This window comes from Flammeovirga yaeyamensis (assembly GCF_018736045.1).
GTDB lineage: Bacteria > Bacteroidota > Bacteroidia > Cytophagales > Flammeovirgaceae > Flammeovirga > Flammeovirga yaeyamensis.
In genome coordinates, this window is the sequence record NZ_CP076132.1 from 977,501 (window position 1) to 1,092,843 (window position 115,343).

At 35.9% G+C, this 115,343-nt stretch carries 83 protein-coding genes, 1 tRNA gene, 2 rRNA genes and 1 pseudogene (2 of these 87 running past the window's edge); 59 read left to right on the forward strand and 28 right to left on the reverse strand.

The features are described from left to right. A 23S ribosomal RNA gene (locus KMW28_RS03790) occupies nucleotides 1-2,053 on the forward strand (it extends 826 nt beyond the left edge of the window). A 68-nt stretch (nucleotides 2,054-2,121) separates the two neighbouring features. Beyond that, a 5S ribosomal RNA gene (gene rrf / locus KMW28_RS03795) occupies nucleotides 2,122-2,233 on the forward strand. A gap of 518 nt (nucleotides 2,234-2,751) precedes the next feature. Here the strand turns inward: rrf and KMW28_RS03800 are convergent. Continuing rightward, nucleotides 2,752-3,297, reverse strand: coding sequence for an HNH endonuclease family protein (locus tag KMW28_RS03800; RefSeq protein WP_066210089.1), 546 nt, complete (start codon nucleotides 3,295-3,297; stop codon nucleotides 2,752-2,754). A gap of 155 nt (nucleotides 3,298-3,452) precedes the next feature. Here KMW28_RS03800 and KMW28_RS03805 point away from each other — a divergent pair, with 155 nt between their 5' ends. From KMW28_RS03805 to KMW28_RS03895, 19 genes are all read left to right on the forward strand, one after another. Continuing rightward, complete coding sequence (locus KMW28_RS03805) at nucleotides 3,453-5,498, forward strand: sigma 54-interacting transcriptional regulator (protein WP_169667196.1); 2,046 nt, start codon at nucleotides 3,453-3,455, stop codon at nucleotides 5,496-5,498. A gap of 429 nt (nucleotides 5,499-5,927) precedes the next feature. Next, the gene (locus KMW28_RS03810; protein WP_044221198.1) at nucleotides 5,928-7,091 is read left to right on the forward strand and encodes an arginase family protein; all 1,164 of its coding nucleotides are present in this window, start codon (nucleotides 5,928-5,930) and stop codon (nucleotides 7,089-7,091) included. Nucleotides 7,092-7,122: 31 nt separating this feature from the next. Continuing rightward, complete coding sequence (locus KMW28_RS03815) at nucleotides 7,123-7,893, forward strand: SDR family NAD(P)-dependent oxidoreductase (RefSeq protein ID WP_044221200.1); 771 nt, start codon at nucleotides 7,123-7,125, stop codon at nucleotides 7,891-7,893. A 74-nt stretch (nucleotides 7,894-7,967) separates the two neighbouring features. Next, nucleotides 7,968-9,113, forward strand: a complete 1,146-nt coding sequence (locus KMW28_RS03820) for an Ldh family oxidoreductase (RefSeq protein ID WP_169667194.1) — start codon at nucleotides 7,968-7,970, stop codon at nucleotides 9,111-9,113. A gap of 100 nt (nucleotides 9,114-9,213) precedes the next feature. Further along, complete coding sequence (locus KMW28_RS03825) at nucleotides 9,214-10,014, forward strand: SDR family NAD(P)-dependent oxidoreductase (RefSeq protein WP_066210085.1); 801 nt, start codon at nucleotides 9,214-9,216, stop codon at nucleotides 10,012-10,014. A gap of 57 nt (nucleotides 10,015-10,071) precedes the next feature. Next, complete coding sequence (locus tag KMW28_RS03830) at nucleotides 10,072-10,812, forward strand: SDR family NAD(P)-dependent oxidoreductase (RefSeq protein ID WP_169667192.1); 741 nt, start codon at nucleotides 10,072-10,074, stop codon at nucleotides 10,810-10,812. 21 nt (nucleotides 10,813-10,833) lie between these two features. Continuing rightward, complete coding sequence (locus KMW28_RS03835; protein ID WP_169667190.1) at nucleotides 10,834-11,442, forward strand: nucleoside deaminase; 609 nt, start codon at nucleotides 10,834-10,836, stop codon at nucleotides 11,440-11,442. A 1-nt stretch (nucleotide 11,443) separates the two neighbouring features. Continuing rightward, on the forward strand, nucleotides 11,444-12,088 hold the full coding sequence (locus KMW28_RS03840) for a TMEM175 family protein (protein ID WP_169667187.1): 645 nt from the start codon (nucleotides 11,444-11,446) through the stop codon (nucleotides 12,086-12,088). Between the two features lie 8 nt (nucleotides 12,089-12,096). Continuing rightward, nucleotides 12,097-12,840 (forward strand): hypothetical protein, encoded by a 744-nt coding sequence (locus tag KMW28_RS03845; protein ID WP_169667185.1) that lies wholly within the window; start codon nucleotides 12,097-12,099, stop codon nucleotides 12,838-12,840. A gap of 29 nt (nucleotides 12,841-12,869) precedes the next feature. Further along, nucleotides 12,870-14,255, forward strand: coding sequence for a diaminopimelate decarboxylase family protein (locus KMW28_RS03850; RefSeq protein WP_066210080.1), 1,386 nt, complete (start codon nucleotides 12,870-12,872; stop codon nucleotides 14,253-14,255). Nucleotides 14,256-14,378: 123 nt separating this feature from the next. Beyond that, complete coding sequence (locus KMW28_RS03855) at nucleotides 14,379-16,490, forward strand: CehA/McbA family metallohydrolase (RefSeq protein WP_169667183.1); 2,112 nt, start codon at nucleotides 14,379-14,381, stop codon at nucleotides 16,488-16,490. 13 nt (nucleotides 16,491-16,503) lie between these two features. After that, nucleotides 16,504-18,111, forward strand: a complete 1,608-nt coding sequence (locus KMW28_RS03860) for an MFS transporter (RefSeq protein ID WP_169667181.1) — start codon at nucleotides 16,504-16,506, stop codon at nucleotides 18,109-18,111. A gap of 120 nt (nucleotides 18,112-18,231) precedes the next feature. Continuing rightward, nucleotides 18,232-18,441 carry a hypothetical protein gene (locus KMW28_RS03865; RefSeq protein WP_169667179.1) on the forward strand — a complete coding sequence of 70 codons (210 nt, stop codon included), beginning with the start codon at nucleotides 18,232-18,234 and terminating at the stop codon, nucleotides 18,439-18,441. A 47-nt stretch (nucleotides 18,442-18,488) separates the two neighbouring features. Further along, entirely contained in the window at nucleotides 18,489-19,259 is a 771-nt protein-coding gene (locus KMW28_RS03870) for an NAD kinase (protein ID WP_205958245.1), read from the forward strand. Between the two features lie 48 nt (nucleotides 19,260-19,307). After that, on the forward strand, nucleotides 19,308-20,723 hold the full coding sequence (locus KMW28_RS03875) for an alginate export family protein (RefSeq protein WP_169667177.1): 1,416 nt from the start codon (nucleotides 19,308-19,310) through the stop codon (nucleotides 20,721-20,723). Then, nucleotides 20,723-21,304 carry a hypothetical protein gene (locus tag KMW28_RS03880; protein ID WP_169667175.1) on the forward strand — a complete coding sequence of 194 codons (582 nt, stop codon included), beginning with the start codon at nucleotides 20,723-20,725 and terminating at the stop codon, nucleotides 21,302-21,304. Before KMW28_RS03875 ends, KMW28_RS03880 begins: the two co-directional genes overlap by 1 nt. Further along, nucleotides 21,301-22,404 (forward strand): BamA/TamA family outer membrane protein, encoded by a 1,104-nt coding sequence (locus KMW28_RS03885; protein ID WP_169667173.1) that lies wholly within the window; start codon nucleotides 21,301-21,303, stop codon nucleotides 22,402-22,404. The genes KMW28_RS03880 and KMW28_RS03885 overlap by 4 nt, the downstream gene beginning before the upstream one ends. A gap of 143 nt (nucleotides 22,405-22,547) precedes the next feature. Beyond that, nucleotides 22,548-23,006, forward strand: coding sequence for a hypothetical protein (locus tag KMW28_RS03890; RefSeq protein ID WP_169667171.1), 459 nt, complete (start codon nucleotides 22,548-22,550; stop codon nucleotides 23,004-23,006). A 49-nt stretch (nucleotides 23,007-23,055) separates the two neighbouring features. Next, complete coding sequence (locus tag KMW28_RS03895; protein WP_169667169.1) at nucleotides 23,056-23,538, forward strand: hypothetical protein; 483 nt, start codon at nucleotides 23,056-23,058, stop codon at nucleotides 23,536-23,538. Nucleotides 23,539-23,713: 175 nt separating this feature from the next. On the opposite strand, the gene KMW28_RS03900 is transcribed toward KMW28_RS03895, so the two are convergent. After that, nucleotides 23,714-24,877, reverse strand: a complete 1,164-nt coding sequence (locus tag KMW28_RS03900) for a BamA/TamA family outer membrane protein (protein ID WP_169667167.1) — start codon at nucleotides 24,875-24,877, stop codon at nucleotides 23,714-23,716. 428 nt (nucleotides 24,878-25,305) lie between these two features. Here KMW28_RS03900 and KMW28_RS03905 point away from each other — a divergent pair, with 428 nt between their 5' ends. Then, nucleotides 25,306-25,791: a GNAT family N-acetyltransferase gene (locus KMW28_RS03905; protein ID WP_169667165.1), complete on the forward strand. Its 486-nt coding sequence runs from the start codon at nucleotides 25,306-25,308 to the stop codon at nucleotides 25,789-25,791. 60 nt (nucleotides 25,792-25,851) lie between these two features. Here KMW28_RS03905 and KMW28_RS03910 read toward each other — a convergent pair whose 3' ends face one another. The 5 genes from KMW28_RS03910 to KMW28_RS03930 form a co-directional block, all read right to left on the reverse strand. Then, on the reverse strand, nucleotides 25,852-29,109 hold the full coding sequence (locus tag KMW28_RS03910) for an AsmA family protein (RefSeq protein WP_169667163.1): 3,258 nt from the start codon (nucleotides 29,107-29,109) through the stop codon (nucleotides 25,852-25,854). Between the two features lie 183 nt (nucleotides 29,110-29,292). Beyond that, nucleotides 29,293-32,265, reverse strand: coding sequence for a two-component regulator propeller domain-containing protein (locus KMW28_RS03915; RefSeq protein WP_169667161.1), 2,973 nt, complete (start codon nucleotides 32,263-32,265; stop codon nucleotides 29,293-29,295). Between the two features lie 142 nt (nucleotides 32,266-32,407). Next, complete coding sequence (locus tag KMW28_RS03920) at nucleotides 32,408-34,612, reverse strand: glycoside hydrolase family 3 C-terminal domain-containing protein (protein WP_169667160.1); 2,205 nt, start codon at nucleotides 34,610-34,612, stop codon at nucleotides 32,408-32,410. Nucleotides 34,613-34,714: 102 nt separating this feature from the next. Further along, a complete protein-coding gene (locus KMW28_RS03925) occupies nucleotides 34,715-36,400 on the reverse strand; it encodes a RagB/SusD family nutrient uptake outer membrane protein (RefSeq protein WP_169667158.1) in 1,686 nt (561 codons plus the stop codon). Between the two features lie 2 nt (nucleotides 36,401-36,402). Continuing rightward, entirely contained in the window at nucleotides 36,403-39,507 is a 3,105-nt protein-coding gene (locus tag KMW28_RS03930) for a SusC/RagA family TonB-linked outer membrane protein (RefSeq protein ID WP_169667156.1), read from the reverse strand. Between the two features lie 599 nt (nucleotides 39,508-40,106). Here KMW28_RS03930 and KMW28_RS03935 point away from each other — a divergent pair. The 8 genes from KMW28_RS03935 (at nucleotide 40,107) to KMW28_RS03970 (ending at nucleotide 48,827) form a co-directional block, all read left to right on the forward strand. Then, a complete protein-coding gene (locus KMW28_RS03935; protein WP_215585800.1) occupies nucleotides 40,107-40,811 on the forward strand; it encodes a hypothetical protein in 705 nt (234 codons plus the stop codon). Nucleotides 40,812-40,915: 104 nt separating this feature from the next. After that, nucleotides 40,916-41,899, forward strand: a complete 984-nt coding sequence (locus KMW28_RS03940; protein WP_169667152.1) for an NAD(P)H-dependent flavin oxidoreductase — start codon at nucleotides 40,916-40,918, stop codon at nucleotides 41,897-41,899. Between the two features lie 104 nt (nucleotides 41,900-42,003). Beyond that, the gene (locus tag KMW28_RS03945) at nucleotides 42,004-42,372 is read left to right on the forward strand and encodes a DUF423 domain-containing protein (RefSeq protein ID WP_169667150.1); all 369 of its coding nucleotides are present in this window, start codon (nucleotides 42,004-42,006) and stop codon (nucleotides 42,370-42,372) included. Nucleotide 42,373: 1 nt separating this feature from the next. Beyond that, a complete protein-coding gene (recJ, locus tag KMW28_RS03950) occupies nucleotides 42,374-44,077 on the forward strand; it encodes a single-stranded-DNA-specific exonuclease RecJ (RefSeq protein ID WP_169667148.1) in 1,704 nt (567 codons plus the stop codon). A gap of 36 nt (nucleotides 44,078-44,113) precedes the next feature. Next, entirely contained in the window at nucleotides 44,114-44,941 is an 828-nt protein-coding gene (locus tag KMW28_RS03955) for a rhomboid family intramembrane serine protease (protein ID WP_169667146.1), read from the forward strand. A 176-nt stretch (nucleotides 44,942-45,117) separates the two neighbouring features. Beyond that, nucleotides 45,118-46,029: a rhomboid family protein gene (locus KMW28_RS03960; RefSeq protein WP_169667144.1), complete on the forward strand. Its 912-nt coding sequence runs from the start codon at nucleotides 45,118-45,120 to the stop codon at nucleotides 46,027-46,029. Between the two features lie 175 nt (nucleotides 46,030-46,204). Next, nucleotides 46,205-47,665 carry an Asp-tRNA(Asn)/Glu-tRNA(Gln) amidotransferase subunit GatB gene (gene gatB / locus KMW28_RS03965; protein ID WP_169667142.1) on the forward strand — a complete coding sequence of 487 codons (1,461 nt, stop codon included), beginning with the start codon at nucleotides 46,205-46,207 and terminating at the stop codon, nucleotides 47,663-47,665. A 49-nt stretch (nucleotides 47,666-47,714) separates the two neighbouring features. Continuing rightward, nucleotides 47,715-48,827, forward strand: a complete 1,113-nt coding sequence (locus KMW28_RS03970) for a redoxin domain-containing protein (RefSeq protein ID WP_169667140.1) — start codon at nucleotides 47,715-47,717, stop codon at nucleotides 48,825-48,827. A gap of 137 nt (nucleotides 48,828-48,964) precedes the next feature. On the opposite strand, the pseudogene KMW28_RS03975 reads toward KMW28_RS03970, so the two are convergent. Both KMW28_RS03975 and KMW28_RS03980 read right to left on the reverse strand, forming a co-directional pair. After that, nucleotides 48,965-49,810 (reverse strand): annotated as a pseudogene (locus KMW28_RS03975) (IS3 family transposase); the annotation flags it as partial. 41 nt (nucleotides 49,811-49,851) lie between these two features. Continuing rightward, complete coding sequence (locus KMW28_RS03980) at nucleotides 49,852-50,247, reverse strand: transposase (RefSeq protein ID WP_205958251.1); 396 nt, start codon at nucleotides 50,245-50,247, stop codon at nucleotides 49,852-49,854. 273 nt (nucleotides 50,248-50,520) lie between these two features. Here KMW28_RS03980 and KMW28_RS03985 point away from each other — a divergent pair, with 273 nt between their 5' ends. The 9 genes from KMW28_RS03985 to pheS all read left to right on the forward strand — a co-directional run bounded on the left by KMW28_RS03985 (nucleotide 50,521) and on the right by pheS (nucleotide 67,170). Continuing rightward, the gene (locus KMW28_RS03985; RefSeq protein WP_169664256.1) at nucleotides 50,521-54,960 is read left to right on the forward strand and encodes a T9SS type A sorting domain-containing protein; all 4,440 of its coding nucleotides are present in this window, start codon (nucleotides 50,521-50,523) and stop codon (nucleotides 54,958-54,960) included. A 496-nt stretch (nucleotides 54,961-55,456) separates the two neighbouring features. After that, complete coding sequence (locus tag KMW28_RS03990; protein WP_169664257.1) at nucleotides 55,457-61,201, forward strand: fibronectin type III domain-containing protein; 5,745 nt, start codon at nucleotides 55,457-55,459, stop codon at nucleotides 61,199-61,201. 161 nt (nucleotides 61,202-61,362) lie between these two features. Continuing rightward, nucleotides 61,363-61,722, forward strand: coding sequence for a hypothetical protein (locus tag KMW28_RS03995; RefSeq protein WP_169664258.1), 360 nt, complete (start codon nucleotides 61,363-61,365; stop codon nucleotides 61,720-61,722). A 141-nt stretch (nucleotides 61,723-61,863) separates the two neighbouring features. After that, nucleotides 61,864-62,772 (forward strand): bifunctional enoyl-CoA hydratase/phosphate acetyltransferase, encoded by a 909-nt coding sequence (locus KMW28_RS04000; protein WP_169664259.1) that lies wholly within the window; start codon nucleotides 61,864-61,866, stop codon nucleotides 62,770-62,772. 3 nt (nucleotides 62,773-62,775) lie between these two features. After that, on the forward strand, nucleotides 62,776-63,852 hold the full coding sequence (buk, locus tag KMW28_RS04005) for a butyrate kinase (RefSeq protein ID WP_169664260.1): 1,077 nt from the start codon (nucleotides 62,776-62,778) through the stop codon (nucleotides 63,850-63,852). A gap of 10 nt (nucleotides 63,853-63,862) precedes the next feature. Further along, entirely contained in the window at nucleotides 63,863-65,050 is a 1,188-nt protein-coding gene (locus KMW28_RS04010) for a class I SAM-dependent methyltransferase (RefSeq protein ID WP_169664261.1), read from the forward strand. Nucleotides 65,051-65,070: 20 nt separating this feature from the next. Then, the gene (locus KMW28_RS04015; RefSeq protein ID WP_066210050.1) at nucleotides 65,071-65,325 is read left to right on the forward strand and encodes a hypothetical protein; all 255 of its coding nucleotides are present in this window, start codon (nucleotides 65,071-65,073) and stop codon (nucleotides 65,323-65,325) included. Between the two features lie 132 nt (nucleotides 65,326-65,457). Beyond that, nucleotides 65,458-65,919, forward strand: coding sequence for an FKBP-type peptidyl-prolyl cis-trans isomerase (locus KMW28_RS04020; protein ID WP_169664262.1), 462 nt, complete (start codon nucleotides 65,458-65,460; stop codon nucleotides 65,917-65,919). 231 nt (nucleotides 65,920-66,150) lie between these two features. Further along, nucleotides 66,151-67,170 (forward strand): phenylalanine--tRNA ligase subunit alpha, encoded by a 1,020-nt coding sequence (gene pheS / locus KMW28_RS04025; protein WP_066210048.1) that lies wholly within the window; start codon nucleotides 66,151-66,153, stop codon nucleotides 67,168-67,170. A 262-nt stretch (nucleotides 67,171-67,432) separates the two neighbouring features. On the opposite strand, the gene KMW28_RS04030 is transcribed toward pheS, so the two are convergent. Next, nucleotides 67,433-67,963 carry an acyl-CoA thioesterase gene (locus KMW28_RS04030; protein ID WP_169664263.1) on the reverse strand — a complete coding sequence of 177 codons (531 nt, stop codon included), beginning with the start codon at nucleotides 67,961-67,963 and terminating at the stop codon, nucleotides 67,433-67,435. A 202-nt stretch (nucleotides 67,964-68,165) separates the two neighbouring features. Here KMW28_RS04030 and KMW28_RS04035 point away from each other — a divergent pair. The 7 genes from KMW28_RS04035 to KMW28_RS04065 all read left to right on the forward strand — a co-directional run bounded on the left by KMW28_RS04035 (nucleotide 68,166) and on the right by KMW28_RS04065 (nucleotide 77,524). After that, nucleotides 68,166-68,236, forward strand: a tRNA-Cys gene (locus KMW28_RS04035). A gap of 523 nt (nucleotides 68,237-68,759) precedes the next feature. Next, entirely contained in the window at nucleotides 68,760-70,013 is a 1,254-nt protein-coding gene (locus tag KMW28_RS04040) for a c-type cytochrome (protein WP_169664264.1), read from the forward strand. A 60-nt stretch (nucleotides 70,014-70,073) separates the two neighbouring features. Beyond that, nucleotides 70,074-73,292, forward strand: a complete 3,219-nt coding sequence (locus tag KMW28_RS04045; protein ID WP_169664265.1) for a TAT-variant-translocated molybdopterin oxidoreductase — start codon at nucleotides 70,074-70,076, stop codon at nucleotides 73,290-73,292. Nucleotides 73,293-73,360: 68 nt separating this feature from the next. Further along, complete coding sequence (nrfD, locus tag KMW28_RS04050) at nucleotides 73,361-74,788, forward strand: NrfD/PsrC family molybdoenzyme membrane anchor subunit (protein WP_066210044.1); 1,428 nt, start codon at nucleotides 73,361-73,363, stop codon at nucleotides 74,786-74,788. Nucleotides 74,789-74,801: 13 nt separating this feature from the next. Next, nucleotides 74,802-75,416 carry a DUF3341 domain-containing protein gene (locus KMW28_RS04055; RefSeq protein WP_169664266.1) on the forward strand — a complete coding sequence of 205 codons (615 nt, stop codon included), beginning with the start codon at nucleotides 74,802-74,804 and terminating at the stop codon, nucleotides 75,414-75,416. A gap of 47 nt (nucleotides 75,417-75,463) precedes the next feature. Further along, nucleotides 75,464-76,141: a c-type cytochrome gene (locus KMW28_RS04060; protein WP_066213244.1), complete on the forward strand. Its 678-nt coding sequence runs from the start codon at nucleotides 75,464-75,466 to the stop codon at nucleotides 76,139-76,141. A gap of 36 nt (nucleotides 76,142-76,177) precedes the next feature. Continuing rightward, nucleotides 76,178-77,524, forward strand: coding sequence for a flagellar basal body-associated FliL family protein (locus KMW28_RS04065; protein WP_066210043.1), 1,347 nt, complete (start codon nucleotides 76,178-76,180; stop codon nucleotides 77,522-77,524). Between the two features lie 288 nt (nucleotides 77,525-77,812). Here the strand turns inward: KMW28_RS04065 and KMW28_RS04070 are convergent, their stop codons facing one another. The 7 genes from KMW28_RS04070 to pbpC all read right to left on the reverse strand — a co-directional run bounded on the left by KMW28_RS04070 (nucleotide 77,813) and on the right by pbpC (nucleotide 87,771). Continuing rightward, a complete protein-coding gene (locus KMW28_RS04070) occupies nucleotides 77,813-78,499 on the reverse strand; it encodes a hypothetical protein (protein WP_169664267.1) in 687 nt (228 codons plus the stop codon). Between the two features lie 135 nt (nucleotides 78,500-78,634). After that, on the reverse strand, nucleotides 78,635-79,777 hold the full coding sequence (locus KMW28_RS04075) for an alpha/beta hydrolase-fold protein (RefSeq protein WP_169664268.1): 1,143 nt from the start codon (nucleotides 79,775-79,777) through the stop codon (nucleotides 78,635-78,637). 70 nt (nucleotides 79,778-79,847) lie between these two features. Then, the gene (locus KMW28_RS04080; RefSeq protein WP_169664269.1) at nucleotides 79,848-81,503 is read right to left on the reverse strand and encodes a tetratricopeptide repeat protein; all 1,656 of its coding nucleotides are present in this window, start codon (nucleotides 81,501-81,503) and stop codon (nucleotides 79,848-79,850) included. A gap of 17 nt (nucleotides 81,504-81,520) precedes the next feature. Next, nucleotides 81,521-82,816: a hypothetical protein gene (locus tag KMW28_RS04085; protein ID WP_066210039.1), complete on the reverse strand. Its 1,296-nt coding sequence runs from the start codon at nucleotides 82,814-82,816 to the stop codon at nucleotides 81,521-81,523. After that, complete coding sequence (locus tag KMW28_RS04090) at nucleotides 82,800-83,531, reverse strand: type III pantothenate kinase (protein WP_066210038.1); 732 nt, start codon at nucleotides 83,529-83,531, stop codon at nucleotides 82,800-82,802. The genes KMW28_RS04085 and KMW28_RS04090 overlap by 17 nt, the downstream gene beginning before the upstream one ends. A 106-nt stretch (nucleotides 83,532-83,637) precedes the next feature. Next, on the reverse strand, nucleotides 83,638-85,470 hold the full coding sequence (locus KMW28_RS04095) for a cation:proton antiporter (RefSeq protein WP_169664270.1): 1,833 nt from the start codon (nucleotides 85,468-85,470) through the stop codon (nucleotides 83,638-83,640). A 54-nt stretch (nucleotides 85,471-85,524) separates the two neighbouring features. Next, complete coding sequence (gene pbpC, locus KMW28_RS04100) at nucleotides 85,525-87,771, reverse strand: penicillin-binding protein 1C (RefSeq protein WP_169664271.1); 2,247 nt, start codon at nucleotides 87,769-87,771, stop codon at nucleotides 85,525-85,527. 266 nt (nucleotides 87,772-88,037) lie between these two features. Here pbpC and KMW28_RS04105 point away from each other — a divergent pair, with 266 nt between their 5' ends. Together KMW28_RS04105 and KMW28_RS04110 are read left to right on the forward strand one after the other, a co-directional pair. Next, on the forward strand, nucleotides 88,038-89,678 hold the full coding sequence (locus KMW28_RS04105) for a hypothetical protein (RefSeq protein ID WP_169664272.1): 1,641 nt from the start codon (nucleotides 88,038-88,040) through the stop codon (nucleotides 89,676-89,678). A 118-nt stretch (nucleotides 89,679-89,796) separates the two neighbouring features. Next, nucleotides 89,797-91,068, forward strand: a complete 1,272-nt coding sequence (locus tag KMW28_RS04110; protein WP_066210034.1) for a Glu/Leu/Phe/Val family dehydrogenase — start codon at nucleotides 89,797-89,799, stop codon at nucleotides 91,066-91,068. A gap of 54 nt (nucleotides 91,069-91,122) precedes the next feature. Here KMW28_RS04110 and KMW28_RS04115 read toward each other — a convergent pair whose 3' ends face one another. Beyond that, nucleotides 91,123-92,268 carry a DUF4421 family protein gene (locus KMW28_RS04115; RefSeq protein ID WP_066210033.1) on the reverse strand — a complete coding sequence of 382 codons (1,146 nt, stop codon included), beginning with the start codon at nucleotides 92,266-92,268 and terminating at the stop codon, nucleotides 91,123-91,125. 144 nt (nucleotides 92,269-92,412) lie between these two features. Between KMW28_RS04115 and KMW28_RS04120 the strand changes: the two genes are divergently transcribed. The 3 genes from KMW28_RS04120 to KMW28_RS04130 all read left to right on the forward strand — a co-directional run bounded on the left by KMW28_RS04120 (nucleotide 92,413) and on the right by KMW28_RS04130 (nucleotide 94,223). Continuing rightward, the gene (locus KMW28_RS04120; RefSeq protein WP_169664273.1) at nucleotides 92,413-93,036 is read left to right on the forward strand and encodes a peroxiredoxin-like family protein; all 624 of its coding nucleotides are present in this window, start codon (nucleotides 92,413-92,415) and stop codon (nucleotides 93,034-93,036) included. Between the two features lie 15 nt (nucleotides 93,037-93,051). Next, nucleotides 93,052-93,390 carry a hypothetical protein gene (locus KMW28_RS04125; protein ID WP_169664274.1) on the forward strand — a complete coding sequence of 113 codons (339 nt, stop codon included), beginning with the start codon at nucleotides 93,052-93,054 and terminating at the stop codon, nucleotides 93,388-93,390. 83 nt (nucleotides 93,391-93,473) lie between these two features. Then, complete coding sequence (locus KMW28_RS04130; RefSeq protein WP_169664275.1) at nucleotides 93,474-94,223, forward strand: cytidylate kinase-like family protein; 750 nt, start codon at nucleotides 93,474-93,476, stop codon at nucleotides 94,221-94,223. 223 nt (nucleotides 94,224-94,446) lie between these two features. Here KMW28_RS04130 and KMW28_RS04135 read toward each other — a convergent pair whose 3' ends face one another. Genes KMW28_RS04135 through KMW28_RS04150 form a run of 4 tightly spaced genes read right to left on the reverse strand, consistent with a single transcriptional unit; the run spans nucleotide 94,447 to nucleotide 96,487 of the window. Further along, nucleotides 94,447-94,860: a cytochrome c maturation protein CcmE domain-containing protein gene (locus KMW28_RS04135; RefSeq protein ID WP_066210029.1), complete on the reverse strand. Its 414-nt coding sequence runs from the start codon at nucleotides 94,858-94,860 to the stop codon at nucleotides 94,447-94,449. Nucleotides 94,861-94,866: 6 nt separating this feature from the next. Then, complete coding sequence (locus KMW28_RS04140; RefSeq protein ID WP_044221421.1) at nucleotides 94,867-95,118, reverse strand: CcmD family protein; 252 nt, start codon at nucleotides 95,116-95,118, stop codon at nucleotides 94,867-94,869. A gap of 10 nt (nucleotides 95,119-95,128) precedes the next feature. After that, the gene (ccsA, locus tag KMW28_RS04145) at nucleotides 95,129-95,794 is read right to left on the reverse strand and encodes a cytochrome c biogenesis protein CcsA (protein ID WP_066210028.1); all 666 of its coding nucleotides are present in this window, start codon (nucleotides 95,792-95,794) and stop codon (nucleotides 95,129-95,131) included. Between the two features lie 18 nt (nucleotides 95,795-95,812). Then, nucleotides 95,813-96,487: a heme exporter protein CcmB gene (locus tag KMW28_RS04150; RefSeq protein WP_066210027.1), complete on the reverse strand. Its 675-nt coding sequence runs from the start codon at nucleotides 96,485-96,487 to the stop codon at nucleotides 95,813-95,815. A 317-nt stretch (nucleotides 96,488-96,804) separates the two neighbouring features. Here KMW28_RS04150 and KMW28_RS04155 point away from each other — a divergent pair, with 317 nt between their 5' ends. Beyond that, on the forward strand, nucleotides 96,805-97,779 hold the full coding sequence (locus KMW28_RS04155) for a hypothetical protein (protein WP_169664276.1): 975 nt from the start codon (nucleotides 96,805-96,807) through the stop codon (nucleotides 97,777-97,779). A 70-nt stretch (nucleotides 97,780-97,849) separates the two neighbouring features. On the opposite strand, the gene ccsA (KMW28_RS04160) is transcribed toward KMW28_RS04155, so the two are convergent. The 3 genes from ccsA (KMW28_RS04160) to KMW28_RS04170 all read right to left on the reverse strand — a co-directional run bounded on the left by ccsA (KMW28_RS04160) (nucleotide 97,850) and on the right by KMW28_RS04170 (nucleotide 102,675). Further along, the gene (ccsA, locus tag KMW28_RS04160; RefSeq protein WP_169664277.1) at nucleotides 97,850-100,438 is read right to left on the reverse strand and encodes a cytochrome c biogenesis protein CcsA; all 2,589 of its coding nucleotides are present in this window, start codon (nucleotides 100,436-100,438) and stop codon (nucleotides 97,850-97,852) included. A 316-nt stretch (nucleotides 100,439-100,754) separates the two neighbouring features. After that, entirely contained in the window at nucleotides 100,755-101,930 is a 1,176-nt protein-coding gene (locus tag KMW28_RS04165; RefSeq protein WP_169664278.1) for a LysM peptidoglycan-binding domain-containing protein, read from the reverse strand. A 43-nt stretch (nucleotides 101,931-101,973) separates the two neighbouring features. Then, on the reverse strand, nucleotides 101,974-102,675 hold the full coding sequence (locus KMW28_RS04170; protein ID WP_169664279.1) for an OmpA family protein: 702 nt from the start codon (nucleotides 102,673-102,675) through the stop codon (nucleotides 101,974-101,976). Nucleotides 102,676-103,207: 532 nt separating this feature from the next. On the opposite strand from KMW28_RS04170, the gene KMW28_RS04175 reads away from it, so the two are divergent. Further along, a complete protein-coding gene (locus tag KMW28_RS04175) occupies nucleotides 103,208-103,882 on the forward strand; it encodes an OmpA family protein (protein ID WP_158297679.1) in 675 nt (224 codons plus the stop codon). A gap of 72 nt (nucleotides 103,883-103,954) precedes the next feature. On the opposite strand, the gene sucD is transcribed toward KMW28_RS04175, so the two are convergent. Further along, nucleotides 103,955-104,833 (reverse strand): succinate--CoA ligase subunit alpha, encoded by an 879-nt coding sequence (sucD, locus tag KMW28_RS04180; RefSeq protein ID WP_169664280.1) that lies wholly within the window; start codon nucleotides 104,831-104,833, stop codon nucleotides 103,955-103,957. Between the two features lie 175 nt (nucleotides 104,834-105,008). Here sucD and yidD point away from each other — a divergent pair, with 175 nt between their 5' ends. The 4 genes from yidD (at nucleotide 105,009) to KMW28_RS04200 (ending at nucleotide 108,469) form a co-directional block, all read left to right on the forward strand. Beyond that, the gene (gene yidD, locus KMW28_RS04185; protein ID WP_066210020.1) at nucleotides 105,009-105,230 is read left to right on the forward strand and encodes a membrane protein insertion efficiency factor YidD; all 222 of its coding nucleotides are present in this window, start codon (nucleotides 105,009-105,011) and stop codon (nucleotides 105,228-105,230) included. Between the two features lie 102 nt (nucleotides 105,231-105,332). Continuing rightward, the gene (locus KMW28_RS04190; protein ID WP_169664281.1) at nucleotides 105,333-106,439 is read left to right on the forward strand and encodes a C1 family peptidase; all 1,107 of its coding nucleotides are present in this window, start codon (nucleotides 105,333-105,335) and stop codon (nucleotides 106,437-106,439) included. A gap of 23 nt (nucleotides 106,440-106,462) precedes the next feature. Beyond that, nucleotides 106,463-106,942 (forward strand): sugar 3,4-ketoisomerase, encoded by a 480-nt coding sequence (locus tag KMW28_RS04195; protein WP_158297678.1) that lies wholly within the window; start codon nucleotides 106,463-106,465, stop codon nucleotides 106,940-106,942. A gap of 207 nt (nucleotides 106,943-107,149) precedes the next feature. Then, complete coding sequence (locus KMW28_RS04200) at nucleotides 107,150-108,469, forward strand: tetratricopeptide repeat protein (RefSeq protein ID WP_066210017.1); 1,320 nt, start codon at nucleotides 107,150-107,152, stop codon at nucleotides 108,467-108,469. Nucleotides 108,470-108,516: 47 nt separating this feature from the next. On the opposite strand, the gene KMW28_RS04205 is transcribed toward KMW28_RS04200, so the two are convergent. Further along, entirely contained in the window at nucleotides 108,517-109,272 is a 756-nt protein-coding gene (locus tag KMW28_RS04205; RefSeq protein ID WP_169664282.1) for a porin family protein, read from the reverse strand. Nucleotides 109,273-109,371: 99 nt separating this feature from the next. Between KMW28_RS04205 and KMW28_RS04210 the strand changes: the two genes are divergently transcribed. Further along, nucleotides 109,372-110,244: a fructosamine kinase family protein gene (locus KMW28_RS04210; protein ID WP_169664283.1), complete on the forward strand. Its 873-nt coding sequence runs from the start codon at nucleotides 109,372-109,374 to the stop codon at nucleotides 110,242-110,244. Between the two features lie 233 nt (nucleotides 110,245-110,477). Here KMW28_RS04210 and KMW28_RS04215 read toward each other — a convergent pair whose 3' ends face one another. After that, on the reverse strand, nucleotides 110,478-111,338 hold the full coding sequence (locus KMW28_RS04215; protein ID WP_169664284.1) for an NAD(P)H-binding protein: 861 nt from the start codon (nucleotides 111,336-111,338) through the stop codon (nucleotides 110,478-110,480). A gap of 258 nt (nucleotides 111,339-111,596) precedes the next feature. Between KMW28_RS04215 and KMW28_RS04220 the strand changes: the two genes are divergently transcribed. Then, nucleotides 111,597-115,343 carry the 5' portion of a starch-binding protein gene (locus KMW28_RS04220; protein ID WP_169664285.1) on the forward strand. The gene runs 2,268 nt beyond the window's last position, so 3,747 of the gene's 6,015 nt are visible here — the first part of the coding sequence; its start codon is at nucleotides 111,597-111,599; its stop codon lies beyond the right edge, outside the window.

Here is a 115,343-nt window from a genome sequence, read left to right on the forward strand (position 1 = left end):
CGTACTCCCCGAAATGCCTTTAGGGGCAGCGTCGGATGAGTTTGATGGAGGTAGAGCTACCAATTAGATGCGGGGGAGTCATATCCTACCAAATCTAGATGAACTCCGAATGCCATCAAACACTACCGGCAGTGAGGGCTAGGGTGCCAAGGTCCTAGTCCGAGAGGGAAAGAACCCGGACCATCGTCTAAGGTCCCCAAGTGATAGTTAAGTTGAACTAAGGAGGTCCAGTCGCTGAGACAGCCAGGATGTTAGCTTGGAAGCAGCTATTCATTCAAAGAGTGCGTAACAGCTCACTGGTCGAGCGACAGGGCATCGATAATGATCGGGCATTAAACTATCCACCGAAGACATGGATTTGTGCATTAGCACGAGTGGTAGGGGAGCATTCTGACGGGGTTGAAGCTGCATGGTGATGTGCAGTGGACCGGTTAGAAAAGCAAATGTAGGCATAAGTAACGATAAGGCAGGTGAGAAACCTGCCCGCCGATAGACCAAGGTTTCCTGGGCGACGCTAATCGTCCCAGGGTTAGCCGGGACCTAAGGGGATTGCCGAATGGCATACTCGATGGATATCAGGTCAAAATTCCTGAGCATCCTATATCATCGACGGAGTGACGGAGTGATGAAGTATCTGCGTACTGACGGATTAGTACGTTGAATTGCGTACCTATAGGTTGTGTAGTTAAATGCGCACGACTTGGGGAGACAAGACAGTACAGAGCGGCCACGGCCAATCTGATAACGATACGAAACGCTTCCAAGAAAACCTTCTAAGATTATGTTATAGGATCCCGTACCCCAAACCGACACAGGTGGTCAGGGTGAGTAACCCGAGGCGCTCGAGTGATTCATGGCTAAGGAACTAGGCAAATTAGCCCCGTAACTTCGGGAGAAGGGGCGCCTACTTACTTTGTAAGAGGCCGCAGCGAAGAAGTCCAGGCGACTGTTTAACAAAAACACATGGCTATGCGAACTCGAAAGATTCAGTATATAGCCTGACACCTGCCCGGTGCTGGAAGGTTAAGAGGGGGAGTTAGAAGTAATTCGAAGCTCTGAATTGAAGCCCCAGTAAACGGCGGCCGTAACTATAACGGTCCTAAGGTAGCGAAATTCCTTGTCGGGTAAGTTCCGACCTGCACGAATGGTGCAACGATCTGGACGCTGTCTCGGCCATGAGCTCGGTGAAATTGAAGTAGCGGTGAAGATGCCGCTTACCCGCAACGGGACGAAAAGACCCCATGAACCTTTACTGCAACTTAACGTTGGCCGTTGGCCAGGAGTGTGTAGGATAGGCGGGAGACTGTGAAGGAGCGTCGCCAGGCGTTTTGGAGTCATTGTTGAAATACCGCCCTCTCCTGTTCGACGGTCTAACGGGTTTTGAACCCGGACATTGTTTGGTGGGTAGTTTGACTGGGGTGGTCGCCTCCAAAAGAGTAACGGAGGCTTTCCAAGGTTCCCTCACGACGGTCGGCAATCGTCGGAAGAGCGCAATGGCATAAGGGAGCCTGACTGCGAGAGAGACATCTCGACCAGGCACGAAAGTGGGACATAGTGATCCGGTGGTACCGCATGGAAGGGCCATCGCTCAAAGGATAAAAGGTACTCTGGGGATAACAGGCTGATCTCCCCCAAGAGCTCATATCGACGGGGAGGTTTGGCACCTCGATGTCGGCTCGTCACGTCCTGGGGCTGGAGAAGGTCCCAAGGGTTGGGCTGTTCGCCCATTAAAGTGGCACGCGAGCTGGGTTCAGAACGTCGTGAGACAGTTCGGTCTCTATCTGTTGCGGGCGTTGGAAATTTGAGAGGCTCTGACTTTAGTACGAGAGGACCGAGTTGGACACACCTCTGGCGTACCGGTTGTTCCGCCAGGAGCATCGCCGGGTACCTATGTGTGGAGCGGATAAGCGCTGAAAGCATCTAAGCGCGAAACCCACCTCGAGATGAGATTTCCTTATGAGGGTTGTTATAGATGATGACGTTGATAGGCTTCAAGTGTAAGTTCAGAGATGGATTAAGCTGAGAAGTACTAATCGCCCGAAAGCTTTTCTTCGGTTGGTGTCCCCTGATGGGGGCACTGACAAAGTTTTTACTGTTCACAGTCAATGATATTAAGACATTGATGGTGCCAATGACGTAGGTGTTCACCTCTTCCCATTCCGAACAGAGCAGTTAAGCCCTACAGTGCTGATGGTACTGGGTTAACCCCCGGGAGAGTAAGTCGGCGCCACATTCATTAAATATAGAAGGTTAGTTAACACAAGATGTTGGCTAACCTTTTTTTGTTTGTGCATATTTTGGCGTAAATCCCACCGCCACCCGCTTGAAATATCAGGATATTCCTGCGGGGTGTTGATGTGATTTACACTCAAAATCTGAACAAACGGTTATGGATAGCCATATATTGAATAAGCAAGGAATTCTATCCAATGTAGATATATCTGCGAAAACCGATAGTTCCCGAGGGGCCAAGGCCGCCTCGCTGGAGACGGGGATGTAGATGGTATATAAAATATTACTATGATTGACAATGCCCAAATAGTGTAGGCCAATAGTTCGTGTAACGAGGGGCTAAGGCCACCTCTATAAAGACTGAGAAATAACTAGTGTTTCTACGAAAAACATCCCCAAAATCTTGGATGATCTTACCTGCTACCTGCTATCTAAATAGTTATCAACAAAAAAGTGGATAACTTTCTGATTTATCCTAAAACAAATCGTCAAGTTATCCACACAATCAACAGTAAAATGTTACTTAATGTAATTTCTTTTTTTGATAACAGGTTTTTTCAGATTACCATAAAGCTCCTCGTTTCTTTTTTCATAAGCTTCGGAAGCCTCTTCAATGGTAGGATAATTCCCTAAATCTGTTCTTTTGCCATTTTCATAAATAATTGCCTTAAACTTCTTACCAACTTTAATGACGCCTCTATAACCATGCTTATTTCGATGCTCTTGAAGCCTTCGAAGTTCTTCCATGGTTTTCCAATCTAAGTTTTCTTCTCTTAAATCTAAGCGATTTCCATTGATATTATGAACAAATAGTCGTTTGTCTGATTCACGTTTGTCTAGCAATTTTTCTGCAATCAACCGATGCAGGTAAATAGTTACATTTTTGTATTTACCATCAGGTCTTGGAAAGTTCCTTTGAAAAAAAACATATCCACTAGTGTGTATTCTCAAGTTGTTCAACACATCAAGCTCTTTTAGATATGGATTATTCTCCAGTAACTCTAAGGTCCGATGGGACACAATGACAGTTTTCTTACTGTTTTTCAGTTTTAATTTACATAGCATGATATTTTGATTGTTGATGTTAGTAAGTTGAACGATTGATTAGTAGTAAAATGTTACGAAAATCGCCTCTTTTTAGATTAATTTAAAGCATAATATTAGATATAAAACGTATTTTAAGGGATCTTTAGGAACTTTTTAAATTCCAAATAACCAAAATGTTAGATCTATACGGCATTAATTTTATCCTAGCAGGAATATTCTTCACTTTGAGTGTGTTGTATCTCTGTATTTACATGATAACTGATAGAGATATTCAAAAACTAATTTACGGGTTGATGAGTGGTAGTAGTGGGGCATTTATATTGTTATCTACCTATACGCATTCGCTATTTGATCTTGATGAACATCAACAGTTTTCCACATATATGTTGGTAACTTATATGTTTTTAATGATGATGATTTTTAGAGCTGCCTATGAACTTTCAGAAAGAATATTTAGAAAAACTTATTTGTATCTTACATTTCTATCTATTTTGATAATACTATTTATGTTCTTTTTCGGAGACTATTTCATGTACACCGATAAAGTACTAGTAAAATCAATACAGTTAGCATCCGAAAAATATTATTATCTCAAAGGAGAACCTCAGACACTTTATTTCTTTTTGACCATTATTTTCTATCTAAGCTGTATTTATTACTTCTCAAGACTGGTCATTCACTCTATAAAATTAAATTCTCTAAGAAAGATAGTGATCTCATCTTTAGTAAGTATATTATTTATCTTTAGTAATATCTATGATGTATTTATTGATATTGGTACTATAAAAGGTATTTTTCTAACAGAGTATGCAGTCACTGGAATTGTGATGCTTTTGAGTATTGACCTCTTATTAAGTTTTTATTTAGGATATCAAAAACAAGTTTCACTTAATATTATTACTAAAAGTTTTGAAGAAATGATCCTGAATATCGATTTATATGTATTTCGATACGATGATAATGGGAATATAACATTCTTCAATAAATTTTCAGAGAAAGAATTATCATTTGATAATAACAACCTACATCGTCCAATAAAAGAGTTTTTTAATATAGAGGAAAAAGAAGAGGATGATCTTAATTTTAGATTAACCGTAAAAGGATCAAATTACAAAGTAATTGAAGGCACAAGAGTAACTGTCAACTTATCTTCTCATTCTCGAGAAAGTTACATGATAGGTTACGAAATTACTCAACGTCTAACCCATCAAAAGAAATTAACAGAAACTTTGGATGAGCTTCAGAAAGTATCAAAACAGCTGGAAGAGGAGAATACCTTCCTGAAAGAAACAAAGTTTAGAGGGAAGAATAAACCAAGTGTTCTCGTAATTGATCATAACTTTTCTATGTCTGTAGAAAGTGAAATCAAAAGAATAGCCAATTATAAAAGTACGGTGTTAATTCACGGTAATGAAGGAGCAGGTAAAACTTATATTGCTAATCAGATTATCAAATATGGAGATAGAGCTGAGAAACCTCAAATAGTCTATAATTGCCACTCTACCTTAAAGTCGGTATTTAATACCAAATATTACGAAGACTCAGTATATACACAAGGGTATAATAAAAGTATTCTTGATGTAGCGAATGGAGGAAGTTTAGTTTTAGAAAATATCCATTATCTCTCTGATGATGATCAAATATATCTATTGGACCTTTTAAAACTATTGGATGAAAGTGATGACCAAAAATATGATGTGAGATTTATTGCTACTACTGATCAGAATCTGAGAAAACTTGCTGAAGAAGGTAAATTCAATCTAGAACTCTATCACTTTTTAAGTATTTATAGAATTCATTTGCCTGATTTAAAGAGAAGGCTAAGTGATATTCCCTATTTAGTAGAAGTGTTTGTGGAGAGTTATTGTAAGAAAAATAATATTCCACAGTTTAAAGTATCTATAGCGACAATAAAAAAATTACAAGCCTACCATTGGCCAGAAAATATTAAAGAACTAAAATATATTATTCAAAGATCAATCAATAACTCAAAAGGCAAAACACTTAAGCTTTTTCAGTTTGAAGAATATGTAGAAGATCATAGAGAAGGTAATTCTGAATATTTATCCTTAGATCAGCAAGAAAAGAAATATATCCTTAAAGTTTTAAAGCATTGTAACTGGAAAGTAAGTGGGAAAAATAGTGCCTCCGAACTATTAAAAATAAACGAAGCAACATTAAGATCAAAAATGAAAAAATTGGATATCAAAAAGGTCTAAATAACCTTACAATTATTCTATTAGTGATATTTCACGAAAAAAAGACTACTTTTTAAATGTTTGTAAACACTATAAGTTTCACTATTACAGTAATTTATGTGTTTTTTGATAGAGGATTATTCAAAATTAAATTATTTACAAATATTGTTTATTAATATTGCACAGATCAAAAAAATGATTGACTCAAACTATAGCCCATTTATATATATGGGCGAAAACTTATTTTAACCTATATACCTATTCAATGTTATTAATAATTTTTCTACCCCTACTTTTGAAACCAAATTCATCCTAGGCCGTTAATGAAGATGAAATCGCCGGAAACGAGCGGTTTTTTAAACGAAAGAAAAATTATTCAAACGATTGAATAATTTTTGGAAAAGATTAAAATTCGCTAGAACAAATTCATTACTAAACATAAATATTACTATGAAAAAGGAAATCAAAAAGTACCCTGCTATCCCACAAGAGAGATTGGAAAAATACCAGGATCTATGGAAAAACTCAACAAGTAGAGATGGTGTTCATCCAGACGTGAAGGCACACTTGGAAAGAGTAAAAACAATGGGTGGTGGTCAAGGTATCGAATTCTTGAGTAATATCAACAAAGATTACCTAGGTGCTTTTATGGCTCCATTCTCTAGAGACTTGGAAGAAGCAGATATCGCAATTATCGGTATGCCATTCGAAAAGTCTGCTCCAATGAATGCTTCTCATAAATATGGCCCTAAAGCATTAAGAGAATTATCGAAAAACTTCATGGGTACAACAGAACCATGGATCAACGGAGAGTTCGATATTCCTTTCGATTTCGCCAACATCATTGACTACGGTACAATCGATACTTATGGTCAGTTTGATTTATCAGGTGAGATGGAGCATGCGATTGAGCATTACAGAAAAATTGTTTGTGATAATCATATCATTCCTTTCATGTGGGGTGGTGATCATACAGTTTCAGTAGCTCCTTTGATGACATTGGGTGAGACTTACGGTCCACTTTCAGTAATTCACTTTGATGCTCACTATGATTTGGTAACGGAAGCTGACTTCCCTTATCCATACCACTCAGGTAACATGTTTACTCAGAACTTTGCGAAAGGTAATGTAGACCCTGAGAGAATGATTCAAATTGGTATTAGAGGTAGAATGACTGGTCTTGTAGGTGGTCACGCGAAAAACTTCGGTACTAATGTGTACTTCGCTGATGAAGCAAGAGTAATGTCTCCAAGAGAAATGGCAGACAAAATTATCGAGGTAGTGGGTGATGGTCCTACTTATATCTCATTGGACCTAGATTCATTAGATCCAGTGTACAACTCAGCTTCTTCTGCTGTTGAGCCATTCGGTTTGGATGCCAATTGGGTACACGATGTATTGAAATTAGTGAGAATGTCAGGTAAAGTAAACCTTGTAGGTGCAGATGTTGTAGAATACGCTCCACAAAATGACCCAGCGAAAACATTTGGTTACATCGCTGCAGGTCTTAGCTGGAAAATCCTTTGCTGGTTAGCGGCAGATGTGAAACGTAGAAATGGTGGAGAAAATCACCCTACAAACTGGCCACAAGCGTTTGGTAACGTTACACTTTAATTACTTAGAACTTTAAAACATTAAATATATCATGGCAAATTTCTTTTCATTAGAAGGACAAGTTGCAATCGTAACAGGCGGTACTTCGGGTATCGGTTTAAAAACTGCTGAGCGTTTTATCGCTGCAGGTGCTAAAGTAGTGATCTCAGGTCGTAAAGACGGAACAGAGATCGCAGAGAAAATCGGAGCTACTTTCGTTCAGTGTGATGTTTCTAGTGCGGAATCAGTAGAAGCGATGGTTAATAAAGCTGTTGAAACATACGGTAAAATTGACATCCTAGTAAATAATGCTGGAGCGAACTTCGGCTACGACACAATGATGGAAACAGACATCGAAAACTTCGATAAAAACTTTGCTATCAATACTAAAGGTGTTGTTCACGGCATCAAGTTCGGTGTACCTCAAATGAATGACGGTGGCCGTATTGTCAATGTAGCCTCAGCCGCTGCAGTTCAAGGTGTGGCTTATTTAGCACCTTATGTAGCTTCGAAATGGGCTGTGGTAGGTATCACAAAAACAGCTGCTGTTGAATTGGGTAGCCGTGGTATCAGAGCCAACGTAATTGCACCAACTTCAGTGAATACACCAATGGCAAATACTCCAGAAGGTCAACCACAATTGAGAATGGAGCACAAAGCAGTACCTCTAGGACGTATTGCAGAGCCAGAAGAAGTAGCTTCATTGATTCATTTCTTATCAGCTAAAGACTGTGATTTCGTAAACGGTCAAGTAATTGGTGTTGATGGTGGATTTACTGCTGGTATGAGCATCGATGCTTACAACACATTAGCTGCTGAATAATTAAAAAAATATAAGTGGACGTGGTCCTGCCACGTCCCATCAAAACATAATCTTACAAATTAAATAATACTACTATGGGAGCACAAGGAAAAACTAAATCGACGAATGCAGATTTCTTAAGATATGCATTGAAAAGAACTTGGATGGCTGCAGGCGCATCAGAAGAGCACGGTAATGCAGTTGCAGATGCACTAATGTTGGGTATCCGTCAAGGTAAATTAAACCAAGGTTTAGGTGTATATGAAGCAATTGACATCATGCATCAATCAGGTTTATTGGATATAAACGCAGAGCCAGAAGTTGTTGGTGAGGGAGATACTTGGGCATCAATCGATGGTAAGCGTTCATCAGGTTACTGGACATTGACTAAGATGGCGAACATGGCGATCGAAAAAGCGAAAAAGCATGGTATTGCTATTGTTTTTGGTCATAACCATAACGATGCAGGTTCATTCGGTGCTTACACTTGGATGGCATCAAAAGCAGGTTGTGTAGCATTAACTTCGAACAACTCTGTACCAATGTGTTCACCTCTAGGTGGTATGTCAAATACAATTTCTGTACCTCCATTTGATGGTATCGGTCCTGCAGGTGAAAAGCCTCCAGTATGGATGTCAACAAAACTTTGTGAGTGGTACGATGCAGATACAGCACAAGCGGTTCTTCAAGGTACTAAGCTGAAAGGTGATTATGTAATTGATCCAGAAACGGGTGAATTATCAAACGATTTGGCTCCATACGCTCAGCCAATAGAAGGTTATGGTCGTGTGTACAACCAATCGGCTTTCCAACAATTGTCTAACCCAAGAGTGTACATGTTGAACCTATTCAACGAATTACTTTCAGGTATTATCAACCCAGGTGGTATCATCACTCCAGAAGTTCCATCATTAGGTGATATTGTTGACAAAAAAGCAGACGGTACTTCAGTAGGTGGTTCTTATTTTATTTGTATCGATCCTTCAGTATTTGGTCCATTGGGTGATGTATTGGCGAAATCAGATCGTTTTGCTCAAGCAATCGAAGATTCTCCAGCTCGTCCAGGTCAAAGACAACCAGGTATGCCAGGTGCAAGAGGTTATGAATCAATCATCAAAAACGAAGAAATCGTTGAGGTATTGGATTCTCACTGGGAGCCATTCTTCAAGACTCAAGCAGGTAGATACGGTCTATCAGAAGAGAGCTTAAGAGAAGAGTGGGAAGCGCAAAGAAATAAATAATCAAATAGAATATTCTAGAGGTTGTAGGGATGAAGTATTCCTTTGGTAAGGACGTAGCAGTGCTACGTCCCTACAGCCATCGAATTAAAATAATTCAAAAATGAAACTTCTTGAAAACAAAGTTGCTCTAGTAACAGGAGCAACAAAAACAAAAGGTTTAGGTAGAGCAATTGCTGAGAAATTGGCAGAGTTAGGGGCTAAAGTAGTTTTAACTGGCCGTAACAGCTCTAAAGAGGGGATGGAAGCAAACGTTGCAGCAATCAAAGCAAATGGTGGCGAAGCAATGGGTGTTTTAGTAGATGTTTCAGATGCAGCTCAAGTAGATGCAGCTATCCAACAAGTATTGGATGCTTACGGTTCTCTTGATATCGTAGTGAACAATGCAGGTGTTGGTTTTGGTTCTGCTTTATTGGACGAAAACACTGACAAAGACTGGGATGCCAACTACGCTGTAAACGTAAAAGGTGCTTTAGCAGTTTGTAAAGGTGCTATTCCTGCCATGGAAAAATCTGGTGGTGGAGCGATTGTAAACGTTGCTTCTACAGCGGGTATCGCAGCGGGTATGGGTATGCCTTATCCTTATGTTGCTACAAAACACGCATTAGTTGGTGCAACTAAAGTGTTGGCTATTGAGCAAGCAGCGAAAGGTATCCGTGCAAATGTTGTTGCTCCAGGTGCAATCAATACAGACATGTTGCAAGAAGCTTATAAGGCAATTGCAGAAGCTGAAGGTTGTTCAGTAGAAGAGGCAGCAGCGAAAGAGAATGCGGGTATTCCTTTGGGTCGTCCTGCTGAGCCAAGTGAAATTGCTGAAGCAATTGTATACTTAGCTTCTCCTGCAGCGAGTTACATTACAGGTATTGTATTGCCGGTTCACGGTGGTATGGCACCAGGTTTATAAGATCTTATTTAGCATCATCGACTCTTAGGAGTTGATGATGTTCTAAAGAAACTGAAGATGAAGAAAGTTGCGTTAATTACAGGAGCTGCCCAGGGAATTGGTTTCGAAACAGCAAGGCTTTTAGGAGAGAAAGGATATGCAGTCATACTAGCTGATGTTCAAGATGCTTCTTCAAAAGTCGAGGAACTTGAAGGGAAAGGTATCGAAGCCAAAGCCATATCATTTGATTTATCAAATAGTGCTACTTTTTATCAAGTAGTGGAATTTGTGGATAAGCATTACGGTAGATTAGATGCATTGGTAAACAATGCTGCCATGTTGGTAGATATGGGAAAGCATCCATCAGATTTATCAGAAGAACTATTTAGAAAAGTAATGGAAGTGAATTATATCGGACCATTCCTTTTCACTCAAAAGTTAGTTCCTCTTTTAAAGAAAAGTGAGTCAGGCAGAATCGTTAACCTTTCCACTCAAGTGGCACAATTAGCTCAGTTATCTGATATGAATTCTCCATTAAGAGATGATATCTGTGCCGCTTATCAAAGTTCTAAGATTGGAGTAAATGCCATGACAGTGCTTTTTGCGAAGGAGTTGGAAGAATTTGGTATTAAAGTAAATAGCTGTTGTCCAGGTTGGGTAGACAGTGCTATGAATACCGACGAACTACCTGATTATGGTGATGAGGCTCGACCAAAAACACCAGCAGAAGGAGCTGATACATCGGTATGGTTAGCTACGCTTCCACAAGATGGACCAACTGCAGGTTTCTTTACAGATCGTGAAAAAATCAATTGGTAACTAAACAATAATCATTCTACTATGTGTAACAATACTGAAAAACCCGTTTTAAAGTTCGAAACTCCAAAATTCAATTATGATGAATTGGAGCAGCAACTCAACGATTATGAAGCAAATCCAGAAGGATATAAGCATGATGGACCGTCAATTATTTCTGTTCGTCAAGGGATACGTGCCGGAAGAGGAGGTAGTGTTGCAGTAGGTGGTTGTTTGCTTCATCATGATGAGGTGATTGCAGAAAATATGTCAAAAGCCAACTCTCCTTATCACCGCTTGGATTTACATGCTGAGATGGTGCTATTGAATGAGTTAGAAGACAGATTGTGTGATGATAAAACCCCTCGAATGAGAGATTACACTTTGTTTACTTCTCAAGAACCTTGTCCGATGTGTTTGGCAAGAATCTGTTTTAGTCAAGTGGGTAAAACGTATTACGTTTACAGAGACGGAAATAGTATTGAAGCTGGAGCACAAACGAATTATGAAAGAATGCCAGAAGGGTTTCAATTGTTGGGTTCAAGATTGATTGTTGAAGAAGCAGATTGTTCTCCGAAGCTAAAAGAAATTGCACGTCAGGTATGGCTAAACTCCATCGATCATTGCGTGGACGAATGGCTAGAAAGATATTAATATGGCATCACAAGAAATACAACAACCTAGAGACCACACCTACTTTCTGGACTATGTAAAACATTTGGGCATGCTGCTTTTTGCAATAAGTATGACCACCCCAGTTTTGGGATTGATTGTTTTTGATGTGGAAACAGAAATTGTAGATGGAGAAAAAGTAATAGATTCTCAATTGATATGGGATAAACCATTTCTTCCTTATGTAGCTGGTTTCTTGATATTAGTTATCCATTGGTTCAAGTTCGTCGAAGTACATCATTCGATGAGAACAACCAACCTCAATCAGATATTAATCACCTTTGGTTACTTCTTTCTACTATGTCTCTATCCTTATTTTGAAATGAACATTGAGTTCACTTCAGATCAACCTCATTCAAGAGCCATTTTTAGTGCTGTATGGGGATTATTAGGCATCTTTTCGTATTGGAAACTGCATCATGCAAAGAAAAACGATATGCTTAAAGAGGAGATGACCGACGAGAGAATCAAGGTGTTATCCAACGAAATTTTAGCTGACCCAGTAGTCGCAATAGCTTGTATAGGTCTATCCTATATCAGTTTCCTCGCTTGGTTAGTAGGCATGGTTGCTTTAGTACCTATCGCCAATTATATATTAGCAAGAACTAGCATCAGAGCTGGTCATTAATTTTCACTATGAAACAATTCATTTCACTATTTACTCTTCTTCTTTTATCAAACTTCATTTTCGCACAAGAAGAAATTGACGCATCAAAGCCAACCAACTTTTATACTCAGTTGTACAACCATTTAGAATACAACTATTCTAAAAATGGAGCAGATACATATGGGTATAGAGCAGAGTTTATGTTTGCACCAAGTGATGCACACTTGTTCTTAGCTGAGATGCCATTATTGCATAACACTGAGACAGGGAAAACAGGCATTGGAGATTTTAGAGCGAGATATTTTTATCTCCCCTATAAAAACTATGATAAGTTCTTCGGAGCATTTGGTCCATCGGTAGACATTTTTGCTCCTACAGGAAATTATGATGATGGTTTAGGATCTGGAGCTTGGTTAGTACAGCCAGGTGTTACAGTAGGTTTAATGATAGCAGATTGGATTCAAATGTTCCCAATTCTTTCTTATCAGTACACTTCAGCACCAGTGTTAGAAAGACCAGGTTTGTTCCAAGATCCACAACACGGAATGTCGTTTCAGATCATCACTCCAATTATTTTGAGTGAGAAGATGTTCCTTCAAGTTACGCCAATTTATACGGCAAGTAACATTGGTATGGAAAGAAACGACCGTTACATACAAGAATTTATTGCACAATACGCATTATCAGATAAGCTACAACTTAGTGGTTTTTACAGAGGAGTTTTTAAAGATGATAATCACACTGCTCGTTTGGCCCTTGTAGTTTTCCTTTAAGAAACGAAAAACATTAAATAGATAGAATCATGAGCGATATCAAAATGAACCCGCTTTTAAGCGTGAAAAACGGAGAATTATTTATCGAAGATGTAAGCACTGTAGACATTGCTAATAAGTACGGTACTCCTTTATTCGTGGTATCAGAAAACATCTTGGTACAAAACTACCTTGCCTTCCAAAACACTTTCCAAAAGTTTTATCCTGAGGGAAGAATTCGTGTTATGGCAGCGGTAAAAGCCAACCCAACTGTAGCGGTAAGAAGAGTATTATCTCAAGCGGGTTGTGGTTGTGATACTTTCGGTGCTGGAGAGTTGGAAACAGCAATTAGAGGTGGTGTACCTTACGAAGATATCGCCGTTAACGGTTCGATTAAATCAGATGATATTATCAGAAAAGCAATTGATTTAGGTATTCATATCGTTTTGGATAACAAAGACGAACTAGGTGTTTGCCAAAGAATTGCTGCTGAATTGGGTAAAGAAGCACACGTGATGTTGCGTATCAAGCCTTACATGAAAGACCTTGATGAGCCATCGGATTTCTTCCCCGCACGTTTGATTCGTGAAATGACACAAACGGTAAAATACGGTATCCCTACTTCTGAAGTAAGAGAGATGTTGCCACAGTTTGCCGATTGTCCAAATGTGAAGCTAGTTGGTGTACATACACATGCCGGTCGTCACTCGAAAAAGCCAATTTTCTGGTCGTCATTGGTACAATCAGTAGTCGACATGATCAAAGAAATTCATGATGGTGTGGGTAATAACTGGTCACCTTCAATTGTTTCTGTTGGTGGTGGTTTCCCTGCTGAAATGGACAAAGAAACTCGTGTTGCAGTAACGGATTACGATACGCCTCACTTAGAAGATTTCGCTAAAGTGATTACAGAAACTTTCAGAAATGGAATGAAAGGTATTGGGCTTTCTTCTGATGGTGTAATTCTTGAAATCGAGCCGGGTCGTGCGATGTACAACGAAAGTGGTATCCACTTATTCAAAGTACATAACATGAAGCATGAAACTGCCAATGGTATGGATTACCAATGGGCAGAAACAGATACTTCGGAGACGTTCTTAAGTGTTGGCGGTTTGAATGTAACACCTCCATTCGATTTAGTAGCGTGTAACAAAGCAGATCAAACATACAATACTCCTGTAGATGTTGTAGGTATTACTTGTAACTACGACTGTCTTGCAGAACAACATAAAATGCCACAACTGGAAAAAGGGGATACACTGGCGTTCTTGAACACAGGTTCTTACATCGAGCCTTATACTTGTAACTTCAATGCACTTCCTAGACCAGGTATGGTGATGGTAAAAGGTGATACTGTGGAATGGGTGAAAACTCCTGAAACACAAGACGAGGTATTCTCGAGACACGTTGTACCAGAAAGATTAAAAGATATCTAGTAATGACTAGGTATTGTTAAGCCTAATTTGTTTAGATAAAATGTATCGATGGGGACGATGAAACCCTCGTCCCCTCGGTAGTTATGGAAAGAAATTTCTCTCTATTGATTACTTCTCATGGGAATGAAAAAAATACTACTATGTATAGGTTGGTTATTGACTTTACCACTTCTAGCACATCATCCTGACAATCCATCAGGAACATTTGAGATCGACTGGAAGACAAGTCAAATCGATAAAACCATAGCTACAGGAGTGTTCCAAACAATGGGACTTCGTGTGGATAATGATCCATCTAGAGCCGGCGTAAAAAGAGACGGGGACGATCAGATTCTATACGGTATAGCTTTGGGATTTAGTATCGACGATACTTTTGCTTTTGATATCGATCAGAAAGTAAAAGTAACTGTGGAGATGGAAGTAAGTAATCTCAAGCAGTTCTATTACGCTTACGACAGAAATGGTGTAGTAGAATCTGTACACAAAGTGGATATCAAAGAAGGACAAACGGGATGGCAGACGTTCGAATTTGTTTTGGACAGAGCTCGTTTAGCTAACAGAGGATATGGGAACACAGACTTTGCTTTATCAAGTAATGTGGATATGTCTTCTCAGTTATTGTTCATCAAGGATATTCGTTTTGAATTGGTAGGTGATAATGTACCTCAAAATCCTACTGGAAATTTACAGTTAAACCTTTTCAATAAGAAATCAAAAGAAAGAGTAGCGGCACAGATCGGACTATATGATGCCACTGGCAGAATGCCTCTTCCAACAGAAAGTGCTATCGAGCTACAATTCTTCGAAAACATGGTTCGCTCTGTAGAAATCAGAGAAGAACTAGATCAAATCAACTGGCCTCATAAAAACCATTATACAATGTATATCGATGGTTTGTATCAAGCCAATATTCCTGCAGGGAAGTATGATTTAGTAATTATGAAAGGACCTGAATATCCAATTTATCAAAAGACAATTGAGATTAAGGAAGGTCAGACGAATAACATCAACTTGTATTTGGAGCATGTATTTGATATGCCTAAAAAAGGTTGGTACTCTGGAGATGTTCATAACCACTTCTCAAGAAGAAATTCGAGCATGAACCCGAATCAAATTGCCCATGCGAGAGCAGCAGATTTACATATGCATTGGTTGTATGCATTGGGGAATTCGGTCACGACTCACTTCGATCAATATGCTTGGGGGAAAGAAGGTCAGTACAAAGAGAAAAATTATTATATCGCTTCTGGACAGGAAGATCCGAGAACTGACTTTCTAGGTCACGTTTTAGCGATGGGACACAATGAGTTTGTTCGCTATCCCAACGAATACTTCCATTACGATAAAGTATCGAAAGAGGTACATAATCAAGGAGGTGTATTTGGAGTAGCACATATGGACTTCGCTCAGTTCCAACAAAATATTGCTTTGGCTTTATTGGTTCCAGAAGATGAAGTGGATTTTGTAGAGATTTTCCAATATCACTCTTTGAACTTAAACGATTGGTATGCTTTCCTTAACCTTGGGTATAAGTTATCGGCAGCAGCGGGATCGGATTGGCCGTACATGTCGCTTCCAGGAGCGGTAAGAACTTATGTGAAAGTTGATGGAGAATTTTCTCCAGAAGCTTGGAACGAAGGTTTGGAAAAAGGAAGGTCGTTTGTTTCCAATGGTCCGATGGTCGATTTCAACATCAATGGATCTGATATAGGCTCGACGGTGAGTGTGAAGAAAGGAGAGAACATCACTTTAAAAGCCAAAGGTTATATCGTTCCAAGTTGGGATAAATTAAACTATGCTTCTGTGATTATGAATGGGGAGATCATCAAAGAGATTAAACTGGAAAAAAGTCAAGAAGAAATTGAAATTAATTTAGATATCCCAATGGAAGAAAGTGCTTGGTTTGCGATCAAAGTACATGGAGAAAAAGCCCATGATATTGTATTCCAAAGTCACTTTACCAAAAGAATTCAAGCCCACACTTCTCCGATTTATGTAGAAGTAGATGGTCAGCCAACTTGGTCAAAAACAAAAGGACCAGAGATCATCGATGCTTTAATCAAAAGAATGGAAGAGGTGAAGGAAATGAAGTATCAGCGTTACGATAACGAGGCTTGGGAAAGTCCTGATAGAACGTCTGAAATGTTGGATGCTTTCCGTCCATTCTTAAAGACATGGATTGATGAAACGAAGGCATACTACGAAGATTTAAAAAAGAAAATTGTGACACCATAGATTAAACTAACAAATGAGTACGCAAGATAAAATGAACTGGAAACCGTTAATCGTAATCATCCTCTCGATGGTGATGATGTACATTACATCATTTAGTATTAACGTATTGATTGGCCCAATTGTACAAGACCTCAATTGGTCGGTATCGGGTCTGCAAATGGTGATCGTATCCGCGTCTTTAATTGCTGGTACTTTGATGGTAACCGCAGGACGTTTAGGCGATAAAATAGGGAAGAAAAAAGTATTTATCATCGGATCAATTATTTATACCGTTGGTCTGACGATAGTAGTTTTAGCACCCAATTCCACGATATTTAGTGTAGCATGGGCTTTGATTTGGCCTTTCGGTATGGTGTTGGTTATTCCGACATCCATTGCACTCATCATGTATTTCTACGATGGATCTCAAAGAGCTTCGGCATTTGCCATCTATGGAGCGGTACTATCAATTATCTCTGCTTTAGCACCAGTAATTGTAGGTTATTTAGCTTCTATCGTTTCATGGAGAATAGCACTAGGTTTATCACCTGCATTTGGTGTATTGACCATTTTAGCTGCTTTCACCTTACCAGAAACAGAAAAAGATTCATCCATTAAAATTGATATTCTATCAGTAGTATTATCAGTATTGGCTTTCGGTACCTTCTTGATTGCAACGACAATGGCATCGGAGTTCGGTTGGTTAATGGAGAAAAGACCATTTGATATTGGAGGGACAGTCATTCCTTTAGGAGGATTATCTATTGTGCCTGTGATGTATGCCATTGCAGTAGTATTATTGATTGTCTTCTTCAAGAGAGGAGCAGCGTTGACAGCCAAAGGAGAAACACCATTATTGAGTGCATCCATTTTGAAAAACATACCATTCTCTATCGGGATGACAATTCAAGCGTTATTGTACTTCTTGATTGCGGCAGTATTGTTTACGGTTTCAGTCTTTGTACAATCGGCAGCAGGTTTAGATTCTTTTGATACAGCATTGACCACTTTACCAATTTCAATTGGTGTAGCCTTCACCGCTTTCGGAACAGCAAGTTTAGGGGAGAAAATTTCTCCAAAATTGATCGTGATAGTTGGTTTTGCGATCATCTTAGGAGGATCATTCTTATTGACACAACAAACATCTGTGGAGATGACTTGGATGTCAACGATCTCAGGAGCGTTAGTGTTCGGTGTTGGTTGTGGTTTAGTGATGGCACAAATTGCCACATTAACGATGATCAAAGTACCTTCATCTCAGGATGGAGAGGCTTCTGGATTATCAGAGACCATGAAAGAGATTGTAGGTCAAGGATTCGCCATTGCCTTCGCAGGATCCATCTTATTCGGTTCGGTTTATTCGAATATGGTAGACGGTTACGAAACGACTGAGGAGCTTCAGTTATCGGAGACTGCCAAAGAAGAAATTATTATCGAATTAGAAGATACATTTATGGAAATTACTCCTGAGGAAGAGAAAGCTTGGGTACAGGAGGAGTTACCAGAAAAAACAAAAGCTGCGTATCAAGAGATCGTGAACAATTCTGCTGAGAAAGCTTTCACAGATACATTTATGATCATCAGTATCTTTACGGTGATTTCATTGATATTAAGTTTCTTCCTTCCAGGAAAAGAAAAGTAAAAATAATTAGAGGTTGACTCAGTATTCTTGAGTTAACCTCTAACATAATATATTCTCGTTGAGAGCTTCGAAAAGATGTCTCGACGAATAAAGTATTATCTATCCTAAACACAAAAGCAAATGAAACAGTTTAAAGGTGTATCGATTATCGATACAGACGGCGAGAAAAAAGAATTTATTATTGGTGCTCCTTTTTTAGGAGATGAAGCAAGAGAGATTGAAGAAGTCTATGTTGAAGATTGGCATCAATATCCTCTTGTTGTTGTGAAAACAAGTTTAGGAGAGCAACATTTTGCTGATGTTGAATACGAAATTTTATACGAAGAATAAAAAAATAAATAATACGATCCATTCAATCCACGCATTCAAAACTTATTATGAAATATCAAAAATTAGCCTTTTTAAAATCAGGTAGTCCTAAATCAGACGAAGCTTTTCAGTTATTGACTTCAGTACATAAAAACTATTCAGTCGATGAAGCTGATGTCGTAGTTGCTTTAGGTGGAGATGGCTTCCTTTTACAAGTACTTCATACCTATCCAGGTTTAGATAAACCTGTATTCGGTATGAACAGAGGAACTTTAGGCTTTTTATTGAATGAGTACAAGGATGATGTGGATTTATTAGAACGTATCAATCATTCTCAAGATGTGCATTTATGTCCAATTTCTGTGGATATCGAAGACGATCAGGGAGAGCATTTTCATTATAAAGCCTATAATGAAGTGTCGGTGATCAGATATTCTGGGCAGAGTGCAAATCTTGAGATTTCTGTCAATGGAAAGGTTGCATTAGACATGCTAAATGCGGATGGTGTTTTAGTAGCTACTCCAGCAGGATCAACTGCTTATAACTTTTCAGCACATGGTCCAATCATTCCATTGAATGCAAATTTATTGGCTTTAACGCCAGTATCACCTTTCCGTCCAAGACGTTGGAAGGGAGCTTTACTACCCAACGATGTGGTGATTGAGATTAAAAACTTAGATCCACAAAAAAGACCAATCGGTGCCGCTGCAGATTCCAAAGAAGTGAAGAATGCAGTACATGCTAAGGTTTGGCAAGACAAAAAAGACACGAGACATCTACTATTCGATAAAGATCAATCTTTAGAAGACCGCATTTTATTAGAGCAATTCAGTATTTAATTTATGATGAGATTTCTGCAGTGTTCAAGCGTATTTTTATTTCTATTGATGCCAATTTTTTCTTGGGGTCAAGATTCTCTGTCATGGCCTTTAGATAGCTATCAAGACCGACGTTACAAAGAAAATTGGAAACTAGAAGATTGGTCAGTTCGTGATGCACAATCGAGAGATTGGTCCGATAAGATAAAAGCTGTTCCATTATCAAAAAATAAAAAGATTTGGACATCGTTTGGTGGACAAGCTAGGGTACGATACATGCCTACTGTAAACGAGGAGTTTCAATCACCTAACTCGGGTTTATTTACTTTTCGTTTGAGAACACATGCGGATATTCATTTCGGTAAAAACTTTAGAGTATTTGCAGAGGGTATATATTCGAATACCACTAAAGATAATACGGACAGACTTGGTGCTGGAACACCTGTAACAAATGGCGCCTTTCTCAACCTTTTCGGTGAATATAAATTCGATTTGTATAACAATACCTATATGGGAATTTGGGCAGGTCGAAGGGAATTACAGGCAGGGCACGAACGTTTATTATCCCCCGGCAATTGGCTTATTACTCGTCGATCTTTTGATGGAGCCGGTTTTTATGTAGGGAATGATAACAACAAGTTAGTGGCCTTTGTGAGTAAACCAGTTATTCCTGTTCCCGACGGCTATACCACTAGAGATGAAAACACCACTTTCTGGGGTGTACGCTACGAATCGTTTGATGTTGCCTATACCACCACTGCCGGGTTTGGCGTACCAAGTTGGTCGTCTTTTGATAGAACCTACTTTGAACCCTACTTCTATGGTCTACATAGAGAAAATGCAGTCTATGAAGATGGGGTAGCCAACGAACAACGTTATACCGCAGGTTTCTTATTGGCAGGTCCAATTAAACGTATTTTTAATTATGAGGTGGAAGCCATGTATCAGTTTGGTAAGTTTGGTGATAAAAACATCAATGCTTACTCTATTACGACGGAGTTTGGTGTATCCTTTCCAGAGGTAGCTACACAACCACATATCTGGGTGGGATTTGATTATTCATCAGGTGATCAAAACAAAGGAGATGGCACATTAGGTACCTTCAATCCTCTCTTTCCTCAGGTAGCACAGTTTTTTGGAGAACATGGAGCCATGGATCGTAAGAACTTAACTTCATTATCTGCCAATGTCGATTTTACTTTATTCAAAGTGGTAAAATCGAGGTTGACGTATTGGAACTTTCAAAGATCGAGCTTAGAAGATGCGGTTTATAACACATCAAATGGTATATTAAGAAGTGGAGAGAGTAATTCAAGAGACTTAGGTGATTCCATGCAATTATCATCTGTAATTACTTTAAACCGTCATTGGGAAATTTGTGCCACCTATAACTTCTGGGTTCCAGGACAATATTTCTGGGATACACAAACAGGAAAAGCACACACCCAACATTTCTTTATGTTGACCACTCAGTTTACTTTCTGATGAAAAAGAAATCATATAAAATAGACCCAAAATACTTAAAAGAGTTTTTCTCTGTATTGTTCGGGGTGATGTTCGCCTTATTTATTGATACGTTATGGAGTGATCATGAACATCAGCAATTAGCAGAAAAAGCTTCTCATGATATTCTAACAGAAATAGAAGAGAATCAAATAAAGATCGATTCTTTGATAATAGATCATCAAAAGACAAAAGAACTAATATCTGAAGTTTTAAAAGAGCTCAAGGAAGAGAAGAAGGATTCTGTACCAAAAGAAAAAGATGTCATCTTAAGTTTTAGATTGATTGAAGATACAGCATGGGAAACAGCAAAAATTTCGGGTGCAGTAACTTACATGGAATTAGATCAGCTTTCTAAGTTTAATGGTTTGTATAAAATGCAAATGATTCATATGCATAATATGGAAAAGTTTATGGAACATTCATTTACAGGTATGCAACTCCTATCTCAAGAAGAAAAGCTTTCCCAGATGAGTTATTTTATTCAAAGTGCTATTGCTACAGAACAACAATTACAAGAAAGATATAAAGAGATATTGAATGATTATAAAGTAAGTAAATGAAGTTCGTATGGGTACATATAATCATACTAGTTTTATGTATCAATCAGTCGATAGCACAAACTGATTCGACTTCATTACGTCCATATAAAAACAATATTTTAGCCTCACCGGCTTTATCCTATAGTCCTAAAACAGATGTCGTTTTAGGACTATATTTTTTATATCAGTTCAAACTCAAGAAGGATGATTATGCTACCCGTCCTTCTAATGTGAATTTTTATGTGGGGTCTTCTTATAAAGGGCAAAATTACCTTTCGACGGAACATGAGTTATTGAGCAATGGTGAGAAATACTATTTCAAAGGAAAAATTGAATACAAGAAAACTCCAGAACAACTCTATCGAATTGGTCCGGATACAGGAGAGGATGATTTTATTAATGCGGAGTATCATTCTCTTGAAATATTTGAAAGAGTAGTGCATCAGTTCAGACCCAATATGTTCATAGGAGGGAAGTTCCGTTCCATCAGTATTTTTGATATCAATTATACAGATCAAGAAGGAAAAAGCTTAGATGAAAATAGTTTACCATTTCCTGGGGCTGAGGGAGGAAGTTATCTTGGTATTGGTCCTGTTTTTATTTGGGATAAACGTAACAGCATTATGACCCCAACAAGAAACTTTTACCTAGATTTAACCACTCTTTTTTATACTAGTTTAGATGATTCAAGATCTTTTATCACTCTCAAATTGGATGGACGTCGCTATTTTGACCTAAAGAACAACGGACAAACGATATTGGCTTGTCAGTTACTAGTTCAGAATAATTTTGGTGATATACCCTTTCATGAATTATCCCTATTGGGAGGAAAACAAATAATGAGAGGTTATGAATTAGGGCGATATAGAGATTTTCATTCCATACAAACACAAGCTGAATTACGTCAAAAAGTTTGGGGGAGATTTGGTATGACAGCCTTTTATAGTTTAGGAACAGTATACGATGAACTTAGCGATTTTCAACATTTAAAATCTACTTTAGGGGCAGGGCTTCGATTAAATATCAATAGAAAAGATCCTGCAAATGTGAGGGTCGATTTTGGATGGAGTTTGGAAGAGAATAATAAAGGTATTTATATCACATTAGGAGAAGCGTTTTAAATCCATTTTTATTTGATAATTGAATAGTATTCTTTGTACTAGAGTGATTTAGTCTCGTTTGATCAATAGTTAATGATTTTAAATAAATCAAACGATCGAATAGCTTGAACGTTTGTTCAGTTATATCATCTAACAAAGACATTATGAAACGTACATACATAAAAATATTCATTCTTGGGTTAATGACCTTATTTTGGTCTTGTAGTAAGAAATCAAACGTACAACCCACTAGTATTCCAAGTATAAAAATATCCACACCAAACGATGTGAGTATAGGGGAGGGGAAAGCGAATGAAGATATTCAAGTGAATTTTAAGGCGGAAGGGTTGATAGATCATGTGTTGGTCACTTTCCCGATGCAAGGATTGGGTGTTAGTGTTGAACTCACTAGAGTGCCAGAATCTGAAGAAATGAAAGAAATACAAGATTCGCTGTTGGATGGAGAACTTCCTGAAAAAATAAAGGGAGCGATCAATGCCAAAGCTTTTCTTAAAAAAGAAGTGATTAACGAACTGAAAAGAGGAGAGCAGTTATTCACTTTTGAAATGATTGATAGAAATGGCAATCATGTTTGGCAAGACCTCACGATTAACGTGTACTAATTCTTGTCTATACATCTCTCCTTTTACAATCTACTTTAACTTTATTGCTATGAAAAATATATCAGTATTTGTCGTTGTTGCTTTAGTATTTATGGCCTTGTTATCTTCTTGTGGAGGTAGAAACATTGAAGATGTTATTCCAAGATCAACTGCATTTGAGTTTTCAAGAGGAACAGAAATGTATATCACAGAAGGCAAGTTTCAAGATACGGTGAAAATCGATATTTATGTTCCTGCCAAAATTGTTACAGTGGATGTAAGTACGCCTTTTGGCAAAGAAGATTTTCATATCAATTTAGCTGAGGAGCCAAAAGAATTTGGTGAGGAAAAGATGCAGGAGAGTATGCTTGGAAAGCACACTACTTACAGACATGTATTGGGTGCGAAAGATGTAAGAGTGCATTTAGTTCCTGAAGTGATGAACTCATTATCAACAGGAAAGCATACCATTACATTTGCTGTTCTGGATGAAAAAGACGAATACAAACAACGTGATTTAAACATCACTGTTGTTCCTGAAAAGAAGAAATAAATACCCCAATAACTACATACATGACCACATTTTCATCAAGAGAGTGTGGTCAGTACTCGAATAGAATTTCAACAAATATATTATTTACATGTTTATTTAAACATAGGCAAGAAAGGCTATCTCAATATGTATTGAAATAGCCTTTCTGATTTTTAATATATAACTATTTTAGAGTTTATCTAAACCAATTAGACCCTACCGTTAGGTACCAAGCCCAAACTTCAGGACCTCTTGCAATGTCGATACCTGCGTGTAAACCATATTCTTTAGCAATAAAATATCTAAAGCCACCACCAACGGCATATTGCCCTTTTGAGAAATCAAACTGATCAATTTTTGGTGCAGTAAAACCGGCACCAGCAAAACCAACAGCACTCCAACGTTTTGTGAATTGCCATCTCCATTCAGTTTCTAAAGTCAAAGCATTATGGTCTTGATATCTTAAGGCTTGAATACCTCTTAAATTGATGAAAGGAAGTTCATAAAAGGGAACACTATCGCCCCATTTAGCGGCATAATTTAAACGGTATCCAGAAAATAACTTCTCTTTGATAATCGGTTGATAAAAATAAGTTCTATGGCTAAAATTCCAATAATCGTTATCACCACCCAAAGCTTTATCAAAAACACCAAACTCTGTGGCAGACATAATTCCTTTGGTAGGGGTAAAAGTGCTATTTCGAGAATCCCACATACCCACTAAGTTCAGTCCACCTAGATTGTTCTCTTCTTCCAATTTACCTAATTCAGGCGTTTTGGTATCAAAAGAAACGTCATTGTTAAAATAGACGTAATTGAATCCTGCAAACATAGGGACTTTGGCTACTGGTCTAAATAATAATTCATGAAAAGTAACAAAGCCTTTCATGTTGAATTCGTACTCTCCTGCATCGAGTACGTTTCCACCATAAAAAGTAAGATTTGGACTGATATAGCCAACCGCACCGGTATAGCGTAAACGATCGTTTAAATACGATCCTTGATGGGCGATCATCGTCAGCCAAGTGCCATTTTCTGTATAAGCACCGGCTACAGCGGTCATCACTGGCGGTAGGTTTTTATTATTTTCAAAATGTGCGGTAGAATCGACTACTACTCTTTCTTTTTGCTGACCATGGAAAAATACCCCTACAAGTCCACCTCCAAGACCAACGGCTGGTTCTGTAATTAAAATGGGTACAGGTAGAAAACCAAAACCGGCATTTAAAAATCCGCTGACATCTACACAATGATCTGCAGAATCAATAAAATAATCATTGAATTTACTTTGAGCATAAAGTATTTGAGTAGATAAAATTAGTGTAATGAATAGAAGTAACTTTTTGTAATTAATGTTCATGATGAGGAGTTTGAATAGATAAATCAAATATACATTCATAAAGGTGAAATATCTCTTTCAATCTCCTAATCATTTATAAAAAAAGTCCATCTCAGTTTTTCTGAAATGGACTTTCAATGCTTATCGTTTATTCTTTCGATCTATTGGGTGATTTTGTTGTGAATAGATTTCGATTGATAAACCAATTGCTTTTACTCCTAGTGAAACAATTTTAACGCAGTTAGAAAATATAGATCTCATAATATAAAGTTTTAATGGATTGATTTTATGTGATTTGAATGATATTCTTATATAATAACGTACTAATTATTCATTCGTTCGAATAATTAACATACTTTCATTTAATTTTTGAGTTCTGAATTATTTATCTCAGTTTTAAGGTTATATACTAAATATCAAATTGTCACCAATTCAGAAAACTAAGACTCATGAAAACTTCCAGATTATACCTCACATTGTTATCAGAAAGTGATTTAGACGAGGCCATTGCTTTATTTAAAGAGCCAGATGTAATGAAATTTATCTTTCCAATGGTGGATAAATCAGATGAGGAAAGAAAAGTAATACTTAAAGTAAAAATTGAAGAAATATGTCAAGATATTGGTTTTTTCTGGACTGTAAGAAATAATGCAGATGAACTGATGGGTATAGTGAACCTAAATCCTATTCCTGGAAAAACAGATATACAAATTGGTTGGATATTCAGTCCAAGATTTGCAGGGCAGGGGTATGCCTACGAAGCATCAAAATTGATATTCGACTTCGGTATTCACGAACGAAAGGTGAATCCAATTTATGCCATTATCGAAGAAGGAAACGATAAGTCTGTACGATTGGCCGAAAAGTTAGGCTTAAAGTGGTCAGAGTCCTATGAGGAAGACGGTATTAAAATCAATAAATATAAGTATCAATAAAAAAATGGCTGCTAGAAAAATTTAAATCTAGCAGCCATTATTCTTTTTAGTGGAATGATATTATTTCCCTTTGTTCTTTTTGCCTTTACCTAATTTGATGTCGTAATCATCAATATTTCCTTCGATTCGGACAGCAACATATTTGCCTCCCTCATCTTTTTGAATTTCGTCCTCTTCGTCATCTTTTTTCTTCTTACCTCCTGTTAAGGTATTCCAAGCGACAGAACGAACAAGTTTAAAAGGTACCTCTACCATGTATTTCATATCCATATTCAAGTGTTGCTCTCCAGATATGTATAACTGCCCAATTGTTGAGGCAATGTCCATACGTGGAATGTAGAATACACCATCTTTTACCGTAAAATTGTTTTCGATCTTATCGAAACGAATATTACTCATGTCTTTATTACCGAAATAACGAGCCATAGCTTCTAAAGGACCAAAATTCACAATACGACCATCAGAAAGTGTCATTTTGATATCTGCTGTTGTATGGGCAATATCCACACTCAGATCATTATTGATATGCGTTTTTGCTTTCATATTGGCATTCAAAATACCATCAAAGTTTTCGGCCATATTGATTTTGTCCCCTTCGTATTCAACTTCAAAATCAATTTTTGATAGATCGACATTTGTTAGAGTCGCATCACCTTCTAGAATTACGTTTTTAGGATTCTGTGTATCCGCAACACCACTCATTTTCATACTTCCGACATCACCCAGCTGGACAGAAACGCCATTTAAGACCACTTTTTGATCGGTGGTAGTCGATACTTTACCATCGAAGTTTTTGATGTTCATGTCCATCAACTTCATGGTATTTACTTTGATGTCTAATTCCAATTCAGGATACTTGATCGCAAAAATATCAACAGGTTCTTCTTCCTGTATCTGCTGAGATCTTGATGCAGAAGATTGTTCATACGTTTCTTCCGGCAGGGTCAATTTCAAGAGTTCATTAAAATTGATGAGCTTCGCATCGACTTGGAATTGTCCTTTAAAGTCTTTTCGAGTACTGTCTAAAACATTCAATAATTGAGCATTGAAAGTCATATCACTTTGACCGATCTTACCTTTAAAATCGTTCAGGTAAACATCTTTGTCTTTTTTGACCAACTCGAATCGGAAATCTCTAAATAGGAGTGGAGTGATACTTAATCGCCATTTTAGACCCTTCATCCATACTTTAAAATCAGGAACTTTTTTATCGGAGAACAATTCTTGATTGACCACATCGATACCACCTTGGATTTGGAAGTTGTTCATCTTTTCGTTTTTAAACGATTTTGGAACAAGTAATGAATCTCCGTAAGTGAAGAAGTCGACAACACGCATAGAGTTTGAACGTATATCAAATCCTGCTTTGATTGTAATAGCAGAGTCTTTGTAAACGATACCATCGTAATTATCAAATCCTCCTCTGAAATAGAAATCTGACTCTCCGATATTACCTTTTAAATGATCAATACCTAAAGCTTTTGGCGTAATGCCCATCAAACCAGATACATTGTGAATCGATTGGAACTTATCAAAAGAAGTTTGAAGGTTGTTGATCGTTAATTTACCATAAGGTAGAATCTTATAATCATTCAAACTTTTTGAATCGGTTTCCATAGTGAAATCGATATCGATATCGTGTAGGTTGTCGGCCAAATCGATGGCAGCAGAATCGGTATATTCAAGTAATTCTCTAACCAGTAAATGATTGGACTGAAGACGAACATCTGCCTTAATTGGCGTTTGTATTCCTAAAGCATAGAAAATTAAGTTGTCGATGTTTCCGTTAAATTTAAAGTCAGAACCATCTACCTTAGCCATAAAATCTTTGATACCTACATGGTTTTCCCAAATGTATAAGGTAGCATTAATATCTCTTGGCGACATTCCTGTCGGAATATGTCTCACGTGTCCATCACTTAGCTTAAGATAGATTTTCTGAGAGTTTCTACCAGATTGGATAAACTTCTTTTTCTTCACATCGATATCGTAATTCACATCGGCTTTAAAAGCAAGTTTACCCCCTAGGCTATCGAATGGAATACCTGTCAGTAAATCATCGAAGTTTTCCAAAGATAAATCGGCTTCCCAGTTTAAATCTACGTGCGGTTTTTCAATTCCATTTGTAACGGATAAATCACCTCTAGTAAATCCATTTGTTGTTTCAATATTGAATTTATTCAAATGGAATTCTAATTGAGATAGATCTGCAGAATCACCTGTATTTAATGAGGCTTGGAAACTGAAGTCGTTCAGTCCATAAGGTGTTTTTAAACTCTTTAAGGTAAACTTATCTAAAGCGACATTTGCAACAACTTTTGGTAGCGTTGCTTTCGATTTACCAGTGATTTTAGCATCAAACTCTAAACCACCTAAAGTACTTGTATACTCTGATTTGATCTTATCCATATCCATCTTACCATTAGCAAGAAGGTTAATGATGTTCAGGTCTTTTTGTGAGGCGGTTAGATTTAAATCCAACGTTAGATCATTTGGAATATCTACCGTACCATTTAAGGCAAAAACGGCTCCTTCAATATCAAAATCACATTTTTTGATGTCGATGATTTTCTTCACTCTATCGAAAGTGAGGTTGGTCTTCATCTCCAAATGTTTGTTTTGCCAGAGTAGCTTTTCTTTATCTTTAATCCCTAATAATTCAACATTTACTTTCAGTTTATTAGAGATAATATTTTCGTTATAAGTAAGGGAAGTTTTGATGTTTTTCACCTGTACGCCCAATCCTTTATCCGTCATCTGATTGTATACAATCACTTTCACGTTTTTCAACGAGAATTTATCCAATTGTACATTAAAAGCAGGAGGGGCAGCTTGTGTGGTATCTTGTGGCACTTCTTCTACTTGAGTCGTATCACTTAAATCAATACCAAGTGCATTGGTTAGGTTCAGCGAACTGTCTTTATAGGCATAAAGGTTCACTTCTCCATCATGAAGTTTAATTGCTCCTACTTTAACATCACCGCCAATAAGGGCCATGACATCTACAGAAACAAAGAATTTATTTAAAGCAGCAATAGGTCGTGCTTCTTCTTTTCTTAATTCAGCTTTCTTTTCGTAGTAAGCAATACTATCAAGCTCTAACGTGAAATTCGGGAAGTCTTCAAAAGGAGCAATACCGATCTGACCTATATGTAGTTCGCCATTTTGTTCCTGATTGACTGCCTCAATTACTTTTTCCTTTATGGTTTGTCTGTTGAGATAGAATAAGAGTACTCCGATGATAAGGATGCCAAATATTCCTAAGATAAAATACCCAAACAGTTTAAGGATTCGTTTTCCAATACTTTTATTTTCCACTATTTTGATTTTTTGGGGATACAGAAATAAGTATAATCAGTACTATACTACGTTATTATTGCGGATAAAGGAATTAAAATCTCTATTTTTTCTGTTTTTTTAAGGCTGATTAAATTTATTATATAACACGAATTAAAATAGTTAAAATACCACCTTGATTAAATGCAAAAATGACCAATAGACTTAATATCTATTGATCATTTTTGATAATGATTTACGTTGCTCTAATCCGATTTTTTTTCTAATTCTATATCTTGATGTTTCAACGGTTCTGATACTTATATTCATCAAAGTAGCGATTTCCTGATTGTCCAAATCCATTCTAAGATAAGCACAAATCCTTAATTCTCTTTTACTTAAGTCGGGATATTCGTGTTTAAATCGCTCTAAAAAGTTATTATGCGATTTATTGAATTCATGTTCAAACTCGTCCCAATAAGTATGATTCTCACTTTCTTTATCAATTTCTCGAACTAGATTTTTGATTTTCCTTTTTTCTGTGCTTCCAAAAGTGACAGACATCTTTTCTAATTTGGATTTAATCTGCTGTAAACTTTGGTTTTTGTGTAGGTGACTAATAGTGATGTTGGTTAACTCACTCTTTGTCTGATCCAATTCCTTTTCCAACGTATCATTCTGTATCATAATTTGCTCACGATCAGCTTGAATACGCTCCAAAGCAAACTTCTTCTTTACGTTCATCATTCTAATTCGGTGGAGCACGTAAAACATCAGAATAAATAGGAGTAGAACGGCAGCTCTAAACCAATTCGAATACCAATATGGCCCATTGATGATTACATCTATCGAAGTTCCCTCTTTGTTCCATTTGCCATGATTGTTCGACGCCATCACTTTGAAGGTATATTTACCTGGATCTAGGTTGGTATAGGTTGCTCTTCTTCTATTGTTGACGAAGTTCCATTTGCTATCGAACCCTTCCAACATATAAGCATATTGATTTCTATCGGTCTCAGTAAAATTCAAACCACAGTAGTCGAAGTTAATGACCGACTGATCATAATCAAGTACTATTTCTTCTGTTTCTGATACCGATTTTTTAAGGACTGAAGTAGAATCATGTGGTAATTGAGGAATATTAAATAGATCAAAACCTGTGATATATACCGGAGGTAAATGCTTGTTTTCCTCTAATAATATCGGATTGAAAATAGTAATGCCTTCAGTTCCTCCCACCATAATTTCTCCACGATCGTTTTTTGCTGCTGAGTTATAGTTAAAGGAATTATTTGGGATATGAAAGCTGACGATTTTCTCATCCGATAAAGAAAGTTTTGAAATATAGTTCTTCCCTATGAGAATTAAGTTACCAAGGTTATCTGGTATAATATTGTATAGCGGAAGTTGTGGAATACCATCATCTTCATCGATTAAAGTAAACTGATTACTTTCCGGCATATATTTCACCAATCCGGAAGCTGTAGCCAACCAAATTTGCTTTAATTTATCTTCGTAAACACTCTTTACATAACTGATATTGTGATTATCTTTAATTAATGTGCTTAGTAAATCGGTATGCCACTTGTTTTCTGATCTATTGTAATAAATGACCCCTCCATCGGTACTGAACCAAATGTTAGATTGACTGTCTTCATAGACGTGATAAATGTGATGTTGACTTAAATTTTGGTAGTTGATGTCTAACGCCTTACAAGTTTGTGTGTCTGCATCGTATTGTACTACACCACCACCTAAAGTGGCCATCCAAGTCATGCCAAATTTATCGGTGATCATCGCCCAAATATGATTACTTGGTAAACCGTCTGATTTAATAGATCGTTTTATCTGTTTATAGGTACGACGATCATTTTGATATATTCTAAGACCTTCACTGTAAGTACCCACCAATAAATTTCCATACTTATCTTCAGTAATACATTTCACAACATCATATACCATATTGTCTGTGATCGTCCCATCAATATTAAAGTGGTCGAATTGATTATTTGTATTCTTTTTCTGACGATGTAAACCACCCCAATCTGTACCAATCCATAATTGTTTTTTACTATCAGTATAAATACTTAATACAGGTTTATTAGGTAGGGAAGTCGTATTACAAGGGTCGTTACCGATGGTACTAAAAAAGTTCTTTCTAGGATCGTATTTATCCACGCCTTGTAAATAACAGCCTAACCAAACATTTTCTTGGTTGTCTTTATACAACGACCAAATCACGTTAGAAGACAAAGATTGATGATCGACTTTAGAATTACTGATATTTTCAAATTGTTTAGTGGTCACATCAAAAATATCTAAACCGCCTCCATCATTTGCCAACCAAAGTTTATTCCCTACCTGAAGAATATCTCTAATGTTATTACTACTAGGACCATTTTCCTCCTCTACATACGTCGTGTATTTTCCAGATAGTAAGTTATATTCAGCCAATCCTCCACTGTTACTACAAACGTAAAGCAAAGTATCGTTATAGATACAGAGGTTTTTCTTCTCGTTATCTTCTAAATCATCAAGAGGTAGGTCGGTGTATTCAACTTCCGAAAATTGTAATGTGTTTTTATTGTAAACACTAAGTTTTCGGTTATTCGTAGCAAGCCAAATACGATTCCATTTGTCTTCAACAATATCGTATACTTGTTCGCCATTAATACTGTTTTTATGGTCTGATAGGACATATTTTATGGACGATTTTCGGTTCTTTTGAACAACAGCAACACCTTTTTCTGTACCAATCCATAACTTTTGTTCTTTGTCTTCAAATAAACAATTGATAGAACCAGTTTGGATCAGGTGATCTTTGGTATTTCCTCCAGTAAAATGTTCGAAGACTTCCAATTTAGGGTTAAATCGACTGATGCCATTATTAAAATAGCCCACCCAAATATATCCATCACTATCTTGAATAAGAGAGGAAATCATATTGTCGTTTGGACCTTTATTTCCACCCATATCATAGACATAACGGTTAATTTGATAACCATCATAACGGTTTAAGCCTTTAAAAGTGCCAAACCACATAAACCCTTTGTCGTCTTGTAATATACTTCCAACAGTTGCATCAGATAAACCATCTTCCACTTTTAGATGATCGAATTGTTTATTGTAATTTTGAGCATAAGTTGGTATATAAATAAGCAGCGAGAGTAACAGATAATATGTTTTTAATTCTTTCAATTTCAAATACTTCAATCAGTTAGTTGTTTTAGAGATTACTTAAGGTACTTTTTTAAGAATGGATTTCAAAATTTTAAGATGACAAAAGGAACATAAACTTATAGTAAATCTATGTTCCTTACATGTCCCTGGAAGTTGCCTGCTAGTTTATTCGGTCCGTAATTCTGACCTTCAGTTTTCTTTTGATGTTGTTAGAGGCATTACCTACATAGATGTTATAATCTCCTTCTTCTAATACCCAGGCTTTTTGTTTGGTATCATAATATTTGAGATCATCGGTAGAAAATGCTAACTCAATTTTTTGATTTTCGCCTTTACTAAGTTTCACCTTTTTGAAAGCTTTTAATTCTTTTTCTGAACGCTCTACACTTGATTTTGCTTTCCCAACATATACTTGAACCACTTCGGATCCGGCGACATCGCCGATGTTGGAAAGACTACAAGTAATAGAAATACTTTCTGAAGATGTGAATGATTTTTTGTTTGCTTCAATGTCGGTAATATCAAATGATGTGTACGATAGTCCATAACCAAAAGCATATTTAGGAGTAATTTTTTTGGTATCGTACCATCTGTATCCTACCAATATTCCTTCTTTATATTCTACTGTAGTACCATCACCAGGATAAGCTCTTTTATCAAAATGATGGGCTGGATTGTCTTCTAGTTTTACTGGAAAAGTAAAGGGTAGTTTTCCAGAAGGATTTACATCGCCAGAGATAATATCAGCCAATGCATGTCCTGTTTCGCTTCCTAAATACCATCCTTGAAGAATTCCTTTCACGTTTTTAGACCAATCAGTTTTTACAGCGTTTCCGCTAATAATTACCACACCCAATTGTTCGTTTACTTTTGCAATTTCATTAATTAATTGTGCTTGCTGATACGGTAATTCGTAAGCTAAACGATCACCTCCTTCACAGTCTTGATGATGATTTTTATTTAAACCACCCACAAAAAGAACAATGTCTGCTACTTTAGCTAAAGCGATGGCAGCTTGATGTAAGGAATCTTGATCATGCGGAGCAGGAAGTACTTTATCATACATTGGAGGCCCTGCAGAATACCCCATTGCATAACTAATCTTCGCATTTGTAAATCTTTCTTTGATGCCTTCTAAAGGTGAGATTTCATGTTCTGGTTTTAATTCAGATGAACCTCCTCCTTTAGTCATCATTCTTGTAGCATTGTCGCCAATAACCGCTATATGAAGTTTTGCAGAAGTAGAAATAGGGAAGAAGTTTTTCTCGTTTTGAAGAAGTACTATTCCTTCTTGACCAATCTTTCTAGCAACATCAAGGTGTTCTTGTGAATTGATAGATCCGTAAGCTCGATTTTTATTCATCGATGTACGAAACATTAATCGGAGAATTCTTTTTACTTTATCATCCAGTACACTTTCAGGTACTTCACCTTTCTTAAGTAGTTCTTTAAAAGGTCCTGCAAGAAAATAATTTTCGTAATGATCAACCTCTGAGTAGGTGAGCCCGTTGGTTCCTGTACCCATTTCAATATCAAGACCATATAAGGCAGCTTGTTTACTGTTATGTGCAGCACCCCAGTCCGTTACTAATGCTCCATCAAATCCCCATTCTCCTTTTAGAATGTCGTTTACTAAATATTCATTGTGGGAACAATATTGACCTCTAAACTGATTATAAGCACTCATGATAGACCAAACATTAGCTTCCTGTACGGCAGCTTTAAATGCAGGTAGATAGATTTCTCTTAAAGCTCTTTCGCTCATCTCTACATCCACGCTCATTCTTTGATGCTCCTGATTGTTGGCCACATAGTGTTTTAAACAAGCAGCCACTCCATTGCTTTGTAAAGCTTTAATGTAGGGAACAACAAGCTTGGAAGATAAGTAAGGATCTTCTCCCATATACTCAAAGTTTCTACCATTTAGAGGAGTTCTGTAGATGTTTACACCCGGACCAAGGAGAACATCTTTTCTTCTGTATAAGGCTTCTTCCCCTACTGCTTTTCCATACTCACCGGCAACTTCAGGATTAAAACTTGCCGCTAGGCAGGTAAGAGAAGGGAACGCTGTAATAGAATCATTTGTCCATCCAGCGTAACCCCAATCATCCCAATTGATTTCAGCTCGTACACCGTGAGGACCGTCAGACATTAATAATTCTGGAATACCTAATCGACCTACACCGGGTACAGAAAATTTAGATTGTGCATGGCACATAGCCACTTTTTCATCAAAAGTTAATTGATGGATAATGGAGTTGATTTTATCTTCTATTTGTTCGTTAGTTTGTCCCAGTACTTGAAAAGAACAGAAGCAAACTACCGTTGTCAAAAAGTAAATAGCCTTATTGGAAAATCGTATCATAATGTTTCGTTATCACCTTGTAGTTTGTAGGGGCATTGCTAAGCAACACCCCAACTCACTACAATTTTTGTCTATTGTTCTCTATCAAAAAATTTGGAAAGTTTAATAGCCAGCGTTTTGTTTTAATGAACCTAATTGATCCAATTCACTTTGTGGAATTGGCCAGAATCCTTTTTTAGCCACATCAAAAGTTACTTCAAAGTGAGCAGGAACACCTAGTTCACCTCTTAAATCATCGCCAAAAACACCACCGCTAACTTCTGTATACTTAGGATCATCTGCAGGTCCTTTACTTACAGTGTAATTAGTGATATCCAATTCTTGTTTAGCATATTCTAATCCTCTACCCAATACATCAAAGTAACGATGACCTTCCATAGCTAATTCAACTCTTCTTTCATCATAGATGTCATCCATTGTTACATTGGATTTAGCAGTTAAACCTGCACGTGCACGAATAAGGTTTACATATTCGTCTGCTTTTCCTTGATTACCTTCTTGCTTGTATAAAATAGCTGCTGTTAAGTACATATCAGCCAAACGAATGTATACATAGTTTTGAGGGAAGTTCATTGCTTCCCAAGTAGCAGGAGTGATAGAAGCGTGTGTAGTATACTTGAAAGTAAAGTAACCTGTCCAAGCGTGACCTACTTCCAATAAACCTTTAGGATTACCTGACTCGTGATCTGGATTTACTCTCCATGCATCATCAAGTAGTTTTTCTGCTGAGATGATTGTTACATCTTTTCTCATATCACCTGCTTCGTAGGCATTGACTAATTCTTTAGAAGGAATACCGAATCCCCATCCACCAGTTAAGTAATTTGAGTTGTCTTTGTTTACTTTATAACCACGTGGTCCAGCCATTTGACATCCCATGTTACCTAACTTTTCTGTTTGCCATTGGTCCCAACCTGTATCTGCGTGAGGGATTTCGAATAAAGATTCGTTTGTCCAATCGCCTGTAGCACCCCAAAGCGTAGCATAATCCGCTTCTAACATTCTTCCAGAATTTAGGAATAGGTCTTCTAACTTTCCGATCATGTCCGTTCTTGTAATGGGTTGTCCATCTAGAACTGGTAATGCATCTTTTTTATAATATCCTGTATAGAATACAAACATTTTAGCCAATTCTGCTGTAGCTCCCCATTTGTCTAATCGCCCACTACCGTGCTCTTGGCTATCTGGTAATAACTCAATAGCATCTAGCATATCTTTAGCAATGTATGCATACGTTTCATCGACAGGAGATTGAGTGATTTCGCTTTCTCCAGCAGCAAGATCAACAATGACAATATTTTCGTAATGTCTAGCTAATTCGTAATAGAAGTGTGCTCTTAACATTGTAGCTTCTCCAAGCATTCCATCTGCAGCTTCTTTTTGGGAGAATACATCCGAATTAAAGTTGTTAATTAGTGTATTTGCTCTTTGGATAGCAACATAGCATTTCTTCCAAGCTTGTGTAGTTTGATTGTTGGCAGCAGTTAAATTGAACTGTCCCATTAATTGCCATTCAATTTGATCTGAACCACCAGCACCTCCACCGGCATAGCTATCATCTGACATTAAATCAGATAACATATTTAATGGTTGATATGTCCATTCGTAGTAATCTCTTGATAGAATACCATAAACACCCACTAATGCTTTTTCATGATCAGCTTCTGATGCAAAGAAAGCTTCTGTAGACACTTGGTCTGTTGGTTGAACGTCTAAGAATTTCTCCCCACAACCTATAAGTAGTGATGTGGATAAAGATGCAGCTATTAATATATTTTTTAGTTTCATGATTAGAATGTCAAATTAGTACCGAAAATGAATGATCTTGCTTGTGGATAAGAACCTCTGTCCATACCCATCCCCATTGTTCCACCGTGACCAACTTCTGGATCTAAACCAGAGTAGTTAGTGAATGTAAGTAGGTTGTTTCCTGAGAAGTAAAAACGAACATTTTGGATTTTCGCTTTAGATAAAACAGATTGTGGAAGTGAGTATCCAAACTGTAAAGTTTTCAAACGAACATAAGAAGCATCTTCTAAGTGAACCATGTCATTGATAAGCGTAAAGTTATCACCTGCTGTATGACTCCATCTTGGGAAGCTATTTGTACTACCTTCACCAGTCCAACGATCTAAGAATCTAGTATTGTAATTGTGAGCACCTGCACCAATTGCGTCCAATCTTAGAGCTGCAACGTTAAATAGTTTGGCACCTGTTTGACCTTGGAAGAAGATACTTAAATCAAAGTTTTTATATTCGAAACGAGCATTTAAACCTAGTGTCCAATCGTGGAAAGGATCACCAATATCAGTTCTATCAGCAGCGTTTAATTCTCCATCACCGTTAGTATCTACAAATCTGATATCACCTGCTACTGCAGATTTTCCTAGTGCTTCGTTATAAGCTTTTGCTTCAGCATCATTTTGTAAGATTCCGTCTGTTTTGTATCCCCAGAAGTACGGTAATGAATGACCTTCTTTCATGGCTAACTGACCATCGTAGAAATCAGGTTTGTAACCTAGAATATGATCTTGACCATCTATGCTTAACACTTTATTGTCGTTGTAAGAAGCAATTGCTGAGATATCATATCTGAAATCACCTTCTGAATTCTTATAGTTTAATGTCAATTCAAAACCTTTATTTTGTACCGTACCAATATTTGCTGTTGGAGCACCGATACCATAGATTAATGGAATTGGATTGTCTGATAACAAGTCTTTTCTTCTACGATCGTATAAGTCAACATTTAAGAAGAATTTGTTTTGCCAAAGTCCTACATCAAAACCTACGTTCATCTCTGTAGCAGTTTCCCATTTAATAGCTGGGTTAGGCATTTTCTGAGCAGCAAAACCTGTGTAACGTTGACCGTTGAACATGTATTCTTCTGTTTTACCAATAGTTGATAAGTAAGCAAATGGTTGGATATTTTCGTTACCTACTTCACCATACGATGCTCTTAATCTCATAAAGTTTACAATATCTGACGATTTGAATAAGTCTTCTGACATTACCCAGCCTGCTTGAAGTGACGGGAATAAGGCAAATCTGTTTTCCGGACCAAAGTTTACTGAACCATCATAACGAAGAATTGCAGTAAATAAATACTTGTCTTTGTAGTTGTAGTTAGCTTTACCAAAATAAGATACAAGACGGTGTAAATAACGGTTACCATCGTTTGTTTGTGATTCATTGTTCACTTTATTATCTAAATAGGCATTTTGGTATCCGCTAAACTGTAACTCAGTACCACTACCGTTGATCCACTCATTACTATGTTCTCTCGCTGTATTACCAATTAGAGCTGTGATTTTATGATCTCCAAAGTCGTGAGTGTAAGACAACGTATTTTCCCATTGCCAAGTAGTTGATTGTGATTGTCCTTGACGTACTGAACTTAAGCTGTTTTTCTTCGTAAACTGATCGAGTGATGAAACTGGAGTATATTCTCTAGATTTTGAAGTACCTAATTGGAAACCAAAATCAGTTTTAAAGTTTAACCCTTTGATCATTTTAGGTTGGAAATTTAAGTACACATTACCAACAATATTATTATAAGTGTTTTCTTGGTTTGTGTTGTCTATAATACCTAACGGGTTAGTTATACCTTGTAAGTTAAGATCAGACATACCATAATATCTACCGTCATCTGATTTTACCGGAGCAGGAACAATTGCATCGTATTTAGCATAATCACTTTCTGGAGCATAAACTGGGGTAACAGGGTCGTGAAGTAGCATTGACGTCACTGCACCTTCATGTTCGGTTTGTTCTAATAAACCATTTCTATTCTCTCTTGAGAAGTTTAAGTTTTGTCCAAAAGTGAATGAATTAGAGATTTTATGATTACTATTCAATCGTAAACTTAAACGGTCATAAGTCGATTTATCTCCACCGATGATACCATCTTGAGCAAAATAACCGATACTCGCCATGAAAGTAGATTTTTCGCTGCCACCACTTAAACTTAAACTGTGGTTTTGAATAGGAGCATTTTGGAACACTTCATCTTGCCAATCTGTGTTAGCAGCAGGAGGATTAGATAAATCCCACTTTTCTCCGTTTCCTGCATTTACAGAACCTTCATTATGAAATTCCATATACTGTTGCGCATTCATTAAATCAGCTCTGTTTGCTGCTTGTTGTACACCATAGTAACCATCGTAAGAAACTGTCATCTTACCAGATTTACCTTCTTTAGTTGTGATTAAAACCACACCGTTAGCTCCTCTAGACCCATAAATTGCAGAAGAAGCAGCATCTTTTAATACTTGGAAAGTGGCAATGTCGTTTGGATTAAGATAGTTGATATTATCCATCTGTACACCGTCTACAACATATAAAGGACTGTTGTTACCGTTAGAACCTGTACCTCTAATTCTAATATCTATACCAGCACCAGGCTGACCAGAAACGTTGGTCACTTGAACACCAGCAGTTCTACCTTGAAGAGACTGAGCAGCGTTCAATACTGGAGTTTGTAAGATATCATCGGTCTTTACAGAAGAAATAGCCCCTGTAACAACAGCCTTCTTTTCCACACCGTAACCCACAACAACGATTTCATCAAGTTGCTTTTCGTTCACTTCCAAGCTAATATCAAATGTTGTTTTGTTATCGATACTCACCTCTTGGCTTTTATAACCAACGAATGAAAAAATTAGTGAAGTAGCGTTTTCTGGTAAACTCAATTTAAACTTACCTTCAAAATCAGTTACAGTACCTAGAGTAGTTCCTTTTACTGTAACACTAACACCAGGAAGAGTCTGTTCATTTTCATCTATAATAGTACCGGAGACAATACGGTCCTGTGCATAAGATGAGGAACCTAAAAGCAAAGAGAAAGCAAATGTGAGCATAAACCACATTACTTTATTTCGTATTAGTTTTTGCATTTTCGTAATAGAATGTTTTTTGTTTAAATAAATTATAGGACGTTGGACCAGCTTCTTAATATAATTTTAAGAGACAGCTGTTAAGTCGATTAAAATATTACCAATGTTTAGATGTTGGTAATGTTCATTTCACAAGAGAATTGAATAATTCATTTCATAGTTAGATAGATTAAAGAGTTGATTCATTTCATTTTATTAAAGACATACGCTAATAGTTTATTTTTTACTAAGAAAAATACTATTGGATTGATATCAATGTCTTTGTGGACAATACATAGGTAGCGTTTTGATAAATCAGGTTCAAAAATAATAAGTATCATTATTACACTTATATTACTACATTTTTACTATGGTATTTTGTAAGCAATTGATTACGAGTTGTTTGTTTGTTAAAATTAACTAATTTTTATTTCGATTAACTTTTTTATTTTTAGACGATTTACCATAGAAATATTCAAAGACTACGTAATCAAATATGAAATAACAGATGCTGATATAGTATTATTTTTATAGGATTTTAATTCAATTAATATTAGAAATCTGACTTAATGATTAAATTGAAACTAGGTAAAGACAACTATTCTTTGATAAAAAATATAATGATAGAAAATCAGGAAATCGCAGAAACAAAATCAAAAAACTGGAAATGGGTAATCACTAAATTCTTGATGAAAAGTCTGTTTTATTCCTTCCTCATCTATCTACCTTTTTTAGGGTTGATTAGAAGTGGAATCTATTTCTATCATACCTATCACTTAAACACATGGATTGGATTATTCTTAGGTATGATTTTTTCCTTTTCTTGCATTGCTATTTATCTTTTGATCATCACGAAACTGTTTTTCAAAGACAAGAGATTATCAAAAAGTTATTTGAAATGGTTAAGTGGTATTGTTAGTATTTTGGTCTTGGGCTACACAGTTTTTTCTCTACTCTCTTTCACCGGAAAAAATGCGAAATCAAATAAAGTCAAAGCCGAATACAGTTCACTTCATCCCTACCTAAAAATATCCGTCCGCACTTTCCTATTCTTTGATAACGATTTAATCATCACAGACCTATCAAGAACTTCAGACGATTACACCAAAATGGGCTTAAAGAAAAAAGATAGCTCATTGCATTTCATTCAAAATACCGGATACACCCACGCCATGGATCTAAGCACAAGAAACCGTCCCTTCTGGATGATTTGGTCTGCCCAACTCTATTTCAAATCCCTCGGTTTTAATGCCGTTAGGCACGGAGGAACGGGAGATCATTTGCATGTTTCCTTGTCGACTTATGAAAAGCAAGGGAGTTGGTAGGGAACCTCACTTGCTTTTCTCCCCAATATTTATGATCTTGAAAAAAACAAATAGTATGCTTGCATACCTTTTTTAACTAACTTAAAATACCAATACACAACACTATGGAAAAGATTTCCACACCGCTAACCGAAATGTTGGGGATTAAATACCCTATGATTATTGCTCCGATGTTTTTGGTTTCTAATGCTGCAATGCTGAAAGCTGCCATAAAAAGTGGAGTAACAGCGGCGGTACCTGCTTTAAATTATAGAACGGATAAGGCTTTTAGAGAAGCCATAGAAGATATACGCGCAGAGACGGATGGACCTTTTGGGGTAAATTTGATTGTGAATAAATCGAATATCCGTATGATGGAGCAATTGAATACTTGTGTGGAAATGAAGGTAGACTTTATCATTACTTCTTTGGGTTCTCCGAGAAAGGTGATTGAACTTTGTAAGCCTGCAGGTGTAAAAGTATTCTGTGATGTCGTTGATGTACATTATGCCAAGAAATGTGAGGAATTGGGAGCGGATGCTGTTATAGCAGTAAATAAAGAAGCAGGTGGACATGCTGGTCCAACTCCGGCTACTGAACTTGTTCCTGCATTGGTGGAGGCTTGTAACATTCCAGTAATTTCTGCTGGTGGAGTAGGCAATGGATATCAATGGAAAGAGAAATTAGAATTAGGAGCAGTGGGTATTTCTATGGGGTCTCCTTTTATTGCTACGGAAGAAGCAGGTGTCTCTCAAGATTATAAACAAGCTTGTGTAGATTATGGAGCGAAGGATATTGTGATGACCACGAAATTATCAGGTACTCCTTGTACAGTAATTAATACGCCTTACATGCAAGAAATTGGAACCAATCAGAATTGGTTAGAAACTTTCCTGAATAAAAATAAGAAGCTAAAGAAATTCGCAAAGATGTTGACGGCTTATAAAGGCATGAAAATGTTAGAAAAAGCGGCAATGTCGGCCACCTACAAAACAGTTTGGTGTGCTGGACCATCGATTGAGTATGTAAAATCAATCCGACCAATAAAAGCAGTGGTCGATGAAATGGTGGAACAGATGACAACATCAAAAGTGGAAGTAGAGAAATAAAGATACGATCCAATCAATCATTTTTTTGTATGGCCCCAACTTGGTAAAAGTTGGGGTTTTGTGTTTACTTTCCCTAAATTTACTCATCTAAACAGACAAACAAAATGAGTAAGAATTTAATTACAATTGGGGCGATCATTTTAGCCCTAGCCGTGGGAATTGGTGCTTTTGGTGCACATGGCTTAAAAGCTACATTAGAGTCGTTCGGAAGAGTAGCTACTTTCGAAACAGGTGTCAAATATCATTTTTATCATGGATTAGGACTCTTATTATTGGGAGCCCTATCTGATAAAGTAGAAGGAAGCTGGTTAAAGTGGTCGGCTACATTTATGATTTTGGGAATTATTATTTTCTCAGGTAGTTTGTATATATTATCTGTGACAGGAATGAATTGGTTGGGAGCAATCACGCCAATTGGAGGAGTTGGATTCATCGCCGCTTGGGTGGCTTTAGCCATAGGGGCAAAAAAATAATATGAATAAAGAATGGAAATTGGCTGAACTGCCAAAAGAAGAATATGTAAAGGAATTGTCTAAACAACCTAATGTTCCACTGTTGATTACGCAATTGTTGGCACAAAGAGGAGTGAAGACGCTACCTGAAGCAAGAAATTATTTTCGACCAACTTTAGAAAAGTTGCACGATCCTTTTTTGATGAAAGATATGGATGTGGCCGTTGCACGTCTAACCATAGCTATTGAAAAAGGGGAACGTATTCTATTTTATGGAGATTATGATGCTGATGGCACTACTGCAGTTGCATTGTATATGCACTTTTTCCGTTCTGTCTATAATAATGTCGATTACTATATTCCTGATAAATACGCAGAAGGGTATGGCGTTTCTGAAAGAGGAATTGACTATGCACATACCACCAACTGTCAGTTAATTATTTCTTTGGATTGCGGTATCACTAGTTTTGAAGCTATCGATGCAGCCAACAGAAGAAATATCGACTTTATAGTTTGCGATCATCATCAAGTTGGAGAGGAGTTACCGAAAGCTACTGCAGTTTTAAATCCTCAGAGAGAAGATTGTAACTACCCTTTTAAAGGGTTGTCAGGTTGTGGAGTCGGCTTCAAATTACTTCAAGGTTTTTGTCAGAAACACGGCATTGACCCAACACCATTATGGAGTCACTTGGATTTAGTGGCGTTAGGTACAGCCTGTGATGTTGTTCCAATGGTCGATGAAAATAGAGTACTTTGTCATCAAGGAGTAAGTTATTTAAAGAAAACCAAGAAGGCAGGACTTTTAGCGTTGTTTTCTAGTTTGAAGTTGGATCAAAATAATATTACGTTAAATGATCTTGCTTATTCATTAGGACCTGTAATTAACGCAGCAGGCAGGGTCGCACATGCACAGTATGCCGCATCAATTTTATCTACAGAAGATCCTAAAGAAGCCAAGGAATTAGCAGTAGAGTTAAATCGATTAAATGGTTTACGCAGAAAATACGATCAACAAAATACGGAAGAAGCTTTCACGCTTGGTGAAGAGGAAAAGGACAATAGTATTTTGGTGTTGTATAAAGAAGATTGGCATAAAGGTGTTTTAGGAATTGTAGCTTCGAAATGTGTGGCTCAATTTGGTAAACCGACGATCTGCCTAACACATTCAAGAGGTGAGGTGACAGGTTCTGTTAGATCCACCGATAATTTTGATATTCATGAGTTACTTACGGATTGTGACGACTTGCTAGATAAATTCGGCGGACACACTTCTGCCGCAGGTTTGTCATTGAAAGAGGAAAATTTGTCAGCATTTAAGGAACGTGTCATTGACAAAGTAGACAAAAAAATGAATGGAAAGGAATTTGTTTCCTTCAGAAATATAGATTTAAAAGTAAATCTAGCTGACATTAATTTATCTGTTGCCAATATCCTTCAGCAAATGAAACCTTTTGGTCACGAAAATGAGATTCCAGTATTTTTAGCTGAAAAAGTAAAGGTAACTGATACCCCAAGAGTACTTAAGGATAAACATTTAAAGTTTAATATAGTTCAGCATGAAGGCGATCAAGCATTAAGTGTGATTGCTTTTAACCAAGTAGAAAAATTAGAAGTAATTACTACTTCTGTGTTTGATATATTATTTAAATTAGAAATCAACGAATTTAGAGGGAATAAAACACTTCAGTTGAATTGTGTTGATATCAAAAAATCAGAGAATGAATAAAGGTATACTACCTCATTACTCATCACTATAAATTATATGAATTTTCAATTAACACCTTACGTTAAGGGCATATTAATAGTCAACTTAATAGTATTTGCTTTAGCCAACCTATTACCAACACAGGAATTAAATGGATCAGAGGTAAATATCATCGTTGCTTTTTTAGGGTATCATTATCCTAAATCAGATTTCTTCCAAATCTTTCAGCCCATAACCTATATGTTCACTCATGAGAGTTTTAGACATATTTTTTCTAATATGTTTGCCTTAGTGATCTTTGGGCCAATGTTGGAAAATGTCTTGGGTTCTAAGAGGTTTTTTACGTTATATATGATTTGTGGCTTAGGTGGAGGTGCATTGTATGGTCTAACCAACTATTACGAAATGCATACTATGGAGATTGATGCCGCCAATTTTATTACTGATACTACTCCTGAGAATTTGACGTATTTCTTTGAACATCATGCAGAGAATATACTTCAATATAATCCAGATATAAATACATTCGTCCTAGATGATTATCCTACACATTTTGAAAATCATCCTGAAGTTCAAGAACAAGCGATATCGTATGTAAGACAACTGACCTTATTGAATTTTGATACACCAATGATCGGTGCCTCAGGAGCCATTTTTGGGATACTATTTACTTTTGCTTTCTTATTTCCAAACTTACGTTTGATGCTATTATTCCCTCCAATACCGATTAAAGCGAAGTATTTGGTAGGCGGATATATCCTTTTTGAAATTTACGAGTTAGTACAAAATAATCCAGGTGATAACGTAGCTCACCTTGCTCACCTTGGAGGTGTTTTATTTGCTTACTTCTTGATGAAGAAATGGAAGTACATGAGTTATCAATAAAATGTACATAAGTAGAAGGGTAACAAAATTTCATTTTTTTAAAACAGTGAATTTATGTAAATTAATAAAACCTAATTAATTTGCTTTACCATCTACCAAAGTCTACATCAAAGACGTGTGTAATATTAATAAGCAGTATGGATAATCACTATTAAACCATTACAATATCAACTCTTATGAACGGTTTTATATCAGATTTAAAATATACGTGGAACAAGCCTGGAAGTGGATTACTTCGATTGATCATTATCAATGTTATCATTTTCGTTGTAATGTCATTACTTAATGTGTTATTGACTTTCTCAGGGTATTCATCATTTTTTGAAATGAATATTTATGAGAATCTAGCTTTACCTTCTGAATTTACTAGCTTTTTATATAAGCCCTGGACTTTGGTTACCTATTTCTTTGTTCATAGTATGAAAGACTTTTTTCATATTCTTATGAACATGTTGATATTATATTGGTTCGGAATGATCTTTACCGAATTCTTAGGGGATAAAAAAGCTGTCATCCTATACTTCTTAGGAGGATTAATGGGAGGTATAGTTTATCTTTTGATATATAACTTAATTCCTTATTTTGATGGTGCCAATGCAGTAGTTGTAGGAGCTTCTGGAAGTGTTTTAGCTATTGTAGTTGGTGCAGCGACGATTGCTCCAGATTACAGAATAAACCTTTTGTTTATTGGACCAGTAAAAATTAAATGGTTAGCAGCTTTTTATGTAGTGATGTCTATATCTGGATTAACTGGAGGAAATGCTGGTGGACAAATGGCGCATTTAGGAGGAATTATCATGGGATTCACTTATGTTAAAATGCTCCAAAAAGGTACAGATTTAGGAGCTCCATTTTACGCTATCGAAAACTTTTTTGATAATCTTTTATCACCAAAGAAGAATTTAAAAGTGGTTTATCGTAGAGATAAAAAGTCGAAATCGAAAACTAAAGCAGGTAAAGAAAATACAGATCAACCTACACAATCTAGAGTAGATGAGATCTTGGATAAGATATCAGACAAAGGATATGAAGGCTTAACTCAAGAAGAAAAGCAGATCTTATTCAAAGCAAGTCAACGAAAACATTAAAATGTTAGTGAAATCTCAATTATTTTATTGATATTGTAATAAAATTCATAAAAAGTTATTTCTTTTGTAAAGGAATAGCTTTTTTTGTTGAAAATATTTCAAATATTAGAGATTACTCTTTCCCTTATATCAGGTTATCAGAACGGGGAAAGATTTATATAAAAAACTTACTGACATGGTCGATCAATCAATAATAGATAAATATGAATTGGTAGTGGGGCTTGAGGTTCACTCACAACTAACAACAAACAGTAAAATCTTTGCTTCTGATCCAACTACTTTTGGAGAAGATCCTAACGTAAACATTAGTCCGATTACGCTTGCCTTGCCAGGTACACTTCCGAAAGTAAATAAGGGTGTAATCGAATCATCGATAAAAATGGGATTGGCAGTGAATGGAAAGATTTCTGAATATCAATTCTTCGACCGTAAAAATTATTTTTATCCCGATCTTCCGAAAGGATATCAAACAACTCAAGATAAAACACCAATTGTGGTGGGTGGTCACTTAGATGTAGTCACCAAAGATGGTCAGCCTTTTAAAGTGATCTTGAATAGAATCCACATGGAAGAAGATGCAGGTAAATCAACTCACCTTGATGGAAGCCCAGATACTTTGGTCGATCTTAACAGAGCCGGAGTACCTTTGATGGAAATCGTGACCGAACCTTGTATTCACGATTCTGCTGTGGCTGCAGCTTTTGTTGGCGAAATCAGAAAAATTGTACGTTACCTTGGTGTTGCCGATGGTAACATGGAAGAAGGTTCCCTTCGTTGTGATGCAAACGTTTCAGTACGTTTAAAAGGATCAACCACTCTTGGAGAAAAATGTGAGATCAAGAACATGAACTCTATGCGTAATATCCAAAGAGCAATTGATTATGAAATGAAGCGTCAGATCAAATTAATTGAGGATGGAGAACCGATTATTTCTGAAACAAGAACGTTCAATGTAGATAATGGTAAAACGTATGGAATGCGTACAAAGGAAACACTAAACGATTACCGTTATTTCCCTTGTCCAGATCTTCCTCCGATGATCGTGAAGCCTGAGTGGGTAGAAGAAATTAAATCGACAATGCCTGCTTTACCAGCAGAATTGGTCGAGAAGTTTACCAAAGAATATAAATTACCAGAATACGATGCGCGTTTATTGACAGAGTCGAAAGCTTCTGCATTGTATTTTGAACAGCTTTGTGGTGCAACAAAGAATTATAAGGCGGCATCAAATTGGATGATGGGGCCTCTGAAGTCGATTACTAACGATGCGGGAATTGATTTCGATGTATTAAAAGTAACTCCTAAAGAGATTGCAGACATCATTCAATTAGTCGATGATAAGAAAGTGAGTTTTGCTGCGGCATCTCAAACACTTATCAAAGAAATGTTGAAAGGCTATAAAGGATCTGTTGAGGATTTAGCAAAATCCTTAGATCTTATTCAAGATGGAGGAGATGATTTCTTATTACCTCTAATTGAAGAAGCAATTGCTAAATTCCCAGATAAAGCCGCAGCCTATAAGAAAGGGAAAAAGAACTTGTTAGGCTTGTTTATGGGAGAGGTAATGAAGATGGCAAAAGGAAAAGCGGATCCTCAAAAAACAAATCAATTGTTGCGTGAAGCCTTGGAAAAATAAGTTTCTGTGTATATTGCAATATATATAAACAAGTAAATACGTAGATCACGTGAAAACGATACAACATATTTTAATTTTTATCGCAGCATTTTTTATTATCAGCTGTGACAAAACTTCTTCAAATTCACAGGAGTCAGCCGTTAACTTTCCTGCAGAGGTAACAATTTCTGGTTCTATAGAAACTGCTAAAGAAGGTGATAAAGTAACGCTTTTTGCTTTCGAGAAAACAGGAAAGAAAGATGTAGCAACTGCTGTGGTTGAGAAAGGAGGTGCTTTCAATTTAAAGTACACTGTTAATCAGGTAGGACTTTACACATTAAATATCGGAAACACTCTAGAAGATATTCTTGTTATTGAAGGTAAAGATTTAACGGTAAAAAGTGCAGCACATGGTTTAGAGGTTCACGGTTCTAAAGAAAATGAACTTCTTCATAAACTGAAAGTTCAATTTGATGATTTTGTCAATCAAGAAAGTCTTTTGAACCAAGAGTATGTAACTGCTGATAATGATAAAGCGAAAGAAGCTGTTGTAAAAAAAATAAAGGAGTTACAAGACAAAAGAGAGGCAAAGCTGTATCAATCTCTGAAAGAAATTGATGGTGCTTATATTACTTTAATCGTCTTGAATTACATTCAGAATAAAGACAAACATTTGAATGAAATCATCGCTTCAGTTGAGCGTTTAAACGAACGTTTTCCCGATGATGAATTGGTTGATGAAGTGTACAATGTGTACATGACATTAAAGAAAACTTCTGTCGGTCAGTTGGCTACAGACATTAACTTAAAAGATGTAGATGGTAAATCAATTGCACTATCTTCTTTAAAAGGAAAGTATGTGATGGTCGATTTCTGGGCATCATGGTGTATGCCTTGTAGAATGGAGAACCCTAATGTTTTAAAAGCTTACAATAAGTACAAAAGCAAAGGTTTTGAAGTATATGGTATCTCTTTAGATCAGCAAACAGATAAGTGGAAAGAAGCGATTAAGAAAGATGGTATTACTTGGTTACAAGTTCACGATACTGAAAATGTAGCAGCAGAAGCTTATGGAGTACAGTCTATTCCTTTCACTTTATTACTTGATAAAGAAGGAAAAATTATTGCAAAGAACTTAAGAGGCGATGCTTTAGAAAAGAAATTAGCAGAGCTTTTAGATTAAGTTATACATGTAAAGTCCTGAAATAACGATACAGGTTTTTACTAAATTTATTTTAAATATAAGACTCAATAATTTAAAAGTTATTGGGTCTTTTTTTCGCCTAACATATTTCCACCATTAAAGGTTTCTAAAATTTGTTATGTTGCTTTTACCTTTACCTTTTGGTAAGTTCTTCTTCTTTTTCCTCTTGTTTTATGCATTTGAATTGGTGTTTTCATATAGCATGACATATGAGGTCGCACTAAGTTATAAGTTTTTATACATTCTTTTAAGTATGCTTCAAAGACTATTTCATAATTAACATATTTACTCAGATTAAAATCATGCTTTATGGTTCTGTTGATGCGTTCTGCAATAGCATTTTTATATGGATCATAAGTCTCAGTCATACTCGTTATAATTTTTGCTTTTCTAAGCAATTTCTGATAAGCTTTGCTGCAATACTGTACACCTCTATCTGAGTGATGAATTAACTTTTCCCCCTTATACTCACGTTGTTTTATTGCCATTTTTAATGCCCTAATTGCACCTTGCTTATCTAACGACCTAGATAAGTCATATCCCATAATTTTTTTAGAATAAGCATCCGTAATTAAAGCTAAATACCAAGGGTTATCTCTTGTGCCAACATATGTAATATCAGCTACCATGACTTGTTCAGGCCTAGTAATTTCTAAGCCATCAACCAAATCTGGATAAGTTTTGAATCTATGATCTGAGTCTGTTGTTACATGATATGCTCTCTTAGGTTTTATATCTAAGTGATTGGCTTTCAAAATCTGCAGCAATTTATCTCGTCCTACACCCAGAGATTTCAAATCAGAGTACAGTAGAGTGTACAACATTCTATGACCACTGTTGGGTAACTTTATTCTAACGTTTTCTACGAGTGATACTACTTGCTCAGAAATTTTCAGATCTTTTTCTTTTCGCTTAATAGAGCGGTAATACACTTGACGGTCTTTCCCAAGTAATTGACTTGAATATTCTACACCTTTAGAATACTCACCTCTGAAATGGTCTACTACTTGGGTGAAGAGTTTTTTCTTATATCAATTTTATATTCCTTTTCAGCCAAATCAATCATCATATCGAAAATAATTGATTTATGGTCAGCTTTTTCTGCTTCAGCCTCTAATCGTTTGATTTTCTTTTTTGCTGTTTCCAACTCAAGTTTAAGCTCTAATAACTCTTGTTCAGGTGTTTTTTTCTTCATGGCACTTACTTTATGGTTCCAGTCAAAGTTACCATATTTTTGTAACCAAATCTTTACAGTTTGATTCCCTTGAATACCATATTTACGTTGAGCTGCTTTAAGACCTAGTTGACCGTTTTCAACTTCCGAGACAATTTGAAGCTTTAAGGACATTGGATAATCCTTTTGGGTACGTTTAATGAACTGATTTTTATTTTCTTCCATGATAACGATTGTTTTAGTGTATCGTTATTTTAGGACTGTACATACATAGTCTAAAAAGGAAGGTTAATCATTTCGGTGGTTAACCTTTTTTTGTTGGAAAATTTAGAGGTGCTTTACGATTAACTGCATAAAAGTGAACTATAAAAAACTAATATATAGTTGTATTGAATTTATATTTGATTGATTATCAGATATAATTTTTGTGTTTGAGTAAGATTTTTTCTTGTTTCGCTCTACAAACTATTATTAGAATCTTTACCTAAAACTCTCAGTATGAAAAATAGACTATTACTCATACTGCTACTGCTAAGTAGTAGCTACTATTCTTATGCTCAATATTCTGCCGTCGGTATCATCGGCACAGCGACAAGCGGAAGTTGGGATTTCGAAACTTTTCTTACCGTAAACCCTGCAGACAGTTCCATTTGGACACTTTCTGATGTCCCTCTTTTGGATGGAGAATTAAAGTTCCGGGCAGATACAACCTGGGATATCAATTGGGGAGGAGACACCTTTCCTTCTGGAGTATTAGTTCCGAACGGTTTAAATATTCAAGTTACTCAAGGTACCTATGACATCACCGTCGATTTTACACAGAACACTTATTCATTAGTGAATACAGCTTCTGCTGGAATTATTGCACCTAAAGTGAAAATTAGAGTAGATAATTTACCACCTAATACTCCTCAGAATGCGATATTAACAGCTAACGCACCTGCCTACTTTAATAACCCAACATCTTATGGACAATTCTTTTTGGATACATCAGGTGTTTATTATGAATTACTATTGCCTGATGGAACCATAGGCTTAGATTTCAATGTATTTATTGATAACAATCCGGCGTATAAAGCCCTAGAAAGCAACGGTTCCGAAAGTACGTATTATGTATCTTTTACTGATTCTACAGAATGGGAAATAATTATAGAGGATTGGAATTTTGTGCCTTCAGGTTACTCTTTTGATAATCCATTGTTAGTGGATTCATCAAGTATTTATTCTACCTATGATCAACCCTCATTTTATCAATATGTTAGTAGTGGACAAGAAATAGTTGATATAAAAACAGATGAATACTCTATCAATAAAAATTTGAGATTGTTTGTCAATAACACCATGAAATTGGATACTTATGGATACGATATTGGTGGTGCTGTAGAACTTCAACCTTTCGATACACTAAAAGTTCAGTGGATGGTTTCTGATGCTCAAAGTAATATTCAAGCATTTGATTTTAACTTTCATATCGCCCCTTTACCAAAAATTATTGTTAGAAATATTCCTGCTAATACCCCGGCAGATACGAAAATATATGTAGCGGGAGATTACGAAGGTTGGCGATTTAATTGGCCGGATAAACATCTAACTTATAATGAAGATAGCAATTATTACGAAGTTGAATTACCCCTCACAGCTACGAAAAATCAGTTTACATTCTTCTTAAAAGGCGGAACGAAATTTAGAGAAATAGATCAACAAGACTCACTTAAGATAAGAACTGTCGATCTTCAAAGTAGTGTGGACAACGTATTCTTCGTAGATGATATTTTCGCTTGGTCGGCTATTCCAACACCACAGAATAGTTGTGCCACTGCATTACCTTCTCAATTAGGAGATAATGTAGTTGAAAGTACAGCACAGTGGTTTGTATTTACCGCTCCAGAAGATGGCGATTATTATATCAAGGAAACCTCAAATAGATTATCGAATGCCGAGTACATGGCAGAAGATGTTTCCCTTTATTGGGATTGTAACGATACTATTTCTTTTAATGCAGCGAGAGGATTGGTGGTACAACCTTTAGCACAAGGAGAAACAGTATATATCAAATGGGAACATTATTTAGGAGATGATGTGGCATTTGATTGGAGAATTGAACATGCCGCTTATTTCATGATGTCGGATGCCAATGGTTTTAGATCAGATAGAGCGGTTGAAATGCAAAGGGTAGGACCCTCTCAGTATTATTTAGAACAATTTTTTGATGTTGGAAATAGTGGTTTTTCTTTGTTGGATCAAACACAATCATTTATTGCTTACGATACGATCAACAATGTAATTACTCATAAATACAATAACAGTATTCCGGTAAATGTTGATGAATCAGGTATTTATGGTATAACTGTCGACTTTTCTGATGGATCATATTCTTATGAATTTGTGGGATCTTATGAAACACCACCTGTCACTTTTCAACCTCAATATTGGCAGCCAAACCAACAAATTAAAATGATTCTGGATTTGAGAAATGAAGGCTATATACAACATATGGATAGTGCCTACATTTGGACGTGGATTGAAACTCCTGATTCAGTTTATTCACCTTTACTCCAAACAGATTTTGGTTTTTCAGATCCATCGGCAAAGATGACGAAAGAAAGTGAAGGAGTTTATTCTTATACATTTACTCCGACAACACTTTTTAATGTAGAGGATTCCATCATCAGTAATTACGGCTTTAACTTTCTAATGAAAAATCTATATGGATCGGATAAAACGGATGATCTTGGACCTTTCTTCCCTGTAAATGAACCTATGTACACTGTTAGTTTTACAGTAGATCTTAGTGTTTATATAGAAGAAGGAAAATTTGATCCAAATGCAGATCAAGTGATATTGTACTCCAACTTTACTGAAAACCATTCTTTCTATGAGGAAACAATGTTTAACATGGGAAATGGAATGTATAGTAAAGACTTAACGAATATTCTGAGTGCAGGAAATGAATACAAATATATCATTCGTAAACAGGATGGAGATATTGAAGAATTAGAGTTGAGGACTTTTGTGAATACAGGTGATAATGTAGTGATTGTTTCCGATGTATTTGATAATAAACTCACAGCAGATCCTCTTACTACAGTGGTGATGGACATTAGTCATCAAATAGACTTTGGGAACTTTATACCCGACGAAAACTTGGTAAAAATTCAATACTTTGAGTCAGATACCTCCACTATTATTTATCCTATGATGAAAGTAGATGACCAATATTTCAGCTGGAGTTTTAGACAACCTGAAGGATCGATTTTAGATTTCAATTTCATTATAGTAGATAGTCAGACGGACTCAATTCTTATGGTAGAAGACACCATTAGAACATTGGTAGTGTCTTCAGGAAACCCTAATCGAGGTTTTACCTTTAACGATGAATTGTATCAAACCAGTGTCGTCACTTTTAACGTGGATATGAGGGTCTTCATTTTAGAAGAAAAATTTGATCCTTTATCAGATTATGTGGAGGTAGTTGGAAGTCTAAATAATTGGGGGAATTACGATACACTATTCTTAAGTGATGATGATTTAGATGGGGTGTATTCCTATTCGACAGAATTATTAGTTGGCGATTATGAATATAAATATAGAATCAACTCTTCATGGAATGTAGGAATGCACGATAGTGGACCAAACAGAACATTTACACTTGGTCCTAATGAAGGTGTTTCTCTTTACGATTTCTTCGATAATAAATTTATACCGAATCCAGAAGTGGTGTTATCGGTAAATATGTCAGAACAAGTATCCCAAGGAAATTTTGATGTAGGCAGTCAAGAAGTATTCATCAAATTGATGGTGGATAGCAGTTATGTAGACCGCCCTTTAGTAGTAAATGAAGATGGTAATTATGAAACATCACTTTACCTTTTAGACACTTTAGGTGACTATCAATATTATTTCTATTACATCGATTCTAATGGAGATTCCTTATCAAAAGTAGAGGAAGAGAATTCTAGAACCTTTACAGTGAGAGGTGGACAGCAAGTTCAATTGCATTGGTTTAATGATGAAGAACCTGTTCAAAAGATAACGGCGACTTGGACTGTAAATATGAACCCTGGAATCATTACTCAGCAATTTGATCCAAGTACAGGCAAAGTAGAAATTTTAGGTAGTTTTAATGGATGGGCAAGTGCCGTTGAGTTACAAAGAGTAGATCAGACTTCTGTTTATACAACAAGTATGGACCTCCCTAGTGCCATGATTTATTACAAAGTGTTGGTTGATGGTGTAGAAGAGGTTTTCCTAGCTCAAGATCAAAGTAACAACCGATCTCATTTCTTAACCGTGGAGGATAACATTATAAGTGCCGTCTATAAATTTGAAGAAACCATTCAAGTAGAAGAAGAGCAAATAGAAACAGTAACTCAAGATGATGGCACAGTGGATGTTGAAGTGGATTCTACTTTATTCGCAGATTTAGAAGGCACTGTTACTTATCAGGCAATGCTTGCAGACGGTAGCGAATTGCCAGAGTGGGTGATATTCGACCCAGAGACTTTGACATTCACCGTAGATCCATCAAAAGTCCCTGCCGGTACAAGATTAATGGATGCTATCGCAGATCTTGATATCATTATTCTTGCGAACGACGAAAGTGGTAAATCTGTAGCAGTAGAGGTTACCCTGCCAACAGAAACCATCATCAGTGATTATCAAGATGAACAAGACGACGAAGATGTCAATAGTTTATCAGATGATTTATTGAAACTGTCAGTATATCCATCTCATCTATCTAATTTTACAATGATTTATAACCCCAGCTCACAATCATTGTCCTATCAATTATTAGACATGAGTGGAAAACAAATTGAAAAAGGACATTCATCTTCATCAAAAATTAAGTTAGATATGGAAAACTTGCCAGAAGGAATGTACTTTATTCATATGATGAATCAATATGGTAATTATACTCAGAAGGTAGTGAAGAAATAAATATAGATATCATCAATATATAAATTGGAACCTCATCAAGTCGTAGTATTTGGTGAGGTTTTTTACATCCCATATCTAACATCGCACATCTAACATTTTACATATCACTACTACTAGCATCGTCGTAAACCGATAGTCTTCGAGGGGCCAAGGCTGCCTCGCTAGCTTTCTCACCTTACCTCTTATCTTTTACTTCTTACTTTTTAATTCTAACCTCTTACTTCAAAAACTCCTGAGTTATTTATACTAATCCCCCGTAGTCTATTAGTTCTAAAAATATCACTTATCCAAGTTTATCATTTCAGAATATCAAGGACTTGAACTAATCACTATTTTTTCCTTAAGGAGTTTGGTATATTGATAATACCTAATTTTGAAAGCTTAAAGCGCCTATTTTCTTAAAGCTACTTTTATTAACTCATTTAGTGACCCTCAATATGTATAGTAATGAGCTTTGATGCTCATTACTTGCTGAGGAACGTTAGACCTAATACCCATGAACGCTACTTATAATTACACTTTGTGGAGACATATTTTTGTCTTCCTAATGTGTATACTGACTACTACCGTATCTGCTCAAAATCAATCAAAACCTATCCTAAGTTCTGATGCCCAAGAAGTAATGCCTTATTCTAAATTTAAGAGGCAAAAAGATGATCCTGCGGCAAGATTGGCTCATGAAAAGTTAATGACGGAAAATCCTATTACCCACGAAATTCCTAGAAACATTACTGAATTAGAGCATATTTTTGGTGATGCCCTAAAAGCTAAAAATGCAAATAAAAGGATTATTCAACCGATTCATTCTCCTTGGCAACAAAGAGGACCTTATAATGTCGGAGGTAGAACAAGGGCTTTGGCATTGGATAGAAATAATGAGAAAATCATTTTTGCTGGTGGTGTGGCTGGTGGATTGTGGCGATCGATAAATGAAGGGGAATCTTGGGTGAAAGTGACTTCTTCAACAGATAGACAAGGCATTACTTGTATAGTTCAAGACCCACGTTCTGCTTATTCTAATATTTGGTATTATGGAGCAGGAGAAGTATACGGAAATTCAGCATCCGGAGGAGGAGCAACTTATAGAGGTAATGGTATTTTTAAATCTTACGATAATGGTGTGACATGGGCTCCAATCGAAGAAACAGAATCCGATCCAACCGAAAGTGAAGGTCATTTTCAGTTTGTCAATAAACTAGCAATGGATCTTGAGGGGAATTTATATGCAGCACATGCTGAAGGAATTTCAATTTCTCGAGATGGAGGAGTAAGCTGGGAACTAGTATTAGGAGAAGATAGAAACTCATTTTCTGAAGTGATTGTCGGTCCCAACAATGAAGTATATGCAACAATAGCTAACTATGGTATTTTTTCATCAAATGATATGGGAAAGAGTTGGATTAATATTACACCTGACCCATTAAAGAATTTCGGTTTTCAAAGAGTAGTCATCGATATCTCCCCTTCCAACCCCAATAAAGTGATGTTCTTCGTACATTTTCCCAATAAAGGAGTCAGTAATCATATGCTCTTTGAATATACTGCTGATAATAATTATTGGAGAAATTTGACATCCAATTTACCTCAATTTGGTGGTTACGTAGGCAATATGTCCCAAGGATCTTACAATCAGTTTATCAAATATAAACCTGATGACGAAAACGTTGTTTTTCTAGGAAGCACAAATGTATATCGATCAAACAATGCCTTTAGAACTACTACAGAAACAAAATGGATTGGAGGTTATTCTACGGTTAATAATGTGAGCTTGTATAAAAATCACCATCCAGATAATCACGACTTGGTATTTTTACCATCGAATAGTAATCATGTAATTTCTGCACATGATGGAGGGTTAAGTAAGACCTCAAATATTATGGCTGATGTAGTCGATTGGGAATTTATTAATAATGGATATTACACCACTCAAAGTTATGCAATCGCTATAGCAGAGAAAAACTATTTTGATACTCAATTATTGGCCGGTTTCCAGGACAATGGCAAGTGGTACAGTAAATCATCTGATATTACTTCTGATTGGATTGAAGAATATGGAGGAGGAGATGGATGTTTTGTACATATCGTTTCTGATGAACCAATGCGTTACACAAGTACGCAATACGGAAAGATTCTACGATTCAAAGGAGAGGATCCAAGGAATCCAACAGATTATGACGGAATTCATCCAAGAGATGCTTCAGGACAAATGTTTGTCAATCCCTTTCTGATTGATCATGTAGATGAAAATATTATGTATTATCCCTCTGGACGAACACTGTGGGTTAATACAGAATTGGATAACATCAACTCAGGGTACACATTTAATGGGACTAGAACAGGATGGGCGAAGTATGCGAATGTTGCTGCTTCAGGAACAATCACTGCTTTGGATGTTTCTACAGAAGGAAATCATCGTTTGTATTACGGCACAAGTGCAGGAATGGTTTACAGAATAGATAACCCAACAAATGCGAGTGCTACTGTAAATACTATTTCAACTGATAAAGGATTACCCACTGGATTTATTTCATGTATTGCTGTCAACCCTATAGATGATGAGCATGTGGTTATTGTATTATCAAATTATCAAACACAAAGTATTTTTGAATCGAAAGACGCAGGAAATACTTGGGCACACATCACGGGTAATTTAGAAGAAAACGAAGATGGAAGTGGTGCCGGTCCTTCGGTAAGGTGGTTTGCTTTTCATCAGCCCGATGGACAAGAAACGTCTTACTTTGCAGGAACAAGTATTGGCCTTTTCCATGCGACCTCATTGTCTGAAAATACTCAATGGTCACAGCAGGCACAGAACGAGATCGGTGATGCAGTAGTAGGAATGATCAAAACAAGAGAAGATGGTTTTGTAGCCATAGGCACACATTCAAATGGTTTGTTTACTTCTTATTATGGAACAACGAATACGCCTCCAATTGTATTGAATCAAATAGATGATTTAATCATGTATGCAGGTGATCAGAAAATAGCATTTTTAGTAAGTGATCTATTTGAAGACTCTGAAGCTGATATCTTATCGTATACATTTTCTGTAGGAGATTCATCTATTGTCAAAGCATCATTTGATGATGAATACTTATATATACAACCTGATCAAAATTCTTTTGGACAAACAACAGTATCATTAACTGCATCAGATGGTTCTTTGAGCACCACTATGGACATTAATGTAACTGTAAAATTAATTTCCCCTCTGCTTTATGCACAGTCAGAGAATTCTGGTCGAACGTATAGAAGTCAGTTTTTTACAGATTTTGGAGTCCCTATTTATTTAGCCGATGATTTTTATGTTGATGAAAATATCAATTGGAATATTACAGGAGTAAAAGTATATCATTCGAATAGTAGTAGAGAGGAGATATATCGAATTATTATTTGGGAAGATGATAATGGAAAGCCGTCTTTAAATCAGATATACAATTCAGGAGATGTACCCATTCAATATATGGATAGGACGTATCTTACTTATAATTTTCCTGAAACTCTTGAACTTGAGGAAGGCCGTTATTGGTTAACTGTCGCACCAGTGATGTCCTACAGAAATGGAGGATCGTATTACTGGAGAGGAACTGGTAATGGAAGTCAAAATGGTAAAGAATTTCATTTATTGGATTCTGGCGATTTATTTAGAAACGGATTCACAGAATGGACACCAAGATCCGAATTAAATTATAGAGATTATGATTTAGCCTTCGAGGTATTTGGTAGATCAGAAGGAGGAAATCCTCCATCACAAGTAGAGAACTTAACAGCAAAAGTGGACGGTCATACCAATGTTTTACTTACTTGGCAGTCCAATCAAGAAGTATCTGGATATACCATAGAAAGATCGATATCTCCCGATGGATCATATATAGCCATAGGGAATGTAGAGAAAGATAATTTAAGTTTTGTAGATCAAGCAAAGAAGACCCAAGGAGTAACGTATTACTATAAAGTAAGAGCATTTACATCGAATGGAATCGCTACCCAATCTCCTATAGCTACAGCAAGAATTACCTCTATACCTAATCCAGTCCATCTGTTGAAAGTAGAGAAAGAACAGAATGGTTTTTACTTGCAATGGGAAGATCAATCGAACGATGAAGAATTTTTTACTATAGAGTACTCATTAAACGAGTATCACGGCTATGTACCAATTGCAGAAGTGAGTAGAAACACCTCCAATTATTTATTGGATAATATTCCTTTTGGGTCTTTGAAATATTATTTCAGAGTGGCAGCTGTTAACGGGGCAGGGATGTCTACATATACGTATACATCTACCTATTCATTATTGGAGCAACCTACGAATATTCATATTGATCAATTATCAGTTAATTCATTACAAATACAATGGAAAGATAATTCGGCATTAGAAACGGGTTTCTTATTAGAATATTCTGTTGATGGAGGAGTAAATTTCGCTCATGCGATTACTACAGATGTTAATCAATCGATGATTACCTTAGAACAATTAATTCCAAACGCGACCTATTATTTTAAGCTCTCAGCCATCAATGGTTTACTTGATGGCACCCTTAAAAGTACCCCTCAATTATTTTTATATACCTTATCAGATGATAGTGCTCCAAAAGCTCCTTCTAGTTTGAACGGTGTGGCTAATGGAACTTCTTCTGTTCAATTGACATGGGAGGATGATATTTCGAATGAATTAGGTTTTTATGTTTATCGTAAAGATGCGTTATCAGAGGAGTTTGAAAAAATTGCAGATTTGACTTATAATCATCAAGAATTTCTTGACGTAAATATAGATGAAGGAATGACCTATGAGTACAAAGTAGCGAGTTATAATCATTTAGGAGAACAGCTATCTGATATCGCCCAAGCTCAATTAGGAATTCATGCTCCTGATAATTTTGAACTATTGCACTCCGATAATAAAATATATTTGAAGTGGGATGATTTGTCTAATCTTGAATCAAGTTATTGCATCTTTAGGCGAAGTGGCAATGGTAGTTTTGTAAGAATTGAATCTCTACCATCTTCCACTAGTCAGTTCGTCGATGAAAATGTATACGCTAATATAAATTATGAATATTATGTTGCGGCTACCTATTCAGGTGAATATTATCCATCATCAATAAAAGCTGTAAATACTCATCCTCAATCTCCAAAAGGATTAACTTCTTTAGAGGTAACTGAATATACACATGGGGTAGTCACGGTAGAATGGGAGGATTTAAATGAGGATGGAGATGAATATAAAGTTTATAGAAAATTAGTAGGCTCAGAAGATTCAGTACATATAGTTTCTGTTGAAACCTCCACCAAAGAAATTTTTGATAACACCATCTTATCTGGAGAGAAATATTACTATTATGTTACCGAGTTTAATGAGGGTGTTGCCGGTATAACTCAATCAGCATATATCAAAACAGAAGAAAACATTTCATTACCAATTATTGCTGAAAATTTTAGAGTAGTAAAAGAAAATGATGGTTTGATGTTAATGTGGGAAGATCGTTCTGACAACGAGCACGGTTATCAGATTTATAGAGCCGAAAGAAATTCTGGAACGGTAAATCAATTGGTAGAATTACCCGCGAACACCACCAAATATTACGACAATTCAGTAGCCGATGGTGAAGAATACAAATATCTATTGATTGCCTTTAACTCTATGGGATATTCACCTGAGGTAGAGTGTATGTATTTAATGTTTGATCAAACAGAAAATGATATTATTCCTCCTAATACAGTTAAAGTTTTGGATATTTTGGATCATCATAAAGTGACTTGGAAAGATGTCTCATCGAACGAGCATGGATTTAGAATTTATCGTTCTCGAGTTAATTCCACAGATACTTTGATGATTGGACAGGTAGATATGAATGAGCAGATTTTTAAAGATTATTCTGTTTTAGAAGAAGGTGATTATCACTATTGGATTAAGGCATTTAATTCAAGTGGAGAATCGGTAGATAGCGAACATTTTCTGTACTCAAAAACTACAGATGTCAATAATTTACTTTCAAGTTTAAATCAACCAATTAGATTGTATCCTAACCCAAGTACTGGTCAATTTACTGTTGAACTAGAAAATAACTGGCATCAAAAAGTAAGCATTGCTGTTTTCACTGTTGATGGTCAGAAAGTATATCATCAAGAATTTGAAAATCGATTAATTACTCTTAATCTAGAGCATTTGTTTACGGGGCAATATATCCTCAAAGTATTTGATGAAGAGAAGAGTGAACATCAGATGATAGTGAAAGAATAGTGTGAAACCTGAGTTTGTAAATTTAATTTTCGAGCTCAGGTTTTTTTTAGGTTCTCAATATATTCTATAAAAACCACCTCATCACTAAACATTTCAGCTTTCTTAATTCTATAATTTTTAATTCTTCCCTCTTTTCTCTTTACCTTCGCCACATGAAAAAAATGAGATTTATTTTAGCGGCGCTTTTGCTATTAACGATAGGTTGTAGAACATCCAATTATGTACAAATTGTTGGAGGAGAAGATAAAAGTCAAGTGACCGGAGATAACAACGAACTAAGAGTAACTCCAGGGGCTTGTGTATTCTATGGTGAACTTTTAACTATTGAAGGCACGGGAGCCATTTTTATGGTGAAGTCTTTGGTAGGCTGTGGTCCGGGAGTGACACGTTATCCAAAAGTAGGAACAAAACTATCTGCACGATTCAGAGGTGAATTAAATGCTGAAGTTGGACAAAGTGTTCAAGTTAAAGTGATGGAATTTGAGAAATCGTTTTCTGTCCTTGAAATCATTCCTTTATAGGGAAAAATCATTACTTTTGCACTCATATAAACACTAAAACTCATCCAAAATAGTATTCAAATAGATAGTATTGTATTTCATGTTATTTTATTTAGATACCTTTTGATCATGAGTACACCTTTTTTTACTAACCATAATACCATGTTAAAAAGCATATCTGAACTTACGGAGATATTAAATAATCAGACCACAAAAAGACGTTTAGTACTTTGTGCAGCTGCAGACGATCACGCTTTAGAGGCGGTATACAAATCTTATAAAGAAAATATTATCGAACCAGTTTTGGTCGGCAACAAGCACGATATCAAAAACATGTGCGATGAATTAGGTTATGCCTTTGGTGATGATGTTGAAATCATACATGAGATTGAATACAAAGACATGGTAAAAACGGCCGTTTCTCTTATCCACGATGGAAAAGCGGACTTCTTAATGAAAGGACATATCTCTACAGCAGAATTAATGCGTGGTGTCTTGAATAAAGATTGGGGATTAAAGAAAAGTAGATGTATCTCTCACATCGCATTATTCGATTTACCAGCCTACCACAAACCTCTAGCATTAACAGATGTCGCTATGAATATCGCTCCAGATTTGGATACCAAAATAGCCATACTAAAAAATGCAATCGAGTTCTTGAGAAAATTGGGTATCGAGAAACCTAAGGTAGCTGCTTTAGCGGCAGTAGAAATGGTGAACGAAAAAATGCCAGCTACTTTAGATGCTGCATTATTAACGATTATGGCCAATAGAGGACAAATCAGAAATTGCGAAATTGATGGTCCATTAGCTTTCGATAATGCCATTTCTCAAGAATCATCTTCTCACAAAGGCATTAAAGGATCTGTTGCGGGTAACGCCGATCTATTATTGGTACCAGATATCGAAGCAGGTAACGTGCTTTACAAAGCATTCGTTTTCTTTGCTAGTGCCAAAGTAGCCTCCATCATTTTAGGGGCAAAGGCTCCAATCGTCTTAACATCAAGAGCTGATTCTATGGAGACGAAATTAAACTCCATCCGTTTAGCAGCAGCATCCATCGAATTTTAATCTATGCAATATATATTAGCCATCAACCCTGGTTCAACATCCACAAAAGTGGCATTGTACCAAGGAGAAGAAGAATATAAAGTGAAAACGCTGAGGCATTCCATAGAGGAGCTTCAGCAGTTTCAAACCGAAGAAGAGCAACTAAAGTTTCGTAAGGAAAAAGTAGTTGAATTTCTGAAGGAAGAAAAAATTGATATTTCCTCTCTTGCTATCGTGATGGCAAGAGGTGGATTATCTAAACCTATTGAATCGGGAGTGTATTTGGTGGATGAGAACCTACTTCACGATTTAAAGGAAACGCCAAGAAAACATGCAAGCAACTGGGCCGCAAAAATAGCATTTGATATAGCTTCAGAGGCTAAAGTCAACGCTTATATTGCCGATCCTGTAGTTGTAGACGAACTATCTGATATTGCCCGCATGTCGGGTCATCCTAAATTTCCTCGCGTTTCTGTTTTCCATGCTTTAAATCAAAAAGCAGTAGGTAGAACATATGCAGAGAAATTAGGGAAGAAGTATGAAGACTTAAACTTAATCATCACTCATATGGGTGGAGGTGTTTCTGTTGGAGCACATCTTAAAGGAAAAGTGGTCGATGTAAATCAAGCACTCGATGGAGATGGTCCATTCTCACCAGAAAGAAGTGGGTCGCTTCCTGTAGGAGATATTATTCGTGCGGCATTCAGCGGAGCTTACACTCAACAAGAAATGATTTCAATGGTAGTAGGTAAAGGCGGTATGTCAGCTTACCTAAATACTATTGATGCCAAAGCCGTGGAAGAAGCAGCCCAAGCAGGTTCAGAAGCGGAGTTGAAAGTGATGGAAGCGATGATATATCAAATCGCTAAATCGATAAATAGTATGGTCGTTCCTTTACAGAATAAAGTAGATGCTGTAATTTTGACGGGTGGAATGGCTTATGGAAAATGGTTCACAGGTAAAATCACGGAATATGTGAATCATATTGCTGATGTTGAAATCTTCCCTGGAGAAGATGAAATGTGGGCATTGGCCTTAAACGCTAATCAGGTGATCAACAATAAAATCACCCCAAAAGAATACGGATATACAGAATTTTAATAAAAATAGCATGATCATCGATACTATCACTAAGCAATTTATACAAGATCATTTGGATGAAAATCCAGCTGATATTGCTTTTAAAGCTCAGAAATTCCCTGAGGTAGATGGTAAGGTGGCGGCACATCAAATTGCCTCTCGTCAGAAAGCCAAGAAGAAATTACCGACTTGGTTTGAAAATGCTGAGGTGATATTTCCAGAGAAAGTCCCTTTAGAACAAAGTTCATCCGAAAAAGCAGCCAAATACAAAGCGTCCTTGGTAGAAGGTGAATCGATGATAGACCTTACAGGAGGAATGGGTGTAGACGATTGGGCTTTTTCTTTTGTTTTTAAAAAAGTGATGTATGCTGAAAGGCAAAAAGATTTGAGTGAAATTAGTGCTCAGAATTTTGCATCACTTGGTCGTAACAATGTTGAAGTAATCCAAGGCGATAGCTTAGAGTGGCTTCATCAATGCAACCAACAATTTGATGTTATCTATGTAGATCCTGCACGTCGAGACGAACACAACAAAAAAGTGGTCATGATCTCAGATTGTGAGCCTAATCTTATTGAACATCAAGATCTTTTAAAAGAGAAATCAAAAAGTGTGTTGATAAAACTTTCCCCAATGTTGGACATCAAGCAGTCTTTACGACAGTTGGATAATGTGTCTAAGGTTTGGGTTATTGCTGTGGATGGAGAATGTAAGGAGATTCTATTTTACATCGATCATCAACAAGAAAAAATCAATACAGAAATCACTTGTGTAGATTTGAAACAAAATGGAGGCGATAATTCATTTTCCTTTATTTTAGAAAATGAAGAGTATACAGAGGTAGAATTGGCAAGTGAATTGTACGAATATTTATACGAACCTAATGCGGCGGTAATGAAAGGTGGTGCTTTCAAAACTATTGCAAACCAATTTGGGTTAAAAAAAATACACCTGAATACACATCTCTACACTTCAGAAGAGTTGATAGACGATTTCCCAGGAAGAAAATTTAAGATTGTGGATACTTTACAAGTGCAAAAGAAAGTTTTGCAAAAGCATTTACCCTCATTAAAAGCGAATTTATCTGTTCGAAATTTTCCACAAACGGTAGATCAATTAAAGAAAAAGCTGAAGTTAAAAGATGGAGGAAATGATTTCCTTTTTGCAACTACTCTTTTTAACAACGATAAGGTATTGCTCAAGTGTGAGAAAACGTCATAAAATTTAACTAACAATTCGATATGTTTAAAACAGTATATTTAAAGACAAAAAAAGAGTCTAGAAGAACTACATCAGATCGTTTAAGATCAGTAAAAATACATGGTGACGATACGGCTGAGATGGTCAACAAATGTTTGGAAGAGCATGAGAAAAAAGGTTTTAAATTAGTTAGTATTACTCCTTTATCATCAGCAAGTTCGTCTAACGTCGGTACTGGCGGATGGGGTTTTAGCTACACAGATGGAGTAATGATTGTCTTCAAAAAGAAGAAATAAAGAAAATACTTCTAAAGTTATCTTGTCAATCCTCATTATTTCCTAACAAATACTTGTAAACCCTCAACATCTTTGTAATTTTGCAACTCATTTTGAGCGGTAGTACGCTCTAACATTCAAATAAATAGAGAAATGTCAGTAGCACAAAAGGGAAATAAAGTTAAAGTTCACTACACTGGTACTTTAAACGACGGTAGCAAATTTGATTCTTCATACGACAGAAATGAGCCAATCGCTTTCACTGTTGGTGCTGGTCAAATGATCCCTGGTTTCGACAAAGCAGTTGAAGGTATGAACGTAGGTGACAAGAAAACTGTAAACATCCCTTGCGAAGAGGCTTACGGTCCTGCTCGAGAAGATTTGATCATCGAATTCAAAAGATCAGATGTTCCTGCAGACATGAAACCTAACGTAGGTGACCAAATCGGTCTTCAAAGCCCTCAAGGTCCAATCCCTGCAACAGTAGTTGAGTTAACTGAAGAGATCATCAAAGTTGACGCTAACTCTCCAATGGCTGGTAAAGACTTGAACTTCGATATCGAATTAGTAGAAGTATGTGAAGATAACTGTGAAGACGGTAACTGCAACTGCTAATTATTTATAAGAGGTAAAACTCACTTAAACGCTTCAATCTATGCAAGATTGAAGCGTTTTTTGTTAAGGAACATCATAACAAATCATTATTATTTGGTTTTTATGACTTTACTCGTGTTATAGGTGAATAAAGTTTTTATCTTTGCAAATTGAAAAATAGAAAGGTGATCTTTCTATGTAACAGATTAAGATTTAAAAGGGGAAGTCCCATTCAATATATTTTTAGAAATTATGCTTGAGCAGATAAAAAAAATTGAAGAACAAATAGAAAAAGCAACTGCGGCAACTAAAGAAGATTTAGAAAATTTCCGTGTAGGTGTTGTTGGTAGAAAAGGTATTATTGCTGACTTATTTTCGAAAATGAAAGAAGTAGCACCAGAAGAACGTAAGACTTTTGGACAAACAGTGAATGCTTTAAAAAATGCTGCTCAAGAAAAATTTCAGGAACTTCAAGATGCTTTAGAAGATGCACAAGCATCGGATATCAATCACCATGACTTGACGTTGCCAAACGTTCCTAACGAAATGGGTACTGTTCACCCAATTACTAAAGTTCGTGAGGAAATTTCTAGAATCTTCGAGCGTGTTGGTTTCAATATCTCTGAAGGTCCAGAAATCGAAGACGATTGGCACAACTTCTCTGCTTTGAATTTCCCTCCAAATCACCCAGCAAGAGAAATGCAGGATACATTCTTCTTAGAAAAAGATCCTGATATTGCTTTACGTACGCACACATCATCAGTACAAGTACGTGTGATGGAAAATCAAAAGCCTCCAATTAGAACACTATCACCAGGTAGAGTATACAGAAACGAGACGATCTCAGCTCGTGCACACTGTATCTTCCACCAGGTAGAAGGTTTATATATCGATAAAAATGTATCATTTAAAGATCTTAAAGATACATTGTATTACTTCGCTAAAGAATTCTTCGGTCCAAATACTAAAATTAGATTAAGACCATCTTATTTCCCATTCACAGAACCTTCAGCTGAATTAGATGTTAGCTGTACTGTATGTGGTGGCAAAGGATGTAATATCTGTAAGTACACTGGATGGGTAGAAATCGGCGGTTGTGGTATGGTAGATCCTAATGTATTAAAAGCATCAGGTATTGATCCAGAAGAATACACAGGTTTTGCCTTCGGTATGGGTATTGAGCGTATGACAATGTTGAAATACAGAATCAACGACCTTAGATTATTTACAGAAAATGATCTAAGATTCTTACGTCAGTTCTCATCACTATAGAAAGAAATACATTAGATGAAATAAAAAAGGTCGCTTTTCTCGGAAAGTGACCTTTTTGCCGTTTAAGGGAAATGAAAAATTAAAAATGAAGAATGAAAAACGTGAAATGTTGAATGGTTCGTAGGAGGATAATGTTCAAGTTTAAAAAGAGTATTTCCACTCAATAATATTTAGTTTGAACCTATATCTAGCGCGAGTATTCGAACTCGTGTTCCCGTAATGAGTAGCGAACCCCAAAAAGCGAGCGTTAACTTCTTACCTCTTACTTTCCCTCCTCCTTCTTCTCAAATATCGAATGCAAAGAAGTAGCATCCTTCGGCTTCATCCTCCCCGCCATCATCAATCTCACCTCTCTTCTTTGTAATGCTTCCTCATATAGTTTCTTTTCAATATTGGTTTCCGGTTTGATCTTAGGGACAGTAATAGGTCTTCCTGTTTGATCTACGGCTACAAAAGTGAAGAAAGCTTGATTGGTTTCTACCTTTGTGCCATTGGGGATATTCTCACTCCAAACACGAATAAACACTTCCATAGAAGAGTTAAAAGCTCTGGTTACGTGTGCTTCTAAAGTGATTACATCACCTAGCTTTGGGGAGTGTTTGAAAGAGACATTATCAACAGATGCGGTAACTACAATTCTATTGGAATGCTTTTGAGCAGATATGGCAGCTACGACATCCATCAAATGTAACAAGTGTCCACCCATTAGATTGTTTAAAGGGTTAGTATCATTGGGAAGTACCATCTCGGTAGATACTACATAGGATTCTTTAGGTGCTTTTTCTAGTGTCATTTTATGTTTAAAGTATGTTTATGTTGATCAAAGATAAGGAAAGAAAGCATATCTAACATCTCTGATCAGGTAACTTGCGGCAAACATTCTATATTATCCATTTGTCTAACAGATTCTTAAATTTTATTTACTCTTTTTTTTGAATATTCGTTTGGGAGATTAAAATTGATGTATTACTTTTGCATCGTCTTACAAGGTAAAGGGTGCCATGGCCGAGTGGCTAGGCATCGGTCTGCAAAACCGCGTACGGCGGTTCGAATCCGCCTGGCACCTCTAAAAGGTCAAATCAATACATTGATTTGGCCTTTTTTTATACCCAAAAACCATGACTTAATTCTCCGTGTGTATTATCAAAACCATGATTTGATACTAGGATTCTTTTACATCAATAAGACTATTTAAACCTCTGTTTAAACAAATTTTTCTGTAATCAATCATGTTACTGAAAAGAAGTGAATAAGTATTCGTTTAATAAATTACCTACGCTATCACTTGTTATTGGGGCTTATTAAGAAAATTTAAGAGTGTTTACATTTTTTGCTGATCTTCATTATTCCTAAAAAGATGTCAAATGTCATTAAAAATTGTAATTTGTAATGATTCTAAATAAGGATATATTGGACTTTTAGGGGTGTAAATGTCTGTAAATAAATAAATTAAGTGTAAAATATTGTGTTTTACGTATTAAAGCGACTTTTGTTGCTAAGTTTGATTTAAAAGTCCCCCGTATTAGCTTTGCAACCGAATGTACAATTGCATATTTCATCTAATTTTTTTGTATAAAAACTTCAATGGTATGAGTATCGGCAGAAGTGTATTAAGGTTGCGTTCTACATTAGCAGTAGTTTGCGGGTTGCTCTTAGCAAGCACGATGGTGTTTGGGCAGGGTGATGGCATCCCTACTGATGAAGCAGCAATCTCGGCGGGGGCTGAACTTTTCGATGGGAACTGTTCGTCTTGTCACCAAATACACGAAAAAGGTATCGCACCGGCGCTTAAAAATGTATATGAGCGTCGTGATGTCAAATGGCTGACTAAATTTATCAAACATCCAGGCAAAACAATCGAGAGTGGCGATGCTTACGCGGTAGCACTTTACGAAGAGTTCAAACCTACCATTATGCCTAACCAAGATCTTACAGATGAGGAGATCTTACAGGTTTTAGCATATGTGAAAGATGCAACGATAAAAGGTCCAGCTAAACCAGCAGCTGAAGCAGCGGCGGCATCCACAGGTGCAGAGGCGGGAACGCCTCAAGGTATGGTAGTTTCTTCTAACCTACTTGTAGGGGTGATTATTGGACTACTTGTTTTATTGGGTATTGTTTTGATTGTTTTAGTCATTCTTGCTAATGTACTAACTCAATACCTTAGACAACAAAAAGGACTTGAAGCTGAAGATGAAGCGTACATTAATGAGAAATTCAGCCTAGCTGCAATTTTCAAAAGCCAAGTATTTGTTGGTTTAGCCTCTTTTGCGTTTGTGATGATTGTTGCTAAAGTAACAATCGATTCTTTATTCGCAGTTGGTGTTCAGCAAGGTTACGCTCCAGAACAGCCAATCAATTTCTCACACAAACTTCACGCAGGTTACTACGAGATTGATTGTAAGTACTGTCACACAGGTGTAGAAAAATCGAAGAATGCCAACATTCCTTCGGCGAACATCTGTATGAACTGTCACAACAGTATCCGTCAGAATTCTCCTGAAATCCAAAAAATCTATGCAGCTATTGAGAATGATCAGCCAATCCAATGGGTGAGAGTTCACAACTTGCCAGATTTAGCGTATTTCAATCACTCTCAACACGTAAAAGTGGGTGGCGTAGAATGCCAAACATGTCACGGTGAGATTGAAAAAATGGAGGTCGTTCAACAACATTCATTGTTGACAATGGGATGGTGTATTGATTGTCACCGTCAGACAGACGTAAACGCAAAAGGTAATGCGTATTATGACAAAATGGTAGAAATGCACGACGCTACTTCTAAAGAGCCGATGAAAGTAAAAGACATCGGAGGTTTAGAGTGTGCTAAATGTCACTATTAATTTGTCGCTTTTTGAACCTTTTGTTCACTAAGCTTTCAACTGATTTTCTACAATAGAGAAATGGCAAAGAAAGAATATTGGAAGGGCGTTGAGCAATTAACCAATGACCCTGAATTCGTAAAATATGCTGATAAAGAATTCCCAGAGCATCTACCAATTAAAGATGCTTATGGTGATAACTCAGAAGGGGAATTCAAAAGCAACAGACGTGACTTCTTGAAAGTGATGGGCTTCTCTGTAGCGGCAGTTTCTTTAGCTGCTTGTGAAGCACCAGTCAAGAAGGCTATTCCTTACCTAAACAAACCTGAGAACGTTGATCCGGGTGTAGCAAACTATTACGCTTCTACATTCTTCAATGGTTCAGATGCAATGCCAGTAGTAGTGAAGACTAGAGAAGGTAGACCTATCTTTATTGAGGGTAACACATTCTCTAAATATTCAAACGGTGCTGTTACAGCTCGTGCGAATGCTTCAATCATGGGATTGTATGACGAGTCTAGAGCAAAAGATCCTTCAAAAGGTGGTGTAACAACTACTTGGAAGAAGGCAGATGCTGAGATCGTTAAAGGATTAAATGCAGCAGGTAAAGTAGCCGTAGTTACGAATACCGTTGTTTCACCATCAACGAAGAAAGTCCTTAACCAATTTGCAGAAAAATATAATGCTGATGTAGTTACTTACGATCAGGATAACAACTCTGCAATTATCGAGGCAAACAAAAAGCAATTTGGAAAAGCAGCAGTTCCTTCTTACGCATTTGGTAAAGCAGATGTTGTAGTAAGTTTCAATGCTGACTTCCTTGGTAACTGGGTAGCTCCTGGTATCTTCTCTACAGAATTTGCTACTACTAGAAAAGTAGGACCAAATAAGAAGAAGATGTCTCAATTGTTCTCTTTCGAGACAATGTTGACACTTACTGGTGCGGCGGCTGATTACCGTTCTCCTCTAAAACCTTCTCAAGAAGGTGTAGCAGTAGCTGCTTTATATAACGCAATTGCAAAAGCAACTGGAAATGCAACTGTAAAAGGTGCTATTAAGGATGCTAACATTGCTAGAGCTGCTAAAGCTTTATTAAACGCCAAAGGTAAATCATTGGTAGTATCAGGAATCAACGATGTGAATGTTCAATTGTTGGTGAATGGTATCAACCAAATGCTTCAAAACTATGGCAACACTATCGATTTAAACACTCCTTTATATACTCGTCAAGGTTCAGATGTACAGATGAACGCTTTTGTTGATGCCTTAAAAGGTGGTCAATATGGTGCGGTGATCTTCTATAACTGTAACCCAGTTTACGATTACGCTAGAGGTAAAGAAATCGCAGCAGGTATCAAGAAAGCAAAACTTTCTGTATCGACAAGTGATCGTCTTGATGCTACTGCAAAAGCATGTGGTTTCAACGCTCCTGATACACATTATTTGGAAGCTTGGAACGATGCTGAATACAAAAGAGGATACTTCAGTATTGCTCAACCAACAATCAACAAGATTTTCAATACTCGTCAAGCACAAGATTCATTCTTAGCATGGGCTAATATCGATGCTTCTTATGATGAGTTGGTGAAGTCATTCTGGAAAACAGATCTTTTCGCTCTTCAGTCTTCTGAAGCAGTAGCTCAGTCTTTCTGGGTAAGATCTCTTCATAATGGTATCTTCGAAACGAAAAACGTTGGTGGTTATAAGTCAGTATTTGATCAAGGTGCAGACGCTGTTAACTATTTCGCTGAATTTGATGCAGCATCAGCAGGTGCGGCAGTAGCAGCTAAATACAAGACAACTGCAGATTGGGAATTTGTTGCTTATCCATCATCAGTATTGGGATATGGTGCTTTAGCCAATAACCCATATATCCAAGAAACTCCAGATCCGATTACTAAAGTAACTTGGGGTAACTATGTAGCTATCGCTCCAGATGCTGCTAGAGAGTTGGGTGTTCATAAAGAATTCGAAACAGAGAAAGAAGTACTTAAAGTAACGACAAAGGCTGGCGAATTTGAACTTCCGGTAATCATGCAACCTGGTTTAGCGAAAGGTGTAATCGCAGTTCCTCTAGGTTATGGTCAAGATGACTTGGGTAAAATCGCTAAAGAAGCGGCAGGTTTCAATGCAATGTCATTGTTGTCTGCAAAAGGTTTGACAAGCTATGTGATTACTTCAGGTGTTTCTGTAGTAGCAACAGGTACGAAAGAACATGTTGCTCAGACGCAGACTCACGAAACAATCATGAGCCGTCATTCTATTATTCAAGAAACAACACTTGCTCAATACGTTAAGAACCCTGCAGCAGCGCGTCATGAGGTGATGATCTCTACTTACCAAGGTAAAGAGAAACCAACTGATATTTCTGCTTGGGATATTAATTCTGATGGTTATCAAAAGGATGAGCATAAAGTAACAGAATCTAAGCCAGGAGCGGCATTACTTTGGAACTCTGTAACAGGAATCAAAGCTGATGTTCACGAATATCCAGGTCACCACTGGGGCTTAGCGATCGACTTGAACTCTTGTGATGGTTGTTCTGCTTGTGTGACTGCATGTCATATCGAGAACAACGTGCCAATCGTAGGTAAGCAAGAAGTAATCAACCGTCGTGAAATGCACTGGTTGCGTTTGGATCGTTACTATAGCCAACGTCCTGAAGAGGAGTTTACTGAAGAAGAAAATGCATCAATGACGGATTATGCGAAAATGGAGCGTTCAGCACGTAACCCAGAAGTAGTATTCCAACCAATGATGTGTCAGCACTGTAACAACGCTCCTTGTGAGACTGTATGTCCAGTTGCTGCAACTTCTCACTCATCGGAAGGTTTGAACCAAATGACTTACAACAGATGTATCGGTACAAAATACTGTGCAAACAACTGTCCTTACAAAGTACGTCGTTTCAACTGGTTCAAATACCACAACAATAATGAGTTTGACTATCACATGAACAACGATCTTGGTAAGATGGTATTGAACCCAGATGTTACTGTTCGTTCTCGTGGTGTGATGGAGAAATGTTCTATGTGTGTTCAGAGAACGCAAGCAGGCAAGTTAAATGCGAAGAGAGAAGGCCGTGAATTGGTTGACTCTGATGTATCTACAGCTTGTGCGTCAGCATGTGCTTCAGGAGCAATCAAGTTTGGTGACTTGAACAACCCTGAATCTGAAGTTCGTCAACTTCTTGAAGGCGAATTGAAGGAACGTGCTTACAATGTGTTGGATGAAATCAACACTCGTCCTAACGTTTATTACTTAGCTAAAGTAAGAAACAAGGAGGAGGCACACTCATAGTAAACTAAGTGATGTACATTACTTAGGACTCAATTTAAGTTAAGTATTCATACTCTACATAAGATAAAATGCAGATTGTATCGAAAGTCCGTGAACCACTGGTAACTGGTGGTAAAACATACAAGGACATAACAGAAGATGTCTGTCGACCAGTAGAAGGTAATCCATCGATGGGATGGTTTGCAGGAATGGGCCTCTCGCTTGTTCTACTTCTAGCAGGTGGAGCTTTTCTTGGAGAAATGCTTTGGTCTGGTATCGGTCGATGGGGTCTTAACAAGACAGTTCAATGGGCGTGGGATATTACCAACTTCGTATGGTGGGTAGGTATCGGTCACGCAGGTACACTAATCTCAGCGGTATTGTTGTTATTCCGTCAAAAATGGAGAACTTCAATTAACCGTGCAGCAGAAGCGATGACTATCTTTGCCGTAATCTGTGCCGCTATCTGGCCAGTAGTACACATGGGTCGTCCTTGGATTGGTGGTATTTGGGCATTGCCATTACCAAACACTTATGGTTCTCTTTGGGTGAACTTTAACTCACCTCTACTTTGGGACGTATTCGCGATCTCAACGTATTTCTCAGTATCATTAGTATTCTGGTTTATTGGTCTAATTCCTGACTTTGCAACTATCCGTGACCGTGCAATCAAACCAATTCCACGTTTGATCTACGGTGCACTTTCAATGGGCTTTAATGGTTCAGCGAAAACTTGGATGCACTATGAAGCAGTTTCATTGATTTTAGCAGGTTTATCAACACCTCTAGTACTTTCAGTACACACAATTGTATCAATGGACTTTGCAACATCAGTAATTCCAGGATGGCATACGACAATCTTCCCTCCATACTTCGTTGCAGGTGCGATCTTCTCAGGATTCGCCATGGTATTAACGTTGATGTTGGTAACTCGTAAGCTTTATAAATTAGAAGACTACATTACTATGGAGCACATCGAAATGATGTCACTAGTAGTTACAATTACTGGTTCTGTAGTAGGTATCGCATATATCACTGAATTCGTGATCGCTTGGTACTCAGGTGTAGAATACGAGCAATACGCTTTCGTTAACCGTATGACTGGCCAATACTGGTGGGCATACTGGTCGATGATGGGTTGTAACGTAATCTCTCCTCAAGTATTCTACTTCAAAAAACTAAGAACAAGCATTCCATTTATTTTCTTCATCTCAATTGTAGTAAACATTGGTATGTGGTTCGAGCGTTTTGTAATTATCGTTACTTCACTTCACCGTGACTTCCTTCCATCTTCGTGGGTGTATTTCTCACCAACGATTTATGATGTAATGTGTTACGTATTTACTTTCGGATTGTTCTTCACATTGTTCTTAGCATTTGCGAAGTACTTCCCTGTCGTAAACATGGCAGAAGTGAAATCAGTACTGAAAAGTTCTGATACTAAAGTGTACCAGTCTCGTCGTACCATCTCTAACGAGGTAGTTCCTGAGGCGGATAGAGTTCCAGTTGATCTATAAAAAAGAATTAGAGATGGAAAAAAACACAAATTATTTAGTAGGCGTATTCGGTGATGAGGATATTATGATTAAAGCGGTTAAAGCTTTAAGAAAGAAAGGTGTAAATATCTATGAGGTATTTACTCCGTATCCAGTTCACTTCTTGGAAGATGCTTTGGGGTATAAACGCTCATGGATGCCAAAAGCGGCATTTGGATTTGGTGCTCTTGGTACTACTTGTGCGATTTTACTTCAATCATGGATCATGGGCTTTGAGTGGCCAATGATTATCGGTGGTAAAGGATTTATTGCAATTCCTGACTTTGTGCCGATCACATTCGAATTAACAGTTTTATTCTCTGCTTTCGGTATGGCAGGATCGTTCTTCGTATCTCAAGATTTGAAACCTCACAAGGTTCCTCAAATTTTCGACCGCCGTCAGTCTGATGATAAGCACATTATGGCAATTGATCTTGCTAATAATAAGCTTTCAGAGGAGGAGATTAAAGCGTTACTTTCAGAGTCTGGTGCTGAGGAGGTAAACAACAAAAGCTTCACAGAAAAAGAGAAGAAAGGTAATTTCTTCGATTATGTGGCTGATTTGTTTACGAACGGTGTAACAGATTCTGCTAGAGAGTTAAAAGGATAATTAATCACGATTTAAATTACGCAAACATGCGAGGCAATAAAGTTGTAATGAAAGCAATCGCAATTGGTGCAGCAGCGTTGGCAATGACGGGATGTAAAATTCAAGGTGACGGTGAATTCACGGGTCTTGAATATGCTCCTCAAATGTACCACACTGTACCTTACGAGCCGCTTTCTCAATTCACGTATGACGGCATTAGAGGTGGTTTCCTTGAAGAATTCTACTACGAGGACTTTATCAACTCTAACCCGTACAACGATTATTATTCTGCTGGTAAAAAAGACAGAGTAATTAACGTTAAGGAGCCAGTTGCAGGTACTGTGAAGCGTCAAAACTTCACTGCTGTGACGAAGGAAGCTGCTGCGAAACCAGATCAGGAATTACTATACTATATGGACATTCCTGCTGATCAAGCAGAGTGGGCTGCAGAAAACTTGAAAAACCCATTGGAGGCAACTCCAGAAGTGGTTGCTCAAGGTCAGCACTTGTTTACTGCTTACTGTATGCCATGTCACGGTGAAAAAGGTGACGGTAAAGGTAAAGTAGGTCAGAAATACGGTGGTGTTGCAAACTTGAAAGGTAAAGCTATCAAGAACGCAACAGACGGTCATATCTTCTTCGTGATCACTCACGGTAAAGGACGTATGTGGCCACACAAATCACAGTTGAACCCTGAAGAACGTTGGGCTGTGGTGAAATATGTTAGAAAACTTCAAGGTAACTAAGATCGTCCCAACGGTCTAAACTATATTTTATAGAATATGGCACACGTAGATGTAGATCTAAAAAATATCCAAGAGCAGTTTACTTTCGGAGGTAAACTGAAGAAGAACGTGTTGCTCATCGGCGGTATCGGTGTGGTACTGTTCGTGTTGGGTACGATCTTCTTGATGATGGGTGGTGGTCACGATGATCATCACGCAGCTGTAGAGCATGCAACTGAAGTAGCTTCGGCACACTCAGGAGATGCTCACGGAGACGCTCACGGTGGAGAGCATCATGCAGAATACCACTGGTGGCAGCGTATTATTGTCGATTTCTGGTTGAACGGTGTGTTCTTCACAGGAGTGGCATTGTTAGGATTCTTCTTCTTTGCACTTCAATATGTAGCTAACTCAGGTTGGCCTGTATTGATCAAAAGAGTAATGTTGAACTTCCGTCACTTTATCCCTGTTGGTGGTATTGTATTGTTACTAACTTTCTTAGTTGGTTCTCATACGATCTTCCACTGGACACATGATGGAATTGCGGATCCTAATTCTTCACACTATGATGCAATTATTGCAGGTAAAGTAGATTTCTTGAATACTCCTTTCTTCTTATTTAGATTGGTACTATTCATTTGTGTATGGACATTCTTCGGTTTTGTATTGAACAAAATCACTAAAGCTGAAGATGCAGACATGTCAGGTACTACTAAGTATTTCAGAAAAGCTCAACGTATTTCAGTGGCTTTCTTGATCTTCTTTGGTATTTCTGAATCAGTAACTTCATGGGACTGGGTAATGTCAATCGATACGCACTGGTACTCTACTTTATTCGGATGGTATTTACTTGCAGGTTGGTTAGTAACTGCAGTGGCTTTCATGTCATTGTTTGTCATCATCCTTCAAGAAATGGGATATTTGAAAGCAGTAAATGAGAATCACCTACACGATTTAGGTAAATTCTTGTTCGGTTTCTCAATTTTCTGGTCGTACTTGTGGTTCTCTCAATTCTTATTGATTTACTACGCGAACATTCCAGAAGAAACAATCTATTTCGTAGATCGTTTGAGAAGCGCAACTTATGCTCCTTTATTCTTCACTATCTTAATTACAAACTTTATCTTCCCATTCTTTGTATTGATGACAAGAGATGCAAAACGTAAGACGATGATGATGAAAATTGTTGCTGTAGTAGTAATTTTCGGTCACTTCTTAGAGTATGCTATCCTAATCATCCCAGGTACATTGAAAGAGAACGGAGGATTTGGTTTAACAGAGATTGGTTCTGGTATGATCTTCTTATCGATCTTCTTATACTTGTACTTCTCAGGTTTAAGCAAAGGCGGTTTGATTCCTCAGAATCACCCAATGTTAGAAGAATCAGTGAATCACCACACTTAACAGGTGAACACTTGAAAATACAAAGCCTCAGGTCGTTGATTCGATCTGAGGCTTTTTTATGTATTTTCGATTTATCCGTTAAATCTTAAGCCCAAGCTTAATCCAAAGATATTGTAAAACCCTCCAGAATATTGATGTGTTGATATATAACTCATAGGCGTTGTCCAATGTATATAATTACAGAAGGAGTAACGTGAGGGATATTTAAACCATATAATAAAGGGTAGAGCAAAAAAAAGTCTATCAAAATCACTTTTGATAGACTCTCTTATGTAGTAAGCTAAGAAATTAAACTTCCACTTTCTTACCATTATTTTTTTGAACGATCTTTTTCTTCAATTGTTTGATCTCAAATTTAAGCATCGAGATTTCATTGACTAGGTCAGTGTATTCATTTTGAAGTTCAGATCTCTCTTTTTCTTTTCTTTCAAGATCAAATGCATACCATGATTCAGTTGGAAGAGTGGCTACGAAGTTATCGTAATCTTCTACTCTGTTATGATAGAATGCAATCGCATACATTGTGTCTCTTCTTCCATCAGCAGGTTTAATAAACTTTTTGTTGATGGTTAACTTTACATTATTCTCTGTGATGAAAGAATAAGTATGTCGGCTATGATCAATCAAAGCAAGTTTTTCACCTTTATTGAAATAGTAATCTTTCTGATTGGTCTTACTTGTAATTGAAATATCTTTTTTGACAATACCGAAAGCTTTTGTATGAGGCATTAAGTCATCTTTCAGCTGACTTATTGAATCTCTTTCATGTATCAATCTGATTTTTTGACGATCCAAACGATCGATCATAGTTTGAAGATATGCTGAATCTTCTTCAAACTTAATTAGAAGTACTTTTAGCTGTTCTTCTTTTTGGAATAATTCTTTTTCTAAGCTAACAAATTGTTGACCGAAGGAAGAAAGAGAAGTGCCTATAAAAAGAAGAAAAGTAATAAATCGTAGCGTACTTTTATTCATATAGTTCAGTAGAATTTTAGTTTGTGATAATGCTTTAATTAATAGTCTTGCTAAATTGAGACTATAGTCTAATAAATTATACGTAAAATTACAAAAGTAGATTCTACTAACTTTCTATTTTTTAGATGTTTAACATTAAATATCTTTTTTTCCGAAAAATAACTTAATGGCATCAGGAAATCTCTTGGCCCAATCTCCTTCAGAATGTTTGGCATTTTTATCTATCACTAAGAATAAATCTTTACCTGAAGTGTAACCAATAGACTTTAAATGCGATATCATTTTATCAACTCCAGGTTGAAGAATTACATCTACACCTTTTCCTCCATTATCAATATAAAAGATGACTTCTCTTTTCTTGTCTTTTTGAATAAGGTCAATATAATCGAATTCTTGGTACTTAAATGCAGGGGACATACTTATTGCTCCGGCATAAACATCAGGATGCTCCCATGCGATCATAAAGCTTACTAAACCTCCCATAGAAGATCCCGCTACAAGCGTGTGCTCTTTTTCTGGTAATGTTCTGTAATTCGTATCAATTAATTTCTTGATATCGGTAGCAAATGCTTTACGATAAATTTTTCCTTTCTCTGTCACTCCATAATCATCATTTCGGTCTTTTGTACAATAGACACCAACAATAATCATTTCTTGAAGTAGGTTTGCTTTACTTAATTGATCCACTGTTTCATCCACTTGCCAATCTACACCAAATGAACTTGTTTTTGGGTCAATGATGTTTTGACCATCATGCATGTATAAAACAGGAAATCGTTGCCTAGAATTTGATGAATAAGAAGGAGGGAGCCAGACAATGATATCTCTATCCTCTAAACCTTTTATCTTGAAGTCTTTGAAATACTCTACATTTCCAGTAATCTGTCCTTTTGGTATCAATTTACTTCCATCTGTCCAGTTATTGATGCTTATTTCTATGGTTGTATCTTTATCAGGCATCATAAATTCTAAGTTACCCCATTCGTTACCATCTTTATCAGCTGCTTGAAATTTCCAATCACCTTGAGTGAATTTATATTCTACTAAATCGTTAACCTCAAAGAACGAAGAGAAAGTATAATGTTGATTATCTATTTTGCTCAACTGAATAGCTGAGGGATCCCAATTACCCAATTTTTGCTGATTTCCTGTAATAAAAATATCTTTTTCAACAGGTTGGTTTAAAGTGATTTTCCAAGTAACCTCCGGAGAGTTTGATGTAGAATCACATGATGTCAAGCTTAAAAGGAACAAGAATAGATAGAGTAAGTATTTCATTTCAAAAAGTTTGATGAAAAAAAAAGCCCCATACAAATGTATGAGGCTAATATACTATATGTTTTTATCATTATGGACGAAGACGGATAGTAGTTTTACCACCGATCCAACATCCAACGTCGATAGAAGCACCTTCTTTGTAACCCTTAGCAGCTAATGTAAATACATCAGTTTTAGTAGGGAATTGCTTACGAGCTTGAGCAGCTTTAGCAGAGTTACCAGCTTTGTTGTACATATCGTACGCAGCTAAGTAACAAGCTTTCTCGTGTACGTTATCTTCAGAAGAATCAAAACATTGTTTGAATGAAGTCATGTACAAGTCTCCTACGAAAGTGTAAGCTTCAGGAGCGATGTTAGCATCGTATTCAACAGCTTTGAAAGCTTGAGAACGAGCTTGCGCTTTTAATCCTTTTTTGCTGTATAATTTAGCAATATCGATAGAAGTCTCAGCTTGTTTAGATGGATCCTCAGCATATAATTCGATAGCTTTGTTTTTCCACTCGATAGCTTTGTCTACATCGTCTCTCTTAATGTATTGACCTGCGATAACGTTTGCCATTGCAGCTTGAGGGTCGTTATTGTATACTACAAGTGCAGCATCTAAGAATAAAGGACCGTCAGTACATTTTTTACGGATAGAGTAACCAAATATTTTCTTAGCAACACCTAAATCTTCAGGAGCAGCTTTGAATTTTGGACCTAATTTCTCGTTGATAAAGTCACAATCGATATTTAACATACCCATGATATATTTATCAGCCATAGTTTGGATACGAGTCCAAGACTTGATATCTCTTTCGTCTTTTTCTTTTTCAGCTCTTTCTAAGCTTTTCTCTGAGATTTCAGAAATGAAATCGTACTCATCCATCAACCAATCTTCGTTGTAAGACTTGTATTTTTTGAATTCAGGATCGTTAGTTTCGAAAGAAGCTTCTAACTCTTCTAATTTTTTCTCAGCAGCAGCTTTTTTAGCTGTGTACTCTTTGATTTGAGCATCAGTGTATTGACCACCTTCGTTAGCAATTACAGAGTTTGCTGTTAAGATAGCAGACTTTTGCTTTTTAGTTTCAGGATCTTTAGAGAATCCTTGAACTGCTTTCTTGTATGCTACGTGCAATTTCGCTACGATAGCAACATAAGAAGACATGTTTGCATCGTCAGTCTTATCTAAATCTCTTTTTGCTACTTTATTGTAGAAAGCATAGTACTCTGGTAACTTATCGTTAAAATCAGGACGATCTTTGTGGTATTTGTAAACGTATTTCGCTTTTTCAGATTCCCACTTATCAGCCTGACCAAAGTATCTACCTCTGTTGTCATAAAGTTCTAAAACTCTATCTTCATAAGAAGTAAGAAGTGCTTTATCAGCAGCATCTTTTTTCTTTGATTCAGTTGACACTAAACCTTTGTATAATTTTAATCCGTAGATATAAAGGTTTTTGTGGATATATGGTGTGTTAGTGTAAAGGTAATTGAACGCATCAATTGTTTCTTTACCGTAATTCTTTGCTTTCATGTTATCAGAGAAGAAAGTATATTTCGACTTTGCCTCTTCAACATTTTCACCCCAACAGTATCCTCTGCTGTCACATCCTTTTTTAACGCTACCATCGGCAGCTTCTTGCTCTGTTAAACCGTTGTCTTTAGACTCGGCTGCTTCTTCTTGTGCTTGAGCAAAACTTGCTACTAACAAGAAACCTAATAGAAAAGTTGCTAACTTATTCATACTTGAAATTCGATTGATTAGTTGATTCGACGCCTTACGAACCAGCGATCATTGATTGTAACACCTATGTTTAATCTGTAGTGACGATCTTCAAAAGAGGAGGCTTGTTGAATGTCTGACCTCATCCACCCATACTCTCCTGAAACTGCCAAAGACGAGAATCCCATTGGAAACTCCACCCCGGCGGTCACAACATACTCTTTAATTTTTTCATCATAAACTTGGTACGGGGTTTCTCCATATCTAAATCCACCTCTCCAAGTTAAACGCTTCCAGTAACTCGATGCTGAAAAATAGTCAGGTGTATATTCAATACCTACGCCCAATCTAAATGCGTCATAAAGTCCTTTTGTACCATTGTAGTCTTCAAATTCAGACCAGCTTTGTTTTGTGTAATCCACAGCAATTGCCATTTTACCAACAATTTCATAACTGAATCCTAATGCTAATTCCGTTGGGAAAGTAGCGTATTGTGAATCATCTACAATGATTGTATCTCTATTCAAGATCAAATCAGATGTTGATCTTGTTTGAATATCCTCTAAACGTTTTACTCCAATTTGTTGTTGGAATGTGTAAGTACCACCAAAGTTGATTCGGCTTCCTTTGTCTTTAGGCCCAAAATGCTTTGATATATATATACCAGGTTTATACATCAAACCTCTATAATTTAAACGAACACCTCTACCAGAAATAAAGTCAGAAGTATTATTTAAAAGCTCAGTTTTTGTCACCTTCTCAATTACACCAACATTATAAGCTAATTCTAGACCTACAGAAAGCCATTTGCTTACTTTAAATCCATTACTGAAGTACACTTGGTTAATACCACCTTTTCCTTCGTTTTGAATGCCATAAAATCCTGTTGGTATTTGTGAACCATTAACAGGTGCATATAAAGTATCTGTTTGGTAAAACTTATAGCTTACAACACTATAAGGTTTAAAACCAACACCCATTGTCCATTTTCTACTTACTGGGAATGCGAAAGTCATATAACTTAGACCCCCACCATAATCTTGTTGCGTCTGACTGTCTGAGAACAAATCTCTTTGTTCTGCATACATACCCGCTTCGAATAAAGTAAGATTATTATAAGTTAAAGTAGCCGGGTTTAACAGGTTTGAATGACCATAACTTGCTAAACCTACACCTGTATAACCCATACCTTGGTTTCTAGCAGATGTAGAAGGTACAGGGTTACCCACTCCTAAAGCTGTAAAAGGAGCGTTTCCTTGCTGCGCATAAACTGTAGATCCAAAAGTGATCAATAACAGGCAGCTTATAATGATATTATTAATTTGTTTGTACATGTAATCTCAGAATACTATCGATTCCTTTGAGAACCAGATTTCGGTCAGCAAAGATGCTTGAATTTAATTTAGATTCAAAAGTATTTGCCATCCCACCACACAACAATGTATTAATTCCATCAAATTTTCTTTGATATTGTTGAATTGTCCCTTCGATTTCCGCTAAAAGGCCATTTACCGCACCAGACATCATACATGATTTTGTAGAATCACCTATTAATTTTTGGTCTAAATCCAACTCTTCTATAAGAGGTAAATTTGCAGTAAAAGCATTCATGGCTTTTAATCTTAATTGAACACCAGGGGAGATACCTCCACCTAGATACACATTATCTGCAGTTATAAGGTCGTAAGTAACACAGGTGCCTATATCTACGACCAAACAAGTTTGATTTGGAAATAACTCTCTGGCTGCGGCTACAGCAGCAATTCGATCTACTCCTAAAGTCAGAGGAGTACCATATTGATTATCAAATGGTAAATTCGTAGAGGAAGAAATTTCCAAAACATTGAACTGTTCTTTAAGGCGATTAAGTAAGGATGGTTCTAAATTTCCAACGCTTGCTAACCCAATCCATTCGCATGAGAAATCAACTAATGCATGAATAAGTTTAACGCTATCTTCAAAGACACGAACGTTGATTAATTCGTTGTCTTGAAAAAAGCCAACTTTCATTAAGCTATTTCCTACGTCGATGGATACCCTTCTGAACATTTTTATTATTTATATCTATCTAATTGATAATTAGTTGGATATACAGCCCAATTGCATATATACTTTGCTAGTGAAATTATTCAAAATTATTTCACTTAAATTAACCTTAACTCTGTTTTTTCACATCTTTAAACTCCAAATACACTATTTGATCATCCTCGTTAATTTCGTTTAAAGAATCGGTTACAGGAGTTACTCTTTGGTTAGAATGAATTATAAATATTGGTAAATCATATGTCGATAACAATTGAAAGGATTCCTCTTTATCATAATACTGACTTGATTTAACAATCTTTATAATATGTTTACGCCTTATAAGATTAGAGAGGGCTATAAAATCATATTTCCCTTGAAATAATAGGTGCTGAGGTTTTTGAAGTGCGTTTGTTTCTACTTCTAATTTCGAAGCCAATCTGAACACTTTATTCATGCCCAGTTCAGAAGAAACAGTTCTATTTCCAAGTATGTTGATTTCATTATTTGATGTTGTAGAAAACAACTGTCCATATCTAGAGAAATCTACTTCTTCTAAAGCTCCTTCAGATAGAATACTTCCTTCGTAAGTTGGAATACCGTTCCTTTTAGCATTTCTAATATTATGTTCTGATGTATCAGACATCAAAACAGGAATATCAAATCGATGAAGAATTTTAGCAATGAATAAACCTACCTCACTAGCACCAAGGAATAAAATACCGTTAGGCTCTTCTCTTAATACTTTTAAGGCTTTGGCAAGTGGTTTTGCTGTTAAGCCTTGTATTACCACCGTACCAATAATGATCATGAAAGTTAAAGGAAGCAACATTTTTGCTTCTTCTACCTGAATTTCTGTAATAGGCGCTTGTCCTGAAGTAAGTTTTAAAGTAAACAAGGAAGCAACACCAGCAGCAACGATCCCTCTAGGAGAGATATAAGAAATAAATATTCTTTCTTTCCATTTTAAACTAGTTCCTATTGTGCTACACAGAACAACAAGTGGTCGGATAATATAAATAATCACTATAAATAGTAAAACACTCTTCCAGTTGGCAAGAGCCATGAGATCATTTATATCCATCCTAGAGGAAAGCATCACAAATAAGAAGGAGATTAAAATTAAAGTAACATCTTCTTTGAAATGCATAAGGGATTTTAAGTTAGCAATCTTGGAGTTTCCGATAATCATACCGTAAACAGTTACCGCTAACAATCCCGACTCCGCATGTAAGACATCTGAAAAACCAAATGTGCCAATTACGGCACCGAGGATAACAGTGTTTTTTAAGTGATCAGGTAGAAGTGCTTTATTTTTCAACATCCTTATGGTAATGAAGGCCGCTAATCCACCAGTTAGTAATCCCGATAAGGTTAATAACAAAAATCCTTTTAGGGCAAAAAAGGTAAATAACTCATTGCTATGTCCTGAAAGAATAAAGTCAAATATTAAAATTGCAGTCAAGGCACCTATTGGATCTATAAGAATACCTTCCCATTTAAGAATAGTATTTATTCTGATATTAGGCTTTATGTTTCTAAGCATAGGACCTACAACTGTTGGTCCTGAGACAATAATTAACCCTCCAAATAATAAAGCTATTCTATAGCTAAAGCCCATGATGTAATGTGTAGCAATTGCTCCACCTATTAAGGTGATTATGGTTCCAAAAATGAGCAATCTCCAAATTACATTTCCAAGGTTTTTTGTCTCTTTTAATTTTAAAGTTAAACCACCTTCAAACAATATTAACCCAACAGATAGATTAACAACATCAAAAAGTAATTCACCATGGAAGATTTTATCTCCATCGATAAATTTATGTCCATCGGGAGTGAAAAAAGTAGAAAAAGGACCAACCAACAATCCTATTAAAATTAAAGGAAGGATGGCAGGAACTTTAATTTTCCACCCGAGCCATTGTGCAAAAAAACCAAGCCCGATTAAAGAGGCAAGTTCTATCATTCTAATTGTTTGAAGTAAGAAACTATGTTTTTGAGTAGGGGAATTAACCACTAACTATTTAACAAATATATAAATCTCAGCGTTTCTTCCCTTATCATCTGTACATGATATTTTATTTTGTCCGAATTTAAACTGATGGAAAAGTGACTGTCCTCTCTCTACTTTTTTAATAAAATGATCGTTTACATACCAATAGGTGTAAGCGACATCCGGACTTAAATGAGCTTTCATTTCTAGCTCTGTACTTTTATCAGTAATAATATATTCTCTACCTTCTACAGGAGAAATAATTTGAGGAGCAACCCCAGTAATTGATGTCCTGCATTTAGGATTGTGCTGAGGTGGAGCATTAAATGGTAGATTGTTTTCTAAATAAAATGTCATCAATTCAACGGATGGATTAGCATATTGTTTTTTGATATAGCCACCTTCTTTTGGAAGACAGTCATGACAATAATAAAAGCTAGAATCTGTTGATACGAAATAATTTTTTAGGTGAGTACACTTTTCAGTATGAGAAACACCTGGAATAAAAGTATCGCTTACTAAATGGTCACAAAAGATATTTGGTACTTTTCCCGATGTAGCACAAACCTCTCTTTCAAAAATGTGTTCGGGTATATCGTATTCCCATTTCGAAATATTATTTCCCGTGTAAAGTGATTGGAATAATGAGAATAGTAAAGGAGTTGCCGTTTCTGCTCCCGTTAACCCGGGAACACCAATATTATTAAAATTACCACACCATACTCCAACTGTATATTCTTTATTGTACCCTACACTCCATGCGTCTCTTCGACCATAGGATGTTCCTGTCTTCCATGCGATAGGAGGGGCATGAAAGCTATTTTGATAATTATTCGGGAAATCAGGTCGTTTTAACTGACTCAATATTTCATAGATCATATAAGCACTTTCAGGGGTGACTATTTGATGCTTGGAAGAATCAATTTCAGCTGAAGTAAAATGTAAAGGAGTGTAAGATCCTTCTTGAGCAAATGCAGCGTACAATCCTGTTAGTTCGGTTAAATTTACTCCACATCCACCCAAAGCAAGTGATAAACCTAAACGTTTTTCTTGTCTTTTAATGGTATTAAAACCAGCATTTTTTAAACTATTGATTAGTGCCGGCGTACCGATTTTCTCTAAAATAGAGACTGCAGGAATATTAAGTGATTGCTTTAACGCTTCTGTAACTGTAACTTCTCCACGAAATTGTTCATCATAATTCACGGGACTGTAAGAACCAAAATCGTGTCGAACATCTAAAATTTGAAGCTTGGGAGTAAGTATACCTCTATCAAACCCTAGGGCATAGATAAGTGGTTTTAATGTTGATCCAGGTGACCTTAATGCTAAATTTCCATCAATTTGCCCCGCATTTTGATCATCATCGTAGTCTTGAGAACCGATGTAAGCAATAACATTATTTGTTTTATTATCTATAATTAAAGCTGCAGCATTGTAAATACCTAAGCCACTTTGTCTTCTAGAATATTTAGATATAATTTTTTCAGCTTTAATCTGTTTGCCCACATCTATGTTTGTTTTTATCACTTTATCTAGAGGGTACTTATTAATTAACCTTCTATTTAGATGTGGAGTAGTTCTCGGCATATTTTCTCTCTTAATATGAAGAGGTTCTAGAAGAGCAGAATACTTTTCATCATCAGAGATTATCCCTTCCTCATAATACCTTACAATCCATTTATCTCTTTCGCTCTTCAAAAACTCTTTTTGATGCTGAATACTTAATGAGGTAGGTCGATTAGGTATGATTGATAACATTGAAGACTCTGCTGTACTTAAAGCATTTGGATTTTTTTGGAGATAAAGTACAGTTGCTGCTTTTATACCCTCAATATTTCCTCCAAAGGGAATACTGTTAATATACATTTCAAGGATTTCATCTTTACTATATGTACATTCTAATTGATAAGCTCTAAATGCCTCTTTTAGTTTATTGAGGTACGTCCTTTCTTTAGGTTCTAATAAACGGACGACTTGCATTGTAATCGTAGATGCTCCTGAAACTCGTTTTTGTGAAGTTAAATTGTAGAAAACAGCTCTAAATACTGAAATAGGATTAATGCCAAAATGGTAATAAAACCATTTGTCTTCTTTCTGAGTTATAGCTTTAATAAAAAAAGGATCAACATCTTCCAGAGAACTATATAAACACCATTTATCTGAAGTATTTAACGTAGCACCTATCACCTCATTGTTTTTGGATAATATAACTTTACCATATTTGACCTTTTCAGGGTAGGGGAATAAAAAATGAATAATACCCCAACTCATGAATTGTACAATACAAAGAAAGCTTAAAGTTATAAAAAGTTTTCTAGCTAACTTGTTGATATTGATCTTTTTAAATTTAGATATAATATAATAAAAGTTTAAATTGATTTTTGTCATAAGTGAACTTTAACAATACCCAAAATATTGTTTCAACAAATAGAAATTGTTGTAAAAAAAATAAACACAGCTATATCGCTTATGTAAAAATACACAATTTCTAAACACCCAATACTACTTGATTTCATACCTCATTACTATCAAAACCTATGAAACGCATTATCAATATATTCCCAATTTTATTAAACTTAATTTTATTGATTTTAATACCTTCTGTTCATGCCCAAACTTTCGAGGAACATACCTTAAAGTTTCCAATGATGCATGAATATGACGGGGCTTACCAAATAAGTCAAATGGGAGATAAAGGTTTACTTGTCCTAAGAAATCGATATGCTGGTGAAAAAAGTAATGTAATATCCGAAATCCAAATGACCTATGTGAAGTCATCATTTCAAAAAAAATGGACCAAAGACATTTCTTTAAATCATTATGGTGATTTCAAGCTAAATACATATGATGATGAATTTGCTTATTTTTTAATGCAAGCAAATAAAAATAATTATCAAGTATTGAGAATTCGTTTAGAGGATGGTGCTCATAAAGTTTTCTATTACAAAAATGTAGAAAAAATGACAGTCGACTATTTCGAAGCTCATAATAATGTGTGTTTCTTCGGAGGTCACGCAGAAAATAGACCAATTGTCACTCGTTGGGATTTAGATTCAGATAAAAGAAATATTTTACCGTCTGTACATCAAATAAAAGGTGGTTTGTATTGTATGGAGTTTGACCCCAAAAGTGATATGCTTACTGTAGTAGTAAAAGCTCAGATGACAAGTATACACAGAGGTTTATATATTTTGGACTATAGCATGGATGGATTAATCGACAAACAATATTTTGAAGAATTACAAAGAGATTATAATTACCAAACCTTTAGGCCTTATCACAATAGTAACGGGCAACTAGTGATGTTGGGAACATATGGTTTAGGGAATTTATCGGATGAAACTCAAGGTATCTATTCAATGATCATTTCAAAAAATGGGTACAGAATGCATCCTAAGTTTTACGACTTTTCTTTCTTCAAAAATTTCTATAGTCATCTTGATGAAAAGCAAAAAGAAAAGAGTGAAGCAAAGTTTCATAAAAGAAGAGAAAAAGATAAGATCACTCCTTTGCGTTTAGAGATCATGCCTAATAGGTTACAGTTTATGAATAATCAAGTGGTGTTTGTGGTGAATGATGTCACTTTTATTTATCCTTTTAATGATCAAGCAAAATATTTGAGCGATGGATTTTATTCAAAGGCTGAAGTCCCAACTTATACATCATTTGTACAGAACTACGAGAATATGATTCGACGTAAAGGAGAGTTTATTCCCATGAATCTTTTGGATGAAAAGATGAAAGATCATCTTCCATTTCCAATAGAATGTAATTTTAATCGTTCGTTTGCTTGTGGATTTGATTACGAAACAGGTGAGTTAAAATGGGACAATACTTATGTAACAAGAAATTTAAAAACAGAAATGCCAATTGAGTCAGTAACAGCTTATGCAGACAATAGAAAGGTGGCCTTTCTTCATGTAAATAGAGATAACTTTTTTTATAAAATCTCTGATAGATTAAAATATACTAATAATCTAAAAGTGGTATCTCTTCAAGATTATTCTCCTGGGAAAGAAGTGAAAAAGTTTACTAGTGGAGGAGTACAACATTGGTACAGTAATCATTTTATTTTTACGGGTACTAAAACGGTGAAGACACTGTACAATCAAAAAGAAAAAGAAAATTACTTCTTTTTAACCTGCTTATCTTACAGTAATAGAGTACTTTCCGAATAATTTTAAAAACAACTACTGATAAATTTTTACGTTTTGTTTGTTTATGTGCAACTATTTTTTGCTAATTGCAATTATAAATGTAAAAATTACACATATATAAACACACACACTTAAACATATGGGATATATTGAACCAGCTCCAATAACGGATAAAGAAAATCCGTTTGAGTCTATGATGGAGCGATTTAATATTGCTGCTGAAAAACTTGGTCTCGATTTAGAAACTTATGAAGTTTTAAAAAGTCCTGCCAAGCAAGTTATTGTATCACTACCAATTGTTATGGACGATGGCCATAAAAAAGTATTTGAAGGTTACCGAGTAATTCATTCGAACACACTTGGTCCGTCGAAAGGTGGAATCCGTTACGATATGGATGTAAACCTAGATGAGGTGAAGGCTTTGGCTGCGTGGATGACATGGAAATGTGCCGTTGTAGATATTCCTTATGGCGGTGCGAAGGGTGGAATAAAATGTGATCCATCCAAAATGTCTAGTGGAGAATTAGAACGTCTAACGAGAGCTTATACTGTAAAAATGTACGAGATTTTCGGTCCAGATATCGATATTCCTGCTCCAGATATGGGAACGGGCCCACAAGAAATGGCTTGGATTATGGATGAATATTCTAAAGCTCAAGGTAAAACTGTTCAAGCCGTTGTTACAGGTAAACCTTTAGTATTAGGTGGTTCTTTGGGTAGAGTAGAAGCTACTGGAAGAGGGGTAATGGTTTCAGCAATGGAGGCTTTAAGAAAAATGAAAATCTCTCCAAACGATGCAACTGTTGCTGTACAAGGTTTTGGTAATGTAGGCTCTAATGCTGCAAAACTACTTGCTCAAAAAGGACTTAAAATTACGGCAATTAGTGATCACACTGGTGCTTTTTATAATCCTGATGGGATTGACCTTAGAGAAGCAAGTGAATATAGAGAAACCTACAAAACACTGGAAGGGTTTACTGGAGGAGAAAAGATTTCTAACGAAGCTCTTTTAGAGTTAGATGTAGATGTACTTGTTCCTGCTGCAAAAGAGGATGTGATTAACACGAAGAATGCAGATAAAATAAAAGCAAAGTTGATTGTTGAAGGAGCAAACGGACCAACAGGAGCAAAGGCAGACAAAGCACTCCATGATAAAGGTATCGTTGTGGTTCCAGACATTCTTGCCAATGCTGGAGGTGTTACTGTTTCTTATTTCGAATGGGTTCAAAACCGTTTGGGATACAAATGGACACGAGATAGAGTAAATAGAAGAAGCGATAGAATTATGAAAGAAGCTTTTGAGAAAGTGTTTAAAATCGCTGAAAAGCACAATGTATCTCTAAGGATAGCATCTTATATGGTGGCCATTACAAAAGTAGCGGATACCTATAAACTAAGAGGAAGTTTCTAGATTTTATCAAATGATATGAAAGGATAATAGGCAATATAGTTTATTATCCTTTTTTTATTTTGTTGATTTTTTACCTCCTGTAAAAATCATATGAGCTGTCTGATTGATCAAATCATTTACCCATTTCACAGTTTTATTTAATTTAGGTCCCATATTAAAACGATAACCACAGTTCACTTCAAAACTGGTAAAATAACTAATGGCTAAGAATTCTTGATCTAAAGCATGAGGTAATGCCGAATAGGTAACTTCTGTATTGGTCTGAAGAGTAATAAACAATCTTTCATGATTATATCCTGCTGAAGCTTTAAAGTCTAAAGCAGGTAAAAATGAAAATTGCGTGTCACTTCCGCTATCTAATGTAAAACCTTGATGTTGTCCACCAACTCCCACTCCAAGCATTGTTCCTATATAAAAACCTTTATATACTAGAACACCTGCCACCCCACCAATAACAGTTAGGTCATTCATACGAAGTTTCGTCATAGAACCATATTGTGATTCTGGATTTCTAGCAAGAGGAGGTAAAAAGGGAGTTAATCCTGAATAATTTTCTGAACGATATCTGATTTTGTAATAAGTTGTAAAGGCACTTCTCAATTGAATCTTTTTCTGTTTAAAGACGGCCTTGTAGCTGAATCGATTATTTGTAAACCTTACCGCATGTAAATTGATAGATCGAGTAATGATGTCGTCTCGAATTAATGGAGAAGGCTCCGTTTGAAGGCTGTCATATACACGAATAGAACTATCTATAAAGCCAGAATATCTGTAATATTCAGCATCTAAATACCATTTTTTGATAAAACCATCAGCACGTAAACGGAAAACACTAGATTTTCCATATACTCCTTCATCATATTGGGAATATGGAGTTTGAATACTTGCTCTTACACCAAGGTTACCAAAGGCAAAACCTAAACCAATAAGATAACTATTGTTAGGTGTATATAGAATGTCTTTAGGACGTTCTCTTCTAACAATTCCGTTATCATCGAACCATGTTTTAGGAGGATAGTTATTAAATAAAAGATTAAGCTTAGAATTGGAGAAGTAGGTACTGATACTCACTTTATCATTGATATGTCTGATATAAGAATGATCTATATACGACGAATCAGCAGTATTTTGAGCAATGACTGTTTTTTGAAATAGGCAGAAAAATAGAATCCAAAGAAAATGTTGATGATGTCGAGGCATTTATTTAAATTAAAAACAGAGCAATTGATCTCTGTTGCTGTTCTAAGTTACTTCAATACAACTTTTAATAAAAAAAATAGAATAGTTTTTTCTATCTTGTCATGTATTTTATAACTCATAATTAATTACTAATCACTTCAAACTATGAAACACTTTATCTTAACTCTATCAATCTTTATAGTGTCTTTATCATCGGCCTTTTCACAAAGTGTACCTAAAAGTGCAAACGATATCTCTCCTTTATTAATTGGTGAATATGTTCCTGAAGTCACTTTAAGAGATGTTGATAGTAACCCTGTCGATCTGAAAAAACTAATCAAAAAGAAACCCACAGTCTTAATTTTTTATAGAGGAGGATGGTGTCCCTATTGTAATAGACAACTTTCTGGATTAGGAGAAATTTCTGATTATTTAGTAAGCATTGGTTATCAAATTGTGGCTATTTCGCCAGATACACCAGACCATTTATCGCTTACTTATGACAAACACATGATGAACTATATGCTATTATCAGATAGTGATATGAAGGCCTCAAAGAAATTTGGTTTAGCTTTCGAATTAGATGATAAAATGTTTAAAAAGTTCTCCAATATGGGAATGGACATTGTCACAACTACCGGAGAAAAACATAATATGTTACCTGTTCCTGCTGTATTTTTTGTAAAGACGAATGGAGAAATTAGTTTTGAATATATTAATCCTAACTTTAAGAAAAGAATCAGCTCATCGTTATTAGTAACGGCTGCTGAAACAATGGGAAGCGAATAATTATTTGATTTAAATATGAAACAGTTAGACGAAGAAGAAAAACAATTAGGAGGAAGAAGTTTTATATCTGAAGATTTAGGAAGCTTTTTGATGGGACTAAAAAAAGGCGAGATCAATGACTCAAGATTGATTTACCTTAAAAGAGCAGGCTTTAGCTATGGAAAGCTTGCAGGTGCTTATCAAAAACAACAAGAATTGATAGAACGTTACAAGGAGCAGTTTATTAAAGACGAAAATCCAGAAATAGAAGAAGCTGTGCCTCCAATGGTAAATGGTTTAATTAATCCTTTGATGGTAGAGATTTATACATCAGAAGAAGAATTAGGTCAGTATATTTTAAATAAGATCACTTAGTTTTGGTGATCATGGTCAGTTAAAAAATCTTTATAAGTGTGTAAATTACTATTAATAAATAACACATCACTAATTTTACTGTCATGAAAACCAATATATTAGATCAATTCCTCAGAAAACTGGAGTTGGATTTTGCCGGCTCCAGCAATGCTACCCAAAAGCGTAAAGGCGTTATTGTTACTATTTCTCGTGAATACGGTTCAGCTGTAAGAAAAGTAGGACAAATGTTAGTCAATAAGCTCAATCAAGAAAAGATTGGTTTCGAGCTTCTCAATAAGAAATGGATACTTATTGATACAAGTGTCATTCGTGATTTATCCCAAGAGCTTTCCTTAGACTACAAAGCCATCAAAGAGTATGTTCCTCAAGAAAAGAAAGGCTTAGTTGAGCAGATTATTCATTCCTTTAGTCCTGACTATAATAAATTAGATGGGCATCTAGATAAAGCTTTAGAAACAGTACTTAATGCCTATTTCGATAGAGGTAATGTCGTTATTTTAGGACGAGGTGCTGAATATTTCGCAAGCGAACTACAAAATGCTTTACGTATAAAAATCAATAGTACTTTTCAGTTTAGAATCGCACAAATAATGAATAACCATGGTTTGAGTTATCAAGATGCTAAAATGAAAATGCTCAAAAATGCCAAATTAAGAAATGATTTCCTTGAACATATTAAAAAAGGAAAGCCTGATACATATACCTCTGTTATTGATAGATCGAGATTAGACGATAATACACTTGCAGATTATCTCATGTCTTTTACAAGTGCTAAAGTAAAAGATATTAAAAGAGAGATTGATGCAAAGAAGAAAATGAAAGTTGTACACTAAGAGAAAACTTTACATATCGAGTATGGCAACGACTTAGCTAAAATAACTGAGTTAGACGAACTCAGGTGAAACAACACAACCAAAGAATAGATCGCAAAGACAACAGAACTAATCAACATTCTTCTTACAAACTTTTGAATTGGGAAAAATAAAGTTTGTAAAAAAAAAGGCAACTTAGATTATATCTAAGTTGCCTTTCTGTGTATATCAAATAGTTGATGTCTTACAATTGCTTCTCTTCGTATTTAGAAGGACACTTCATCAAAATTTCAGAAGCAAGGAATTCTTGTTCGTTCTTTGTACGACCAATAACCACCACTTTTTCAGATTTTTCGAAATCTTTCATTGATGCAGGAGGAGAATAACAAACTACTCTTCTCATTACATTTTGTTCATCAACAAGGTTAAAAGCAAGGTAATTAGCATCTTTCATAGGGTCGTATTGAATGCCGATTACATTACCTGATTTATCTTTTTGAAGCTCACCGATAACATGAACTTTATTTTCGTTACCATCAGCAGCTATTTCTTGAGCAGTTGTAAAATCTACATACTGACTAGCATCTCCTGCAGTAACTACTAAAATACTAATCATTATGGCAATAATGATCAGTCCGAATATATGTGACCTTTTCATAGTGTTTTATTTATCGTTAATCATTTTTTCTAATTGGGTGATTTTACGGTCAGTTAAGAATAAGTAAACCATAAATCCTACCCAAATAGCAGCAACTACAGCTACTACAACATAGATTTTTCCATTCGCATGTAGGGCATCTGCCATCTCTACACCAAAATTAGAATAATCTTTTTCAGTAATCTGAATTTTCTCTTGAGCACTTACAAATGTCAAAGAAAAAATACTTAATAATATAGTGTTGATGAACTTTTTCATTGTTCTTTTATTAATCGATATCTAAAATTTTATCCTCTGCTTTTTTCATTCTTACCCTTAATTGAGTAAACCAAACACCTAAGAGTGTCCATCCGATAATGGCAGGGTAGAATACAAGTCTTAAATTACTATCTGATTTATATTGATCGAAACCAGGGTTGCCTCCATTACCAGGATGCAAAGAACTTGTTAACCTAGGTAATACAAAGATAAGAGGTATGAATACAGCAAAGGCAAAAATGTTATAAATAGCACTAATTTTCGCTTTTTGATCATCATCTTTAAATGAGCCTCTAAGAATTAGGTAGGCAAAGTAAAAAAGTAAACCTACAGCGGCAGCATTTTGTTTAGGGTCATTACTCCAAGGTTCTCCCCATGTAAATGCAGCCCATATCATTCCGGTAACGATACCAAGAATACCAAACAGAATTCCTGTATTGGTTAATTCAGAAGCCCATAAATCATCATGAAGATTGTTAGATCTTAGATATTTAATAGAATAAATCATTGCACCTAATAGGACTAAAATCATCCCAAACCACATTGGAACATGATAGTATAGGTTTCTGATCGTTTCATTTAAAATGTCTAAACGAGGAACACTAAGTAAAAGTCCCCCTACAAGCGTGTAAAAAAGTAAAATCACAGCCGTGATTTTCCACCAAGCGCCTTTCATTATTTTGTTTATTATTGTTTAACTTCTCCACAAATAAGGGAAAAGTAGAAAAGATACTGTTACTATTATTATATCGATGGCAAATATAACAAGTATTTCGTCCATACTCTGACTTCTTGCTATACCATCTATGGCATTTTTAGATAATTTAATGAGCATTAATATCATAGGTAGAATAGCAGGTAATCCAAGTACAGCCATAAGGGTGCTATTTCCTTGTGCTTTAGAAGCAATACCCGCCACTAAAGTAAGGGAAGATGAAAACCCGAATCCACCTAAAAAGACCACAAATGCGAATAATCCAAAGTCTTGAATAGGGTTGCCAAGAACAAGTGAATAAACACCAAGCCCAATAAATGAAATAAGCATCATCAGAAAAGCATTATAAATAATTTTTGACAAGATGATCGCTTGTGGACTAATCATTTGATAATAATAAAAATGCCTGCCTTTCGATTCTTTAGTAAAGCTATTACTAGCACCATTTAAGGCAGCAAATAATTGGATGATCCAAAAAAGGGTATTCCATGTAATAGGAGATAAAGCCGTGCTTTTTTGATTAAAACTTAAGTAACAGACAAATACTGTACTTATAGTAAATAAAAGAAGTCCATTTAAGTTTGTTTTCTCTCTCCATTCTAAAGTTGCATCTTTTTTTAGAAGGATTCCTATTTCAGAAAAAATTGAATTCATATCTAGTGTTTATACATCGAGATGTAAAGAGTCAAAGCATTTATTTTCACTTTTTAAACAGTAAAATTTAAATGAATCTTTAAAATTCTCGATGCAAATTACCAAAAAATCAATGATACATCCAATTCGATAGATTTGTAATTTTTTTTGGCATCCTATATGTACTTTTATACATATCCTATATATTTATCATTTGATATATACTTTACCTCTTGTCTCAAAAACAATTTCAAAGGTAAGTGTGAATATTTTACTACATAGATATCTCCTCAATTTCTTTGATGAAAACCTGAGTAAATGAGGAGAAAAAATAGTTTATGAAACAAACTTTAGTTTATATAAGTATTATTTTTTGTATGGTTTTACAGGCCTGTGTACCTAAAGTGTGCCCAGCGTATATCTCTGTATTCTATCAAAAAGATGATCCAAATAGTTTATATTATGTAGCTAAAACTCCTGATCCAGATTCAGACTACTTTTTACCATTAGGAGAAGATTCTACAATGGAAATAAAAGGTACTGTTTCTTATGTGGGTTACTTTATCAACGATTCTACTGCAAAAGAAGAAGAAATTTACGCATCAAGAGAAAAGGAGTGGACCGGTTTACTTGCCCCTAGAGGTGGACTTTATGGGAAGTACTTTAATCAAGATAAGAAACATCAGGCAGGTAATAAGCCAAATTATATCATCGGAAGTACAATAAATCCTATGCCTGAAAAAATTGAAGAAGATTCTACAATAGATTTCATTGCAGAGGATAGTATCTATTTGGTGAACTCTGGCGATTCCCTTGAGAATTTATTGTTTGGAGGTGGCCCAGGTTATGATGATTCAATGGTTGCTAAAGAATTACCGGATCAAGATAGTGATGATATAGATGTTGTAACGAATGATTCTCTTCCTCCAACAATGTACGATGGATATGTTTATCTTCAGAAGTATGGTGATTTGGTAGCTAAGGAAGACTCTATGCGTATGGGGTATTTTATAGTTCCAGATTCTATGTACTTAGTAAAAAGGAAATGGTATGAGATATGGAAACCGAAACATTATATGATTCCCAAAAGCGAATTGGATAGCATTCATAAAGCCAATGTGGAGAAATATGAAACGGATTCTCTTGCCAAACTACCTCAGTACGATTCTCTCGGAAATTTAATTGAGAAGAAGAAGTTATTTGGTAATAGTAATAATCAGCAAAGTCTAGAAACAGATCCTTTTGAGCAAAATGCCAAAGAGAAAAAGAAGAAAAAGGATGCTGCTGTGAAGGAAGAAGAGGAAGACTGGTAAAAATATAAAGCTAAAAAAGGTGGATGATTCTAAAATCATCCACCTTTTTTATATCAATATAAAGAGAAGATTAAACCATTACTTCTTCTTTAGTTTCTTTCTTTGTGGTTTTGTTTTTACTCTCTTTGAAACGTCGACTAGCAGAAATACCTGTTCCGACACCCAAAAGAATAGTACCAATCCATAAGATACTGATGAAAGGCTTTTCAACTGCTTTCATAATCACCCAGTCTTTTTGAGCTGTTTCTGCTTCAAAGACGAATGTTTTTTCTTTAGGAAGAATCTCTTTTAAAGTAATTCTTAATCCTAACTCTCTATTAGTCGCAGCAATTAAACCTGCCTCATAATCATTTACTAGCCCATCTATACTCATTCTCTTTACTTGAGTAAGTACATAAGACGGCTTCAAATCAATATTGTTATTAGCTCCAAGTAAAACTCTAAGGTTGGCTTGAAGTGCATAATCATCTTCTTTGATATGATAGCCAGGCGCTTTTTCAAGAGGTTTTACTCCATCAAAAACAACAACATAATCATTCAAGAATACGGTATCCCCAATCGCTATTTTAAGAGGATCTTGTTTACTCCACTCCACTTCATCATCGCTTACTGCAAGATTCGTAATGTGAGTATACATATCTTTATTCCAGAATGACTTAATATCTGGAGATGGAATTGGGCCCATAGCTTCGTTGTCTTGAACTCTTGGGAACAATGAGAATGATTTACCTTTATCGCTGATGTATTCGATTTCGTAGTAAATATTTTCATTATAAATCTGGATTTCATCTCCAATTTCCGCAACAGTTTCTCCATCTTGAACGATATCTTCTAAAACAACTGCATGATACGGATCATTGGCTTTTTGTTTTACGGATTCCTTATTGAAATACCCTGGTATATCACGAGAAGTTAATCTTGGCCCTTTGTAAGTAAGGTGATATTGTCCCATACGTTTCGGGTGACCTCTAAACAACAATACATTCTCCTTGTTCATTTCTTCAGGGAATTCACTATTGTAGATCTTACCACTCATATTTAAAGAGATAACATCTTCGAAACCAGAAGAAGCAAGAATACCAACAAGCATTAAAGCCACACCAATATGTGTTACAGCACCACCAGAAATAGAGATTTTCAATTTCGTAAATTGAACAATTACGATGGTATTAGCTACTAAACTAAAAATGGCCGCTGTAAGTAAAATGATGTAAGTTGGCTGATGCACATTACCCATTAAAATTAAAACTGCAGTAATAATTAAGGTAATGATATATGGAGTAGTTAACGTGCTGAATACATTTTTCTTATCCAATCTCTTCCAAAAGAAGAATTGGGCAGTACCAGAAATTAAGGCTAAAGCAACAGCAAACCACAACTGGAATTTAGTATAAAATGCTACAGCATCTGCAGGAGGAGCCAAGTTTGATGAAATACCAAAATTAGCTACTAAAGCATTAAAGGCAGGGTAAGAAGTTGGTACCAATACTTGGAAACTCATTAATGCTAAAACAGTAGCTCCAATAAATATCCAGAATTCAGCACTGTATGTAGAGGCCTCTTTTTTATCAGAAGGCATGTCTTTCATGCGGGCTACAAACAAAAGAATTGCTAAAATAGTGAAGAATACCAAGTAAAGTAATAACTGACCTGATAATCCTAAGTCTGTAAACGAGTGTACAGAACCTTCACCCAATACCCCTGATCGTGTTAAGAATGTAGAATATAATATCAGAATAAAAGCACCTAGAATAAGTCCCATTCCTGCTTTTAAAGCAGCGAAACTTTTGTGCTGAATGATCATTAAGTGTAGACCTGCAACAAGAATTAACCATGGAACATACACTGCATTTTCAACAGGGTCCCAGTTCCAATAACCACCAAAGTTTAGTGTTTCATAGGCCCAGTAAGCCCCCATCATAATACCAATACCTAACACGGAGATAGCCGTAACTACCCATCCCATACTTGGTTTTACCCATCCTTGGTAATCTTTTTGGAATAAAGCGGCAATTACAAATGCAAAAGGAATCAATGTTAAAGCAAATCCCATAAATAGAGTAGGTGGGTGAATGACCATCCAAATATTCTGAAGTAAAGGATTTAGACCAGTACCGTCTTCAGGGATAAAATTAGGATTTGTAGCAAATACAGGTGCCTCGATTGCGTCTCTTAGAAGAATAAATGGTGATGAACCAATTTTAGCTCCAAACACTGTCACACCTAATATCATCGACATAAGGAAAGCCTGAACTGCAGCCACAACAAACATGACATTGTACTCCCACTCTCCAGATTTTTTGATAATGAACAAGGCGATTAGAACATGCCAAAACGTCCAAACTAAAAAGCTACCTTCTTGGCCTTCCCAGAAACTAGAAACGATGTAATAAGCTGGTAAATTATTAGAAGAGTGACTCCATACATAATGGTATTCATAATAATGATTGAATATCATAAAGAAGAGAGTACATACCGTTGAAAAAACAGCTATACCATGGATTATAAATGTAGCTCTTGCTAATTTTTTCCATCGTTGTTTTTCCTCGATGTTATTTTCTGTTGCGGTAAATCTATAGGCTATTGCAGATAGTATTGCAGTAACAAATGCTACAATAATCATGAAATGCCCAAAATTGCCAATGAAAGCGTGAATCATTGATTTGTTGTTTGATCTTTAATGGAATGATGCTGTAAAAAAAGTAAAGTAGTTTCTTCCTTTATATACAAGCTGACTCTCTCCATTATTAATTTAAAAAAAGTGATATTGTTTAATAACCTGAGTGGATTGAAAAATAATTTTTCATGCACAGTATTATTACTATCCAATTGATTCACAAATTTAAGAGGATTGTAGTATTTAAAATAAATTAGGAGTATAAATTTTTGATAGTTCTTCTAGATAGAACTTCATTTATCATTCTTTAAGTTAATGCTTATTGTTAATCAATTAGGTTTTAAGGGATAAGTGATGTTTAAAGCTCATTTTCAAATGGTAAAAAAACAGAATGACCTTCAACTACTTGTGGGTTAAATTCTTGAATCAACTTAATACCTTCTTGCTCGTTATCATAATACATTTGAGCAATTTTTTTCAAGGTTTCTCCTTTTTGAACTAGGTGAGTCCCCTTAACAGGAACTATAAACCAATTTTCGTCCATTACTACTTTTGCTTCAATAGCTAAGGGATTATAGATATTAAACTTTTCAGCGATTTCTTCTCGTTTGAATTTTTTCCTAGCATCTCTAAACAAAGCGTACATTCGATAGCGTTCGTTGTCGAAAACATCAAAATCACGATTAGCTATTGATTGAATATGTTGTGTTTGATAACGTTGGAAAGCTTCTATGGTCTTTTCAGATTTAGTATTTTCCTTTTTGATGTTTGCAATTTCATCATCTTTTTCCTGTATTTGACTTTCCCAATTAGATTTATTCTGCTGATACATAAAGATGATCAACAGAGTAAATAAAACGAAACCTACAAAATTATAGATCTGATTTTTCTTCTGATTAGGGTTTCTAAGGGCTTCATCTACCTCTTTTTCGAATGGAAATACCTCCTGAAGTGCTTTTTCTCTATTTCTTGATGGAGCATTGTCTCTCAAAAACTCACAAGGAAGAATACCTACAAAAGACAAGTCTTCTTTAGTTTGTTGAATTAACCCTTCTGCAGATTCTTGAGGTAGGGAAGAAGAGAATATATCTTTTAATGATTTTGGAGCCGTCTCAAATAATAAAGAAGCATTACAGACCACTAACTGATCGTCTTCATTTAATAAAAAAGGAGTAGCGACTGCTGGGTTTTTAGTATGCGGAGGAGATAGAAAACGACCATCGCGATAGACAAATAAACGAATATTACCATTGCGAGTATGCCACAAACGTCTATCTTTAAGATAGACAAGAACATAGTCGTTACACCCAAAATTTTTTACAACTTTACTTGCTTCATGTAATGCAAGTTGAGGTTTTTTATTTTCTTTAAAAGATTTATTTAAGGTTGTTTTTGTTTGTTCATCTGCACTCTCTAAAAGTCCTCCACCTAAAAATAAACTATCAGAACTTAATTCGTTTAGCCAAAAATGTGTGGAATGAACATCAGATGATGAATATCCAAAAGTATATTTTTGTTTAGTCTTTACGGTCATGTTTATTCTCTACAACTTGAATTGATACATGTAGTTTGAATGATCAATCCATTTTTTTAAACCTATACTCTACTCTTCTATTTTCAAGATGTTTTAAGTTAGAACATTTTACATTATTCTTACACTCATTGATCAATAAGTTTTCACCAAAACCGTCTGTAACAACTCTTTTTCTTGAAATTCCTTGAGAAATAAAATATAAAAGTATGGATTTTGCCTGTTTTTTTGATAATGATAAATTAAAATCATCATCACCACGAGAGTCTGTATGACAACTTATTTCTACTGATAACTGAGGTCTTTTCTTTAAAGTAGAAATAACGGAGTTGAGTTCTTCTATAGCAGAAGAGGAGATAATATCTGTGTTTACTTCAAAAGGGTATATGTCGAATTTATGGACTTTTTCTTCTTTAAAGTTTAAATCTAATTCATATGTTTTTCGATCATTTATTTCAACCACTGTATCATATGAGTGTAAATAATTAGGATTGGTTACTGATAGACTATATGTGTCATAATTGTGAATCGGAATAATGAATTCACTGCCCTTGTGTTTAAGAATAAAAGAAACGTCCTCGCTTTTTGATTCTATTTGATAATTATTTTCTATATCACTGTAATTGGAGCTATTGATTTTAATCTTAGCAAACTCTTCATTTTTATCCATTGTATGGCGGATACTTATTTTCTGACCGCCTTTCATTTTAGAAGATAAAATCTGAATAGATCCTTGAACACTCTTCATTTTTTCCTTAGAAAAGTATATTTCAAAATTTTCGTTATTACTCAATTCAAGGGAAAACTTTCCTTCGTTGTCAGTAGTTGTCTGAATAGATGAAACAAGTACTTTTTTGGATGATGAGGAAAGATTAATTATCTTGAATGCAAGGACCTTAACATCTTTAATTGGTTTGTTTTTTAAATTGCAAACAGTACCAATTAATACAATATTTTCCTTCGCGGAAACAGTGAATGACGTAAGACTAATTACGAAAAAGAATAAAAAATATTGTAAGATGCTATTTTTAGTCATTTAATTTTTTTGAGATAAAGGGTTTGTTTCTGTTGTTGCTTGATTGATCTTAACTTGACCGATAATAATTTTTTTTCTTTCTAGGTAAGAAAAATCAATGTTTTACACAACATAATTCCGTTAACATTCGTTTTAAGTTTGTATATTTGAAACTTACTCTAATAAGTAATTATCTCTCTTTATTGATAGGTGCATTATGCGATATACTCAAATCTTAACAAAGTTATGCTTTCTCCTGCTGTTGGTGATACTAACCCAAAATGTTATCGCCAATTCAAAAAAGGAATATACTCTCAAAGGTATTTACTTGGATAGTGAAAAAGGAAATACTATTGAAGGTGTAAAAGTATGCATAAAAAATATCAAAAGTGGTGCCAAGACAACAATATATACCGATCAGAATGGTCAGTTTGTATTAACATTGGAAGGCGAAGCAAATTATAAAATTTACGGTACTAAGGATTTATATTTTGATCAAGAAGAACATACAATATCTACCGAAGGTGATTTAGAAAGTAATATTATAGAGGTATCCTTTAATATAAAAGAGGTGAAATGTGATATTCCTTATACATTATCAGATTTACATTTTGAAGTGAACAATTCAGCAATCTTAGAAGACGGGGAGCAGCATATTGATTTTTTATATGAGTTGTTATCAAAAAATCATAAAATAAATGTGATTATAAGAGTTCACTCAGACGCTAGAGGAGCCAATGATTACAATAAAGAAATTACTCAAAGCCGAGCAGACTATTTAAAAGAGATTTTGGTATCGAAGAATATATCATCAACTAGAATTACAGCAGAAGGAGTAGGGGAAGAAGAGATAGTAAACGATTGTATTGATGGTATACGATGCTCTGGAGAAAGACACTTAGAAAATAGAAGAGTTGAAATCGTACTTAAGCAATCCTAAAAAAAACATTATTATAAAAAAAGACCTTGAATTGAATCAAGGTCTTTTTTTATGGCTTGGAATAAATTCCAATTATGCATTAACTAATAATTTAGCTAAAGTCTCTCCGATATCAGCCGGTGATTTTGAAACAGCGATTCCACACTCTTCCATAATACGCATTTTAGCTTCTGCAGTATCATCTTCACCACCAACAATGGCACCTGCGTGACCCATTCTTCTACCTTTCGGTGCAGTTTGGCCAGCAATAAAACCAACAACTGGTTTAGGGTTACCTTGTTCTTGGATCCACTTTGAAGCTTCAGCTTCGTAGTTACCTCCAATTTCACCAATCATTACGATAGCTTCAGTATCTGGATCTGCCATTAATAATTTTACTGCTTCTTTAGTTGATGTACCAATAATTGGGTCACCACCAATACCAATTGCAGTAGATACTCCGTAACCTGCTTTTACAATTTGATCTGCAGCTTCGTACGTAAGAGTACCCGACTTAGAAACGATACCTACTTTACCTGGTTTGAAAATGAAACCTGGCATAATACCTACCTTTGCCTCTCCTGGAGTAATAACACCTGGACAGTTTGGTCCGATAAGAGTAACGTCTTTGCCTTTAATGTAATCTTTTGCCTTAACCATGTCAGCTACTGGAATACCTTCAGTAATTGCAATAATTACTTTGATACCTGCGTCTGCAGCTTCCATAATAGCATCTGCAGCAAATGCTGGAGGAACAAAAATAATAGATACGTTCGCTCCTGCTTGCTCTACGGCGTCAGCAACTGTGTTAAAAACTGGTCTGTCAAGATGAGATTGACCACCTTTACCTGGAGTTACACCTCCAACTACATTTGTGCCGTAAGCAATCATTTGCTCGGCGTGAAAACTGCCCTCAGATCCAGTGAATCCTTGAACAATTACTTTTGAGTCTTTATTGACCAATACACTCATGGTTGTGTTGGTTATTTGTTAGTAAATATTAATATTACTTATTTGGATGCAATTTATACAATTTGATGATTATAATAAATAAAGATCATCTTTTTTATTGGTAAATTGTCATTGTTTTAACGCTATATATGTGAAAAAACGATTTTTCAAACATTATATACCCGAATATGCGAATATGGGAAAGTTTATTTCAAAAATAATGGTGCTGCTCGTTAGAGGTTATCAAGTGCTTATTTCGCCTTATACACCATCTTCTTGTAGATACTCACCTACTTGTTCTGAGTACACTGTGCAAGCTTTAAAGAAATACGGTCCGATAAAAGGCGGAAAATTAGCTTTCAAAAGAATAAAAAGTTGTCATCCTTGGGGTGGTAGTGGATACGATCCAGTGCCTTAACATAATTTAATATATAATTAGATATTAACATTTCGTTTTTGTACATTTAGGCATTCGATTATGACATATAATTAATCCTCGTTAAAATATAATTATATATAGATGTTATCCATCAAAAAAATACTAGCTTCTGTACTGCTTGCCGGAGCTTCTACACTAACAGTATTCGGACAAGAAACTATCGTAGATGGTACTCAACTTAAAGTGGTTAATCAGGTAAAAACAACTCCTGTAAAGAGTCAGGGTAGAACAGGTACATGTTGGAGTTTTTCAACAACCTCTTTTATTGAATCTGAATTAATGCGTAAAGGAAAAGGAGAGTTTGACCTTTCTGAAATGTATTTTGTAAGAAATACATATCCTTTAAAAGCAAAAAAATATATAAGAAAACACGGTAAAGCCCAGTTTGGAGAAGGTGGACTTGCTCACGATGTAATGAACATTATTCGTGAGAAAGGTTTTGTTCCTAATGCTGTGTATGATGGGAAAAATGGTAGTAAAGGACCTTATGATCATCAAGAATTATTCGGTGTGATGGAGAGTGTTTTGAAAACGCTGTCAACATCAAGAACAATTTCAGATAACTGGGACGATGCTTTTAATGCAATTTTGGACGCATATATGGGCGGAACTCCAGTCGAATTTGAATTTGAGGGCAAATCTTACACACCTCAAAAATTTGCTTCTAACTTGGACTTTAATCCTGATGATTATGTCGAGTTAACTTCTTACGATGCATATAAAACATATGCTCCATGTGTACTAGAAATTCCAGATAATTGGTCTGATGGTATCTATTACAATCTTCCTTTATCTGATTTGCAAGAGGTAATGAATAATGCTTTAAATAAAGGCTATTCATTAACATGGGATGGAGATGTTTCTGAAAAATCATTTTCTCATAAAAATGGAAAAGCAACTATTGAAGAGAAAGATGGTAAGGAAATTGAAGTAACGTCTTCGTTACGACAAACAACTTTTGATAATTATTCAACCACAGACGATCACTTGATGCATATCGTTGGCATTGTGAAAGATAAAGACGGAGCACTTTATTATGTTACTAAAAATTCATGGGGTGCTGAATCAAATGATTTCGGAGGTTATTTATATATGTCAGAAGGATATGTAAAACTTAAGACCGTTTCAATTATGGTTCATAAGGATGCTATTCCATCTGATATCAAAAAGAAAATAGGTTTAATCTAATTTCATGTCAAAAATAGATTGGTGTGTATAGAATAAGAGAGGAAAACAACATGACATTGAATAAGAAAAGATGGGTAAATAAAAAGCCTCGCATTATAGAAATTGAGGAACACGGTTCTCATACAATGGGTTTTTTAACCCCTGTATCTGAAAATAAACAAATACCTTTTCCTATAAAAAGAGTATTTTGGACGAACGGCGGAACAAAAGATACTGTTAGAGGTAATCATGCTCATAAAGAAACAGAAGAAGTAATTGTAGCAGTTACGGGTACAGTGGAGGTAGAGGTTGTTCTTGATGACATGAAAAGAAAGGTATTTATCCTTGATAATCCTTGTCAGGGTCTGTATTTGCCCCCTAATACTTGGAGAACCTTATATTTTAATAAAAATGCTGTTACCGTTACAATAGCTTCTACAGAGTATGATCCTAACGACTATGAAACCGATATGGTAAATTGGTTGCAAAGGGACTACTCGGATGAGAAATTTTATAACGAGTAATAGATTTGGAATAAAATTTGAACTTGTTTGTTTTAACAAGTTAAAAATCACTTAGTTCTGTTTTAACACGTTGCTAGGTGATTTTTTTTAAAACTTTGAAATACAAACTTCTATTCTTAATTCAAAAAGGGTATTTATTTGAATATCAAGTGGGTAATTCATTGTTTTAAGTTTAAAAGAAACTCAGAACTACGTTGTAAAAATAAGATGAGGTCACTACTAAAATTATTGTTGCCGATTCTTGCTCTTCAAGTTTTTAGTCAGGTGTACGCACAAGCTGATCGTGCAGCTGCATATTTCGTTTTGGCAGAAAATAATAGAAAAGCAAACAAGTACTTAGAAGCAATTGATGAGTACGCATTAGCTATACGCTATGATTCTACCCAAGAGAAATATTACTTGATGAAGGCGAAGTGTCAGGTGACAATGAAGCAGTTCAATAATGCAATTGATACTTTTGAACAAGGATTAAAACAGTTTCCTGAAAACGGTTTTATGAATTATCAATTGGCACGTCTTTACATGCGTAAAGATTATTATGAACAGGCGGTTTATTACTTTGATCAATCGTTTAAGTATTTATCAAATAGTAATAAGAGTCAGAGAATAAATGCAAAGAATCAAATTATCATGATTCTTTTCAAAGAAAAACAATACAATAAGATTCGACCGCATATTAATGATGTTGTAGCGATATCAGATAGTAATTACATTGCTCTTTATTATTCTGGTAAACTGTATAACATGGAACAAGAATATGAACATGCGGTTAGAGATATTAAAAAAGCATTGTCTTATGTTCCTCAGGATAGTAAAAATTCAGCAAGATTTTATTACGAATTAGGCTATGCTTATTACAATCTAGAAGAATATACTCTATTAAATTCTATAATTGATAAGGCGAATTATGGGTCCTATAAAAAGTTAGTGGCTAAACTTACTCCTGAGTATAAATATTGGATTGCCGTATGTTATTATCAGATATATGATTTTGATAAATCAAGTGATCTTTTATTTGATGCTTTAAAACAAGATAACTCTAATGTGAAAGCACATGAGTTACAGATCAAGATAGCCAAGGTGACTTCAGATAAGTCGGAACAAATTGATAAGGCAGAAATAATGGTTCAGAAGATTGATGAAAAATATCAAAAATCAAAAATCTTTGAAGAAATCGCTTCTTGGCAACTTTCGTCTCTTATGCTTCATGATGCAATAGCTTCTTGTGACTCTGCTTTATATTATGATGAGTACAATTATCATGTAAAATATACCAAGGCGGTAGCACTGTTTAAGCTGCATAAATTAGATGAGTCAATAAAAGTATTGCAGGAACTGGTAAAATATAACGGTTTAGATGTGAAAACGAAATCGAAGTATTATTTTACGCTAGGTATCGCAGCATTAAAAGAGAAGGATTACGATGTGTCGACCAATGCATTTAAAAGTGCAAAGTTGGATAAGACATTCAAAATAGCAGCAGATGATGTTCTCAGTTATTTGGATACCAAAAAAGACACCATGTAAATATTAGAAATAAAAAAATCCCACAGTTTTCAGACTGTGGGATTTTTTTATTGATCATTTCTTATTTCCCAATTATCATTACTTTTTGATGGGGCTTCGCTAGTATTATCATCAGAAGGTTTTGCCTTCCAACCACTAATAGGTAAAATATAAGAGAAGGTTAGACCTCCAATTGTAGATACCGAACGATTGGTGGATGACCTACTATCTGCTTTTAATACATCAGTCATACTTGCAGAAAAGCGACCCTCAATCTGAAAATGTCCATACTTGGTGAGAATATTAACCCCTGCACCTCCGGCTATAGAAACTACAAATGGATTCGCTGCTCTATCGTAATAATCATACCGTTGGTTATCAAGAGTAGTTATTACCTCCTTGGATTCTCCAATCATATAATCGAATTGTGGCCCAACTAATATGACGAACTGAAAGTTCTTTTTACCTAAATAAATGTTGGTCAACATTGGAAGAGAGATATAGTTGAGTTTTCTTTCGTACACTGTCTCTGTAAAATCTTCTTGATTAAACTCTCCCCAACCTGCAGTAATGTGATTTAGTTCTACCTGAAGACCAAAGAATTTTTCAGCATTGTATTTAAATAGAAAACCATAAGTTGGAGCTAATACAGGACTCTGACTAATGGGTTCTGTGGTAAAACCCACTGCAGAAGAATAATATCCACCTTTTAGTCCAACAGCTATTCTAGGAGGATCCAATAAATTCTTTTGTGCTTCTACCAACTGATGTGATAATAGCAGTAAAAAGAAAGAACATATTATATTTCGATATATGTGATGCATATATATAAATTCAATTTTCAATTGGTAAAGATAATTATCAAATGATTATATTCGTCAAAATTCAACGAATTCAATTATAATTAATTATTGATTCTCTCAATGTCAGAAGCTTTTTATCAAGAAATACTTAAAAAACACCTGGGAAATGATATTCAGTTATTAGAAACTAATAATATCACTGGTGGTTGTATTAACGAATCCATCAAATTATCCACCAACAAAGGTAACTTTTTTATTAAGCATAATGCTAAGTTAAAGACACACTTTTTTGATGTAGAGCGTAAAGGGTTAAACCTTATTCGCGATAATTCGGACTTTACCGTTCCAAAAGTTATAGGTATTGGCGAGTTCGAACATGGTGTTTATTTAATTATGGAACACATTAACAGTAGTCGTTCATCGCATGATTATTGGGAAAAGATGGGGAATTATCTAGCAGAGATGCATAAGGTGACGCAACCTGAATTCGGTTTAAATTATCATAATTATATTGGTAGGTTACCTCAATTGAATAATAAAGAAGAAAAATGGATTGACTTTTTTGTGAATCAGAGAATCGTGCCACAATACGAAATGTCTGTTCAAAATGGTTTTCTAAAGCAACATCACTTAGATAAAATCTATTTGATAAAAGAAAAATTAGAAAACTACTTCCCTAAAGAATCTCCCGCCCTTCTTCATGGTGATTTGTGGAGTGGAAATACCATGGTTGGTGCTTTAGGCGAACCATGTTTAATTGATCCTGCTGTGTATTATGGGCATCGGGAAGCCGAATTAGCATTCACTACTCTTTTTGGAGGTTTTGACGATGCTTTCTTTAATGCCTATAATGAAACTTACCCTTGGGAAGAAGGTATAAAGGAAAGAATTCCTTTCTATAATTTGTATCCATTATTGGTACATTTGAACCTATTTGGTGAGAGCTATCTATCTGAAATTGAGGAGGTATTGAATAGATTAGAGGGAATCTGATATTCATCGATGTAAATCAATGCTTTATCGAAAAAATATATTACTTAACCGAAATAAATTAAATGTAAATAAATTCTAATGTACTTTTAAGTATGCTTAATTAAAAAGCATCTAGGGATGACCACCGATGTTATGCTTCTTATCGGAGAAAGGAAAAAAGGATATTTAAGGATTATTTGGTTTAATTGTTAAGGGGAGAGAAACTTACTTTTTTAAGGTAAGTTTCTTTTATTTTATACTGAAAATGATTCGTATTCAAATTCCAATGGATTAGGGAATAAGAATTCAAAGCCAATTTTAGATGTAATTTTATCGCTATTAATAATCTTGAATGCAGGCGGTGTTTCTGGATTAATGTATGTGGGTAAAATGTACTCTCCGAACTTAGCTGTTGATTCGTAAACAAGACGTTTTGGAGGGTGTTCGGGAGCAACTAAGTTAAATACTTTATTCCATGCATTGTGATCGTTTAAATCAAGAATATGTAAAATGGCACGAATAACATCGTCTCTAAAAACATAATTTACAGGGATATCTCCATAATTTAAATCCTTTTTACCGTCTACATATTTGGCAGGAATACGGTCATATCCCATTAATCCACCAAGTCTTAATATTGTAGCATCCAAATCCGTATTAATTCTTAATACTTCTTCTGCCAATAAAATTGATTTTGCTTTAGGTGAAGTAGATGTTGGTGAGTTTTCATTTATCTCTTTATTGGAATTCTCATAAATCCCTGTTGAACTAGTGTAAATCACCTTATTAACAGGTAGATTCTCAATAGCATCTTTAATTACCTTTATTTGTTCCGCATGATACGTTTGTAATTGATGTTGTCTGAACCTTGGAGGGATACAAATAACTACAGCATCAGTATCTAATAGATCATTTAATTGATCTATATCTGCTATAGTTGGAGAAAAGTTTAGGTTGTAAGCTTTAACTCCCATTTCACGTAGCTTTAAGATTTTAGATTCAGTAGTTGTACTGGCTTTTACTTGATAGCCCTTTTCCAACAGTTTTTCCACTAAAGGAAATCCAAGCCATCCAGCACCAATAACACTTACTTTTTTAATCTCAGAGAATTTCATAATAGTCTGTTTGGTCTATAATTATTATTCAAAACAAGTTATTAATTGATACCATCAAGTACAACCTCTTTCTTATAAATGTTGCATTATATCTATAAAACCGAGTGTTTTTAGGTGCCGTTTTACATGGTGGTACGTTTCTCTTTATCCCGAACATCAAAAAAAAATGGTGGTGCGATTCTTCAAATTCTCTCCCTTACTTTTAACTCACAACTATTTGCGAAGAGTGCTCTCTTCAATTTTTAAAATGAAATGAAAATGAAAAAAACACTAACTAAACTACTCCTCTATTCCGGAGTGGTTCTTTTTGGGCTTAGTGGTGCACAAAATGTCTATGCACAACAAGCCGACGGAACCGAAGTGTATCTTCAGGGCTTCCATTGGGAGTCTGCAGATCCAGCAAAAAAAGATTGGTGGTTAAACCTCCAAACTAAAGTTCCAGCTATTAAATCAGCAAGTATTGATGGGGTATGGTTACCTCCTTCTTCAGATGCAGGAGATAGAGCTGGGTATCTTCCAAGAAAATGGTACGATCTAGAATCTGATTATGGTACAGAGCAAGAACTAAGAGATTTAATCTCCTCTTTAAATCAAGATGGGGTGATTTCTATTGCTGATATTGTCATCAACCATAGAGTGGGTTGTACAAGTTGGGCAGATTTCTGTGAGCCAGCTTTAGGTTGTCAAGCCATCACTTCTGATGATGAAGTAAACCAACAATTCCCAGGAGATGGTTGTGGAGACTTCGACACAGGTACTCCTTACAGTGCAGCTCGTGATATCAACCACAGAGATTCTGAAACACGTCAAGCAATTAAAGACTGGATGAATTGGTTGAAAAATGACGTTGGATATTCTGGTTGGAGATATGATTTTGTTCATGGCTTTGGCGCAGAGTTTTTTGCTGAATATAACAATGCCACTTCTCCGTACATTTCTATTGGAGAAAACTGGACAAGTGATACTCAGGCGATTGTTAATTGGATGGACGGTACTCAACAAACATCCACGGCATTTGATTTTCCATTAAAGTTTGCACTACATGAGGCAGTAAACGGTAATTATGGTGCTCTAAACAATGGAGGTAAAATGCCAGGTGTTGCAGGTGTTTGGCCGCAAAACTCTGTGACTTTCTTAGAAAACCACGATACAGAGCCAGTGAGACAAGGTGATCACCCAGGAACATCATTTCCAAATGATCCATCAACTAACTCACAAGTTCTTCAAGGGTATGCTTATATTTTAACTCACGCAGGTAGCCCTATGGTATTCTATTCTCACCTTTTCGATTATGGTCTTTACGATGATATCTCGAAAATGGTAGCGATAAGAAAAGCCAATGGTATTCATAACAATAGTACTGTAAACATTCAGCAATCCGATGGAAATGGATATGCTGCAATTATTGATAATAGTGTAGCTGTACGATTAGGTAACACCTCATGGTCTCCTTCAGGTAGTGGATGGATCTTACAATCTGATGGTTTAAACTATTCGATTTGGAGCAAACAAGATATTGACCAAGAACCAATTGTGAGTATTAGTCCAGATGTGATGCAATCATTTGATCCTATTACTGTAACGATTTCATCTGATGATGACCGTGATGGTGCACTGCCTATTTACTATACTCTAGATGGTACAGAACCAACTACGTCATCTTCAGTTTACAGTGATAATAACCCAATTGTTCTAACTGCAACAACAACTGTAATTGCTAAATCATTTGATAGTTCAGGAAACTCAGGTAGAGATGAAAGAACCTATTATGTAGGTGAAGAACTTCCTGAAATGAAGGTATATGTACATAAACCTGCAGGATGGGGAACATTATATGCACATCATTGGAGTGCAATACCTTCTGGAGTTGTAGAAGACTCAGAATGGCCAGGTAAAGTGATGACCAAAGTGGAGGGTACAGAAGGCTGGTATATGATTAGCTTAGCGGGTACTGAAAGTTCAAATTTTGTGTTCCATGATTTCAATGGTAATCAAGATGAAGATATTCTTATATCAGGTTCTTCTTGGTACAGAGAAGGTGTAGTGACAAACGAGTGTACTATCGATTGTCCAGATGAAGACACCACAGTTGTTATGGTTTCGATTACACCTGCATCAACCACTTTTGAAAATGAAATGACTGTTTCTTTAAATGGAACAACAGGATCAAACATATATTATACTACAGATGGATCAACTCCTTCTAATGGTTCGAATGTATATTCTAATCCATTCCCAATTACAGAGACAACAACAATTTCTGCAATAGCTTATCTAAATGGATCATCTTCTGAGGTGAAATCAGAAACGTACACCCTATTCGTTGATGAAGATACAACGGTAATTATTCCTGATAAACCAGCTAAAAAATCAGATTTTACTTGGGATAATGCAACAGTCTACTTTACAATGACGGACCGTTTCTATGATGGCGATCCATCAAATAATAATGCATATGGTAGAGGAACAAATGGTAATGGTCAGCCATATACAGACGACTCATCAGCAGGTGAATTCCATGGTGGTGATTTAAAAGGTATGACAGCTAAGCTTCGTGAAGGTTACTTTGAGTCTATTGGCGTAAATGCCATCTGGATTACTTCTCCTGTTGAGCAAATGCACGGATGGGTAGGCGGATCTTCTGATGGTTCATTCAGACACTATGGTTACCATGGTTACTATGCAATGGACTGGACTGAAATTGACCAAAACATGGGTACTGAAAACGACTTCGTTGAATTTATTGATGAAGCCCATAGTAGAGGAATTCGTGTGGTTGTCGATGTGGTAATGAACCATACAGGTTATGTGACAATGCACGATATGGAGCAATACAACTACGGTAGTTTAGATCCAGCATGGAAAACATGGCAGCCAGCAGGAGGAGAATCATGGCATTCATACCACGAGAAGTTTATTGATTATAACAGTGGTGGAACTTGGTTGTCAAATTATTGGGGACCAGAGTGGATGCGTCACCCAGATATTGATGGCTACGATGGTTGTTCATCAGGCGGTGGAATTGATAACTGTGTTGGTTTCCTTCCTGATTTAAAAACGGAAGATGTTGCTCCTGTAGGTATCCCTGCCATCTTAGTTAATAAGTGGACGCAAGAAGGAACTTATGATCAGAAAAAAGCAGAATTAGATGCCTTCTTTAGTCAAACAGGTTTACCAAGAGTGGTATCAAACTACATGATTTTCTGGTTGACAGACTGGGTTAGAAAATATGGTATTGATGGTTTTAGAGTGGATACAGCCAAGCACGTTGAGTTGGACCGTTGGGCAAGATTAAAACAATATGCTATCCAAGCTTTAAAAGATTGGAAAGAAGAAAACCCGGACAAAGCGATGGACGACGAGGAATTTTGGATGACAGCTGAAGTTTGGGGTCATGGTAAAAACAAATCAGAATATCACTCAGTAGGTCAGTTTAATTCAGTAATTAATTTTGGATTAAAGAACGATGCCAGGGTTGCTAGCAGAGATGCTTCTTCTTTAGAATCTTTATTCTCCGAATATGCAACTATCAATGATGATCCAACTTGGAACTCTCTAAGTTACCTGTCATCTCATGATGTAGTGCCATTATTTGATAGAAATAGCCTACAAGCTGCAGGTCCTGGTTTCTTATTATTACCAGGTGGTATTCAGATTTTCTATGGTGACGAATCGGGCCGTCCAGAAGGTGGATGGAGTGATGCTGAACAAAACACACGTTCAGACATGAACTGGGGTAACTTTAATCAAGCACAACATGATGTTTGGAAAAAGTTAGGTACTTTCCGTAGAGATCACCCATCAGTAGGTGCAGGTTCTCACCAAAAAATTGGAGATGCTCCATATACTTTTGTTCGTGAATATAATAACGATGATAAAGAAATTTATGACAAAGTTATTGTAGCGATTGGAGCAAATGGACAAGTATCATTTGATGTAAATGGTCACTTTGCAGACGGGGATACGATTATTGATCGTTACACTGGGGCAATGGATATAATCGAA

Excerpts from the sequence above, each read along its gene's own strand:
- KMW28_RS03890 (WP_169667171.1), top strand. The coding sequence starts at position 22,548 with ATGAAACGTACATACATAAAAATATTCATTCTTGGGTTAATGACCTTA.
- KMW28_RS03810 (WP_044221198.1), top strand. The coding sequence starts at position 5,928 with ATGAAAAAGGAAATCAAAAAGTACCCTGCTATCCCACAAGAGAGATTG.
- KMW28_RS03895 (WP_169667169.1), top strand. The coding sequence starts at position 23,056 with ATGAAAAATATATCAGTATTTGTCGTTGTTGCTTTAGTATTTATGGCC.
- KMW28_RS03860 (WP_169667181.1), top strand. The coding sequence starts at position 16,504 with ATGAGTACGCAAGATAAAATGAACTGGAAACCGTTAATCGTAATCATC.
- KMW28_RS03850 (WP_066210080.1), top strand. The coding sequence starts at position 12,870 with ATGAGCGATATCAAAATGAACCCGCTTTTAAGCGTGAAAAACGGAGAA.
- ccsA (WP_169664277.1), bottom strand. The coding sequence starts at position 100,438 with ATGATTCACGCTTTCATTGGCAATTTTGGGCATTTCATGATTATTGTA.
- KMW28_RS03940 (WP_169667152.1), top strand. The coding sequence starts at position 40,916 with ATGGAAAAGATTTCCACACCGCTAACCGAAATGTTGGGGATTAAATAC.
- ccsA (WP_066210028.1), bottom strand. The coding sequence starts at position 95,794 with ATGAAAGGCGCTTGGTGGAAAATCACGGCTGTGATTTTACTTTTTTAC.
- KMW28_RS04060 (WP_066213244.1), top strand. The coding sequence starts at position 75,464 with ATGAAAGCAATCGCAATTGGTGCAGCAGCGTTGGCAATGACGGGATGT.
- KMW28_RS04030 (WP_169664263.1), bottom strand. The coding sequence starts at position 67,963 with ATGACACTAGAAAAAGCACCTAAAGAATCCTATGTAGTATCTACCGAG.
- KMW28_RS03900 (WP_169667167.1), bottom strand. The coding sequence starts at position 24,877 with ATGAACATTAATTACAAAAAGTTACTTCTATTCATTACACTAATTTTA.
- KMW28_RS03925 (WP_169667158.1), bottom strand. The coding sequence starts at position 36,400 with ATGAAACTAAAAAATATATTAATAGCTGCATCTTTATCCACATCACTA.
- KMW28_RS04040 (WP_169664264.1), top strand. The coding sequence starts at position 68,760 with ATGAGTATCGGCAGAAGTGTATTAAGGTTGCGTTCTACATTAGCAGTA.
- KMW28_RS03880 (WP_169667175.1), top strand. The coding sequence starts at position 20,723 with ATGAAAAAGAAATCATATAAAATAGACCCAAAATACTTAAAAGAGTTT.
- KMW28_RS03985 (WP_169664256.1), top strand. The coding sequence starts at position 50,521 with ATGAAAAATAGACTATTACTCATACTGCTACTGCTAAGTAGTAGCTAC.
- KMW28_RS04130 (WP_169664275.1), top strand. The coding sequence starts at position 93,474 with ATGAAAACCAATATATTAGATCAATTCCTCAGAAAACTGGAGTTGGAT.
- KMW28_RS04205 (WP_169664282.1), bottom strand. The coding sequence starts at position 109,272 with ATGCATCACATATATCGAAATATAATATGTTCTTTCTTTTTACTGCTA.
- KMW28_RS04190 (WP_169664281.1), top strand. The coding sequence starts at position 105,333 with ATGTTATCCATCAAAAAAATACTAGCTTCTGTACTGCTTGCCGGAGCT.
- sucD (WP_169664280.1), bottom strand. The coding sequence starts at position 104,833 with ATGAGTGTATTGGTCAATAAAGACTCAAAAGTAATTGTTCAAGGATTC.
- KMW28_RS03815 (WP_044221200.1), top strand. The coding sequence starts at position 7,123 with ATGGCAAATTTCTTTTCATTAGAAGGACAAGTTGCAATCGTAACAGGC.
- gatB (WP_169667142.1), top strand. The coding sequence starts at position 46,205 with ATGGTCGATCAATCAATAATAGATAAATATGAATTGGTAGTGGGGCTT.
- KMW28_RS03820 (WP_169667194.1), top strand. The coding sequence starts at position 7,968 with ATGGGAGCACAAGGAAAAACTAAATCGACGAATGCAGATTTCTTAAGA.
- KMW28_RS04065 (WP_066210043.1), top strand. The coding sequence starts at position 76,178 with ATGGCACACGTAGATGTAGATCTAAAAAATATCCAAGAGCAGTTTACT.
- KMW28_RS04105 (WP_169664272.1), top strand. The coding sequence starts at position 88,038 with ATGAAACGCATTATCAATATATTCCCAATTTTATTAAACTTAATTTTA.
- KMW28_RS03875 (WP_169667177.1), top strand. The coding sequence starts at position 19,308 with ATGCCAATTTTTTCTTGGGGTCAAGATTCTCTGTCATGGCCTTTAGAT.
- KMW28_RS04115 (WP_066210033.1), bottom strand. The coding sequence starts at position 92,268 with ATGCCTCGACATCATCAACATTTTCTTTGGATTCTATTTTTCTGCCTA.
- KMW28_RS04210 (WP_169664283.1), top strand. The coding sequence starts at position 109,372 with ATGTCAGAAGCTTTTTATCAAGAAATACTTAAAAAACACCTGGGAAAT.
- KMW28_RS03945 (WP_169667150.1), top strand. The coding sequence starts at position 42,004 with ATGAGTAAGAATTTAATTACAATTGGGGCGATCATTTTAGCCCTAGCC.
- KMW28_RS04140 (WP_044221421.1), bottom strand. The coding sequence starts at position 95,118 with ATGAAAAAGTTCATCAACACTATATTATTAAGTATTTTTTCTTTGACA.
- KMW28_RS03825 (WP_066210085.1), top strand. The coding sequence starts at position 9,214 with ATGAAACTTCTTGAAAACAAAGTTGCTCTAGTAACAGGAGCAACAAAA.
- KMW28_RS03835 (WP_169667190.1), top strand. The coding sequence starts at position 10,834 with ATGTGTAACAATACTGAAAAACCCGTTTTAAAGTTCGAAACTCCAAAA.
- KMW28_RS03830 (WP_169667192.1), top strand. The coding sequence starts at position 10,072 with ATGAAGAAAGTTGCGTTAATTACAGGAGCTGCCCAGGGAATTGGTTTC.
- KMW28_RS03905 (WP_169667165.1), top strand. The coding sequence starts at position 25,306 with ATGAAAACTTCCAGATTATACCTCACATTGTTATCAGAAAGTGATTTA.
- nrfD (WP_066210044.1), top strand. The coding sequence starts at position 73,361 with ATGCAGATTGTATCGAAAGTCCGTGAACCACTGGTAACTGGTGGTAAA.
- KMW28_RS03865 (WP_169667179.1), top strand. The coding sequence starts at position 18,232 with ATGAAACAGTTTAAAGGTGTATCGATTATCGATACAGACGGCGAGAAA.
- pbpC (WP_169664271.1), bottom strand. The coding sequence starts at position 87,771 with ATGAGTTGGGGTATTATTCATTTTTTATTCCCCTACCCTGAAAAGGTC.
- KMW28_RS03920 (WP_169667160.1), bottom strand. The coding sequence starts at position 34,612 with ATGATACGATTTTCCAATAAGGCTATTTACTTTTTGACAACGGTAGTT.
- KMW28_RS04125 (WP_169664274.1), top strand. The coding sequence starts at position 93,052 with ATGAAACAGTTAGACGAAGAAGAAAAACAATTAGGAGGAAGAAGTTTT.
- KMW28_RS04020 (WP_169664262.1), top strand. The coding sequence starts at position 65,458 with ATGTCAGTAGCACAAAAGGGAAATAAAGTTAAAGTTCACTACACTGGT.
- KMW28_RS03885 (WP_169667173.1), top strand. The coding sequence starts at position 21,301 with ATGAAGTTCGTATGGGTACATATAATCATACTAGTTTTATGTATCAAT.
- KMW28_RS03955 (WP_169667146.1), top strand. The coding sequence starts at position 44,114 with ATGAATTTTCAATTAACACCTTACGTTAAGGGCATATTAATAGTCAAC.
- KMW28_RS03840 (WP_169667187.1), top strand. The coding sequence starts at position 11,444 with ATGGCATCACAAGAAATACAACAACCTAGAGACCACACCTACTTTCTG.
- KMW28_RS04055 (WP_169664266.1), top strand. The coding sequence starts at position 74,802 with ATGGAAAAAAACACAAATTATTTAGTAGGCGTATTCGGTGATGAGGAT.
- KMW28_RS04165 (WP_169664278.1), bottom strand. The coding sequence starts at position 101,930 with ATGACCGTAAAGACTAAACAAAAATATACTTTTGGATATTCATCATCT.
- KMW28_RS04070 (WP_169664267.1), bottom strand. The coding sequence starts at position 78,499 with ATGAATAAAAGTACGCTACGATTTATTACTTTTCTTCTTTTTATAGGC.
- KMW28_RS04000 (WP_169664259.1), top strand. The coding sequence starts at position 61,864 with ATGTTAAAAAGCATATCTGAACTTACGGAGATATTAAATAATCAGACC.
- KMW28_RS04120 (WP_169664273.1), top strand. The coding sequence starts at position 92,413 with ATGAAACACTTTATCTTAACTCTATCAATCTTTATAGTGTCTTTATCA.
- KMW28_RS03870 (WP_205958245.1), top strand. The coding sequence starts at position 18,489 with ATGAAATATCAAAAATTAGCCTTTTTAAAATCAGGTAGTCCTAAATCA.
- KMW28_RS03960 (WP_169667144.1), top strand. The coding sequence starts at position 45,118 with ATGAACGGTTTTATATCAGATTTAAAATATACGTGGAACAAGCCTGGA.
- KMW28_RS04080 (WP_169664269.1), bottom strand. The coding sequence starts at position 81,503 with ATGAATAAGTTAGCAACTTTTCTATTAGGTTTCTTGTTAGTAGCAAGT.
- KMW28_RS04045 (WP_169664265.1), top strand. The coding sequence starts at position 70,074 with ATGGCAAAGAAAGAATATTGGAAGGGCGTTGAGCAATTAACCAATGAC.
- KMW28_RS03805 (WP_169667196.1), top strand. The coding sequence starts at position 3,453 with ATGTTAGATCTATACGGCATTAATTTTATCCTAGCAGGAATATTCTTC.
- pheS (WP_066210048.1), top strand. The coding sequence starts at position 66,151 with ATGCTTGAGCAGATAAAAAAAATTGAAGAACAAATAGAAAAAGCAACT.
- recJ (WP_169667148.1), top strand. The coding sequence starts at position 42,374 with ATGAATAAAGAATGGAAATTGGCTGAACTGCCAAAAGAAGAATATGTA.
- KMW28_RS03845 (WP_169667185.1), top strand. The coding sequence starts at position 12,097 with ATGAAACAATTCATTTCACTATTTACTCTTCTTCTTTTATCAAACTTC.
- KMW28_RS04010 (WP_169664261.1), top strand. The coding sequence starts at position 63,863 with ATGATCATCGATACTATCACTAAGCAATTTATACAAGATCATTTGGAT.
- KMW28_RS04095 (WP_169664270.1), bottom strand. The coding sequence starts at position 85,470 with ATGATAGAACTTGCCTCTTTAATCGGGCTTGGTTTTTTTGCACAATGG.
- yidD (WP_066210020.1), top strand. The coding sequence starts at position 105,009 with ATGGGAAAGTTTATTTCAAAAATAATGGTGCTGCTCGTTAGAGGTTAT.
- KMW28_RS03935 (WP_215585800.1), top strand. The coding sequence starts at position 40,107 with ATGATAGAAAATCAGGAAATCGCAGAAACAAAATCAAAAAACTGGAAA.
- KMW28_RS04090 (WP_066210038.1), bottom strand. The coding sequence starts at position 83,531 with ATGTTCAGAAGGGTATCCATCGACGTAGGAAATAGCTTAATGAAAGTT.
- KMW28_RS04075 (WP_169664268.1), bottom strand. The coding sequence starts at position 79,777 with ATGAAATACTTACTCTATCTATTCTTGTTCCTTTTAAGCTTGACATCA.
- KMW28_RS04155 (WP_169664276.1), top strand. The coding sequence starts at position 96,805 with ATGAAACAAACTTTAGTTTATATAAGTATTATTTTTTGTATGGTTTTA.
- buk (WP_169664260.1), top strand. The coding sequence starts at position 62,776 with ATGCAATATATATTAGCCATCAACCCTGGTTCAACATCCACAAAAGTG.
- KMW28_RS03995 (WP_169664258.1), top strand. The coding sequence starts at position 61,363 with ATGAGATTTATTTTAGCGGCGCTTTTGCTATTAACGATAGGTTGTAGA.
- KMW28_RS03990 (WP_169664257.1), top strand. The coding sequence starts at position 55,457 with ATGAACGCTACTTATAATTACACTTTGTGGAGACATATTTTTGTCTTC.
- KMW28_RS04110 (WP_066210034.1), top strand. The coding sequence starts at position 89,797 with ATGGGATATATTGAACCAGCTCCAATAACGGATAAAGAAAATCCGTTT.
- KMW28_RS03855 (WP_169667183.1), top strand. The coding sequence starts at position 14,379 with ATGAAAAAAATACTACTATGTATAGGTTGGTTATTGACTTTACCACTT.
- KMW28_RS04150 (WP_066210027.1), bottom strand. The coding sequence starts at position 96,487 with ATGAATTCAATTTTTTCTGAAATAGGAATCCTTCTAAAAAAAGATGCA.
- KMW28_RS04085 (WP_066210039.1), bottom strand. The coding sequence starts at position 82,816 with ATGTACAAACAAATTAATAATATCATTATAAGCTGCCTGTTATTGATC.
- KMW28_RS03800 (WP_066210089.1), bottom strand. The coding sequence starts at position 3,297 with ATGCTATGTAAATTAAAACTGAAAAACAGTAAGAAAACTGTCATTGTG.
- KMW28_RS04135 (WP_066210029.1), bottom strand. The coding sequence starts at position 94,860 with ATGAAAAGGTCACATATATTCGGACTGATCATTATTGCCATAATGATT.
- KMW28_RS04015 (WP_066210050.1), top strand. The coding sequence starts at position 65,071 with ATGTTTAAAACAGTATATTTAAAGACAAAAAAAGAGTCTAGAAGAACT.
- KMW28_RS04215 (WP_169664284.1), bottom strand. The coding sequence starts at position 111,338 with ATGAAATTCTCTGAGATTAAAAAAGTAAGTGTTATTGGTGCTGGATGG.
- KMW28_RS04200 (WP_066210017.1), top strand. The coding sequence starts at position 107,150 with ATGAGGTCACTACTAAAATTATTGTTGCCGATTCTTGCTCTTCAAGTT.
- KMW28_RS03930 (WP_169667156.1), bottom strand. The coding sequence starts at position 39,507 with ATGCAAAAACTAATACGAAATAAAGTAATGTGGTTTATGCTCACATTT.
- KMW28_RS03980 (WP_205958251.1), bottom strand. The coding sequence starts at position 50,247 with ATGGAAGAAAATAAAAATCAGTTCATTAAACGTACCCAAAAGGATTAT.
- KMW28_RS04170 (WP_169664279.1), bottom strand. The coding sequence starts at position 102,675 with ATGAAGAGTGTTCAAGGATCTATTCAGATTTTATCTTCTAAAATGAAA.